The 115,343-nt window shown below is 74.7% G+C and carries 96 protein-coding genes, 1 tRNA gene and 2 pseudogenes (2 of these 99 only partly in view); 45 read left to right on the top strand and 54 right to left on the bottom strand.

The features are described from left to right. The 3 genes from OG774_RS25485 to OG774_RS25475 form a co-directional block, all read left to right on the top strand. Positions 1–642, top strand: the 3' portion of a protein-coding gene (locus tag OG774_RS25485) for a glycosyltransferase (RefSeq protein ID WP_328305116.1). It extends 531 nt beyond the left edge of the window; the window shows 642 of its 1,173 coding nt (coding positions 532–1,173); its start codon lies off the left edge, out of view; the stop codon is at positions 640–642. A gap of 114 nt (positions 643–756) precedes the next feature. Further along, positions 757–2,925, top strand: a complete 2,169-nt coding sequence (locus tag OG774_RS25480; RefSeq protein ID WP_328305115.1) for a heparinase II/III family protein — start codon at positions 757–759, stop codon at positions 2,923–2,925. Positions 2,926–3,054: 129 nt separating this feature from the next. Continuing rightward, the gene (locus OG774_RS25475; RefSeq protein ID WP_328305114.1) at positions 3,055–5,178 is read left to right on the top strand and encodes a lipopolysaccharide biosynthesis protein; all 2,124 of its coding nucleotides are present in this window, start codon (positions 3,055–3,057) and stop codon (positions 5,176–5,178) included. Between the two features lie 165 nt (positions 5,179–5,343). On the opposite strand, the gene OG774_RS25470 is transcribed toward OG774_RS25475, so the two are convergent. Continuing rightward, a complete protein-coding gene (locus OG774_RS25470) occupies positions 5,344–6,363 on the bottom strand; it encodes a hypothetical protein (RefSeq protein ID WP_328305113.1) in 1,020 nt (339 codons plus the stop codon). Continuing rightward, the gene (locus tag OG774_RS25465; RefSeq protein ID WP_328305112.1) at positions 6,360–7,451 is read right to left on the bottom strand and encodes a polysaccharide lyase; all 1,092 of its coding nucleotides are present in this window, start codon (positions 7,449–7,451) and stop codon (positions 6,360–6,362) included. The genes OG774_RS25470 and OG774_RS25465 overlap by 4 nt, the downstream gene beginning before the upstream one ends. A 294-nt stretch (positions 7,452–7,745) precedes the next feature. On the opposite strand from OG774_RS25465, the gene OG774_RS25460 reads away from it, so the two are divergent. Together OG774_RS25460 and OG774_RS25455 are read left to right on the top strand one after the other, a co-directional pair. After that, a complete protein-coding gene (locus OG774_RS25460) occupies positions 7,746–8,849 on the top strand; it encodes a glycosyltransferase family A protein (RefSeq protein ID WP_328305111.1) in 1,104 nt (367 codons plus the stop codon). Beyond that, positions 8,846–10,060: a glycosyltransferase gene (locus OG774_RS25455; RefSeq protein WP_328305110.1), complete on the top strand. Its 1,215-nt coding sequence runs from the start codon at positions 8,846–8,848 to the stop codon at positions 10,058–10,060. The genes OG774_RS25460 and OG774_RS25455 overlap by 4 nt, the downstream gene beginning before the upstream one ends. A 4-nt stretch (positions 10,061–10,064) precedes the next feature. On the opposite strand, the gene OG774_RS25450 is transcribed toward OG774_RS25455, so the two are convergent. Further along, complete coding sequence (locus tag OG774_RS25450; protein WP_328305109.1) at positions 10,065–11,222, bottom strand: class I SAM-dependent methyltransferase; 1,158 nt, start codon at positions 11,220–11,222, stop codon at positions 10,065–10,067. Positions 11,223–11,271: 49 nt separating this feature from the next. Here OG774_RS25450 and OG774_RS25445 point away from each other — a divergent pair, with 49 nt between their 5' ends. Next, positions 11,272–11,820, top strand: a complete 549-nt coding sequence (locus tag OG774_RS25445) for a dTDP-4-dehydrorhamnose 3,5-epimerase family protein (protein ID WP_328305108.1) — start codon at positions 11,272–11,274, stop codon at positions 11,818–11,820. Positions 11,821–11,823: 3 nt separating this feature from the next. On the opposite strand, the gene OG774_RS25440 is transcribed toward OG774_RS25445, so the two are convergent. The 5 genes from OG774_RS25440 to OG774_RS25420 are packed head-to-tail and all read right to left on the bottom strand — an operon-like array spanning position 11,824 to position 17,403. Further along, positions 11,824–12,849, bottom strand: a complete 1,026-nt coding sequence (locus OG774_RS25440; RefSeq protein WP_328305107.1) for an NAD-dependent epimerase/dehydratase family protein — start codon at positions 12,847–12,849, stop codon at positions 11,824–11,826. A 42-nt stretch (positions 12,850–12,891) separates the two neighbouring features. Next, entirely contained in the window at positions 12,892–13,566 is a 675-nt protein-coding gene (locus tag OG774_RS25435; protein WP_328305106.1) for a PIG-L deacetylase family protein, read from the bottom strand. 3 nt (positions 13,567–13,569) lie between these two features. Beyond that, entirely contained in the window at positions 13,570–14,391 is an 822-nt protein-coding gene (locus OG774_RS25430; RefSeq protein ID WP_328305105.1) for a glucose-1-phosphate cytidylyltransferase, read from the bottom strand. Further along, positions 14,388–15,650 (bottom strand): class I SAM-dependent methyltransferase, encoded by a 1,263-nt coding sequence (locus OG774_RS25425; RefSeq protein WP_328305104.1) that lies wholly within the window; start codon positions 15,648–15,650, stop codon positions 14,388–14,390. Before OG774_RS25425 ends, OG774_RS25430 begins: the two co-directional genes overlap by 4 nt. A 10-nt stretch (positions 15,651–15,660) precedes the next feature. Continuing rightward, the gene (locus OG774_RS25420) at positions 15,661–17,403 is read right to left on the bottom strand and encodes a sugar transferase (protein ID WP_328305103.1); all 1,743 of its coding nucleotides are present in this window, start codon (positions 17,401–17,403) and stop codon (positions 15,661–15,663) included. Positions 17,404–17,844: 441 nt separating this feature from the next. Between OG774_RS25420 and OG774_RS25415 the strand changes: the two genes are divergently transcribed. The 4 genes from OG774_RS25415 (at position 17,845) to OG774_RS25400 (ending at position 22,210) form a co-directional block, all read left to right on the top strand. Continuing rightward, entirely contained in the window at positions 17,845–18,786 is a 942-nt protein-coding gene (locus tag OG774_RS25415) for a polysaccharide lyase (protein WP_328305102.1), read from the top strand. A 52-nt stretch (positions 18,787–18,838) separates the two neighbouring features. Continuing rightward, positions 18,839–18,909 (top strand) — tRNA-Gln (locus OG774_RS25410). A gap of 257 nt (positions 18,910–19,166) precedes the next feature. After that, positions 19,167–21,140 carry a lipopolysaccharide biosynthesis protein gene (locus OG774_RS25405; RefSeq protein WP_328305101.1) on the top strand — a complete coding sequence of 658 codons (1,974 nt, stop codon included), beginning with the start codon at positions 19,167–19,169 and terminating at the stop codon, positions 21,138–21,140. 92 nt (positions 21,141–21,232) lie between these two features. After that, positions 21,233–22,210: an NAD-dependent epimerase/dehydratase family protein gene (locus tag OG774_RS25400; protein WP_328305100.1), complete on the top strand. Its 978-nt coding sequence runs from the start codon at positions 21,233–21,235 to the stop codon at positions 22,208–22,210. Here OG774_RS25400 and OG774_RS25395 read toward each other — a convergent pair whose 3' ends face one another. After that, positions 22,211–23,137: a glycosyltransferase family A protein gene (locus OG774_RS25395; protein WP_328305099.1), complete on the bottom strand. Its 927-nt coding sequence runs from the start codon at positions 23,135–23,137 to the stop codon at positions 22,211–22,213. A gap of 277 nt (positions 23,138–23,414) precedes the next feature. Between OG774_RS25395 and OG774_RS25390 the strand changes: the two genes are divergently transcribed. Further along, positions 23,415–24,452: a carboxylate--amine ligase gene (locus OG774_RS25390; RefSeq protein ID WP_328305098.1), complete on the top strand. Its 1,038-nt coding sequence runs from the start codon at positions 23,415–23,417 to the stop codon at positions 24,450–24,452. Here the strand turns inward: OG774_RS25390 and OG774_RS25385 are convergent. After that, on the bottom strand, positions 24,449–25,441 hold the full coding sequence (locus OG774_RS25385) for an IS481 family transposase (protein WP_328305097.1): 993 nt from the start codon (positions 25,439–25,441) through the stop codon (positions 24,449–24,451). The genes OG774_RS25390 and OG774_RS25385 overlap by 4 nt on opposite strands. Before the next feature lie 180 nt (positions 25,442–25,621). Here OG774_RS25385 and OG774_RS25380 point away from each other — a divergent pair, with 180 nt between their 5' ends. Beyond that, entirely contained in the window at positions 25,622–27,043 is a 1,422-nt protein-coding gene (locus tag OG774_RS25380) for an MFS transporter (protein WP_328305096.1), read from the top strand. Here the strand turns inward: OG774_RS25380 and OG774_RS25375 are convergent. After that, on the bottom strand, positions 26,968–27,783 hold the full coding sequence (locus tag OG774_RS25375) for a phosphatase PAP2 family protein (protein ID WP_328305095.1): 816 nt from the start codon (positions 27,781–27,783) through the stop codon (positions 26,968–26,970). The genes OG774_RS25380 and OG774_RS25375 overlap by 76 nt on opposite strands. A gap of 164 nt (positions 27,784–27,947) precedes the next feature. Here OG774_RS25375 and OG774_RS25370 point away from each other — a divergent pair, with 164 nt between their 5' ends. The 4 genes from OG774_RS25370 (at position 27,948) to OG774_RS25355 (ending at position 32,963) form a co-directional block, all read left to right on the top strand. Then, positions 27,948–29,684 (top strand): GGDEF domain-containing protein, encoded by a 1,737-nt coding sequence (locus tag OG774_RS25370; protein ID WP_328305094.1) that lies wholly within the window; start codon positions 27,948–27,950, stop codon positions 29,682–29,684. 121 nt (positions 29,685–29,805) lie between these two features. Then, positions 29,806–31,290 carry a bifunctional UDP-N-acetylglucosamine diphosphorylase/glucosamine-1-phosphate N-acetyltransferase GlmU gene (gene glmU / locus OG774_RS25365; RefSeq protein WP_328305093.1) on the top strand — a complete coding sequence of 495 codons (1,485 nt, stop codon included), beginning with the start codon at positions 29,806–29,808 and terminating at the stop codon, positions 31,288–31,290. Between the two features lie 8 nt (positions 31,291–31,298). Further along, complete coding sequence (locus tag OG774_RS25360; RefSeq protein WP_328311158.1) at positions 31,299–32,270, top strand: ribose-phosphate diphosphokinase; 972 nt, start codon at positions 31,299–31,301, stop codon at positions 32,268–32,270. Between the two features lie 81 nt (positions 32,271–32,351). After that, positions 32,352–32,963, top strand: a complete 612-nt coding sequence (locus OG774_RS25355; RefSeq protein WP_328305092.1) for a class I SAM-dependent methyltransferase — start codon at positions 32,352–32,354, stop codon at positions 32,961–32,963. A gap of 80 nt (positions 32,964–33,043) precedes the next feature. On the opposite strand, the gene OG774_RS25350 is transcribed toward OG774_RS25355, so the two are convergent. Beyond that, positions 33,044–33,691, bottom strand: a complete 648-nt coding sequence (locus OG774_RS25350) for a class I SAM-dependent DNA methyltransferase (protein WP_328305091.1) — start codon at positions 33,689–33,691, stop codon at positions 33,044–33,046. A gap of 174 nt (positions 33,692–33,865) precedes the next feature. On the opposite strand from OG774_RS25350, the gene OG774_RS25345 reads away from it, so the two are divergent. Then, complete coding sequence (locus OG774_RS25345; RefSeq protein ID WP_328305090.1) at positions 33,866–34,573, top strand: 50S ribosomal protein L25/general stress protein Ctc; 708 nt, start codon at positions 33,866–33,868, stop codon at positions 34,571–34,573. 9 nt (positions 34,574–34,582) lie between these two features. Beyond that, complete coding sequence (gene pth, locus OG774_RS25340) at positions 34,583–35,173, top strand: aminoacyl-tRNA hydrolase (RefSeq protein ID WP_328305089.1); 591 nt, start codon at positions 34,583–34,585, stop codon at positions 35,171–35,173. Between the two features lie 10 nt (positions 35,174–35,183). Here pth and OG774_RS25335 read toward each other — a convergent pair whose 3' ends face one another. From OG774_RS25335 to OG774_RS25325, 3 genes are read right to left on the bottom strand one after another with little or no spacing between them, the layout of a single operon-like run. Beyond that, the gene (locus tag OG774_RS25335) at positions 35,184–35,828 is read right to left on the bottom strand and encodes a response regulator transcription factor (protein ID WP_328305088.1); all 645 of its coding nucleotides are present in this window, start codon (positions 35,826–35,828) and stop codon (positions 35,184–35,186) included. Then, a complete protein-coding gene (locus OG774_RS25330) occupies positions 35,819–37,573 on the bottom strand; it encodes a sensor histidine kinase (protein ID WP_328305087.1) in 1,755 nt (584 codons plus the stop codon). Before OG774_RS25330 ends, OG774_RS25335 begins: the two co-directional genes overlap by 10 nt. Then, positions 37,570–37,932 (bottom strand): LytR/AlgR family response regulator transcription factor, encoded by a 363-nt coding sequence (locus OG774_RS25325; RefSeq protein WP_328305086.1) that lies wholly within the window; start codon positions 37,930–37,932, stop codon positions 37,570–37,572. Before OG774_RS25325 ends, OG774_RS25330 begins: the two co-directional genes overlap by 4 nt. Before the next feature lie 110 nt (positions 37,933–38,042). Between OG774_RS25325 and OG774_RS25320 the strand changes: the two genes are divergently transcribed. Continuing rightward, positions 38,043–38,591 carry a DUF6653 family protein gene (locus OG774_RS25320; RefSeq protein ID WP_328305085.1) on the top strand — a complete coding sequence of 183 codons (549 nt, stop codon included), beginning with the start codon at positions 38,043–38,045 and terminating at the stop codon, positions 38,589–38,591. Next, positions 38,588–39,337, top strand: coding sequence for a CPBP family intramembrane glutamic endopeptidase (locus OG774_RS25315; RefSeq protein WP_328305084.1), 750 nt, complete (start codon positions 38,588–38,590; stop codon positions 39,335–39,337). Before OG774_RS25320 ends, OG774_RS25315 begins: the two co-directional genes overlap by 4 nt. Before the next feature lie 316 nt (positions 39,338–39,653). Here the strand turns inward: OG774_RS25315 and OG774_RS25310 are convergent, their stop codons facing one another. The 6 genes from OG774_RS25310 to metG all read right to left on the bottom strand — a co-directional run bounded on the left by OG774_RS25310 (position 39,654) and on the right by metG (position 48,015). Beyond that, on the bottom strand, positions 39,654–41,417 hold the full coding sequence (locus OG774_RS25310; RefSeq protein WP_328305083.1) for an ABC-F family ATP-binding cassette domain-containing protein: 1,764 nt from the start codon (positions 41,415–41,417) through the stop codon (positions 39,654–39,656). 95 nt (positions 41,418–41,512) lie between these two features. Then, on the bottom strand, positions 41,513–42,517 hold the full coding sequence (locus OG774_RS25305; protein ID WP_328305082.1) for a 4-(cytidine 5'-diphospho)-2-C-methyl-D-erythritol kinase: 1,005 nt from the start codon (positions 42,515–42,517) through the stop codon (positions 41,513–41,515). A gap of 32 nt (positions 42,518–42,549) precedes the next feature. Further along, positions 42,550–43,455, bottom strand: a complete 906-nt coding sequence (gene rsmA / locus OG774_RS25300) for a 16S rRNA (adenine(1518)-N(6)/adenine(1519)-N(6))-dimethyltransferase RsmA (RefSeq protein WP_328305081.1) — start codon at positions 43,453–43,455, stop codon at positions 42,550–42,552. Between the two features lie 31 nt (positions 43,456–43,486). Beyond that, the gene (locus OG774_RS25295; protein WP_328305080.1) at positions 43,487–45,031 is read right to left on the bottom strand and encodes a transglycosylase family protein; all 1,545 of its coding nucleotides are present in this window, start codon (positions 45,029–45,031) and stop codon (positions 43,487–43,489) included. 292 nt (positions 45,032–45,323) lie between these two features. Continuing rightward, entirely contained in the window at positions 45,324–46,223 is a 900-nt protein-coding gene (locus tag OG774_RS25290) for a TatD family hydrolase (protein WP_328305079.1), read from the bottom strand. Continuing rightward, positions 46,216–48,015 carry a methionine--tRNA ligase gene (gene metG / locus OG774_RS25285; RefSeq protein WP_328305078.1) on the bottom strand — a complete coding sequence of 600 codons (1,800 nt, stop codon included), beginning with the start codon at positions 48,013–48,015 and terminating at the stop codon, positions 46,216–46,218. The genes OG774_RS25290 and metG overlap by 8 nt, the downstream gene beginning before the upstream one ends. Before the next feature lie 61 nt (positions 48,016–48,076). On the opposite strand from metG, the gene OG774_RS25280 reads away from it, so the two are divergent. Continuing rightward, positions 48,077–48,406, top strand: coding sequence for a hypothetical protein (locus tag OG774_RS25280; RefSeq protein ID WP_328305077.1), 330 nt, complete (start codon positions 48,077–48,079; stop codon positions 48,404–48,406). Here the strand turns inward: OG774_RS25280 and upp are convergent. Both upp and OG774_RS25270 read right to left on the bottom strand, forming a co-directional pair. Then, positions 48,403–49,032: a uracil phosphoribosyltransferase gene (gene upp, locus OG774_RS25275; RefSeq protein WP_328305076.1), complete on the bottom strand. Its 630-nt coding sequence runs from the start codon at positions 49,030–49,032 to the stop codon at positions 48,403–48,405. The two genes, OG774_RS25280 and upp, sit on opposite strands and share 4 nt — an antisense overlap. A 24-nt stretch (positions 49,033–49,056) precedes the next feature. After that, the gene (locus OG774_RS25270) at positions 49,057–49,971 is read right to left on the bottom strand and encodes a haloalkane dehalogenase (protein ID WP_328305075.1); all 915 of its coding nucleotides are present in this window, start codon (positions 49,969–49,971) and stop codon (positions 49,057–49,059) included. 114 nt (positions 49,972–50,085) lie between these two features. Between OG774_RS25270 and OG774_RS25265 the strand changes: the two genes are divergently transcribed. From OG774_RS25265 to OG774_RS25250, 4 genes are all read left to right on the top strand, one after another. Next, positions 50,086–51,465 carry a primosomal protein gene (locus OG774_RS25265; protein ID WP_328305074.1) on the top strand — a complete coding sequence of 460 codons (1,380 nt, stop codon included), beginning with the start codon at positions 50,086–50,088 and terminating at the stop codon, positions 51,463–51,465. 187 nt (positions 51,466–51,652) lie between these two features. Beyond that, positions 51,653–52,669, top strand: a complete 1,017-nt coding sequence (locus OG774_RS25260; protein ID WP_328305073.1) for a PA containing protein — start codon at positions 51,653–51,655, stop codon at positions 52,667–52,669. Positions 52,670–52,813: 144 nt separating this feature from the next. Further along, positions 52,814–54,013 carry a D-alanyl-D-alanine carboxypeptidase family protein gene (locus OG774_RS25255; protein ID WP_328305072.1) on the top strand — a complete coding sequence of 400 codons (1,200 nt, stop codon included), beginning with the start codon at positions 52,814–52,816 and terminating at the stop codon, positions 54,011–54,013. 16 nt (positions 54,014–54,029) lie between these two features. Next, positions 54,030–55,478, top strand: coding sequence for an AMP-binding protein (locus OG774_RS25250; RefSeq protein ID WP_328305070.1), 1,449 nt, complete (start codon positions 54,030–54,032; stop codon positions 55,476–55,478). Positions 55,479–55,493: 15 nt separating this feature from the next. Here OG774_RS25250 and OG774_RS25245 read toward each other — a convergent pair whose 3' ends face one another. Beyond that, positions 55,494–57,014 carry a flavin-containing monooxygenase gene (locus OG774_RS25245; RefSeq protein WP_328305069.1) on the bottom strand — a complete coding sequence of 507 codons (1,521 nt, stop codon included), beginning with the start codon at positions 57,012–57,014 and terminating at the stop codon, positions 55,494–55,496. 25 nt (positions 57,015–57,039) lie between these two features. Beyond that, complete coding sequence (locus OG774_RS25240) at positions 57,040–57,984, bottom strand: alpha/beta hydrolase (RefSeq protein WP_328305068.1); 945 nt, start codon at positions 57,982–57,984, stop codon at positions 57,040–57,042. A 232-nt stretch (positions 57,985–58,216) separates the two neighbouring features. Here OG774_RS25240 and OG774_RS25235 point away from each other — a divergent pair, with 232 nt between their 5' ends. Continuing rightward, entirely contained in the window at positions 58,217–59,494 is a 1,278-nt protein-coding gene (locus OG774_RS25235) for a PucR family transcriptional regulator (RefSeq protein WP_328305067.1), read from the top strand. A gap of 26 nt (positions 59,495–59,520) precedes the next feature. Here the strand turns inward: OG774_RS25235 and yhjD are convergent, their stop codons facing one another. From yhjD to cofG, 4 genes are all read right to left on the bottom strand, one after another. Then, positions 59,521–60,585: an inner membrane protein YhjD gene (gene yhjD / locus OG774_RS25230; protein ID WP_328305066.1), complete on the bottom strand. Its 1,065-nt coding sequence runs from the start codon at positions 60,583–60,585 to the stop codon at positions 59,521–59,523. A gap of 96 nt (positions 60,586–60,681) precedes the next feature. Next, positions 60,682–62,148, bottom strand: coding sequence for a flavin-containing monooxygenase (locus OG774_RS25225; protein ID WP_328305065.1), 1,467 nt, complete (start codon positions 62,146–62,148; stop codon positions 60,682–60,684). Then, complete coding sequence (locus OG774_RS25220) at positions 62,145–63,230, bottom strand: FO synthase (protein WP_328305064.1); 1,086 nt, start codon at positions 63,228–63,230, stop codon at positions 62,145–62,147. Before OG774_RS25220 ends, OG774_RS25225 begins: the two co-directional genes overlap by 4 nt. Further along, the gene (cofG, locus tag OG774_RS25215; protein ID WP_328305063.1) at positions 63,227–64,543 is read right to left on the bottom strand and encodes a 7,8-didemethyl-8-hydroxy-5-deazariboflavin synthase CofG; all 1,317 of its coding nucleotides are present in this window, start codon (positions 64,541–64,543) and stop codon (positions 63,227–63,229) included. Before cofG ends, OG774_RS25220 begins: the two co-directional genes overlap by 4 nt. Positions 64,544–64,700: 157 nt before the next feature. On the opposite strand from cofG, the gene OG774_RS25210 reads away from it, so the two are divergent. Beyond that, complete coding sequence (locus tag OG774_RS25210) at positions 64,701–65,873, top strand: MFS transporter (protein ID WP_328305062.1); 1,173 nt, start codon at positions 64,701–64,703, stop codon at positions 65,871–65,873. Between the two features lie 84 nt (positions 65,874–65,957). Here OG774_RS25210 and OG774_RS25205 read toward each other — a convergent pair whose 3' ends face one another. Continuing rightward, positions 65,958–66,503, bottom strand: a complete 546-nt coding sequence (locus OG774_RS25205) for a TetR/AcrR family transcriptional regulator (RefSeq protein WP_328305061.1) — start codon at positions 66,501–66,503, stop codon at positions 65,958–65,960. Between the two features lie 104 nt (positions 66,504–66,607). Between OG774_RS25205 and OG774_RS25200 the strand changes: the two genes are divergently transcribed. Further along, entirely contained in the window at positions 66,608–67,066 is a 459-nt protein-coding gene (locus OG774_RS25200) for a GNAT family N-acetyltransferase (protein ID WP_328305060.1), read from the top strand. Between the two features lie 107 nt (positions 67,067–67,173). Further along, entirely contained in the window at positions 67,174–67,602 is a 429-nt protein-coding gene (locus OG774_RS25195; protein WP_328305059.1) for a DoxX family protein, read from the top strand. Between the two features lie 64 nt (positions 67,603–67,666). Here the strand turns inward: OG774_RS25195 and OG774_RS25190 are convergent, their stop codons facing one another. The 6 genes from OG774_RS25190 to OG774_RS25165 all read right to left on the bottom strand — a co-directional run bounded on the left by OG774_RS25190 (position 67,667) and on the right by OG774_RS25165 (position 73,501). Continuing rightward, on the bottom strand, positions 67,667–68,989 hold the full coding sequence (locus OG774_RS25190; RefSeq protein ID WP_328305058.1) for an AI-2E family transporter: 1,323 nt from the start codon (positions 68,987–68,989) through the stop codon (positions 67,667–67,669). Between the two features lie 254 nt (positions 68,990–69,243). Beyond that, positions 69,244–70,455 (bottom strand): NADP-dependent isocitrate dehydrogenase, encoded by a 1,212-nt coding sequence (locus OG774_RS25185; protein WP_328311156.1) that lies wholly within the window; start codon positions 70,453–70,455, stop codon positions 69,244–69,246. A gap of 111 nt (positions 70,456–70,566) precedes the next feature. Further along, the gene (locus OG774_RS25180; protein ID WP_328305057.1) at positions 70,567–70,992 is read right to left on the bottom strand and encodes a DUF3017 domain-containing protein; all 426 of its coding nucleotides are present in this window, start codon (positions 70,990–70,992) and stop codon (positions 70,567–70,569) included. A 7-nt stretch (positions 70,993–70,999) separates the two neighbouring features. Next, positions 71,000–71,851 carry a bifunctional methylenetetrahydrofolate dehydrogenase/methenyltetrahydrofolate cyclohydrolase gene (locus OG774_RS25175; protein ID WP_328305056.1) on the bottom strand — a complete coding sequence of 284 codons (852 nt, stop codon included), beginning with the start codon at positions 71,849–71,851 and terminating at the stop codon, positions 71,000–71,002. A gap of 4 nt (positions 71,852–71,855) precedes the next feature. Then, entirely contained in the window at positions 71,856–72,881 is a 1,026-nt protein-coding gene (locus OG774_RS25170) for a DMT family transporter (RefSeq protein WP_328305055.1), read from the bottom strand. Between the two features lie 32 nt (positions 72,882–72,913). Continuing rightward, positions 72,914–73,501, bottom strand: coding sequence for a hypothetical protein (locus OG774_RS25165; protein WP_328305054.1), 588 nt, complete (start codon positions 73,499–73,501; stop codon positions 72,914–72,916). Positions 73,502–73,701: 200 nt separating this feature from the next. Here OG774_RS25165 and OG774_RS25160 point away from each other — a divergent pair, with 200 nt between their 5' ends. Further along, positions 73,702–74,364 (top strand): GPR1/FUN34/YaaH family transporter, encoded by a 663-nt coding sequence (locus tag OG774_RS25160; protein ID WP_328305053.1) that lies wholly within the window; start codon positions 73,702–73,704, stop codon positions 74,362–74,364. An 83-nt stretch (positions 74,365–74,447) separates the two neighbouring features. On the opposite strand, the gene OG774_RS25155 is transcribed toward OG774_RS25160, so the two are convergent. From OG774_RS25155 to OG774_RS25145, 3 genes are read right to left on the bottom strand one after another with little or no spacing between them, the layout of a single operon-like run. Then, the gene (locus OG774_RS25155) at positions 74,448–78,011 is read right to left on the bottom strand and encodes an error-prone DNA polymerase (RefSeq protein ID WP_328305052.1); all 3,564 of its coding nucleotides are present in this window, start codon (positions 78,009–78,011) and stop codon (positions 74,448–74,450) included. Positions 78,012–78,061: 50 nt separating this feature from the next. Continuing rightward, positions 78,062–79,774, bottom strand: a complete 1,713-nt coding sequence (locus OG774_RS25150) for a DNA polymerase Y family protein (RefSeq protein ID WP_328305051.1) — start codon at positions 79,772–79,774, stop codon at positions 78,062–78,064. Then, positions 79,771–80,649, bottom strand: coding sequence for a hypothetical protein (locus OG774_RS25145; RefSeq protein ID WP_328305050.1), 879 nt, complete (start codon positions 80,647–80,649; stop codon positions 79,771–79,773). The genes OG774_RS25150 and OG774_RS25145 overlap by 4 nt, the downstream gene beginning before the upstream one ends. Positions 80,650–80,843: 194 nt before the next feature. Here OG774_RS25145 and OG774_RS25140 point away from each other — a divergent pair, with 194 nt between their 5' ends. Beyond that, complete coding sequence (locus OG774_RS25140) at positions 80,844–81,626, top strand: NAD-dependent epimerase/dehydratase family protein (RefSeq protein ID WP_328305049.1); 783 nt, start codon at positions 80,844–80,846, stop codon at positions 81,624–81,626. On the opposite strand, the gene OG774_RS25135 is transcribed toward OG774_RS25140, so the two are convergent. Then, complete coding sequence (locus OG774_RS25135) at positions 81,578–81,898, bottom strand: chorismate mutase (RefSeq protein ID WP_328305047.1); 321 nt, start codon at positions 81,896–81,898, stop codon at positions 81,578–81,580. The genes OG774_RS25140 and OG774_RS25135 overlap by 49 nt on opposite strands. A gap of 63 nt (positions 81,899–81,961) precedes the next feature. Here OG774_RS25135 and OG774_RS25130 point away from each other — a divergent pair, with 63 nt between their 5' ends. Next, entirely contained in the window at positions 81,962–82,582 is a 621-nt protein-coding gene (locus OG774_RS25130; RefSeq protein ID WP_328305046.1) for an MFS transporter, read from the top strand. Positions 82,583–82,600: 18 nt separating this feature from the next. Further along, on the top strand, positions 82,601–83,530 hold the full coding sequence (locus OG774_RS25125) for an alpha/beta hydrolase fold domain-containing protein (protein WP_328305045.1): 930 nt from the start codon (positions 82,601–82,603) through the stop codon (positions 83,528–83,530). A 48-nt stretch (positions 83,531–83,578) separates the two neighbouring features. On the opposite strand, the gene purH is transcribed toward OG774_RS25125, so the two are convergent. From purH to sucC, 6 genes are all read right to left on the bottom strand, one after another. After that, entirely contained in the window at positions 83,579–85,174 is a 1,596-nt protein-coding gene (gene purH / locus OG774_RS25120; protein ID WP_328305044.1) for a bifunctional phosphoribosylaminoimidazolecarboxamide formyltransferase/IMP cyclohydrolase, read from the bottom strand. Further along, positions 85,171–85,788, bottom strand: a complete 618-nt coding sequence (gene purN, locus OG774_RS25115; protein ID WP_328311154.1) for a phosphoribosylglycinamide formyltransferase — start codon at positions 85,786–85,788, stop codon at positions 85,171–85,173. The genes purH and purN overlap by 4 nt, the downstream gene beginning before the upstream one ends. A gap of 61 nt (positions 85,789–85,849) precedes the next feature. Beyond that, on the bottom strand, positions 85,850–87,265 hold the full coding sequence (locus tag OG774_RS25110; RefSeq protein ID WP_328305042.1) for a cell division protein PerM: 1,416 nt from the start codon (positions 87,263–87,265) through the stop codon (positions 85,850–85,852). A gap of 139 nt (positions 87,266–87,404) precedes the next feature. Next, positions 87,405–89,018 (bottom strand): DUF5336 domain-containing protein, encoded by a 1,614-nt coding sequence (locus tag OG774_RS25105; RefSeq protein WP_328305041.1) that lies wholly within the window; start codon positions 89,016–89,018, stop codon positions 87,405–87,407. Between the two features lie 57 nt (positions 89,019–89,075). Then, positions 89,076–89,963 carry a succinate--CoA ligase subunit alpha gene (gene sucD / locus OG774_RS25100; RefSeq protein WP_328305040.1) on the bottom strand — a complete coding sequence of 296 codons (888 nt, stop codon included), beginning with the start codon at positions 89,961–89,963 and terminating at the stop codon, positions 89,076–89,078. 1 nt (position 89,964) lies between these two features. Next, positions 89,965–91,137 (bottom strand): ADP-forming succinate--CoA ligase subunit beta, encoded by a 1,173-nt coding sequence (sucC, locus tag OG774_RS25095; RefSeq protein WP_328305039.1) that lies wholly within the window; start codon positions 91,135–91,137, stop codon positions 89,965–89,967. A 284-nt stretch (positions 91,138–91,421) separates the two neighbouring features. Here sucC and OG774_RS25090 point away from each other — a divergent pair, with 284 nt between their 5' ends. Both OG774_RS25090 and OG774_RS25085 read left to right on the top strand, forming a co-directional pair. Then, positions 91,422–92,393, top strand: a complete 972-nt coding sequence (locus OG774_RS25090; RefSeq protein WP_328305038.1) for an alpha/beta fold hydrolase — start codon at positions 91,422–91,424, stop codon at positions 92,391–92,393. A gap of 262 nt (positions 92,394–92,655) precedes the next feature. Beyond that, the gene (locus tag OG774_RS25085; protein ID WP_328305037.1) at positions 92,656–93,846 is read left to right on the top strand and encodes a M23 family metallopeptidase; all 1,191 of its coding nucleotides are present in this window, start codon (positions 92,656–92,658) and stop codon (positions 93,844–93,846) included. 218 nt (positions 93,847–94,064) lie between these two features. On the opposite strand, the gene OG774_RS25080 is transcribed toward OG774_RS25085, so the two are convergent. Next, positions 94,065–96,425 (bottom strand): UvrD-helicase domain-containing protein, encoded by a 2,361-nt coding sequence (locus OG774_RS25080; RefSeq protein WP_328311152.1) that lies wholly within the window; start codon positions 96,423–96,425, stop codon positions 94,065–94,067. 607 nt (positions 96,426–97,032) lie between these two features. On the opposite strand from OG774_RS25080, the gene OG774_RS25075 reads away from it, so the two are divergent. The 4 genes from OG774_RS25075 to OG774_RS25060 all read left to right on the top strand — a co-directional run bounded on the left by OG774_RS25075 (position 97,033) and on the right by OG774_RS25060 (position 101,996). After that, complete coding sequence (locus OG774_RS25075) at positions 97,033–97,302, top strand: chorismate mutase (protein ID WP_328311150.1); 270 nt, start codon at positions 97,033–97,035, stop codon at positions 97,300–97,302. Positions 97,303–97,502: 200 nt separating this feature from the next. Then, positions 97,503–97,820, top strand: coding sequence for a hypothetical protein (locus OG774_RS25070; RefSeq protein ID WP_328305036.1), 318 nt, complete (start codon positions 97,503–97,505; stop codon positions 97,818–97,820). Positions 97,821–98,074: 254 nt separating this feature from the next. Then, the gene (locus OG774_RS25065) at positions 98,075–100,141 is read left to right on the top strand and encodes a hypothetical protein (protein WP_328305034.1); all 2,067 of its coding nucleotides are present in this window, start codon (positions 98,075–98,077) and stop codon (positions 100,139–100,141) included. A gap of 100 nt (positions 100,142–100,241) precedes the next feature. Then, entirely contained in the window at positions 100,242–101,996 is a 1,755-nt protein-coding gene (locus tag OG774_RS25060; RefSeq protein WP_328305033.1) for a serine/threonine-protein kinase, read from the top strand. 8 nt (positions 101,997–102,004) lie between these two features. Here OG774_RS25060 and OG774_RS25055 read toward each other — a convergent pair whose 3' ends face one another. The 3 genes and pseudogenes from OG774_RS25055 to OG774_RS29915 form a co-directional block, all read right to left on the bottom strand. Further along, on the bottom strand, positions 102,005–102,682 hold the full coding sequence (locus OG774_RS25055; RefSeq protein ID WP_328305032.1) for a response regulator transcription factor: 678 nt from the start codon (positions 102,680–102,682) through the stop codon (positions 102,005–102,007). Beyond that, a pseudogene (locus OG774_RS29920) lies at positions 102,679–102,996 on the bottom strand (sensor histidine kinase); the annotation flags it as partial. The gene OG774_RS25055 and the pseudogene OG774_RS29920, both read right to left, overlap by 4 nt. Before the next feature lie 765 nt (positions 102,997–103,761). Beyond that, positions 103,762–104,145: pseudogene (locus OG774_RS29915) on the bottom strand (PspC domain-containing protein); the annotation flags it as partial. A gap of 74 nt (positions 104,146–104,219) precedes the next feature. Between OG774_RS29915 and OG774_RS25045 the strand changes: the two are divergent. Further along, positions 104,220–105,425, top strand: a complete 1,206-nt coding sequence (locus OG774_RS25045; RefSeq protein ID WP_328305030.1) for a PspC domain-containing protein — start codon at positions 104,220–104,222, stop codon at positions 105,423–105,425. Next, entirely contained in the window at positions 105,418–105,708 is a 291-nt protein-coding gene (locus OG774_RS25040; protein WP_328305029.1) for a hypothetical protein, read from the top strand. The genes OG774_RS25045 and OG774_RS25040 overlap by 8 nt, the downstream gene beginning before the upstream one ends. Before the next feature lie 79 nt (positions 105,709–105,787). Here the strand turns inward: OG774_RS25040 and OG774_RS25035 are convergent, their stop codons facing one another. Both OG774_RS25035 and OG774_RS25030 read right to left on the bottom strand, forming a co-directional pair. Then, the gene (locus OG774_RS25035) at positions 105,788–107,722 is read right to left on the bottom strand and encodes a primary-amine oxidase (protein WP_328305028.1); all 1,935 of its coding nucleotides are present in this window, start codon (positions 107,720–107,722) and stop codon (positions 105,788–105,790) included. 67 nt (positions 107,723–107,789) lie between these two features. After that, complete coding sequence (locus OG774_RS25030; RefSeq protein WP_328305027.1) at positions 107,790–109,247, bottom strand: APC family permease; 1,458 nt, start codon at positions 109,245–109,247, stop codon at positions 107,790–107,792. Positions 109,248–109,541: 294 nt separating this feature from the next. Between OG774_RS25030 and OG774_RS25025 the strand changes: the two genes are divergently transcribed. Both OG774_RS25025 and OG774_RS25020 read left to right on the top strand, forming a co-directional pair. Continuing rightward, entirely contained in the window at positions 109,542–111,002 is a 1,461-nt protein-coding gene (locus OG774_RS25025) for an APC family permease (RefSeq protein ID WP_328305026.1), read from the top strand. Further along, a complete protein-coding gene (locus OG774_RS25020) occupies positions 110,999–111,730 on the top strand; it encodes an IclR family transcriptional regulator (protein ID WP_328305025.1) in 732 nt (243 codons plus the stop codon). The genes OG774_RS25025 and OG774_RS25020 overlap by 4 nt, the downstream gene beginning before the upstream one ends. A 66-nt stretch (positions 111,731–111,796) precedes the next feature. Here the strand turns inward: OG774_RS25020 and OG774_RS25015 are convergent, their stop codons facing one another. Further along, on the bottom strand, positions 111,797–113,020 hold the full coding sequence (locus OG774_RS25015) for an FAD-dependent monooxygenase (protein ID WP_328305024.1): 1,224 nt from the start codon (positions 113,018–113,020) through the stop codon (positions 111,797–111,799). Next, a complete protein-coding gene (locus tag OG774_RS25010) occupies positions 113,017–114,189 on the bottom strand; it encodes a helix-turn-helix domain-containing protein (RefSeq protein ID WP_328305023.1) in 1,173 nt (390 codons plus the stop codon). The genes OG774_RS25015 and OG774_RS25010 overlap by 4 nt, the downstream gene beginning before the upstream one ends. A 107-nt stretch (positions 114,190–114,296) precedes the next feature. Here OG774_RS25010 and ureA point away from each other — a divergent pair, with 107 nt between their 5' ends. Further along, a complete protein-coding gene (gene ureA, locus OG774_RS29910) occupies positions 114,297–114,896 on the top strand; it encodes an urease subunit gamma (RefSeq protein ID WP_442873913.1) in 600 nt (199 codons plus the stop codon). Beyond that, a protein-coding gene (locus OG774_RS24995; protein WP_328305022.1) for an urease subunit alpha crosses the window boundary here: on the top strand, positions 114,893–115,343 show its beginning. 1,238 nt of this gene lie beyond the right edge of the window; 451 of the gene's 1,689 nt are visible here — the first part of the coding sequence; its start codon is at positions 114,893–114,895; its stop codon lies off the right edge, out of view. Before ureA ends, OG774_RS24995 begins: the two co-directional genes overlap by 4 nt.

Below are 115,343 nucleotides of genomic sequence, written 5' to 3'. Positions count from 1 at the left end.
CGCAGCCGGGCGCGCGAGTACGTCGTCCCCAACGGGATCCCGGCGCCCGAGCCCGTGCCGCCGGGGCGCCGCGCCGAGGTGCGTGCCGAGCTGGGCGTCGCCGACGACGACGTCGTGGTGCTCATGGTGGCGCGCCTGAGCCGCCAGAAGGCGCACGACGTCATGTTCGACGCGATCGCCTGGGCGGACCGCCCGAACCTCCGGCTGGTCGTCGTCGGCGACGGCAAGCGACGCGAGGAGCTCGAGGCGCTCGTCGCGGAGCGGGGCCTGGAGAAGGCGGTGACGTTCCTCGGGCTGCGCCGCGACGTCCCGCGGCTGCTCGCGGGCGGCGACGTGTTCGCGCTCTCCTCGGTGCACGAGGGCGTCCCGATCTCGGTGATCGAGGCGATGACCGCGGGGCTGCCGGTGGTGGCCACCGACGTCGGCGCGTTGCGCGACCAGGTCACCGAGGGCGTCGACGGCTTCCTCGTCCCCTCCGGCGACGCCGAGGGGCTCGCGGAGCGCCTCGCGCGGCTCGCCGACGACCCCGCACTGCGCGCCGAGCTCGGGCGTCGCGCGCAGGAGCGTGCCCGCGCCGAGTTCACCGTCGAGAACACCGCCGCGGCGTTCACCGAGATGGTCGAGTCGGTGGCCCGGCGCTAGCGGGGTTTGGAGCGAACGGGCGGTTCGCTGCTTCTATGCGCGCGAACTCCCCGTTGATCACGCCGCTCGGGGCCCCGACGGGGCCACGTTCGGGGCTCCGCCTACCGTTTCCCCATGCCCGGTCTGCGCTCACTCGCCCCGGCCAAGCTCACCTGGTACGCCCGGCGGCTGCAGTCGATGGGCCCGCGCGAGGTCGCGGACCGCGCGCTGACGGTCGGCGCGACGGCCGCCCGCCGGGTCACCGGGGACCGCGAGCCCGACGACGCGACGCTGCTGGGGCGCGCCGACCCCGACTGGTCGGCACTGCTCGGCGACTTCCGGGCCGGCACCGGGCGCCCGGTCCTGCTCGACCGGGAGACCGCGGCCGCCGTCGCCGCCGCGCACCCCGAGGCGGTCAAGGAGCTGCTCGCGGCCGCCGACCGCGTCCTCGAGCACCGGTTCACGTTCTTCGCGCACCCCGAGGCCCACTACCCGGGCCCGATCGACTGGTCGTACGACCCGCTCTCGGGCGTGCACTGGCCCGACCTGCCGTCGCACGCGATCAACCACCGCGCCGGTCACGGCGACCCCAAGTGGATCTGGGAGCTCAACCGGCTCCAGCACCTCCCCTGGCTCGCCCAGGCCTGGCTCCTGACCGGCGACGAGCGCTACGGCACCGAGGCCCTCGACCAGCTCGACGCCTGGATCAGCGCCAACCCGCCCGGGCGCGGCATCGCGTGGCGCGGGGCGTTCGAGGTGGGCGTGCGGGCGATCTCGGTGCTCGTCGCGCTCCAGGGCCTCGCCGACCACCCGGCGCTGACCCCCGAGCGCTACGCGCGGGCGGTGCGGATGCTCGCCGCCGGCGCGCGGCGCTGCTGGCGTGACCGCTCGAAGCACAGCTCGGCGAACAACCACCTCGTCGGCGAGCTCGCCGGCCTCGCGTCGGTGGCGATCCTGCTGCCGGAGCTCGCCGCGTCGGCGCGCTGGGAGCGCGACGCCGTCGCCGCCCTCGCCGTCGAGGCCGACCGCCAGATCCTCCCCGACGGCGTGGGCGCCGAGCAGGCCGTCGGCTACCAGGTCTTCACCGCCGAGCTGCTCGCCGTCGTGGCGCTGCTGCGCCGCCTGCGGCCCGCGCACGTCCCGGCGCCGGCGGACGGGACGCTGCTCGCGGCACTCGGGCGGTCGGCGGCACACCTCGCCGACCTCGTCGGGACCGGCGACCCCACCCCGCGGACGGGTGACGACGACGAGGGCTTCGCGCTGCGCCTCGACCCGGCCCCGACCCGTGAGGTCCGCCCGCACCTCGCGCTCGCCGCCGCCCTCACCGGCCTCCCGGCCGCCCGCCGCGCGGGCACGACCGACCTCACCTCGGCGTGGGTCGCGACCCGCCTGGGCGCGGACTCCCGCGCCGACCTCGCCTGGGAGCCCGGGTCCGCGTACGCCCCCGACGGCGGGCTGGCGATCCTGCGCGCGGGGCGGCGCCGGGTGACCGTCGACGTCGGCCCGCTCGGCTACCTGGCGATCGCGGCCCACGGGCACGCCGACGCGCTGGCCGTCGGGCTCGCCGTCGACGGCCACGACCTCGTCGGCGACCCGGGCACCGGCAGCTACTTCGCCCACCCGGGGTGGCGCACCGCGCACCGCAGCACCCGCGCGCACGCCACGGTCGCCGTCGACGACGCCGACCAGTCGGTGATGGGCGGTCCGTTCCTCTGGACCGAGCACGCGACGGTCCGCGTGCACGGCGTCGACCTGCCCGCCGGTCGCGTCGACGCCGAGCACGACGGCTACCGGCGCCTGCCGACCCCGGTGACCCACCGCCGCGTCGTCGACGCCCCGCCGGACGACGACGTGGTGCTCGTGGTGGACGTCCTCACCGGTGACGGCGCTGCGGCGTGTCCCGCCCGCACCACCTGGCCGCTGCACCCGGACCTCGCGGTCGACGAGAGAGCCGACGACACCACCGACGGCACCACCGTCGTGGCCCACCGCGACGGCGAGCCGGTCCTCCGGATCGTCACCGCCGCGACGTCGCCGCTGACCGGCTGGCGCCTCTACGGGGGTGACGAGGGGGCCGGCGAGCTGGGCTGGTGGTCCGACCGCCTCGAGGCACGCCGGCCGTGCTGGTTCGTCGGCGCGCAGGTCGCCCCGGACGCCGGGCCCGTGATCGTCGCCACCCTCCTGGCCGCGGGGGCGGCCGGCGACGTCGACGAGCCGGCGATCGAGACCGGTGCCGACGGCACGGTCCGCGTGCGGTGGAGCGGCACCTCGGGCCCGCGGGAGACGGTCGTCGGTGCCCCCTGAGGGGCGCGGGGCACACCGCGGGATCCGGGAGCGTCCTCCCGGCCCCGATACGATGGGGTGCCACGTCCGTGCCGGGCGCGGCGCCGCGGGATCGTCCGGTCCCGGGGTCACGACGGCGATGACAGGTCCATGACGCAGCCTCCGGACAGCGACGGCCACCCCGAGCGGGGTCCCGAGCGCGACCCCGGCTCGCAGGACCCCGGCTCGCGTGACCACCGCTCGCGGGAGCACGCCGAGCCGGACATCGCCGAGGCGATGCCCGAGGCGACGTCGGATCCGCTCTCCGAGGGTGGCTCCACTCCCGAGGTGAACGAGCCCGACGAGCACAACCCGTCGCTCGACGGCCTCGGGGGCCGGCTGCGCCGGGGCGCCCAGTTCGCCGCGATCGCGCTGGTGTTCACCCAGCTCATCTCGTTGGGGCAGACCGTCGTCGTCGCCCGGCTGCTGACGCCGGCGGAGATCGGCATCTTCACGCTCGGCACCCTGCTCGCCAACTTCGCGGTGACCATCGCCGACGGCGGGATGCGGGCGGCGCTCATCCAGCGCGAGGAGGACGTCGAGAAGGCCACCGAGACGGCCTTCTGGGCGAGCCTGATCACCGGCGTGCTCATGTCCGGCGCCGCGCTCGCCGCGGCCCCGCTGCTGGGAATGTTCTTCTCCAGCGAGATGGTGGGCCTGGTCTGCGCGGCCACCTGCGGCACGCTGCTCATCCACTCGCTGGTCAACGTGCCCGAGGCGCTGCTGCAGAGGCGCTTCAACTTCAAGCGGCGCCTCATCGTCGACCCGCTGACCGCCGGCACGTTCGCGGTGGTCACCGTGGCCCTCGCGTTCGCGGGGTTCGGCGTCTGGGGCATGGTGATCGGCCTCTACGCCTCCCAGCTCGCGACGCTGATCTCGTGCTGGGTGATGTGCAAGTGGCGGCCCGGGAAGACCCGCCCGAGCTACCGGATCTGGCGCGAGCTGGCCGGGTTCTCGTTCCCGCTCATCGTCTCGAACCTCACCGACAAGTCCCGCGAGCTCGTCCAGTCGACCCTCATCGGGCGCGGTCTGGGCGAGGGCGGCGCCGGTCAGTACCGCTACGGCCGGCGCATCGGCGTGCTGCCCGGCACGGCGATCATCCAGGTCGCGTCGTACGTGCTGTTCCCCGCGTTCTCGCGCATCGCCTCCGACGCGAAGCGGTTCCACGACGGGTTCCTGCGCAGCCTGCGCGCCCTGTGGATCGCGACGATCCCCTTCTCCGCGGTGCTCATCGCGCTCGGCCAGCCGATGATCGTGGTCCTGCTGGGCGAGCAGTGGCGTCCCGCCGGCCTGTTCGTCGCGGCGATGGCGGGCTACGGGCCCGGCGCGGCCATGAGCGCGATCGGGATGGAGTCGATCAAGGGCGCGGGCAAGAGCCGGCGCATCCACATCCTCACCGGGCTCTCGGTCGTCCTCGGCGTCGGCGGCCTCGTCCTCCTGCTGCCGTACGGCCTGCTCGGCGTCGGCATCGCGGTCTCGATCGACGCGGCGGTCGGCGGGTTCGTCAGCCTCGTGCTCGCGCGCGACCTCGCGAACGTGACGTGGCGCGAGCTCCTGAGCCTGCTCATCCCGCCGACGATCGCGGCGGTCGTGGCCGGGGTGGCCGTCGGCTTCCTCGAGCAGACGGTGGTCAACGCCGACCAGCTGCCGATCCTGCTGGGCCTGCTCGCGCTCGCCGGCGAGACACTCCTGCTGCTCGGGATCTTCCTCGGGGTGCTGTTCCTCATCGCCCCGGCGTCCGTGCGCGAGGTCCTCGCCGCCGTCCGCCGCCGCGGGAAGTCCAAGGACGACGACACCGAGGGCGCCGAGGCCGCCGAGCCGGACGCCGAGGAGGCCATCGAGGGCTGGCGCCGCGACCTGCTCGACGCGCCCACCGTCGTCCTGCGCCTGCCGTTCATGGTCGACGACGTCACCGACCACGTCCCCGTCCGGCGTCCGGCCCCGCGTCCCGGCCCGCCGCCGCCCGTCCCGGTCGGGGCGCGGCCCCCCGGTGCCGCCGGGAACGGGGCTCCGAGCGCGCCTCCCCACGGCCCGCTCCTCGACGCCCCCACCACCACCCTGAGCGAGCCGGTGTCCCCGCTCGACGCCCCGACCACGGCCGTCGAGCCCGCGCCGGCCGCGCCGCCGGCGAACGGGAACGGGCGCGGGGACAGCCATGGGGGTCGCTCCCGGCGCCTCGTGTCGGTGGTGACCCGGCGCCAGGGCCGCAAGGACCCGCCGCAGAACGGGTCCTGACTACCTCGTGGTGGGAGCGAGGGACGCCTCACCTGCGTCCAGCGCAGCGATGGTGACCCTCGCTCCACCCACCCGGCGCGCCCACCCACCCGGCGCACCCACCCACCTGGCGCACCCACCCACCCGGCGCACCCACCCACCCGGCGCGCCCACCCACCCGCCGGCTCAGCACCCCGGCGGCGCGCCGCCGGTGCCGTCGGCGAACGGGCCCGCGCACGCCGCCCGGCGCGGGCTGCCCAGCGGACCCCCGCCCGGGGTCGCGGCGGTGCTGTTGTCGACGAGGTCGAGCATCCCGAACAGCTCCTGCATCTCCTCGGAGTCGATGTTCGGCAGCTCCCTCTCGGCGCCGGCCTGCACCGACAGCGAGTTCGTGCTCCGGCCGGAGGTGTCGTCGACGACGTAGGCGCCGTAGGTGCGCATCGCCTCGGCGATCTTGCGGACGTCGGGGTTGCGCAGGCCCGCGATGTCGGTGTCGGGCGGGACGGCCAGCAGCGACCCCATCCGCACGCCGTCCAGCGTCCCGCCGTACTGGTCCTCGAAGTACCCGTCGGCCTTCGTCGCGGGCCAGCGGAACCCACCGCCGGCGGTGCTGCAGGTCCGCTTGCAGTTCAGGCTGATCTTCAGCGCATGACGGATGGGCGCCGCGCCGGACACCTCGCCGACCCGGACGCTGCCCCCGAGCCCCGAGAGCCCGGACCCGCCGTGGCACCCGGGCAGGCCGGTCGAGGTCAGCGACACCTCGGGCCACCCGAACTCGAACGACGGGTCGCCGCCCGCCTCGAGCTTCAGGGGCTGGCCCTGCACCACGGTGCGTCGCGAGCCGTCGTCGACGAGGAACGTCGAGCAGTGGTTCCACGACCCGTCGGCGGTGAGCTCCGGGTCGGTGTGCACCCGGACGTCGCGGCCGTCGGCGTCGAGGGTCTTCACGGGGAAGGCGGGGTCGACGGAGATGTCCTCGATGTCGAGATAGATGCGGTCGGCGCCGCTGTCGAAGGGCACGAAGCGCGCCGACTCCGCCAGGGGCAGGTTCCACGGGGAGTCCCAGGAGAACGGCTGCTGGTAGAGGTCGCGCACGGGTCCGGTCTCCGCGGCGAGCGCCGTCGACGACGCGGGCGCGAGCAGGGGGCCACCGAGGACCCCGAGCACGGCGACCAGGGCGGTCGTCAGGAGCCGCGCGCCCCTCACGGCGCCGTCACCCGGAGGCCGTCCATCGTCAGGGCGACCGTGCCCTCGGAGTTCGAGCCGCGGTAGATGCCCTGCTTGAGGTAGTTCTCGCCGTCGACCATCGTCGCCCGGTTGGTGCGCTGCACCGTCTGCTTGCCGTTCTCCCAGGCCTCGACGAAGCCGGAGCCGGCGTTCCGGGAGAACTTCACGTGCAGGACGTAGTCGACCCACTGGCCGCGGCGGATCGGGCCGATCGTGCGGCGCGGCGCCGACTTCACGCCGTCACCGCCGATGTCCACGGAGCCCCGGCTGAGGTCGATCGCGAGCGGCGGCGACCCCGACGAGCTGTGCCACTGCAGGATGATGAAGTAGCGGCCCGAGACGTCGGGCATGTTCTCCGGGTACTGCACGGACCACTCGTAGAAGCGCTCGTCGCCCTCGTGCACGAGGGCACCCGCCGCGCTCGACTGGACCTCGCTGCGCTCGCCGCCCCCGAAGTTCGGCACGTCGCCCGGACGCACCGTGAACCGCGCCGCGTGCTGCCCCTGCCGCGCGCCGGGCGCGTCGACGATCGCCATGTTCGCGTTGCCGCGCCCGATGGACGAGCAGCGCCCGTTGACCAGCTTCGACTGGCAGACCTGCCACTGGCTGAAGTCGCCGGTCTCCCAGTCGCCGGTGAAGAGCGAGCGGCGACCGACCGGCACCGCGCCGCGGGTGCTGTCCATCGCAGCGCCCCCGAGGGTGGCGTCCTGGTCCACCTCGACGTCCACGCCGAGCCCGCCGAGCCCGGCGTCCACGTCGACCTCGGGCGACGGGGTGCTCGAGTCGGTCGGGGGCGTCGACGCGGACGGGCTGCTCGAGGTCGATGGGGTGCTGGAGGTCGACGGGGTGCTCGAGGCCGACGGGGTGCTCGAGTCGGTGGGAGGCGTCGGCTCCTCGGCCCAGCCGCTCGCCGCATCGGTCGCGGAGACGGCGAGGGCGAGGGCGACGGCGGCCACCACCCGGCCGGTCCGCCGCGCACCCGTCCGGGCGCCCCGGACGACCTGCCGCGCACCCCTCCCGCCGTCGTGCCGCGACGTGCTGCTGCCGCCGGTGCCGATCCCTGCCACGAGTACCCCTCCAGACCGTCGACCGTCGAACGCCTGCCGCTTAGCGCGACCGGACTAGTCATGGCGTCCGTTCGTCGTATCTAGACGACCACTCGTCGCTGCCGACCACAATTACACGGGCTGATGAGGCCTGAGTGCACGATGGGACTGCTGTGACTTCAGTGAACCATGGGTAGAACGTCCCGTTCTCCACGTTCGGGGCCCGGCCGTCACCGGAACGGGGAAACCGGGGCGAATGCGTAGGCCCCCGGGCGGCCGAACGGGCGACCGGGGGGCGGCGGTAGCGTTTACCGGGTGACCACCAGCTCCGACGGCGGCGGCCCGGACCGCGCTGCGGGCTCGTACCTACCGGACGGCCCGCCGGCGTTCAGCTTCCTCACGACCGCCTACAAGGCGGCGGACACCCTCGGCCGCACGATCGACGCCGTGCTCGCGCAGACGCGGGGCGACTGGGAGCTCGTCGTCGTCGACAACGGCAACGACGACATGGTCGCCGCCGTCGTCGAGGCCCACCTGGACGATCCCCGCGTGCACCTCGTCCGGCAGGAGAACAAGGGGGCGGTGGGCGGCGTCCGCGCGGCCGCGGAGCACGCCACGGGCCGCTACCTCGTCGTGCTCAACGCCGACGACGCCGTCACGCCCGACTTCTGCGCGCGCACCGGCGAGGTGCTCGACGCCGACCCGGGGGTCGCGGCGGTCACCTGCGACGCCGTGCAGTTCGTCGACCCCGGCCAGCAGCTGCTGGCGCGCACCTACCTGCAGACGGCGGGCCTCGCGGAGGCGCCCGAGGGCGCGGTGCGCCTCGGGGTGGCCGACATCATCGACGGCCCCTGCCCGTACTACAGCGCGCCGATCCGCCGCGAGGTCTGGGACGCGCTCGGCGGGATGGGGCACGACACCGACGCGCCGGTGGTGCACGACCTCGAGTTCTGGCTGCGCGCGATCCTCGCCGGCCACGACGTGCGGCTCATCGGCGACCGCCTGGGCCTCTTCCGCCTCGAGCGGGGCTCGGAGAGCCGCCCGCTGGACCCGGAGGCCACCGAGGAGTTCGAGCGCCAGCGCGAGCTCGTGCTGCGGCGCGCCGCGGACGCCGCCGCCGACCCCGACGCGCGCGAGGCGCTCGACCGCGTCCTGCGGCGCCTGACCTACCAGCAGGCCATCCGGCGGGCGCGGGTCGCGTTCTCGCAGGGTGACGCCGCGGCGGCGCGCCGACACGTCGGGGAGGCCCACGCGCAGCGGCCGTCCGCCCGCACGGGCGCTCTGGTGGTCGCCCTGAGGGTGGCCCCCGGCGCGCTGTCGGCGGTCCACCCGCTCAAGCGCGGGCTGCAGGCGCGCGTCGCCCGCCTGCGCGCGCGCGACTGGCGGGCGCGCTGGTCGCGTCGGCGGACGGTGCGATGAGGATCCTGGTCCTGGCCTCACGCCGGATCGAGTCGCGGCAGAGCGGCTACGACCTGCGCGTCGCGAACCTCTGCGCCCACCTCCCCGGTGAGGCCCACCTCGCCGTGATCCCGCTGGAGGAGGACCGGGAGTCCGGTCCGACCGGGCTCGCGGTGGACCCGCTCTTCGCGTCGGTCGAGGTGCTCGCGGCGTTCCCGCCGGGACGCGAGCGCCCCCGCCGCTACCTGCGCCTGTCCAACGACCACTACATGCGGCTCTCCCGGCCCGGCCGGTTCGCTGCAGCCCGCGACCGGCTGCGCGAGATCGTCGCCGAGCGTGGGATCACCCACGTCGTCGTCTTCGGCGTCGCGCTCGCCGAGCTCGCCGCCACGCTCGAGGGCGTGACCACGGTGCTCGACGTGTGCGACAGCGGGGTCCTCACCGCCGAGCGCGCCCTCGCCGGCAGCACGCAGCCGTCCGCGGGCCTGCAGCGCTGGAAGGACCGGCTCGCCCTGCGCCGCAAGAAGGTCACCGAGTCGCGGCTACCCGACCAGTTCGACGTCGTCGCCACGATCAGCCTCCCGGACACCCGGGCCATCGAGCGGCTGCGGCGCGGGCGGCGGGCATCGATCGCGACGGTGCCCAACGGCGTCGACGAGGCCTTCCTGACCCCGCTCCCCCGGCCCGGCGACCGCCACGGCGTCGTGTTCTGGGGCAACCTCGGGTTCGCACCCAACCGCGACGCCCTCTGGTTCTTCGTGCACGAGGTCTGGGCGCCCCACCTGCGCGACGAGGGCGTCGAGCTGTGCATCGTCGGGCCCAACGCCCCGTCGTGGCTGGCGGAGATCGCCGCCCAGGATCCCCTCGTCGTCCTCACCGGTTACGTCGAGGACCTTCGCAGTGCGGTGGCGCCCTACCCGGTGATGATCAACCCGATGCGCACGGGCAGCGGCCTGAAGAACAAGGTGCTCGAGGCGTTCGGCCTCGGGATCGCCGTCGTCTCCACCCCCCTCGGCGTGGAGGCGCTGCCCGAGGTCCGCGACGGGGTGCACCTGCGCACCGCCGAGGCGCCCGACGCCTTCGCCGACGCGGTGCGCGAGGTGCTCAAGGACCCCGAGCACGCCCGGGCGCTGCGCGAGGACGCCCACCGGCTGGTGGACGAGCACTACCGCTGGGAGGCGGTCGGGCGCCAGTGGGCCGGGCTCTTCGCGGCCACCACGAGCCCGGCCTGACCCCTCACCGCGCGGGCGGCACCACCCGCACGGTCGGGTCGACGATCACCCACCGGCCGCCGCCGGCCTCGACCTCGGGCATCCGGCGGCGCATCTCGGCGAGCATGTCGGTGACGAAGAGCACGACCTCGTCGGGGCGACGCTCGGCGACCGCCTCCGGCGCCACGATCGGCACGCCCACCCCGGGCAGGCGGCGGCCCTGCTTGCCGGGCGAGGCGTCGGCCACCGCCGGGAGCAGGTCCGGCCCGATCCCGGCGCGGTTGAGCAGCGGCACCGCGCGCGACGCCGCCGCGTAGCCCATGACCGCGCGCCCGGCGTCGCGGGAGCCCTCGAGGTGGGTGCGCAGCTCCTCGGCGCTGCGCCGGGCCGCGTCCTCGAGACCCGCCACGACGGCCGGGTCGGTGACGCCGAGGGCCGCCTCGCGCTCGACGAGCGACTGCACCGAGGCGTCGTCGCGCGTGCCGTCCGCGCCCCGGCGCCGGGCGGCCAGCAGCACCGTGCCGCCGTAGAGGTCGAACAGGAACCCGTGGGTGACGTCGAAGCCGAGCTCGTCGAGCATCCGCGCCAGCACCGGCGTCGCGTAGTAGGCGAAGTGCCCGTGGCGCAGGGCGTTCCAGCCGCCGTCGGCCACGATCGCGGCCAGCGTGTGGAACTGCAGCAGCAGCACACCGCCCGGCGCGGTCGCGGCGGCGCGCTCGCGCAGGCCCGCGCGCTGGTCCGCGGCGTGCATGAGCCCGAAGCAGTCGATGACGACGTCGGCCGGGCCGTCCTGCGCCGTCGCCTCCTTGAGACCGGTGGCCGCGAGCAGGTCGAGCCAGGAGCCGCCGTGCGGGCTGCCGAACTCGGTGACGGTGCCGCCACCCACCGGCAGGAGCCCGGCCGACTCGACGCGCGCGACGGCGTCGCGGGCCTGGGCGACCAGCGCGTCCGGCTCGGCGCCGCGCGGCTCCTCCGGGGTCGTCGGGTCCTCGGCGAGCTGCGCGAGCCCACACGTCGCGCACAGCCACATCCGCAGGGGGTGCACGGCGTCCGGGCCCGGGTCGTCGAGGGCCGGGAAGTCGTCGGACGCCGGCTGGTCGCCGAGGTCGAGCACGACCGTGCCGTCGGCGCCGGAGCACCAGCGGCAGGTGAGGGTGGCAGCGAACGTTCCGGGGTGGTCCACGGCGGGATCCTCTCGGAGGTCGTCGGGGGCGGGATGGGAGGGTCGGCGGGTGGAGGTTCGCACGGCAGGCATCGACGGCGTCCGGGTGTTCGTCCCGACGCCCCACCGCGACGACCGGGGGCTGTTCACCCGTACGTTCGACACCGCGATCGCCGCGGAGCACGGCATCGACCTCGGGCCGGCGGCCCAGGACAGCCAGTCGCGCTCCCGCTACGGCACGGTGCGCGGCATGCACGGGCGACGGGGCGCCGGCGAGGCCAAGCTGGTGCGCGCGGCGCACGGCGCGGTGCTCGACGTCCTCGTCGACGCCCGGCCCGGGTCGTCGACGTTCGGGCGGGTGGAGACGTTCCGGCTCGACGACGAGGACTTCTGGCACCTCTACGTGCCTCCGGGACTCCTGCACGGGTTCCAGGCCCTCACCGAGGTCGCGGACGTCTGCTACCGCATCGACCGTCCGCACGCCCCCGGCGAGGACCTGGCCGTCGCGCACGACGACCCCGATCTGGCGATCGCGTGGCCGGAGCCCGTCACCGCGATCTCGGAGCGCGACCGCACCGCCGGCTCCTGGGCCGACCTGCGCGGCCTGCTGCGCGCCTAGGGGTCAGGAGGGGCGCAGGGAGCCGTCGAGGGTGCCGGCGGCCTGGCGGTCCTTCAGGACCGCGAGGCGGGTGAAGCGCTTGTCGAAGGCCTCCTGCGTGAGCCCGCGGGCGCGGTACTCGCGGATGAGCTCCTCGGCGCCGTCGGCCACCGACCACTCGGCGCGGAAGTCCGGCAGGAACTTGCCGATCTTCGCGAAGTCGACCCGGTAGGAGCGCGGGTCGCCACCGGTCTCGCCGGTGATCACCAGCTCGGCCTCGGGCACCGCGACCTTCACGGCGTCGGCGATGTCGCGGACCTGCACGTTGTTCTCGGTCGACCCCACGTTGAACGCCTGCGCGCGCACGACGTCGGCCGGCGCGGCGAGGGCCGCGACCACGGCGCCGCCGATGTCGCGGGCGTGCGCCAGCGGCCGCCAGGGCGTGCCGTCGCTCATCACGAGGATGCGGTTCGACAGCAGGGCGTGGCCGACGAGGTTGTTGAGCACGATGTCGGCGCGCAGCCGCGGGGAGAAGCCGAACGCCGTGGCGTTGCGCATCGACACCGGCACGAAGTCGTCGTCGGCCATGTCGACGAGGTCGGCCTCGACGCGCACCTTCGACTCGGCGTAGGGGGTCACCGGCCTCATCGGCGCCTCCTCGTCGAGGACGTCCTCGGTGCCCGATGCGCCGTAGACCGAGCAGGTGGAGGCGTAGACGAAGCGCGAGACGCCGGCGTCCTTCGCCAGGCGGGCGAGGCGCGTCGAGGCGTGGTGGTTGATGTCGTACGTGTGCTCGGGCGCGAGCGCCCCCAGCGGGTCGTTCGACAGCGCGGCGAGGTGCACGACGGCGTCGAACCCGCGCAGCTGCTCGGCCGTGACGTCGCGCAGGTCGACGGCCAGCGCCGGCGGCTCGGGAGCCGGGAGCTCGCCGAGGACGCAGTCGGCGTAGAGGCCGGAGTCGAGCCCGGTGACCTCGTGCCCCGCCTCGGTGAGCATCGGGGCCATCAGCGTCCCGAGGTAGCCCTGGTGACCGGTGAGCAGCACGCGCATGGCGGGCGTCCTTCCTTCGTGCACTGATCCTGGCTGAGAGCGTCAGCGTGACGGTACGGGGGGCCCGAGCAGCGCCCGCGTCAGGTGGAAGCCCTCCGCGTAGCGCACCCCGGCCTGCACCCCGCGGATGCGGGCGAGGCCCGAGAAGGCCTCGTCGTCGAACCAGGCGCGGGAGACCTGGGACGGGTAGTGCTCGTGGAGCAGGCGGCTCTTCTCCGCGACGACCTCGGGCTCCAGGGGCCACAGCAGGGGCGGCTGGGCGAGGTCGGGCTCGGCTTTGAGGATCTCGTAGCCCAGCGCCAGGTGGTCGCGGAACACCGTCGGGACGAGACGGGCGAGGCCCCGGTGGTCCTGGTGGTCGTCGTCCCGGTGCCCGGCGAGCACGAGGTCGGGCTCGCAGGTCCGGCGGAACTCCTCGAGCGCCTCCTTGGCCCACTGCCAGTGGTGGGGCAGGCGGCCGTCGGGCATGTCCCGCACGGTGACCGCGAGGTCCGCGCCGGGGCAGAAGGCCGCCAGCGCGGCGCGCTCCTCGTCCTCCCGTGGCGTCCCGCCGCCGGAGAGCACCAGGGCGCGGACGCGCAAGGGCCGGGCGGCGCCCAGATTCTGATGAGCACGGCAGAGCGTGAGGATCGTCCCGCCCGCGCCGAGCGGGATGTCGTCGCAGTGCGCGGCGAGCAGGACCAGCTCGTCGAGCACCTCGGGGATCAGCGTGCGCATGCCTCAGCGGCCGAGGGCCTCGTCGACGAGGCCCTCCAGCGGCGTGCGCTCGGGCTCGCGCTCCCACACCATCCAGGGGCGCGTGCCGGCCCGGTAGGCGGCCTCGAGGGCGTTGCGCTCCTTGAGGGTGTCCGCGGGCTGCCAGAAGCCGTCGTAGGTGTAGGAGAGCAGGCGGCCCTCCTTCGCCAGGCTCGTGCACGCGTCGCCGACGAGGTCCCCGTTCTCGGGGATGTAGTCGATCGCCTCCGGACGCAGGGCGAAGTAGCCCCCGTTCTCCCGGATCCGCATGTCGGTGACCGGGTAGATCGAGTTCACCCGGTCGCTCGGGTCGACGTCCACGATGTGGAAGACGGCCTGCGGGGGCACGGCGAGCAGCGAGGCCGCGGCGTCCGAGCCCCGGAACGTCTCGATCATGTCGTCGATCGGGGCGTCGGTGAGCACGTCCGCGTAGTTGGCGAGGAAGATCTCCTCGTCCTCGACGAGGTGACGCACCCGACGCAGACGCTCGCCGATCGGCGACTCCAGCCCGGTGTGGACGAAGTGGATCGTCCAGTCGGCGATGTCGGAGCCCTGCAGCTCGACCTCGCCCTCGCGGAGCACGAAGTCGTTCGACTCGGTCTCGCGGTAGTCGAGGAAGTAGTCCTTGACGTGGTGGGCCCCGTACCCCAGGCACAGGATGAACTCCTTGTGCCCGAAGTGCGCGTAGTAGCGCATCACGTGCCAGATGAGCGGGCGCGGCCCGACCATCTGCATGGGCTTGGGTGCGTCGGAGTCCCCGTTGCGCATCCGCATGCCGTAGCCACCGCAGAAGAGAACGACCTTCACGGTCGCAGCACCTTGCCAGACCCGGGTTCGACCACCTGCAGCGAGGGGATCGGGAAGACGAGCGACCCGCCCCAGTCGGCCACGTGCGCGAGCTGCGCGGTGATCTCCTCCCGCAGGTTCCACGGGAGGACCAGCACGTAGTCGGGCCGGTCGGCGTCGATCCGCTCGGGCTCGTGGATCGGGATCCGCGTGCCCGGGGTGTAGCGCCCGTGCTTGTAGGGGTTCCGGTCGACCGTGTACGCCAGCAGGTCGGGGCGGATCCCGCAGTAGTTCAGCAGGGTGTTGCCCTTGCCCGGCGCGCCGTAGCCCACGACGGTCTTCCCGGCGTCGGCGGCGTCGACCAGGAAGCGCATGAGGTCGTTGCGGATCCGCGAGACCTCGCGGGCGAACCCGGCGTGGCCCTCGACGGTGTCCAGGCCGGCCGCGGTCTCCTCGGCGAGCACGTCGGCGACGGCCTGCGACGGCCCCTGGCCGACCTCGGTGGGCCGCGCCCAGCACCGGATCGACCCGCCGTGGGTGGGCACGAGCTCGACGTCGACGAGCTCCAGGCCGCCCGAGCGCAGCGCCTTCTGCGCCGTGCCGAGCGTGTAGTACTGGAAGTGCTCGTGATAGATCGTGTCGAACTGGCGGTACCGCATCAGCGTGAGCAGGTGCTGCACCTCGATCGACACCCACCCGTCGTCGGCCACCATGGCCCGCAGGCCCTGGGTGAAGCCCACGAGGTCGGGGATGTGCGCGTAGACGTTGTTGGCGACGACGAGCGCCGCCGGCCCGTTCTCCGCGCGGACCGCCGCGCCGGTCTCCGGCGACAGGAACGCCGTCAGCGTGGGCACGCCCTTGTCGCGGGCGGCCTGCCCGACGTTGGCGCTCGGCTCGACGCCCAGCGCCCGCATGCCGTCGGCGACGACGTGCTGGAGCAGGTAGCCGTCGTTGCTCGCGGCCTCGACCACGAGCGAGTCGGGTCCGAGCCCGGCGCGCTCGGTCGCCGCGGTGACGAAGCGGCGGGCGTGGTCCACCCACGACGTCGAGAACGACGAGAAGTACGCGTACTCCGTGAACGTCTCGTCGGGGTCGATCAGCGGGGGCAGCTGCACGAGCAGGCACGACGCGCAGACCCGGGGGTGCAGAGGGAACGTCTGCTCCGGCGCCTCGAGGGCGTCCGACGTGAGGAAGAGCTCGCACGGCGGGGTGGCGCCGAGGTCGACGAAGCTCGTCAGGTCGGGCGAGCCGCAGAGCCGGCAGGTGATCTTGTTGTCCACTCGGTCCATCTCAGTAGGCGCCGTCGCCGCGGAACACCGCGGAGACCGTCTTCCACATGATCACCAGGTCCATGGCCGGTGACCAGTTCTCCACGTACCGCAGGTCCAGGCGGACCGACTCCTCCCACGAGAGGTCGGAACGGCCGCTGACCTGCCACAGCCCGGTCATGCCGGGGCGGACGAGGAACTTGCGCTTGGCGGCGTCGGTGTAGACCTCGATCTCGCCGGGGAGCGGCGGGCGGGGTCCGACCAGCGACATCGAGCCGCCGATGACGTTGAACAGCTGGGGCAGCTCGTCGAGCGAGTAGCGCCGCAGGAGCTGGCCGATCCGGGTGACGCGCGGGTCCTTGCGCAGCTTGAACAGCGGCCCGGACCCGTCGTTGGTGCCGGCGACGAGGTCCTCGCGGAGCTTGTCGGCGTCCGGGACCATCGACCGGAACTTGATCATCTGGAAGGTCTTGCCGCGCTGGCCGACGCGGGTCTGCCGGTAGAACACCGGCCCGCCGTCGAGCTTCACGACGAACGCGATGACCGCGAACACCGGCGCCAGCAGCAGGAGGATCGCCGTGGTGGTGACGCGGTCGAACATCAGCTTGAACACCCGCGGCACGCCCGAGAGGCGCGGCTCGGTGAGGCGCAGCAACGGGAGGCCGTCGACGGGCGCGACGTGCAGGCGCGGCCCGGCGACCTCCATGAGGCCCGGGTCGACGACGAGCTCGGAGCCGGTGCCCTCGAGGTCCCACGCCAGACGGTGGAGGCGCTTGGGGCTCCAGCCCGGCGTCGGGGCGACGGCGACGACGCCGTAGCGCCCGCTGCCGACGCTGGTGGAGAGGTCGTCGAGGTCCCCGATGACCGGCACGCCGGCCACGTGGCCCTGTCCCTCCTCGCCGAGACCGGTCGGCGTGCAGGCCGCGATGACGACCCAGCCCATGTGCGGCACGCGCCGGGTGCGCTCCACCAGGTCGCGCACCGACTGCTCGGTGCCCACGGCGAGGACGGGGAGCATCCCGCGACCGCGCTTGCGCGCCTGGTGCAGCCAGCGCCGCAGCATGTAGCGCCCGGCCATCGCCAGCAGGCCGGCGACGGGCAGGACGCCGAACACCCAGGGCCGCACGCCGAGGCGCTCGATCGCGAGGCCGCCGAGGCCCAGCACGATCGCCGCCGAGACGAAGGCGCGGATGAGACGGCTCCACTCCTCGGCGCCCTGGCCGAGCGTGCGCGGGTCCCAGGCCCGGCAGGCGACGATCGCCAGGGTGACGAGCACGCCCGCCGCCCCGCCGAGGACCCACGGGTCGGAGCTCTGCGGCCCGACGCCCTCACCGAAGCCGATGAACGCGCCGAGCACGACGCAGATCGCGAGCGTGGCGAGGTCGGAGACGGCCACGGCGAGCGCGAACTTCAGCTGCCAGCTCGTGGCCACCGCGACGCTGCCGGGCTGCTCCGGGCCCTCGTCCTCCCAGATGCGCACGAAGCCCGGCGCCGTCGGCGCGGGCTCGACGAAGACGCCTGGCTCGATCCCGGTGTCGATGGCCGAGGACATCGGGTCGTCGATCCTGGGGTCGATCCTGCCGCCGATCCCGCGCGTGATCCCGGTCTCGGCCGGGGTCCCGGTCGAGGCGTCGAGGGGCACGCCGGCCGGACCGTCCGCCTGGGACGACCCCGCCTGCTCCTCGATCCGTGCTTGTCCGTGCTTCACGTCGCCCCCGTCGGTCGTACGCGTGGGCGGACCCACCCGTAGCACCTCGTCGGCCATGGACACCTTTCCGCTCGACGTATGACGCCCAGGGCCGCGGTGAGGTTGCGTGGCCGCTCACCCGAATTTCCGTCGAGCCGCCGGCACCTCACCGTGGTGCCGTCCGGATCAACGAATCGCCACCGGCGCGGTCACGCCGATGTCGCCCAGGATTGGACCGGGCGGGGCACGGCCACGGTCGAGAACCCCGCCTCGAGTACGCGCCGCCACCGTGCCGGGCATCGTGCCGCACGCCCGGAGCAATACGGCGGCGCAGGTGGCCCTGATGGAGCGCCGGTGGTCCCGTCCGGACGCGTCTGGTGACGAGGGACACCTCGACGTGGGAGGCGTCGTCCCCGGGGGGCGATGCCACTGGACCCACAGGGGCCTCACTCTCGCGATCGGTAGCGTGTCGTGCACAGGGCTGCCGACACATGACTGATGAACGACCGAGGAGACGCCGTGCCGACCACCGACGCCGCATCCCGCGGCGCCCGCCGGCGAACTCGCTCCCGACAGGCGGTCCTGCTACTGGTCCTGGCGGCCCTCGTCCTCGGCGGGGCCACGACGCCGGCGCTGGCATCGTCCCCCTCGCCGTCCGGCGGCCAGGCGACGTGGGCGATGCCCGACGAGGGCGACATCCTCGACGCGTTCAGCCGCAACGACTACGACGAGCAGGACGGCTCGCCGCAGGTGGCCACTTCACCGGACGACCCCGGCCGCCAGTCCCTGCTGTTCTCGCTGGACGGTGGCGACCTGCGCTCGGAGGTGCGACCGCGCACCCCCGACGTCCGTGAGGGCAACGTCACGTTCTACACGTACGCAGCCCGCCTCGCCGACGACTTCCCGGTGGACGCCGACCGGTACCAGATCCTGCTGCAGTGGCACCACTACGGCGACAGTGGCTCGCCGCCGATCGCGCTGGAGGTTCGCGGGGGGCGGCTCCAGGTGTCCGCCGAGGGCGAGGACCTGCAGGACCTCGGGCCGATCCGCTCGGGCGAACGGGTCGACGTCACCATGCGCATCGCGTTCTCGCAGGACCCCGACCGCAGCCGGGTCGACGTCTGGCGCGACGGCCGTCAGGTGCTGCGCGGCTACCAGCCACCGGACGGGACGCTGCTGGACGCGGGCAACTACCTGAAGACCGGGCTGTACCGCAGCTCCTCGCTCGACGACGGCGCGCGCCTGTGGCTGGAGGACCTGCGCGTCGGCCCGACAATCGAGTCGGTGCGCTCACCGGGCTCGGCGTCGACGGCGATCCCCGAGGCCGACACAGCGCCGGCGTCGGGTGCGGAAACGTCCAGCGCCACCATGCTGATCTGGATCGCGACCGGCCTGCTCGTGCTCGTCGTCGTGCTTGGGGCCGTCGTGGCCCGCGGCCGGCGGCGGGTCCACCGTTGGTGAGAGCGGCAACTCGGGGCGTGCGACCATGGACGGCGCCGCCCGCGCGGCGCGATCCGCCGTGGTGTAAGGGCAACACCTCGGATTTTGGTTCCGATGATCCAGGTTCGAATCCTGGCGGCGGAGCAGCGACTCACGGGGGCCCTCTCGTCCGGTCGGCCGATCGGCGTGCGGTGTCGAGCAGAAACGATGCCGTCGCGTCAGGGTCAACCCGGGGGTGAGCGCACCGCGGACGCGCTGCGTGTCCCCCTTCGCTACGCTGCGCTGGTGCCCCGCTCCCCACGTCGGTACGTCGGACCGACGACCGCTCTCGCGGGTGGTGTGTCCCCGGGCCGGTGCCGTCCTCCGACACCCGGCACCGGAGAAGTGACCCCTCCGACCGCATGAGCGGCCCCGAGCAGCCCGGCACGGCGGACAAGACCGCCGAGGCGACGGCACAGCCGTCGGTCGACAAGCTCTCGAAGACCCTGCAGCGCGGGGCGAAGATCTCCGCGATCGTCCTGGTCGTCACGCAGTCGATCTCGCTGATCCAGACGCTGGCGGTCGCCCGCCTGCTCAGCCCGGCCGAGGTCGGCGCCTTCACCGCCGGGTCGATCCTCGTCAACTTCCTCGTGACGTTCTCCGAGGGCGGCCTGCGGGCCGCGCTCATCCAGCGCGAGAAGGACCTGGAGGACGCGGCGGACACCGTGTTCTGGGTGACGCTGGTCAACGGCATCGTGATGTCCGGCATCGCGTTCGCCGTCTCCCCGCTGATCGGGGCCTTCTTCGGCGGGGACGTGGCCGGCGCGGTCTGCGCCGCCACCGCCGCGGTGCTGGCCATCCACGCGCTGACCAACGTGCCCGACGGCCTCATGCAGCGGCGCTTCAACTTCAAGCGCCGGATGATCGTCAACCCGTCGACGGCGGTGACGTTCGCGGCCACCGCGATCGCGCTCTCCGCGCTCGACTTCGGCGTATGGGGCCTCGTGATCGCCCTGTACGCCTCGCAGGTGGTCACCCTGGTGCTCACCTGGTGGCTCGCCGGCTGGTGGCCGGGCCGTGGCCACTTCAGCTTCACGATCTGGCGGGAGATGGCGCGGTTCGCCCTCCCCCTCATCGCCAGCGAGTTCGCCCAGAAGGGCCGCGAGTTCGCCGAGGCGGGCCTCACCGGCCGCGTCCTCGGCGAGGCCTCGCTGGGCATGTACCGCTACGGGCGGCGCATCGCGGCCCTGCCCGGCACGGCGATCATCCAGATCGCCTCCTACGTGCTCTTCCCGGCGTTCTCGCGCATCGCCAAGGACGCGGGCCGGCTCCGCCGGGGCTTCCTGCGGGCGATGACGGCGCTGTGGGTCACGTCGCTGCCCGCCGGGGCGCTGCTCGTCGCGATCGGCGAACCCCTGGTGGTCATCGCGCTGGGCGAGCAGTGGCGCGGCGCGGGCCTCGTGCTCATGGGCATGGCCGGCTACGGGCCCGGGATGGCGCTCGGCTCGATCGGCAAGGAGTCCATCAAGGGCACCGGCCGCAGCCGCTTGCTCAACTGGGTCACCGGCACCAGCCTCGTCGTCAGCATCACCGCCCTGGTGATCCTGCTGCCGACCCTCGGGCTGCTCGGCGTGGGCATGGCCGCCTCGGCCGAGGCGCTCTGCGCGGGCACGCTGGCGATCGTCATCGGCATGCGGGTCGCCGGCGTCCGCGGCCGGGACGCCCTCAAGGTCCTGCTCCCGGTGCTGGTCGCCGGGGTCGCCGCGATGGGCGCGACCTTCGTCCTCGAGAACGGCTTCTTCCGCTCCGACGGGCGCCCGGTCGTCATCGGGCTCGGCCTGCTGCTGGTCGACGTCCTCGTCTTCCTGGGCATCTACCTGGGCCTGCTGCGCATCCTCTCCCCCTCGGTGAGCCGCGAGCTCGCCGCCGGGGTGCGGTCGGCGCTGCGGCGTCCCAAGCGCCGGACGGGGTCCGACGCCGCCGTCCCGGAGGCGGAGCCGGAGGTCGTGCCGACCGCGGCCGTCCCGACCACCGTCGGCACGCCGACCGAAGCGATCCCGTCGCGTCCGGCCTCGCCCGGGTGGAACGCGCTCGACGCCCCCACCGTGCTCATCGCCTCCGGCGAGGGCGTCGAGACCGCACCGCCATGGGCCGTCGCGGTCACCGAGCGCCTCTACACGGCGCCCGCGCCGCCCTCCGGAACGTCCCCCGCGAACGGCCACACGAACGGCCACACGAACGGCCACACCAACGGCCACACCAACGGCCACACCAACGGCCATTCCAACGGGCGCGTCAACCGGCACAGCCCCCACGCCCCTGCCTCGGCGCCACCCGGACGCGGCCGCCGCGCGGTGCCCATCCGGGTCGTGCGCCGCCATCCCGACGACGGCTGAGGCCGGTGCCCCCGACCTACCCGGCCGGGGCCGCGCGATACGGTCGGTGGCACCGGCCGACGCGGGCCGGGAACGGCCACGGCGGGGAGCACATGAGGGCACTGATCACCGGAGTCGCCGGTTTCGTCGGGAGCACGCTCGCCGAGCGGCTACTCGCCGGCGGTGCCGAGGTCGTCGGTGTCGATGTGCTGTCCGACTACTACGACCCCATCCGCAAACGCGCGAATCTCGCGGCCTTCGAGGACCGGGCAGGCTTCTCGTTCGCGCAGGACGACCTCAACGCGGTGGACCTCAACTCCGTGCTCGACGGCGTCGACGTCGTCTTCCACCAGGCGGGCCAGCCCGGTGTCCGCAAATCCTGGGGCCGCGACTTCGACGTCTACGTGGACGCCAATGTCCGGGCCACCCAGCGCCTGCTCGAGGCGTGCGTCGAGCATCCCACGGTGTCGCGCGTGGTCTACGCATCGTCGTCCTCGGTGTACGGCGAGGCCGAGCGGTATCCGACGTCCGAGGACGACGTGCCCCGCCCGGTCAGCCCCTACGGCGTGACGAAGCTGGCGGCCGAGCACCTGTGCTCGCTCTACGCCGCGAACCTCGGCGTCCCCACTGTGTCGCTGCGCTACTTCACCGTCTACGGCCCGCGCCAGCGCCCCGACATGGCGTTCCACCGCTTCGTGCGCGCCGCGGTGAACGACGAGCCGATCACCGTCTACGGGTCGGGAGACCAGATCCGCGACTTCACCTACGTCGACGACGTGGTCGAGGCGAACGTCCTCGCCGCGACGCGACCGGTGCCCCCCGGTGCGGTCCTCAACGTCGCCGGCGGGACGAGCACCTCGGTGAACGAGGTGCTTGAGGAGCTCACCGCGATCGTCGGGCACGCGCTGCGCGTCGAGCGGCACGGTAAGGCACTGGGCGACGTCTCGCGCACCGGCGGCGCGACCGATCGCATCCGGGACACGCTCGGCTGGGCCCCGCGAGTGTCGCTGGCGGAGGGCCTGCGCGCCGAGTACGCCTTCTTCGCGCGGGAGCTCGCGGGTGGGTCCACCGGGGAACCGGTGGGGCGCTGATCAGGTGCGCTGGAGGTCCCGCCGACGCAGCGTCCAGCCCAGAGGGGCCGCGAGAAGGTGCAGCGCCCGGGCCCGCGTACTGCGCAGGGCGCGCTGCTGGTCGCGGAACGAGGAGCCCTCGTGCCACGCGAAACGGGAGTAGTTGGCCGCGGCACGGAGGAACGTCTTCGGGGCGTGGCGGAACCAGTCAAGGTCCTCGTCAAGCACGATCCGGTCGCGCAGGGCGTAGGCGGGCGCCCGGCGAGCCACCTTCGCCCCGCTCTCTCGGGTGATCGAGTCCTCGCCGACGTGGTAGGTGCGCAGCACCTCGTTGACGAACCGGGTGCGGTAGCGCCGGGAGATCCGGTTCCAGATGATCGATTCCGGCACGTTCGGCTGCCCGGCCATCTCCGGCGCCGGGAACTGGCGACGCGCGGTCGTGGTGTGAAAGCCCCACTTCTCGCCGGTCACGCGGTACCGGTAGCGGATCTCCAACGCGTCGGAGTCGGTGGGGTCGAACGGGAAGCGTGACCCGACGATCTCGCCGTGCTGATCGTCACACAGCGCCGTGACCCCCGAGAATCCGGCGCGCTGCGACTCCGGGATACCGGCCCAGTGCGCCGCGAAGCGCTCGAGCGCCTCGGGCCGGCACTCGTCGTCGGAGTCCAGCGGCAGGAACAGCTCCCCGTGCGCCTCGCGGGCGCCGAGGTTCGCGGCCTTGTGCTTGCCGCCGTGGTCCTGGACCAGGTAGCGGATCGGGAAGTCCGCCTCGGCGGCCCACCCCGCCACGAGCTCGGCGGTGCCATCGGTGGAGCCGTCGTCGACGATGAGCCACTCGAAGTCACGCAGGGTCTGCGCCTGCAGGCTCGCGTAGACCCGCGGCAGCGTGTGCGCGCGGTTGTAGGAGGCGGTGAACACCGTGAACTGCGGTCCGGGGAGCGGGGCCACGACACGAGGCTAGCGGGCAGAACGGACGGCCCCCGCCCGGGTCCGGACCCCCGGGGCCGGGTCGCTCGGACGTGGAACGCCACTCGCTCTACCCTTTCGGCCCATGCGCCCGGACCGGACCGCCTCGAGGTTCACCCGCACGCCCGTCCATGTACTCGGCGGGTACGAAGCAGGGCTGGCTGTCGTCGGCTCACTCGGCCGAGCGGGTGTCCCCGTCGTCTCGGTCGTCACCACGCCCCGGGAGACGACGCGGCACTCGCGGCGGGTCGCCGCCAGCGTGACCGTGCCCGACCCCGCCGACCGGACCCTCGAGTACGTCGAGGCGCTGCTGCGCCTGGCCGACGAGTACGGGCCGGGCCTGATCGTGCCGACCACCGACGAGAGCCTGGAGGCGGTCGCCGCCCACCACGACGCGCTCTCCGCGCGGCACACGGTCGCCTGCGCGACCGACCGCGTCGCCCAGGGCTTCCTCGACAAGCGCATCACCTCCGAGATCGCCGACCGCGCCGGCGTCGAGGCGCCGCGCACGGCGTCGCCGACCTCGCCCGAGGAGCTCGAGGCGCTGGTCGGGCACCTGCGCTTCCCGTGCCTGGTCAAGCCGGCCGAGAGCTACCGCTACAACCGCGCCTTCGGCGTGAAGATGAAGCGGGTGCACACCCCCGACGAGCTGCGCACCGCGTGGGGCGAGGCGCACGCGCTCGCCATCGGCACGATGGTCCAGGAACTCATCCCGGGCCCGGAGACCGGCGGGGTCAACTACAACGTCTACGTCGTCGACGGCGAGCCGCGCGTCGAGATGACGTCGCGCAAACTGCGCCTCTCGCCGTCCGACTTCGGCTACCCCTGCGCCGTCGTCAGCGGCCGCGTGCCCGAGGTGGTCGAGGCGGGCCGCGCGATCGTCGCCGCGATGGGGATCGAGGGCTTCGCGAACGTCGAGTTCAAGCAGGACGAGCGCAACGGCCGCTACTACCTCATGGAGGTCAACGGCCGCCCGAACATGTCGGGCCGCCTGGCCGTCCGCGCGGGTGTCGACTTCCCGCTGCTGACCTACCGCCACCTCGTCGACGGGGTGCTGCCGACGCAGACCCCGTGGCGCGAGGGCGTGCACTGGGTCAACGAGTTCAAGGACCCCCGCGTCCTCGCCACGCGCTGGCGCGAGGGCCGGCTCGCCCCGCTCGGCGGCCTGCGGCCCTACGTGTCCTCGCGGGTGCTCGCCACGTTCGACGCGTCCGACCCCCGCCCGTTCCTGGCCCGCCTGGGCTCCGGGATCACGCCGGACAAGACGTCCGCGGCGCCGGAGCGCGCCTCCCGCTAGCTGTACTGACCGGACAGGTTGGTCAAGCGGGTGATCGGGGCTTGCCTGTCGATGGCGCTGTGGGGCCGGTGGTGGTTGTACTCGTGTAGCCAGCCGGGTAGGGCCTTCCGTCGCTGGGTTTCGCTGAGATAGAGGCGTCGGAAGGCCCAGCCGGCGGTCATGGTGCGGTGGAAGCGTTCGATCTTCCCGTTGGTCTGTGGCCGGTAGGGCCGGGTCCGCTTCGGAGTGATCCCGAGTTCGCGGCAGGCGTCGCGCCAGGCGTACGACTTGTAGGCCGAGCCGTTGTCGGACAGGACCCGCTCGACGACCACGCCGCGGGCGGCGAACCAGGCCACCGCCCGATCCAGCACCCCGATGGCGGTCAGGGCCTTCTCGTCGTCGTGGATCTCGGCGTAGGCCACCCGGGAGTGGTCATCGAGCACGGTGTGCACGAACCCGGTGCCCATCATCGGGTTGTGGTGACGGTTGCGGGGCTTGCCCGGGGTCGCCGCCCGGTTCTTGTTGCCGGCCTGGCGACCGTGGAAGCGCCATCCACCCTGGTCGGGGATGTTGCCGAGCTTCTTCACATCGACGTGGATCAGTGAGCCGGGGTGGGGGTGCTCGTAGCGGCGTACCGGTTCTCCGGTGGCCCGGTCGACCTGGTTGAGCCGGCTGATCCCGCAGCGGCGCAGCACCAGGTGCACCGTGGAGGCCGCCAGCCCGAGCCGGGCGGCGATCTCGAGCTGCCCGAGGCGCTGCTTCCAGCGCAGGTGCACGATCTTGCGCACCACCGGCTGCGGGGTCAGCCGCGGCATCCGATGCGGGCGCGAAGACCGGTCGGCCATGCCGGGCGCACCGAGCTCGAGGTAGCGATCCCGCCAGCGCTTCGCGGTCGGCCAGGACACCTGGAACCGCTCGGCGGCCCTCGCGATCGGCCAGCCGTCCTCGACGATCAGACGCGCCAGCTTCAATCGAGCTCGCGGAGTCAGCGCAGCGTTAGCGTGGGTCACGGAGGACCTCCCGGTGGTGAGCGGATGCCGTCAGACAGCTCCACAGCACTCCCGAGAGGTCCTCCCCTCAAGATCATTCAGACCGTGTCGTCACACGCACTCAACCAACGTGTCCGGTCAGTACAGCTAGCCCCCGCCGGGCAGGGGAGAACGCCCGCCCGACTGGGTATCCGCACGGCCATGTCGAGCCGTGACACGGGCCCGGAGGGGCCCCACACCGTGGACGGCGTCACCGTGACGCCCCCGAGCCTCGTCCGGCGGGCCGTCACGGCCTCGGGCATCGGCAACGTCACCGAGTGGTACGACTTCGGCGTCTACGCCTACCTGGAGACGACGATCCAGATGGTGTTCCTGCCGCCGGGCACCGCGGGCGGTCCCGTCATCACGGCCGCCCTGTTCGCGGCGTCGTTCCTCGCGCGGCCCTTCGGCGGGCTGTTCTTCGGGCCGCTGGCCGACCGCATCGGCCGGACCAAGACGCTCGCCACGACCATGCTCCTCATGGCGGTCGCCACCTTCGGGATCGGCGTCCTGCCCACCTACGCCTCCATCGGACTCGCGGCGCCGCTCCTGCTGCTGCTGTGCCGGCTGCTGCAGGGCTTCTCCACCGGCGGGGAGTACGCGGGGGCGATGACGTTCGTCGCCGAGTACGCGCCCGACCGGCGCCGCGGCTTCCTGGCGAGCTTCCTCGAGTTCGGCACGATCACCGGCTACCTGCTCGGTGCCGGTGTCGTCACCGTGCTCCAGGCCGTCCTCGGCGAGAACTCCCCCGAGCTCCTGAACTGGGGCTGGCGCATCCCGTTCCTCATCGCGCTGCCGATGGGCATGATCGGGCTCTACCTGCGCTACCGCCTCGAGGAGACCCCCGCGTTCTCCCAGCTCTCGGAGTCCTCCGGGGAGCAGGGCCAGCAGTCGTTCCGCGAGTTCTTCCGCGCCGCGGCCCGCTACGGGTGGAAGCCGGTCCTCGTGTGCGGCGGCCTGGTGATCGTCTTCAACGTCACCAACTACACGCTCACCACGGTCGTGCCCACCTACCTCACCGAGACCCTCGGCGAGTACGGGGCGCCGACGCTCACGACGACGACGTCGCACGTCCTGCAGATCATCCTGTTCCTCGTGCTCCTGGCGATCGTGCCCGTGCTCGGCAAGCTCGCCGACCGCGTGGGCCGCAAGCCGATCATCCTCACCGGCTGCATCATGCTCGTGGTGCTCGCCGTCCCGGCGTTCCTGCTGATGCGCACCGGGTCCATCCCCGGTGTGCTCGCGGGCCTGCTCCTGCTCGGCCTGACGATGGTGTGCTTCAACGCCACCATGCCCTCGACGCTGCCGTCCCTGTTCAGCACCGGCGTGCGCTACGGGTCGCTCGCGATCACCTTCAACGTCGCGGTCTCGATCTTCGGCGGCACGACGTCGGTCATCGTCGAAGGGCTCATCGCCCTCACCGGGGTGCTCGTGATGCCGGCGGTGTACCTGATGCTCGCGGCCGTCGTCGGCCTCGTCGCCGTGCGCTACCTGCGGGAACCGGGGAGTCAGCCGCTGCCGGGCTCGAACCCGGCGGCCACCTCGGACGAGGAGGCCCGCGAGCTCGCCCGCGCGTCGGGCTGAGGGTCGAGCGGGGGCAGGACGTCGGTCGGGCGCTCGCGGGGGTCGAACGCGCGCGGGTCGGGGCCGGGGTCGGTGACGACGTCGGCCCAGGCGTCGACGGCGAGGGCCACCACCAGCACGACGGCCACGGCCACGCCGAGCGCGCCGAGCGTGTCGGTCGGGTAGTGGTAGCCGCGCCCGACGAGCGAGGCGACGACCGTCCCGACGAGCACCACGAGTCCGCCGACCGTCAGCAGGCGCAGGGCCCGCGGCAGCGTGGGCAGCCCCAGCACCAGGACCGCGCCGGCCACCGCCAGCGAGCCCACCGAGGTGGCGTGCCCGCTGGGGAAGGCCAGCTCGTCGCCGCGCGTGCGCTCGACCAGCGGCTTGAGCACGAGCGACGTCGTCACCATCGCCGTGGGCGGGCCGGCGAGGACGAGCGCGAGCCCGCGCCCGCCGCGCAGCCACCAGGCGAGCGGGGCCAGCACGAGCAGGGCCACGACGACGGGCGCGGGGCCACCGAGCGTCGCGAACCCCTGCCCGACCGCGCGGGCCGTCCCCTGCCGCATCTCGAGCAGCCCCGAGAGCTGCCGGTCGGTGCGCCCGCCGACCGAGTCGCCCGCGTAGCGCCAGGCCAGGGCGGCGACGGCCGTCGCCGCGACGGCCGCGAGCAGGGCCGCACGGGCGCGCAGGTGGTCACGGATCAGGGGTGCGTCGCGGTCGGCGAGCGACCGCGCCGACCCCGGGGACGAGCGCGCCATGGTGATCGAGGATGCCTCATCACCGGGGTGGGTACAGGCGCCTCCCCGGCACGTAGGAGAGTGACCCCCGACGATCGGCGCTGCGTCCACCTCTCGGCGCGGCCCTTCGCCCGATCGTCTGAATCAGGACTCCCGACGGGGGTCCCGGGACGCCGGAGGTGGCGATGCTCCCGGGAAGCACGACGAGCGCACCGCGCCCGCCCGCCCGCATGCCCGCGCGGGCCGAGCTCGTCGGCCGCGCCAGCGCCGCCACCCTCACGGCCACCCGTGTCCCGTGTCCCGACCCGCAGGGCAGCCTTGCCACGCTCGAGGCCGTCCTGCGCGCGACGGCCGCCGGCCCGTGCGACCCGGGCCTGCGGGCGCTCCTGCTGCGCCAGACACTGGTCGCGCGCGTCGTCCTCGCCGCCGACCCCGGGCACGCCGCCGCCGGCCCCGCGCTCGACGAGCTGGTCGACGAGCTGCTCGCCCTGGTGGCCGAGCACGGGCTGACGCTCTTCGCCGCCGACGCGCACATGCTGCTGGCGCGCCGCGCCATGCTCGACGCCGACGACGACCGTGCCCTGTCGGCGGTGTCGACGGCGCTGTCGCATCTCGAGGAGCCCGTCCTCGTCGACCACGCCCCCACCGTCGCGGAGCACCGCGAGAACGTGCAGGGCTCCCGTCGCCTCGCGGCCGGCACGCTCGTGTCGCTGGGCATGCACGACCTCGCGGAGACGCTGCTCGACCAGGCCCACGCGCTGTCCGACGTCCACACGGGCCCCGGGTACGAGCACGTGCGCGTCGGTCTCTCGTGGGGCCTGCGCCTGGAGCGCGGCGGGCACCAGGGCTCCGAGCGGCTGCGCGCGGCCGCCGACGCCGCCGACGGGATGCGGCGAGCTGCGAGCGCCGTCGAACGACCCCTGCTGCGGGCCGCGGGCATCCTCGGCCGCCACGTACCGGGCCGGGCGGCCACGACCGTGGAGCGCCACCTCGCCCGCCACGACGCACTGGCCCTCGCCCGCGTGCCGTACCTCCCGTCGCAGCACGACCGCCTGCTCGTCCACGTCGCCCGGGCCCGCGCCCTCGAGCGGGCCGGCGACGCGGACGCCGCGGCGACCCTGCTCGCCGGGGTGCGCGCCCGCCCCCCGCGCGGCGAGCAGAGCCTCATGCTCTCGGTCACCCGGGAGCTCGCTCGGCTCCGGGCGCTGCTCGCGCTGTCGTGCGACCCGCCGAATCGCGCGGCGAAGGCCGCGCTCGCCGACTACACCGCGGACCTCGAGGACGAGCTGTGGGCCCTGCAGCAGGCGCGCGTGCTGTCGCTGCAGACCCGGCTCGCGCACGACCGGCTCAGCCGTGAGCACGGTCAGGTCGCGGCGCTCGCGCTCGCCGACCCCCTGACCGGCCTGCCGAACCGCCGCGCCCTCGACGGCTTCCTCGACGAGGCCCTCGCCGCCGCGGCCCTGCGCGGGGCGGGGCCGGGGCCGGCGGTCGTGATGATCGACGTCGACCGCTTCAAGCAGATCAACGACGCGATCTCCCACGCCCGCGGCGACGAGGTGCTGCGCGGGGTGGCGGCGGCGCTGCGGTCCTCGCTGCGGGCGCCGGACCTGGTCGCGCGCTACGGCGGCGACGAGTTCGTCGTCGTCCTCCCCGACACCGCGGCCGGCGACGCCGGGGCGGCGATGGCGCGGGCGCGGGCGGCGGTGGCGGCCCTGCCGACCGGGAGCGACGCCGGCGGGACCTCGACCCACCGACGCCGGTGCGACGTCGTGACCCTGTCCGTCGGCGTCGTCGCGGCCCGTCCCGGCGAGGATGCCACCGAGGTCCTCGCCCGGGCCGACGCGGCGATGTACGCGGTCAAGCGGGCCGGCGGGGACGCGGTCCGGGTGCACGAGGCGACCCCGACCGGCACCCGGCCCTGAGCCGCCCGAGGGCCCTCGGACGCACGCCCCCATCCCCGCGCGAGGGGACGGTCGTAGGATCGTGCGCGACGAGCCCCGGACCCGGGGCCGGCCCGCGCACGAGTGGGAGCCAGTAGAGCCGATGCCGCCGAGCCCGACCGCCGTCGTCGTCCTCGCCGCCGGTGAGGGCACCCGGATGCACTCGGCCACCCCCAAGGTGCTGCACCCGGTCGGGGGCCGCAGCCTCCTCGGGCACGCCGTGCACGCCGCCGCGGGCACCACTCCCGAGCACCTCGTGGTGGTCGTGGGGCACGAGCGCGAGCAGGTCGGCACCCACACGATGGGGCTCGCCGCGGAGCTCGACCGCGAGGTCGTCACCGCCGTGCAGGACCGCCGCCGCGGCACCGGGCACGCGGTCGCCTGCGGCATCGCCCGGCTGCCCGACGACCTCGCGGGCACCGTCGTCGTCTCCTACGGCGACGTGCCCCTGCTCGACGCCGCCACCATGCGCGCCCTGCTCGCCGAGCACGTCGACGGCGGCTACGCGGTGACGTTGCTGACCGCCGAGCTCGACGACCCGCGCGGCTACGGGCGGGTCGTCCGGGACGACGCCAACCAGGTCACCGCGATCGTCGAGCACCGCGACGCGACGCTCGAGCAGCTCGCGATCAACGAGGTGAACTCGGGCGTCTACGCGTTCGACCTCGCCTTCCTGCGCGAGGCGCTCGGGCACCTCACCACCCACAACTCCCAGGGCGAGCTCTACCTCACCGACGTGGTCGCGATCGCCGCCGAGTCCGGCCGCGGGGCCGGTGCGGTGGAGACCGCCGACCCGTGGCTCGTCGCCGGGGTCAACGACCGTGTGCAGATGGCCTCGCTCGGCGCCGAGCTCAACCGCCGGCTGCTCGAGCGCTGGATGCGTGCGGGCGTCACGGTGGTCGACCCGACGAGCACCTGGATCGACGTCGGCGTCCGCCTCGAGCGCGACGTCACCCTGCACCCGGGCACGCAGCTGCACGGGCGCACCACCGTCGCCGAGGGCGCCACGGTCGGGCCCGACACCACGCTCACCGACGTCGTCGTCGGCGCGCGGGCTGCCGTGGTGCGCACGCACGGCTCGTCGTCGCGCATCGGGCCCGAGACCTCCGTGGGGCCCTTCGCCTACCTGCGCCCGGGCGTCGAGCTCGACGCCCGCGGGAAGATCGGCACGTTCGTCGAGGTCAAGAACGCCCACATCGGCGAGGGCAGCAAGGTGCCCCACCTCACCTACGTCGGCGACGCCACCATCGGCGAGAGCAGCAACATCGGGGCCTCCTCGGTGTTCGTCAACTACGACGGGGTCACCAAGCACCGCACGACCGTCGGTTCCCACGTGCGCACGGGCTCCGACAACACCTTCGTCGCCCCCGTGACCATCGGCGACGGGGCGTACACCGGTGCCGGCACCGTCGTCCGCGAGGACGTGCCCCCGGGCGCGCTCGCGGTGTCCTCGGGGCCGCAGCGCAACGTCGAGGGCTGGGTCGGGCGCAAGCGCCCGGGCACCGCAGCGGCCCAGGCCGCCGAGCAGGCCGGCAAGGCCGCCACCCGGGCCGCCGGCTCGGACGACCACGAGCAGGAGGACCCGTGACCGTGAGCATGTCGTCGATCCCGAAGAAGAGCCTGATGCTCTTCTCCGGGCGGGCACACCCGGAGCTCGCGGAGGAGATCGCCAAGGAGCTGGACGTCACCATCACGCCCCAGCAGGCGTACGACTTCGCCAACGGCGAGATCTTCGTCCGGTTCGAGGAGTCGGTGCGCGGCTCCGACGCGTTCGTGATCCAGAGCCACACCGATCCCATCAATCAGTGGATCATGGAGCAGCTCATCATGATCGACGCCCTGAAGCGGGCGTCGGCCAAGCGGATCACCGCCGTGGTGCCGTTCTACGGCTACGCCCGGCAGGACAAGAAGCACCGCGGCCGCGAGCCCATCTCGGCCCGCCTCGTCGCGGACATGCTCAAGACCGCGGGCGCGGACCGGATCATGACGATCGACCTGCACACCGACCAGATCCAAGGCTTCTTCGACGGTCCCGTCGACCACCTGCTGGCCAACAAGGTGCTCGCCGAGCACCTGCGCGACACCTACGCCGACCACGATCTCGCCGTCGTCGCCCCCGACTCCGGTCGCGTGCGCGTCGCCGAGAAGTGGGCCGACATGCTGGGCGGCGTCCCGCTGGCCTTCATCCACAAGAGCCGCGACAAGACCAAGCCCAACGAGGTCGTCGCCAACCGCGTGGTCGGCGAGGTCAGCGGCCGCACCTGCATCCTCGTCGACGACATGATCGACACCGGCGGCACGATCGCCAAGGCCACCGAGGCGCTGCTCGCGGACGGGGCGACGGACGTCGTCATCGCCGCCACCCACGGTGTGCTCTCCGGGCCGGCCGTCGAGCGCCTCTCCACCTGCGGGGCGCGCGAGGTCATCATCACGAACACCCTGCCGATCCCGGACTCCAAGCGCTTCCCGTCGCTGACCGTCCTCTCGATCGCCCCGATCATCGCCCGCGCGGTGAAGGAGGTCTTCGAGGACGGTTCGGTGACGAACCTCTTCGACGGCAACGCCTAGTATCGCGCCAAGCCGGTCACGACCCCTGGCGCTCCTTCGTCGCGCCACGTGTCGGCTACGGCGGCGCGTGGCGGGGTCGGCATGAGCATCTGGTCCGAGCACGTCGTCCCACGGGTCACCGACCTCGCGCTCGGTACCGCCGACGTCCGGGCCGTGCGGGCCCGGGCCGTGGAGCGGGCCCGTGGTGAGGTCGTCGAGCTCGGCTTCGGCAGCGGGCCGACGCTGCCCCTCTACCCGGCGGCGGTGACCTCGGTGCGGGCCGTCGAGCCCTCGGCGGTGGCCCGGCGTCTCGGGGCCCGCCGGATGGCCGCCACGTCGATCCCGGTGCAGCACGTCGGTCTCGATGGCGCCGACCTCGACCTGCCCGATGCCACCGCCGACACGGTCGTCAGCACCTTCACCCTCTGCACGATCCCGGACGTCGAGCGCGCGCTGCGGGAGGTACGCCGCGTCCTGCGCCCCGACGGGGTGTTCCTGTTCCTCGAGCACGGCCTCTCCCCCGAGCCCTCGACCGCCCGCTGGCAGCACCGCCTCGACGGCCTCCAGCAGCGCCTGGTCGCCGGCTGCCACCTGACCCGGCCGATCGACGTCCTCGTCCGCGACGCCGGCCTGACCGTCACCGACCTCGAACACGAGAGTCTGCGCGGCCCGGGCCCGATGTCGTACCTCTACCGGGGCGTCGCGACGCCCTAAGGGCGCTCCGGGCCCGGGGTCGCGGAGCGAAGGTCACCCCGAGTGCGTGGGACGCAGCCAAGGCGTCCCTCGCTCGGACCTCAGTCGCGCCGGCGGGCGATGACGGCGCCCTGGGGCGTCCTCGACGCGGCGCTGTCCCGCTCCGGCGGGCGCACCACGCGGGCGACGACGTCGAAGCCCGTGCGCTCGAGGAGTGCCACGACGTCGTCGGGCTGCAGACGGCGGAAGTCGAGCGAGACCCGGTGCCCGAACGCCTCGGCGTGGTGGGACACGTCGTCCCCGATCTGGAAGCCCAGCAGGAGGTGGCCGCCGGGGCGCAGGACGCGGTGGAACCCGCGGACCACGGCCGGCAGCTCGGGCTGCGGGACGTGGATGATCGAGTACCAGGCCACGACCCCGCCCAGCGCGCCGTCGGCGACGTCGAGGGCGGCCAGGTCGCCCACCTCGAACGGGATCCCGGGGTGGGTCCTCCGCGCGAGCGCCACCATGGCGGGCGACAGGTCGATCCCGCGGACGCGCGGGCCGAGCCCGTGGAGGTGGGCGGCGACCTCGCCCGGCCCGCAGCCCGCGTCGAGGACGTCGGAGTCCCCCACCATCTCGGCGAACGCCCCCACGACGGCGCGGTCCATCACCGTGCGGGCGAGCTCGGCGCCGAACAGCTCGGCGTACGGCTCGGCGATCGCGTCGTAGCCGGCACGCGTCGCGGCGCGGTCCGCGGGTTCGTCCACGGCCACGCACCCTAGGAGCGGGGTCCGACAGGGCCACCGGTATCGTGGGTTACGCACTTCGGCGAGGGTCGGCTCTCGAGAGCCGACCGTCATCGACGCGGTGCGGCCGTCCCCGGCGTCCCGGGTGGGCCGCGCGCGGCGCGCCGACCCAGGACGAACCGCAGGAGACGCACCATGGCCGACACCCGCATCGCCGCGGAGACCCGCACCGAGTTCGGCAAGGGTGCCGCGCGCCGCACGCGTCGCGCCGGCAAGGTCCCCGCCGTCCTCTACGGCCACGGCACCGACCCCGTGCACCTGTCCTTCGACACCGTCGAGTTCGCCGCGGTGCTGCGCGAGAACGGGCGCAACGCCCTGCTCACCATCACGGGCCTCGAGGGTCAGCCGCCGATGGCGCTGGCCAAGAGCATCGTCCGCGACCCCATCAAGGGCTTCTTCGAGCACGTCGACCTCGTCCTCGTCCGTCGCGGCGAGAAGGTCCAGGTCGATGTCCGCCTCGTCCTCATGGGCGACGCCGCCTCGGGCACCCTCGTGTTCCAGAACGAGGACACGCTGACCATCGAGGCCGACGCGACCAACATCCCCGAGGAGATCGCGGTCGTCATCGAGGACGCCGAGATCGGCACCCAGATCAACGCCGGGGACATCCGCCTGCCCGACGGCGCCGAGCTCGTGACCGACGCCGACATCCTCGTCGTCAACGTCACCGAGGCGCCGACCGAGGAGGCCATGGAGGAGGAGATCGACGCCGAGGGTGCCGGTGTCGAGGAGGACGCGTCCGAGGACGAGGCCGCCGAGACCGGCGAGTCGTCCGAGGCCGCCTCCGGCGACGGGTCCGGCGAGGGCGCCGAGGCCTCGTCCTCCTCCGCCGACGAGAGCTGACCTGCCCGCGTGAGCTCTCCCGCTGCCCGGCCCGACGGCCCCCTGCTGGTCGTCGGGCTGGGCAACCCCGGCCCGGACTACGACGGCACCCGGCACAACGTCGGGTTCCTCGTCGTCGACGCCCTGGCCGGGCGGATGGGCAGCCGGTTCTCGACCCACAAGCGCTCCGGCGCCGACGTGGCCGAGGGCCGGCTGGCCGGCCGGCGCGCGGTGCTGGCGAAGCCGCGCGGCTACATGAACCTCTCGGGCGGGCCGGTCGCCGGCGCCGCCCGTTTCTTCTCGGTACCGTCCACCGAGGTCATCGTCGTGCACGACGACCTCGACCTGGAGTTCGGCGTCGTGCGCCTCAAGCGCGGCGGCGGCGAGGGCGGGCACAACGGGCTGCGCTCCATCTCCAAGTCGCTCGCCACGAAGGACTACCTGCGCGTGCGCTTCGGCATCGGGCGCCCGCCGGGACGTCAGGACCCCGCCGACTACGTGCTCAAGCGCTGGTCGGCGGCCGAGCGCAAGGAGCTCGACGTCTCGGTCGAGCTGGCCGCCGATGCCATCGAGGCGCTGGCCGTCGAGGGCCTGGAACCGGCGCAGAACCGTTTCCACTAGGCCCTCCGGCTCAGGAGCGCAGGTACGCCAGCACCGCGAGCACCCGCCGGTTGTCGTCCGGTGCGGCGTGGAGGCCGAGCTTGGTGAACGCGGATCGCGCGTAGGCCTCCACCGTCTTCTCGGACAGGTGCAGCCGGTCGCCGATGCCGGCGTTCGAACGCCCCTCGGCCATCACGGCCAGCACGTCACGCTCCCGCTCGGACAGCGTGTCGAGCGGGTTCTGCACGCGGCGGCGCCCCACGAGCTGCGCCACCACCGAGGGGTCGACGACCACGCCGCCCGCGACCACGCGCCGCAGGGCGTCGGTGAGCTCCTCGACGTCGGCGACGCGCTCCTTGAGCAGGTAGCCCGCACCGCCCGCGTCGGCCTCGACCAGCGCCACGGCGTAGTGGGGCTCCACGTGCGCCGACAGCACGAGGACCCCGACGGCGGGGTGCTCCGCCGCGAGCGTGCGCGCCGCGTCGAGGCCCTCGGTGGTGTGGGTCGGCGGCATCCGGATGTCGACGATCACCGCGTCCGGCGGGTCCGCGCGCACCGCCGCGAGCAGCGCCTCCGCGTTGCCGACCTCGGCCGTCACCTCGATCCCGCGGTCGGCGAGCAGGCGCGCGAGGCCGCCCCGGAACAGCGCCGCGTCGTCCGCGACGATCACCCGCACGGCAGCGTCGCCGTCACGCGGGTCCCGCCGCGGGCGGGGCTCGACACCGCGAACCGCCCGCCCACGGCCGCGACCCGGTCGGCGAGGCCGCGCAGCCCGGAGCCGTCGGCGTCCGCACCGCCGCCGCCGTCGTCGACGACGTCCACCCGCAGGCCGTCCCCCTCCGCGACCACGTCGACCGCCACCCGCGACGCCGACGCGTGCTTCGCGGCGTTCGTCAGCGCCTCGGAGACGACGAAGTAGCAGGCCTGCTCCACGGCCTCCGGGGGCCGCTGCCCCGGGATCGCGCCGAGGACCACCGGCAGCGACGCCCGCTCGGCGAGCGAGGCCAGCGCCGGCCCGAGACCCTCGTCGGTGAGCAGCGGCGGGTAGATGCCGCGGGCGAGCTCCCGCAGCTCCGCGAGCGCGCCGGCGAGCTCGTCGCCGGCCTCGGCGAGCAGGGCGTCCAGCTCGTCCGGCGACCCCGCCCCGAGGCGGGTGCGCGCCAGGCGCAGCGCCAGCCCGACGGCCACGAGGCGCTGCTGCGCGCCGTCGTGGAGGTCCCGCTCGACCGCCCGGCGCGCGCCGTCCGCGGCCTCCACCAGCCGGGCCCGCGACGCGCGCACCTCGCGCAGCTGGTGGCGGACCTGGGCGTGGAGGCGCTCGTTCTCCACCGCGAGCCCCGCCCCGGCGGCCACGGCCTCGACGAGGTCGGGCTCGCCGGTGAGCACCGGGTCGTGCAGCAGCACGGCGATCGGGCGGCCGTCGCGGACGAGGTGGGCGACGGCGCGACCGGCGCGCGGGGCGACGTCGACCGGGTCGCCCGCGGCGTCGACGTAGTCGTCGGTGCCCGGCAGCCGGTAGGCCACCTCCGCCGACGGGTCGTGCAGCGTCCGCGCGACGACGCTGCGCAGACGTCCGGGCTCCGCCGGCCCGTCCCCGAGGTCGATGACGAGCCGGCCGACGCCCGAGCGGTCGAGCCGGCTGCGCAGCAGGCCCAGCAGCAGCGCGACCGGCCACACGACCAGGACGACCTGCGCCGACCACGCGAGGACGACCCCCGCGGACGGGGGCAGGACCAGCAGGATCGCGGTGCGCTCGACGAGCAGGGTGGCGACGACGACGGTGCCGCCGACCAGGCCCGGGGTCAGCGCCCGACGCTCGGCGACCCCGGCCGCGCGCCACCGCGACCACACCGAGACCAGGAGCGCCACCAGCAGCACGACCACGACCGCCTGCACGACGAGGTCGACGGGCTCGGGGGTGAACCCGCCGTTCGACGGGGCGATCACCAGCCCGTTGGGCGGCGGCCCCTCGCCCCGCCCCCGCTGCGCGCCGAGGGCGAGGAAGACCGCGTCCAACGGGGCCGAGAGCAGGTAGCCGACGACGACGAGGACCCGCTGGGCGACACTGGTCGTCCGGCCCGTCGGGAACGTGACGAGCAGGTGCACGAACAGGCTCAGCGACACCGAGCCCAGCAGCACGCCCGCGACGAACGCCGGCGTCGTGTCCACCGCGAGCAGGAAGCGGGCGAGCCAGGCGAACCCGAGCAGCACCATGAGCAGGCCGGTGCGACTCGCGGGCCGACGCCGCCGGGCGACCAGACCGACCCCGACGAACGACCAGCCGACGGCGAGGTTGAGCACCAGCGTCGGTGCGACCAGCTCGACCGGGACCTCGTAGCCGCCGCGCACGAGCGCCGCCGCCGCCCCGACACCCGCCAGGACCGCCGCGGCCACGACGAACCACTTGCCCCGCGGCCTCACGGCGACCCGCTCAGGACGTCCCGGAGCGCATCCCCCGTCAGCTCGTGCTTCGCGATGAACCCCCGCGCGGGGCTCGCGTCCACACGCGGTCCGTAGTCACCGCGTGACCGGCTGGAGACGAGCACGACGGCGGGCGCGTCCTCGTCTCCGGCGAGCACCTCGGCCACACCGAAACCGTCGAGGTCCGGGAGCCGGATGTCCAGCAGCACGACGTCGGGCGCGAGCGAACGGACCGCGACGAAGGCGTCCGCCGCGTCCCCCGCCTCCCCGACGACGTCGAAGCCCTCGGCCACCAGCAGGCGCCGCGCGAGCGAGCGGAAGCTCGCGTGGTCATCGACGATCAGCACCCGGGCGGTCACGCTCCGGAGGCTGGCACCCGCGCGGGTGGGCCGGATACGGGGACAACCCTGGCGATCCGCGAGGGTCAGCCTGCTGGTCGGTCTCCCGGCGCGCGCGGACCCTTCTCGCCATGACGACGTCGACGCCCGAGGGCCGCATCGCCGGGCTGTTCGGTCTGCGGGGCGAGCAGTGGATGCGCCACGCCAACCCCTGGAGCGTCTGGGTCCGCTTCTCCGTGCTGCCGCTGATCGCCCTCGCGGCGTGGAGCCGGGTGTGGATCGGCTGGTGGGCGGTGCTCGCCGGCGCCGCCGCGCTCGTGTTCATGGTCGTCGAGCCGCTGCTGTTCCCCCCGCCCCGCTCCACCCGGAACTGGGCGTCGAAGGGGGTGTTCGGCGAGCGCATCACGGCCGAGGGCGCGAGGCGGGACATCCCCGCGCAGTTCCGGACCTCGTGGGTCCCGATGATCACGACCGTCTGGCAGACGATCGGGCTCGCCGTCCTCGTCGTCGGCCTCGTCCGCCTGGACCTCCTGCTCACCCTCGCCGGGCTCTTCCTCTGCGTGTGCGCGAAGGCCTGGTACATCGATCGCGCCGTGCTGCTCTTCGAGGACGTGAAGACCCGGGACCCGGAGTGCGCCGCGTGGGAGTACCCGACCCCCGACCCGAGGAGCTCCTCGTGACCGCCGTCCGGAACCACCCCCTCGTCACGTTCTTCGTCCTGACCTTCGTCATCGCGTGGGGCTTCGTGCCCTTCGGCTCGTTCGGGGCGTTCGCCCCGTTGATCGCCGCGCTGATCGTGGCGCCGATCGGCCGGGGACGGGCCGGCCTGGTCGAGCTCGGGCGACGTCTCGTCCGGTGGCGCGTCCGGTGGTACTGGTACGCGCTCGCGATCGGGGTGCCGGTCGCCGTGCACCTGCTCGCGTTCGGGCTGGGCGGTACCACCGCGACCGTCTCGGCCGGCACGGTCCTGCTGATGTTCCTGCTCCGCGTGGTGGACCCGACCGACGGGGCCCTCGGCGAGGAACCGGGGTGGCGGGGGTTCGCCCTGCCCGGGATGCAGACCCGGCTCTCCCCGCTCGCCACCACCGCGATCCTCGCCGTGGTGATCACCGTGTGGCACCTGCCCCTGGCGTTCCTCGAGGGGGGTGACCTGCGCGGGAACGTGGCGATCATCGTCGTGGGCACCGTCGCGGTGACGTTCTGGTACACGTGGCTGTTCAACCACACCGGCGGCAGCGTCCTGCTCGTGGTGATCGCCCACGCCGCCGAGGGCGCCGTCCAGCACGAGGGTCTGCTCTACATGGTCGTGTGGCTGGCCGTGGCGGTCGTCCTCGTCGTGGTCGACCTGAGGTCCTGGCTCCGGCCCGCGCCCGCGGACGCGACGTGGGCGCCGGACGTCCCGACGACGACCGCACGGGTGTCGTGATGGAGGACCGCGTCCTCGCCCGCCGGGCGGGCCCGCTCGCGATCGTCGCCGGCGCGCTCCTCGTCCTCACCGACCTGCCGCCGTCCTCGCGGTCGCGCTGGTCGCGGTCTACCTGCGTCACGCCCGTGCCGCGGGGGGCTTCGGCGCCCTCGCGTTGCTGCGGGCGCGCGTGTTCCCGCGGGCGTGAGGAGGACGGCCGTCCGCTCGGCGGCGAAGGCCGCGGGGGGCGTGCTGGGCCTCGGGACGGGCGCCGCGCCGTTCGGGGCGCCGGTGGGGCTGACGTTCCTGGTGCTGGGCGTGTGGCTGGTGCGGTCGGTCAGTCGACCGCGTTCTCCAGCCACGCCTCCTCCAGCTGCTCCCGCTCGCTGACCAGGGCCCGGAGCTCGGCGTCGAGCTCCTGGAGCCGGCCCGGCTCGGTGGCCGCCGCCGCGAGCTTCTCGTGCAGCTTCTTCTCCTGGCTGTCGATCTTCTCCAGGCGTCGCTCGATCCGCGTCGCCTCCTTGCGCGCGGCGCGCCGCTCCGCCTCGCCGCGGGGCGCCCCGTTGCCGGGCGCCGACGACGCGGAGATCGACGGCGCCGCGGGCTGGCCCGCACGCCGGCGCAGGTACTCGTCGATCCCGCCCGGGAGGTCGGTGATCTTCCCGTCGCCGAAGAGCGCGACGGCGCGGTCGCAGACCCGCTCGGTGAGGTAGCGGTCGTGGCTGACGACGACGAGCGTGCCGGGCCAGCCGTCGAGGAGGTCCTCGAGCTGCTGGAGGGTGTCGACGTCGAGGTCGTTGGTGGGCTCGTCGAGCAGCAGGACGTTGGGCTCGGTCATCAGCAGCCGCACGAGCTGCAGGCGCCGGCGCTCGCCGCCGGAGAGGTCGGAGACGGGCGTCCACTGGCGGTTCGCGGGGAAGCCGAAGCGCTCGGCGAGCTGCGAGGCGGTCTGCTCGTAGCGCCCGATCGTCACCCGTTCGGCGATGTCCTCGACGGCCTGCAGGACGCGCCGGTGCATCGGCAGGTCGGCGAGGTCCTGCGAGAGGTGGGCGAGGCGCACGGTCGTGCCCTGGATGCGCTGCCCGCCGTCGAGCGCGCGCTCGCCGCCGACGGCCCGCAGCAGCGTCGTCTTGCCCGAGCCGTTGATCCCGACGATGCCGATGCGGTCGCCGGGACCGATGCGCCAGGTCTGGCGGTTCACGAGGGTCCGGTCACCGACGGTCAGCGTCGCGTCCTCGAGCTCGACGACCGTGCGCCCGAGGCGGTGCTTCGCCATCGTCACGAGCTCGACGGTGTCGCGCGGGGCGGGCACGTCGGCGATGAGCGCCTCGGCCGCCTCGACGCGGTACTTCGGCTTCGACGTGCGCGCCTGCGGCCCGCGCCGCAGCCACGCGAGCTCCTTGCGGGCGAGGTTCTGGCGGCGCTGCTCGGCGGCGTCCGAGAGCCGGGCGCGCTCGGCCCGCGCGAAGATCCAGTCGCCGTACCCGCCCTCGTACTGCTCGACGTGCCCGTCGACGACCTCCCAGGTGCGCGAGGCGACGGTGTCGAGGAACCAGCGGTCGTGCGTGACGACGACGAGCGCGGTGCGGCGGGCGAGCAGATGCTCGGCGAGCCAGCCGATGCCCTCGACGTCGAGGTGGTTGGTGGGCTCGTCGAGCACCAGGAGGTCGAGGTCCTGCACCAGCGCCGCGCACAGCGCGATCCGCTGGCGCTCGCCACCCGAGAGCCCGTCGACCGACGCGTCGAGGCCCCGGTCGCCGCCGGGGCGCAGGCCCTCGACGACGGCGCGGCTGCGGGCGTCGGCGGCCCACTCGTGGTCGGGCACCGGGCCACCGAGCACGGCGTCGCGCACCGTCGCCCCGGACAGCTGCGTCTGCTGGCTGACCAGCGCCATCTGCAGCCCGCCGACGGGGCTGCGGCGGCCGCCGTCGGGCGTCAGCGTCCCGGCCAGCACCTTCACCAGCGTCGACTTCCCGCCGCCGTTGCGGCCGACGACACCGATGCGGTCACCGGTGTCGACGCCGAGGGACACGCCGTCGAGGACGGGCTCCGGTCCCCCGAAGCCGATCGACACCGACTCGAGGTTGACGAGGTTGGGCACGGTTTCCAGTCTCCAGGGGCGCGAACGGGGAGTTCGTGCGCGTAGAAGCAGCGAACAGCGCGTTCGCTGCAAAGAGCGGGGCGGGGCGGGGCAGGTCAGGCGTAGGCGCCCGGACCGGGGTCGAAGCTGGGCGGGGGCGGGCCGGCGGGGCGGGGGCCACCGCCGTCGGTGACGCGGGCACCCGGTACGGGGCCGTGGGCGACGCGGACCGTGCGGCACACGCCGGCGCCTGCGAGCTCGGCGGCCACGCGGACCGCGGCGTCCTGGCCGGCGCAGAGGAACACGCACGTGGGCCCGGAGCCCGAGACCACGCCCGCGAGCGCGCCGGCGTCGACCCCGGCGCGCAGGGTGCGGCGCAGGCCGGGGTCGAGGCTCACGGCCGCGGCCTGCAGGTCGTTGCCGAGCAGCAGCGCCAGCGAGCGTGCCTCCCCCGAGGCCAGCGCCTCCAGGACGGGCTCGACGTCCCCGACGCGACGCGGCGCCTCGGGCCGGTCGCGCAGGCGGTCGAGCTCGGCGAAGACGGTGGGGGTGGACAGACCGTGGTCGGCGACCGCGACCACCCAGTGGAACGTGTGGCGCGAGAGCACCGGGACGAGCCGCTCGCCGCGCCCGGTGCCGAGCGCGGTGCCGCCGTGGAGGGCGAAGGCGACGTCGGAGCCCACCTCGGCGGCGACCTCCATGAGGTCGTCACGCCCCAGGTCGAGCCGCCAGAGCGAGGAGGTCGCCAGCAGCGCGCCGGCGGCGTCGGCGCTGCCGCCCGCCATCCCGCCCGCGACCGGTATCGCCTTGCGCAGACCGATGCGGACGTCGGGGGTGCGGTCGGCACGGCGGGCGAGCGCCTCGACCGCGCGCCAGGCCAGGTTGGTGGTGTCGGCGGGCACCTCGGAGGCGTCGACCCCGTCGATCGGGGAGATCGCCACGCCGGGCTCCACGGCACCGGGCACCGCCGCGGTCACGGACACCTCGTCGGTGATGCTCAGGGCCTGGAAGACGGTGACGAGGTCGTGGTAGCCGTCGGGTCGGAGGTCGCCCACGGCCAGGTGCAGGTTGATCTTGGCCGGGACGCGGACGGTGACCGGCGGTCCGACGGCGGAGAGCACCCGTCCAGGGTACGGACCGCGCGCGACCGGCCTCAGGGCCCGGACGTGGTGGGGGCGGCGTGCCGGCCCGCGCGGGCGATCGCGGTGAACGCGGCCACGTCCAGCGCCTCCCCGCGCGCGCCCGGATCGACCCCGGCCGCCCGCAGCACCGCCTCCGCGGCGGGTGGCGAGCCCGCCCACCCCGCCAGGGCGGCCCGCAGCGACTTCCGGCGCTGGGCGAAGGCCGCGTCGACGACGGCGAAGACGTCCTCACGGTCGGCGCCGCCGGCGTCGTCGGTGTCGTCGGTCTTGTCGGTGTCCTGGCGGTCGTGGCGGGTGAACCCCACGAGGCCCGAGTCGACGCCGGGGACCGGCCAGAACACCGCACGCGGGACCGGGCCCGCCCGCCGTGCGTCGGCGTACCAGGCGAGCTTGACCGACGGGGCGCCGTAGGCGCGCTCGCCCGGTCGGGCCGCGAGCCGCTCGGCGACCTCGGACTGCACCATGACCAGCCCGCGGCGCAGCCCCGGGAGGGCCGCCAGCAGGTTCAGCACCACGGGCACGGCGACGTTGTAGGGCAGGTTCGCCACCAGGACGTCCGGGGCGAGCGGGAGGTCGCCCGGCCCGATGCGCAGGGCGTCCGCGGTGACGACCCGCAGGTCCCGGCCGGGTGCCCGCTCGGCGGCCGTCGCCGGCAGCCGGTCGGCGAGCACCGGGTCGATCTCGACGGCGACCACCGCGCGGGCGGCCTCGAGCAGCGGCAGGGTCAGCGACCCGAGGCCCGGGCCGACCTCGAGCACGACGTCGCCGGCGGCGATCCCGGCGAGCCGGACGATGCGGCGCACCGTGTTGGCGTCGTGGACGAAGTTCTGACCCAGGCGCTTGGTGGGTCGCAGGTCGAGCTCCGCGGCCAGAGCCCGGACGTCACCCGCCCCGAGCAGGCGCGCCGGACTCGTCACACGGTCATTGTCGCCCAGGCGGCGCGACCGCCTACTTACGGCCGCAGACCGGCCAGGCGCCGTAGCCGCCGCGGTCCTCGCGGACGCGCTCGGCCACCGCGATCTGCTCCTCGCGGGAGGCCTGGTGCGGCAGCGGAGCGAACTCGTCGCCGTCGTAGGCCCGCCACGTCGAGCGGTCGAACTGCAGGCCGCCGTAGTAGCCGTTGCCGGTGTTGATCGACCAGTCGCCGGTGGCCTCGCAGCGGGCGATGCGGTCCCACTTGCCGCCGTTGCTGACCGCGGGGGCCGAGGATTTCGGCTTGGTGCCGCGGGCCATGACGCCGCCGACGGCCTGGCGGGTCACGCGGGACTCGCCGACCTGCGTGCGGCCCGTCTCGGCGCCGTTGGTGGCGTTGACCGTCCAGGTGACGACCTCTTCGCCCGCGGTCCCGGCCTCCTGGACGCGGGTCTTGCCCTCTTCGAGGTCCGGGTCGTCGACCGTGCGCATCGGCGGCGCGATCGGACGGGTCTCGGTGACCTGGCTGACCGTGTTGCGGGTGACCGTGATCGTCGAGCCGCCGGCCAGGGCGTCGCCGCCGGCGACCGTGTCGGTCGGGCTGAGCGCCAGGCCGTTCTGCGCGAGCAGCTCGGGGGCGTTCAGCGCGGTCGTCGTGACCTGGCGGGGGGCGGCGCCGCCGTCGATCAGCGTGACGGTCTTGGGGACCCGCACGTCGAGGTTCATCCCGTTGACCGGGATGGCGGCGTTCATCGGCGCCGAGGCGACGATGCTGTTGGTCGGGAGGCCGAGCTGCGCGAGCGCGTCGGCGACCGTGCGGGCGGTCGTCGTGATCGTCTGCGGGCGGCCGTCGACCATCAGCGCGACGTCGCGCGAGCGGTTGATGACGAGGTGGTCGCCGTCGTGGACGTCGGCGTTCGGGCCGGGGGCGAGCTGGTCGGCCGGGCCGAGCTCGATGTCGCCGCTCTCCAGCGCGCCGGCGACGTCGCCGGAGAAGGTGTGCACGACCTGGTCGACGCCGTCGACCGTGACCGTGACCTCCTTGTCCAGCGCCACCGCGGTGCTGCCACCGGCGGCGACGGCCAGGAGGGCCACCGCCACGCCACCCTTGACCGCGTTGGAGCGGCGCTTGGTGTCGGTGGTCAGGCGCTCGGGGTCGTCCAGCGCGGTGAGCCCGGCGGGGGCGGCACCGTGGAGGGTCCCGTCGACGTCCTGCGCGCCGGTGAACGACTCGAGGTCGTTCCACTCGTCGAGGTCGTCCAGGGCGATCGCGCCGTCGGCGGCCGTCGCGTCGCCGGTGGTGGCGATCGGCAGCGGGCCGGTGATGTCGTCGAACCAGCCCGGGGCCTCGCCGGTGTACCCGGTGTCGTAGCCGAACTCGTGGGCGGCGTCGTAGCCGTAGTCCGAGGCGTACTCGGTGGCGTACCCGTCCGCCGCGTAGCCCTGGCCATAGCCCTGGTCGTCCCCGGCGTATCCGTACCAGCCGCCGTGACCGTCGGAGACGATCGGCAGGCCGGCGGTGTCGTCGGCGTCGGTGTACGAGCCCGCGCGTCCGCGGGCGGTCGCGGTGTCGGCGCTCATCGGGCGTCGACCGCCGCGACGAGCGAGGAGGACCTCAGGGCCAGCAGGGAGCGCACAGACACGGGGGAGTCCACATCGTTCGTACTTCCGGGCAGGAACCGCGCCCTCGGGAGTGCGTCACGACCTCGTGACGTCCTCCCTGTGGTGGGGACCTGGGGAAGTCCTCATCACGCGGGCCTCGGGGGTGGTTCCATCCCGGCGAGTCACAGCACGGTAACGAGTTGGGTGTCGCCACCATCAAGCCGACACGACCGTGTTGCGCCGAACGGTGTCCCGGCGACGACGAGCGTGCCTACTCAGCGCTCTCTCGTGCGACGGAGAGTGAAGGTTGAGGCTGTTCGGCCAATCGGAAGGCCCGCCGGGCGTTGTCCGCGCTGATCTGGGCCAACCGCTCCACGGGCTCGTCACGGAGCTCCGCGAGGTCTCGCACCGTGTGGGGGACGACGTAGGGCTCGTTCGGCCGACCGCGGTACGGATGCGGAGTCAGGAACGGGGCATCGGTCTCGACGAGCAGGAGCTCGGCGGGCAACCGGAGCGCCGCTCGTCGCAGCTCGGCGGCGTTGGCGTTCCGGAAGGTCGCGGTGCCCGACAGCGACGCGTACCAGCCCTCCTGCGCGCAGCGCTCGGCGAGCGCGACGTCGCCGGAGAAGCAGTGGAACACCGTGGTCGGCGGTGCCCCCTCGGCGGTGAGGACGTCGAGGATCGCGTCGTGGGCGTCGCGGTCGTGGATCACCAGCGGCAGGCCGGTGCGCTTCGCGAGGTCGATGTGCCACGCGAACGCCTCGCGCTGGACGTCGAGCTGCGCGCAGTCCTCGCGCCGCGTCGTCCAGTAGTCGTCGAGACCCGACTCGCCCACCGCGACGACGCGGGGCTGCGCGGTCAGGTCCTCGATCGCGGCCCGGGCGTCGTCGGTGAGGTCGTTCGACCGCGTCGGGTGCAGGCCGACCGCCGCGAACACCCGCGGGTCGCTGTCGGCCGCCCACGCCGCCCAGCGCGCGGAGGCGAGGTCGTCGGCCGTCGTGACCATCGCCGTGACGCCCGCGCTCGTGGCGCGGTCGAGGATCTGCGCGAGGACCTCGGGGTCCCGGGCCCCACACGCGTCGAGGTGGGTGTGGGCGTCCACCACGCCGACGTCCCCGATGGGCTCGGGGACGGGCGGCGGAAGGTCCCTGTCGCTCTTCCCGCTACCCATCGGTCGCGATGGGCGCCCAGGACGGCCCGGTCTCGCCCAGCGACGGGTCGAGCTTGGCGAACAACGGCGTCGGGCGCTCCAGGGGCCGCCCGACCGGGATCGGGGTCGACGCCCAGCGCGCCTGCTCGGAGGCGTAGTCGCCGGTGAGCACCGAGTGGCTCGTGCCGAGCTCACCGGACACGCCCGCGTCCTCGCGGTGCGGCTGCTCCGCCCACACCCCGGTGCCACCGAGCGCCTCGTGCACCTTCTGCGCGGCGTGGGGCAGGAACGGCGTGAGCAGGGTGTTCGCGTCCTGCACGACCTGCAGGGCGGTGTGCAGGATCGTGTCGCGGCGCGCCGGGTCGTCCTTGCGCTTCCACGGCTCCTGGTGCGATAGGTAGGCGTTCGCCTCGCCGACGATCCGCATCGCCTCGGAGATCGCCTGCTTGAACCGCGAGCGCGCGAGGTGGGCGCCGACGGTGTCGAACGCGGCCCGCGACTGCGCGAGCAGGGCCTCGTCGGCCGGGTCCGGCGAGGTCGGCTCCGGGATCGCGCCGACGTTCTTGAACGCCAGCGAGATCGAGCGGTTGACGAGGTTGCCCCACTCGTTGGCCAGCTCGAAGTTGGTGCGCCGTACGAACTCGTCCCAGGTGAAGTCGCTGTCCTGGTTCTCCGGGCCGGCGACCGCGATGAAGTAGCGCAGCGCGTCGGGGCCGAACTCGCGCAGGAAGTCGCCGACGTAGATGACGGTGCCGCGGCTGGTCGAGAACTTCGAGCCGCTCATCGTCAGGAACTCGGAGCTGACGATCTCGGTGGGCAGGTTGAGACGGCCGAACGAGCCGACCTCGCCGCCGCGGTCGCCCTCACCGTTGTGCCCGAGCAGGAACGCCGGCCACATCACCGAGTGGAAGGTGATGTTGTCCTTGCCCATGAAGTAGTACGACTGGGCGTCGGGGTCGCACCACCACTGCTGCCACGCGTGCGGGTCGCCGGTGCGCTGCGCCCACTCCACCGACGCCGACAGGTAGCCGATGACCGCGTCGAACCAGACGTAGAAGCGCTTCATCGGCAGGTCGTGCCAGCCGTCGAGCGGGATGCGCACGCCCCAGTCGAGGTCACGGCTGATCGCCCGCGGCTTGAGGTCGTCGGCCAGCCGCTTGCTGAAGTTCAGGACGTTCGGCCGCCAGTGCGTCCGGGTGTCGAGCCACGAGCCCAGCGACTTGGAGAACGCCGGCAGGTCGAACAACAGGTGCTCGGTCTCGACGAACTGCGGGGTCTCGCCGTTGATCCGGCTGCGGGGGTTGATGAGGTCGGCGGGGTCGAGCTGGTTGCCGCAGTTGTCGCACTGGTCGCCGCGCGCGCCCGGGTAACCGCAGATCGGGCAGGTGCCCTCGATGTAGCGGTCGGGCAGCGTGCGGCCGGTGGACGGGCTGATCGCGCCGAGCGTCTTCTCGGTGCGCACGTACCCGTTGTTCCACAGCGCGGTGAAGAGGTCCTGGGTGACGCGGTGGTGGTTGTCGGTGCTGGTGCGGGTGAACAGGTCGTAGGACAGGCCGAGCCCGACCAGGTCGTCCTGGATCACCCGGGAGTACCGGTCGACGAGCTCGCGCGGCGTCGTGCCCTCGGCGTCGGCCTGCACCTGGATCGGCGTGCCGTGCTCATCGGTGCCCGACACCATGAGCACCCGGTTGCCGACCATCCGCTGGTAGCGCGAGAAGACGTCGGAGGGCACACCGAACCCGGACACGTGGCCGATGTGCCGCGGGCCGTTGGCGTAGGGCCACGCCACGGCGGTCAGCACGGGAACGCTCATGGCTCCATCCTCCACCGACGCGCCACCTCGATCGTCAGGGCATCCGGGGCACACTGCGCCGGTGCCCGACGCCCTGCTGGTGATGGACTTCCAGGCCGGCTTCCCGGACCTGTTCGACGAGCCGGCGCCGGTGGTCGAGCGGGTGGCCGCGGCGCTCGAGGCCACCCGGGGCGCGGGAGCTCCGGTGGTGCACCTGCGCGTGGCGTTCCCGCCCGACGGCCCGCCCGTACCGCGCGCCAACCGGATGGTCGGGGAGCAGTTCCGCCTCGCCCCGACGGTGCTGTCGGACGCCGTCGACGATCCCGATCCCGATCTGCACGCCGCCCTGCTCCGGGGCCTCCTCCCCCAGCACGCCCGCGTCCTGACGGTGGCCGAGCACCTCGATCGCTAGGGCATGGCGCCGAACTGGCGGTCCCCCGCGTCCCCGAGCCCCGGGACGATGTAGCCGCGCTCGTTGAGCCGCTCGTCGACGGCGGCCGCGACGACCCCCACCTCCGGGTGCGCCTCCGCGAGGCGCGCGATGCCCTCGGGGGCGGCCACCAGGCAGACGGCGGTGACGTCGTCGGCGCCGTGCTCGACGAGCAGGTCGATGGTCCCGGCCATGGACCCCCCGGTGGCGAGCATCGGGTCGAGCACGAGCACCGGGCGCCCGGCGAGGCTCGCCGGCAGCGAGGCCAGGTAGGTGGTGGGCTGCAGGGTCTGTTCGTCGCGCGCCATGCCGACGAAGCCCATGATCGCGCCCGGCACCTGGGCGTGGGCGGCCTCGGCCATCCCCAGCCCGGCGCGCAGCACCGGGACCAGCACGGTCGGCGTCGCGAGCTCGGCGCCCGTCGTCGCGGTCACCGGCGTCCGGATCTCCACCGGCCGCGTCGGGGCGTTCCGCATCGCCTCGTAGACCACCATCGCCGTCAGCTCGCGCACCGCGGCGCGGAAGGTCGGCCTGTCGGTGGTCTCGTCGCGCAGGGTGGTCAGCCGGACGTCGACGAGCGGGTGGCGCACGATCCGCGGCTCGGGCATGGCGACGAAGGCTAGACAGCCTGATCAGCGCGGCAGCGACGCGGTGAACTCGGCGACGACCCGGCCCAGCTCGGCGCCGCCGTCCTCCTGAAGGAAGTGGCCGGCGTCCTCGATCGTCGGGTGCGCGCGCCCCGCCGCCCCGGGGATGCCGTCGCGGAGGACCGGAGCCATGGCGCCCGTGATCGGGTCGGAGTCGGAGAACGCGACGAGGAACGGCTTCGCGAAGCGCCGCAGCTCCTCCCAGGCCGCCCGGTTGGGCCCGTTCTCGGGATCGTCGGGACGGGTCGGCACGAGCAGCGGCATCGCCCGCGGCCCCGCCTTGAAGGTCTCGTCCGGGAACGGGGCGTCGTAGGCCGCACGGTCGGCGTCGGCGAGCCCGCGCACGCAGCCGGACGCGACGAGTCGGCCGACGTCGAGGGCCTGCGCCTTCTCGACGGCCTTGCGGAACTGCCACCAGACCGCCGGCATGTCGGTGTCGCCGGTCGGCAGGCCGGTGTTCGAGGCGACGACGCCGGCGTAGCGCTCGGGCTCGGCGGCGACGAGGCGCAGCCCGATCAGCCCGCCCCAGTCCTGGCCGAGCAGCACGACGTCGCGCAGGTCGAGCGCCGCGACGACCTCGGTGGTCCAGGTGACGTGGCGGGCGTAGCTGTGGTCGGTGATCGCCGCCGGCTTGTCCGACCGTCCGAAACCGACCATGTCGACCGCCACCGCCCGCAGACCGGCCTCGACCACGGCGTCGACGACGTGGCGGTAGAGGTACGACCAGGTCGGCTCGCCGTGGAGCATCAGCACCGCGGGGGCGTCGTCCGGGCCCGCCGCGTAGGTGGCGACGCGGATCGCCGCCCCGCCGTCGGGGTTCGTCACCTCGACCCAGCGCGGAGCCGGCGGGAAGCCCGCCAGCTCGTCGAAACGGTCGTCCGGCGTGCGCAGGAGGTCCATGTCCCCAGCGTGTCAGCCGACCGGGGGAACCGCGCCGGTACGGGCAGGTCACCGGCGTCGTCATAGGGTGCGCCGCGCACCCCCTTCTCCACGGCTCGCGGAGGCCCGCCCGGTATGGCGCAGGACATCATCCCGATCACGCTGGCGCTCACCGCCGGCGACCTCGTCACGCTGTGGGCCCCGAGGTGGCGCCAGGACGGCGAGGAATGGGAGGCGTTCCTCGGCGACGACGACGCGTTGTTCGCCTTCACGGACGCCGCCGACCTCGCGGCCTGGATCGCGTCGGCGGAGTCCTCGGGCCAGGAGCACGACCTCTCCGACCACCCCGCCTGGCCGGTGGTCGTGAAGCTCTCGGTCGACGAGCTGACCCCGGAGGACGTGCAGCGCTACGACGTCGTCGGCGTCCCGGAGCTCGTCGCCGAGGACCCCGACACCTGGACCCTGGACGACCTCGCCGAGGTCGCCGCCATGTGCCGCTCGCTCGCCGACGTCTGCGACCTCGCGGTCGTGCACGAGGTCCTCGACGCGACGCCCGCCTTCGCGGCCCTGACCGCAGGCCCGCCGGCGTTCGCCGGGCGCGACGGCGCGGCGCTGTGGGCCGAGCTCGCCGAGGTGGTCGACGAGCGCTGGGACGAGGTCGTCGACGCGCTCGACGCGATGATCTCGAGCCCCGAGGTGGACGAGGAGCTGGCCGCCCGCCTCCGCGCGACCGCCACGCCGCCGGCCCCGGCGGGCGACCGGGACGCGGACCCCGAGGGCGAGCCCGCCGCGCCGTCCGAGGACGCGCAGAACGACGCCGAGGACCCGAGCGCGGTCGTCGACGACCCGCAGGACGCCGCCACATCCGGACCTCTGGCCGATGCGCCGGAGGAGCTGCGCGAGGACACCACCGGGGATTCGCTGCAGTCGGGTTTCGTCGACGAGGCCGAGGAGCCCCCGCCGGGCTTCTGGGAGGAGGTCGGCATCGACCCGATCGCGATCACCACCCCGGACGGCGAGGTGATCACGCTGCGGTGCTACCTCGACGACGAGCCCGTCTTCCTCGGCAGCGGCCGCCAGATCGACGTGTTCTCCTCGGCGCGCGCGCTGCGCACCTGGATCGCCGGGGAGGGCGCCGACGGCCACGACCTCGCCGACGTCTCGACCTGGGAGGAGGTCGTGTCCGCCGCGACCGGCGGCGACCTCGAGATCGAGATCGCGCCGGAGAACCGGTACGTGCTCGCCGGCCTGGGCGACGACCTCGGCGAGGGTCCCGACGTCGTCGACGCCGAGCAGCTCGAGCTCGCCGTCGAGCTGATCGTCGACGCCGCGACGTGGGCCGGCGACACCCGCACCCGCGAGGACCTCGCGCCCTCGGAGAGCCTCGGGTGGCTCGTGTCGTTCGTCGTGCGGCCGGACCCGACGCGCTTGACGCCGTCGCCGCCGTTCGACCGTGAGGCCGCCGCGTGGCGTGCTCTCGAGGACCGTTTCCTGGGGCGGCTGCGGCAGCACTGAACGCCAGCGCACATCTGGTGCTCCTGTGGTGGACCTCCGAGAGGAGCGCCATCACCCGGATGGGGTGGGCCCTTCGGGGGTGTTTACGCTTCGGCACCGCCGAGACCGTCCGCCCCCGAGGTCGGATCCGTCGCAGAGAAATGGGCGCCGCGTGATCGACAACAGCCAGACCGGATCCTTCGACCGCATGCGCAGCATGCTGGTCAGGGCCGCCGAGGTCCGCGACAGCGAGCAGCAGCAGATCTTCGACTCGCTCGACGAGATCCACGGCCGGCTGGCGGCGCTGGACGGCCTCGGCGCGATCCGCAAGCGTCTCTCCGACGTGCCCGACCGCACCGAGATGAGCGTGCTGGCCGAGCGTCTCGACGAGACCGTCGCGAAGATCGACGCCCAGGAGTCGTCGGTCTCGTCGCTCGCGCGTCTGGTCGAGGGCCTCGTGGACCGCGTGGCCGAGCGCCTCGCGACGCCGTTCGCGCAGATCGACGGACGCCTCGACGGCGTCAGCGGCCGCTTCGAGGGTGTCGCGGGCCGGATGGACGGCCTCGAGGACCGCATCTCCGGGCTGCACAAGCGCCTCGACGACCTCGACAACAAGCTCGACCGCCACGAGATGCGCCTCGACGGGCTCCCCTCGGCGGTGACCGGGCCGATGCGCGAGCGCGTCGACGCCGTCGACTCGGGCCTGCGCGACCGCCTCGACGACCTCGCCCGCGGGGTGTCCGAGGAGATCACCGGGACCCGCGAGGCCGCGCGCACCGACGCCACGACCACGCGGAACGAGACCACCACGCAGGTCGGCGAGCTGGCCGGACGTCTCGAGAAGCTGACGCAGCGTCTCGACCAGGTCGGCACGCGCCTCGACGGCGTCGAGTCCGGTCTCGGCGACCGCGTCGGCGCGCTGTCGACGTCGGTGGAGAACGGCCTGGACCGCCTCGACGGCACCCTGGTCAACCGCCCCGACCACGAGGCCGTCGTCGCCCTGGTCCGCCAGGCCAACGAGGAGTCCGAGCGACGCAACGCCGGCCACCTGGACGAGGCGATGGCGACGTTCGCCGAGATCATCCTCGGCCCCGGCGGCGGCTCCTCGGGCTCGATGCCCGCGCCGCGCCCGACCACGCGCCGCGGCTCGCGCAAGCCCTCGATCCGCGACGGCCAGAACAACGGCTCCGAGCTCCCGACCGAGAGCTCCAACGCCGAGAGCTGAGGGCTGGGCCCTGCTCCGGCGCCGAGGTCGGAGCAGCGAGGGACGCCCTGAGTGCGTGACACGCAGGCAAGGCGTCCCTCGCTCCGGCGTCCACCCGCCCGCCCCGCGTCCCGCGCCTGCACGAGGCGGCTACTGTCGCCCGCGATGAGCACCCGACGGATGCTCGCGACGGTCACGGCGGCCGTCGCGATCGGGCTGACCGCGCTGCCCGGGGCCGCGATGGCAGCCCCGGCGCTCCCCGCCGACGCGTCCTGCGAGTTCGGCACGGCGCCGGGGCCCCCGGTCGACGAGTCCGAGGCGCCGCAGCCCGGCCAGGCCGAGCCGAGGCCGCTGCCGGTCCCCGACCCGCCCGTCGGCGGTCCGGCGATGGGCGCCTGCGGCGACGTCGTCCCCGACGGCGCCCCGGCGGCGCCCCCGGTCGGCGTCGTGTCCTACGTCCTCGCCGACCTCGACTCGGGCGAGGTGCTCGCCGCCCGCAACCCTCATGCGCGGCTGCGCCCGGCGTCGCTGATGAAGACGCTGACCGGGCTGCTCGTGGCGCAGCGCCTGCCCCTCGACGAGACGATCACCGGCACCCAGGAGGACGCCGACCAGGAGGGCACGCGCGTCGGGATCGGCGCGGGCGGGCAGTACACGATCCGCCAGGTCTTCGACTCGATGATGATGGCGTCGGGCAACGACGCCGCCCACGCGCTGGCCGTGCGCCTCACCGGCAGCGTCCCCGCGACGGTCGACCTCATGAACACCACCGCCCGGCAGCTGGGCGCGCTGGACACCCGCGCGGCGACGCCCTCCGGGCTCGACGGGCCGGGCATGCAGACCTCGGCCTACGACCTCGCCTCGATCTTCCGCGTCGCGATGCGCGAGGAGCCGTTCGCCCAGGCGGTGGCCACGCGGGAGATCCCGTTCCCCGGTTTCGGCGCGAGCCCGCCCTTCGTCGTCGCCAACGACAACAAGCTGCTGACCAGCGGCTACGAGGGCTACATCGGCGGGAAGACCGGCTTCACCGACGACGCCCGGCACACCTTCATCGGGGCGGCGGAGCGCAACGGCCGGCGGCTCGTCGTCGTGCTGATGCGCGGCGAGCAGCGTCCGGTGCCGATGTACGAGCAGGCGAGGGCGCTGCTCGACCACGGCTTCGCCCTGCCCGATCTCCGGGGCGTCGGCACCCTCACCGACTCGAACCCCGCTGAGCCTGCGGAGCCGGGGACGACGAGCACGCCGGACCCCGACGCGGCCGCCCCCGAGTCCGGGGCCACCACCTCCTGGGGCACCCCCCTGCTGCTCCTCGCCGTTGTCACCGCCCTCGGCGGGGTCTTCGCCCTGCGCGCCGGTCGCCGCTGAGCGCAGGATCGGCGCCATGCCCGAGCCCCTGGGAGAGGCGTTCACGCGCCTCGCGGCCGCCCACCCCGAGCGACCGGCCGTCACCGACGACACCTCGAGCGCGACCTTCGCGCAGCTCGAGGCCCACGCCAACCGCTGGGCCCACGAGCTCGCCGGGCACGGGGTCGCCCCCGGCGACTTCGTCTCGATCGCGCTCCCGAACGTCGCGGAGCACTACGCGCTGACGATCGCGGCGTGGAAGCTCGGCGCGGTCCCGCAGCCGGTGTCGCACCGGCTCACGCCGGGCGAGCTGGCCGCCGTGCTCGACGTCGTGCGCCCGCCCGTGGTGGTCGGGCTCGCGCCCGGCAGCGACCCCGACCTCACGCCGGCGGGCACCACCGCCCTGCCGCTGGGGCACGTGCCCACCGGGCCGGACACCCCTCCCCCGCCCGCCCCGGCGCCGCCGGCCTGGAAGGCGCCGACATCGGGCGGGTCGACCGGGCGCCCGAAGGTCATCGTCGCCGGCGAGGCGGGGACGACCGAGTCGGCGATCGCCGGCCGCGCGCCGGTCTACCGCATCGAGCCCGACAGGACGTTCCTGTGCACGGCGCCGCTGTTCCACAACGCGCCGTACCTGTTCTCGCTGCTCGGGCTCATGACCGGCAACCACGTCGTGCTGATGGGGCGCTTCGACGCCGCCCGGGCCGTGGCGCTGGCCGCGGAGCACGCGGCGACCTGGATGTACGCGGTGCCGACGATGATGGGGCGGATCGTCCGGCTGCCCGACCTCCCGGAGCTGCCGGCGCTGCGCACCCTGTTCCACATCGGCGCGCCCTGCCCGCCCGCGGTGAAGCGGGCGGTCATCGACTGGCTCGGCGCCGACCGGGTGCTCGAGGGCTACGCCGCCACCGAGGCCCAGGCCCGCACGACGATCACCGGCCCGGAGTGGCTCGAGCACCCCGGCTCCGTGGGCCGCGTGACCGGCGGCGAGATCGAGGCGCGCCACCCCGACGACGGGCGTCCGTGCGCCGTGGGCGAGGTCGGCGAGCTGTGGCTGCGCCCCGAGCCGGGGCGCACGACCTACCGCTACCTCGGCGCCGAGCCGCGCACCCGGCCGGGCGGGTGGGAGTCGCTCGGCGACATGGGCTCGTTCGACGCCGACGGCTACCTCCACCTCGCCGACCGGGCGAGCGACATGATCGTCGTCGGCGGGCAGAACGTGTATCCCGCGGAGGTCGAGGCGGCGATCCTCTCCCACCCCGCGGTGATCTCGGCCGTCGTCGTCCCGGCGCCCGACGACGACCTGGGCTCCGTGGCCCACGCCGTCGTGCAGACCGATGGCTCGGCCGACGACGTCAGCGACGCCGACCTGGACGCCCACGTCGCCGCGCGGTTGTCCCCGGCCAAGCGGCCACGGGTGTGGCGACGCTCGGAGGGACCACTGCGCGACGACGCGGGCAAGGTCCGTCGGTCGGCGTTCCGTTGATCTACTCGTGCCCCGTCACCGGTACTGCAGCGTCCCGTCGTCGAGGTCGGCGGCGGGCAGGGTGTGGCGCTCCTCGGCGTACTCGTGCATGTGTGTCCACGGCGCACGGTCGCCCTGCTTGAACATCTTGTCCTGCGAGCGCATGACGTAGCCGGAGTTGAAGTTCTCCGGCTCCGACCACGGGCGGATCTCCATGTCCGCGTCCTCGGGCCGCAGGGTGGGGGTGACCGAGCGGGCCCCCCGGCTCTCCATCGTCGTCATGAGGCGGCAGATCAGGTCGCTGACGAGGTCGGCGCGCAGCGTCCAGCTGTGCCGGAAGTAGCCGAAGACGTAGGCCATGTTCGGGATGCCCGAGATCATGATCCCGCGCCAGGTGACCGTCTGCGAGACGTCGACGGGGTCGCCGTCCACGGTGAACGGGATGTCGCCGAGCGCACTGAGGTTGAACCCGGTGGCCGAGACGACGATGTCGGCCTCGAGCACGTCCCCCGACGAGGTCCGGATGCCGGTCTCGGTGAAGGTGTCGATGGTGTCGGTGACCACCGAGGCCCTGCCCTCGCTGATCGCGGTGAAGATGTCCCCGTCGGGGACCACCGCGATCCGCTGCTGCCACGGGCGGTAGCCCGGGTTGAAGTGCTTCTCGACCTCGTAGCCCTCGGGCAGGAGCGGGCGCATCTCGCCGAGCAGGAACTGGCGCGCCTCCTCCGGGGTCTCCTGGCACATCCGGGTCAGCTCGTTGAACTGCTCGATGTACGCCCGGCGGAGGATCTCGTGGGTCCACTCCTCCGGGATGTCGAGGGCGCGCAGCTGGATCGCCAGCTCGTGGGTCTTCGGCACGGCGGCGACGAACGTCGGCGTGCGCTGCAGCATCGTGACGTGGGCGGCCTTCTCCGCCATGGCCGGCACCACGGTGGCCGCCGTGGCCCCGCTGCCGATGACGACGACGCGCTTGCCCTCCCAGTCGAGGTCCTGCGGCCACGTCTGCGGGTGGGCGATGACGCCCTTGAAGCTCTCCATCCCCGGCCACTCGGGGCGATGGGGGTCCGTGTGGTTGTAGTAGCCCTGGCACATCCAGAGGAAGCCGCAGGTCATCTGCAGCGTCTCGCCGGTGTCCTCGCGGTGCACGTCGAGGGTCCACCGCTGCTCCTGGGACGACCAGCTCGCCGCCGTCACCGCGTGCCGGTAGCGGATGACCGCTTTGAGGTCGTCCTCCTCGATGACCTCGTCGAGGTAGTTGGTGATCTCCTCGGAGGTCGCGATCGACGGGCCGCGCCACGGCTTGTGGGCGTAGCCGTAGGTGAACAGGTCGGAGTCCGAGCGGGCGCCGGGGAAGCGGTGGGTCCACCACGTCCCGCCCCGGCCGGGCAGCTTCTCGAGGATGGCGAACGTCTTGTCGGGGAAGCGCTCACGCAGGTGGTGTCCGGCGTCGATGCCGGAGACGCCGGCGCCGATGACGAGGACGTCGACGTGCTCCGTGCGTTCGGGGCCGGCGGTCCCCCCGGCGTCACCCGCGGGGCGGGTCTCGGTGATGGTCATGGGTCCTCCTTCGTGTCGGGGCGGCTCAGGCGGAGACGGTCGGACTCAGGGCGGGCCGCAGCACGGCGACGGCGTCGTCGATCACCACGCCGGCGGACGGCGTCGCGCCGAGCGTCCAGAGGAAGCCGTGGATCATGCCGTCGAAGCGCTTGGACGTCACGGAGTTGCCGGCCGCCTCGAGCCTGCGGGCGTAGGCCTCGCCCTCGTCGCGCAGCGGGTCGAACTCGGCGGTGGCGACGAACGCCGGCGGCAGCCCGGAGAGGTCGGCCGCGCGCAGCGGGAACGTGTACGGGTCGTCGGCCGGGTCGGTGGCACCGAGGTAGTGCGCCCAGAACCACTGCATCGTGGCGCGCCCGAGCAGGTAGCCCTCGCCGTTGTCGTTGATCGAGGGGCTGGTCCAGTCGAAGTCGACGACCGGGTAGAACAGCAGCTGGCACGCGATCGCCGGGCCGCCCCGGTCGCGGGCGGCGAGGCTCACCGCGGCGGCGAGGTGGCCGCCGGCCGAGTCGCCGCCGACCGCGAGGCGCGACGCGTCCACCCCGAGCTCCTCGGCGTGCTCCGCGACCCACACGGTCGCCGCGTAGCAGTCGTCGAACGCCGCGGGCTGCACGTGCTCGGGCGCGAGCCGGTAGTCGATCGACACCACGGTGACGTCGCCGGCGTTCGCGAGCTGGCGGCACGGCCGGTCCACGGTCTCGATGTCCCCGATGACCCAGCCGCCGCCGTGGAAGTAGACGAGCACGCCCCCGGAGCCGCCGCCGCTCGGGGTGTAGATCCGCGCGGGGATGTCGCCGTCGGGGCCGGGGATGGCCCGGTTCGACACCGTGCCGACCTCCTCGGGCGGCGGCTGCAGGTCGAGGAACGCGGCGGCGGCCTGACGGGCCTGCGGCACGGTCATGCACTCGATGGGCGGCATACCTGCGGCCACCAGCGCGTCGAGCAGGGCCTGGGCCTCGGGGTGGAGGGGCACGGAGTCTCCCGGTGGGTCGGGCGGAGGGGTCGACCGAGCGTGACCCGGGCCACACGGGCGGCGCTTGTGCGGCGGGGACGAAACCGCGGGCAGCCCTTGTCCCCGTCCCGTCTCCCGTCCCCTGGTCCTCCACTGGGCCGGACGAGTGCTGGTCCCGGTCCCCGACCGGCGGTTACGGTCCGAGGACGGCCGCCGTGGGCCGACGAGCGCACTCGGATGGTGGTGCAGGGTGGTGACGATCGAGCCGTCCCCCGTCCCGGAGGACGCGGTCGCCACCGTCGCCGAGGTCGCCGACGCGCTCGCCCCGCGGCGCACCGAGGTCAGCGTGTCGATCAGCGACGTGCTCGCGACCCGCATCGACGAGCTGCGCGGCGACCCCGCCCTGCGCGACCTGCTCGGCGCCAGCGTCGAGGGCAACGTCGAGACGATCCTGCACGTGCTGCGCCACGACCTGGATCCGCGCGGCGTCGAGCCGCCGGCCGCGGCCGTCGCCTACGCCGAGCGGCTGGCGCAGCGCGGGGTCCCGGTCAACGCCCTGATCCGGGCCTACCGCGTCGGGCAGGCCCACCTCATGGAGTGGGCGTTCGCCGAGGCCGCGCGACGGCTCGGCGCCACGGCCGCGTCGCAGCGGATCGTGCTCGTGGTCATGGACTACGTCGACCACGTCACCCAGCACGTCGTGGCGGCCTACGAGGCCGAGCGCGACCGCACGCGCCGCAGCCGTCATGCCCTGCGCGTGGCGCGCGTGCGCGACGTCCTCGCCGGCCGCGCCCCCACCGGCCCCGACGACCGGCTCGCGGTCGAGTCGACGCTGGGCTACCGCTTCTCCGCGGTGCACCTCGGCCTCGTGGTGTGGCTGGAACCGGAGCCCCCCGACGGCACCTTCGCCGCTCTCGAGCGCGTCGCGCTGGACCTGGGGACCGCGCTCGAGGCCGCGGGCCGCCCGCTCGTGGTCCCGTGGGACGCCGCCAGCGTGCTGGCGTGGCTGCCGTGCCGCAACGACACCGCCCCGTCGCGCGAGGTCGTCGCCCGCGCCGTCGCCCGGCACGGCGACGCGGTGCGCGTGGCGTGCGGATCGCCCACCCCCGGCCCCGACGGCTTCCGTACCACGCACGACCAGGCCCGGCGGGCCCGTGACGTCGCGCTGGCGTCCGGGGAGGGCGCGCCGCCGGTGACCCTGTTCGACGAGGTGGGGGCGGTGGCGCTGCTGTGCGCCGACGCCGAGGGCGCCCGGGCGTGGGTGCGGCGGGTGCTCGGCGCGCTCGCCGAGCCCGAGCCCGCCACCGCCCGTCTGCGCGAGACCCTGCAGGTCTTCCTCGCCACCGGCGGCAGCCTCGCCACCACGGCGCGGCGGCTCCAGGTCCACCGCAACACGGTCAAGTACCGGGTGGGCCGCGCGTACGAGGTCCGGGGCCGGCCGCTGGGCAGCTCCGACCACGACCGCCTCGACGTCGAGCTCGCGCTGCGCGCGTGCGTGTGGCTGGGCCCGCCCGCAGCCCCTGCTGATTAGCCCCGCCGACTAGTTCATACGGCCGGCTAGCCTTCGCGGTCGCGCCGGCTCCGGCCCAGCCCCAGGCCGAGCACGCCGAGCAGGGCGCCCGCCCCGAGCAGACCTGCGGTGGCGCGGGGGCCGGGCGTGCGACTGACGGTGATGGCCGGCCGGACGATCACCGGCGCGGGCTCCGGCAGCTCCTCACGCTCGTTCTCCTTGAGCGTGGCCGCCCAGGCGGTGACGAAGAGGATGAAGCGTGAGACGAAGTTGGCGAACACCAGCAGACCGATGATGGGACCGAACGCGGCGCCGGCGGGCGAGTTGGTGACGCTCGAGATGTAGACGGTCATGATCTGCTGGAGGATCACGAACCCGACCGCGGCGAACAGGGCGGCGCGGACCGCCGAGCGCAGCGTCACCGGCTCGCGCGGCAGCCGGGCGATGACCCAGAGGAACACCAGCCAGTTCGCGGCGAGGGTGACCACCAGGCCGGCGAGGAAGAACAGGAACTGCGCCCAGGTCTCGTCGCCGAGGCCCAGGAACTCGAGGATCGTCGACGAGAGCCCGGTGCCGACCCCGGTGATGGCGAACGAGAGCCCGAAGGCGAGCCCGAGCCCGAGCATGGCGAGCAGGTCGCTGCCGTAGCGCTTGACGATCGACGGGGGCTCGCCGCGCTGGTCCCACTGCTCGGAGAGCGCCTCGCGCAGGTTGCTCATCCACCCGAGCCCGGAGAACAGGGCGCCGAGCAGACCGATGATGCCGACCGCGTTGCGCTGCGCGATGGCCTGGTCGATGACCGAGTTCAGCAGGTCGCCGAGCCCCGGCGGCACCGCGGCCGTGATGGCGTTCTGGATCTCGGTCAGCAGCGCCTGGTTGTTCGCCAGCACGAACGCCGCGGCCGCGAACGCGACCATGAGCAGCGGGACGAGCGCGAGGATCGAGAAGAAGGTGATCGCCGCGGCGTAGTGGTCACCGTGCTTCTCGGTGTACCGGGTGGCGGCGCGGATCAGGTGGTCGAGCCAGGGGTACTTCGCGCGCAGCTTCTCCAGCTGCGTCGGCTCGGTCGTCCCGGAACCGTTCGTGTCGGTCGTGCTGGCGGCGCTCGTCATCGCTGCGCGTCGTCCTCTCGCGGTCCCCGACTCCCCGCGGGCCGACCGGCCCGCGCGGGGACCGACTACCCCGCGTCGTCGACCCTCACGCGCCGTTCACGCAGGTGCGCCGCCTCCGTACGGCTCCGGGTCGAACGTCCCGTTGCGCACGCGGAAGGACCGGGCGGTGCCCGGCCAGAGGAGCGTCAACCGCCCGCTGGTCTCGTCGACGTACCAGCTGGCGCACCCGCCCTGCAGCCAGACCGTGTCCTCGCTCATCGCGTCGATCTCGCGGGTGTAGGCCTCCTCGGCCTCGGCGGTGACCTCCAGCGAGGTCCCGGGCCGGGTCCGCAGGTGGTCGAGCGCGCCGAGGACGTGGTCGATCTGCGTCTCGATCATGTACACGGCCGAGTTGTGGCCGAGGCTCGCGTTCGGCCCGTTGATCACGAACATGTTGGGGAAGCCGTGCACGGCGGTGGAGGCGTGCGCGGTCATCCCGTCGGCCCACCGCTGCGCGAGCAGGCCGTGGCGTCCCTCGATGCGCTGCGCGAACGGCAGCCGCGTCGTCCAGAAGCCGGTGGCGAGGACGAGGGCGTCGACGCGGTGGTGGGCGCCTGAGGCCGCGATCGCCGTCGACTTCTCGACGCGGGCGAGCGCGCTGGGCTCCAGCGTGACGTCGTCGCGGCGCAGCGCCGGGTAGAGGTCGTCGGAGATGACGATGCGCTTGCACCCGATCTCGTAGTCGGGGGTCAGGCGGGCGCGGAGCTCCGGGTCCGGCACCTGGGTGGCGAGGTGCTGGAGGGCTCGGTCGCGGAGCCGGTCGATGTCCGGGCGCACCCGCCGGCGCGCGTCGATCGCCCGCTCGGCCTCGTCGAAGAGCTCCTCGCGCAGCGCCCGCTCCGCGCCCGGGTCGAGGGCGAAGCCGCGCCGCTCCTGCGTGGTGTAGGCGCGGTCGCCGCGCGGCACCACCCACGGCGGCGTGCGCTGGAAGACCACGAGCCCGGCGGCCCGCCCGGCCAGCGCGGGCACGATCTGGGCCGCCGAGGCGCCCGTCCCCACGACGCCGACGTGCTTGCCCGCGAGGTCCGCGCCCCCGTCCCAGCGCGCGGAGTGGAACACCGGCCCCGCGAAGTCGGACAGGCCGGGGATCTCGGGGATCCGAGGCTCGGAGAGGCGACCCGCGGCCACGGCCAGCACCCGCGCGCGGTAGGTGCCCGCCGACGTCTCGATCCGCCACCGCGTCCCGTCCCACCGCGCGTGCTGCATCTCCGCGCCCAGGCGCAGGTGGGGGTCCAGGCCCTCGTCACGGGCGCATTCGCGCAGGTAGCCGTGGATCTCGTCGCCCGGCGCGAAGACGCGCGACCAGTCGGGCTTGGGCCGGAAGGAGAACGAGTAGAGGTGCGACGGGACGTCGCAGGCGACGCCGGGGTAGCGGTTGTCGCGCCACGTGCCGCCGACGCCGTGGGCGCGCTCGAGGATGACGAACGACTCCCGCCGCCGGCGGGCGAGCCGGATCCCGAGACCGATCCCCGCGAAGCCCGCGCCGATGATCGCGACGTCGACATCGGTCGTCGAGCTGGTCACGGGGTGCCTCCCCGCAGCACCGCCACTCGGTCCGCCGGCGGGTCGCCGTAGACGGTCGTGCGCTGGCGCGGCGTCCGCCCGAGGTCGGCGGCGAGCGCCTCGACCTCGGCGAGGGTCAGCGCCCGGCCCGCCTCGGCGCCGGCGGACGGGTCGAGGACGCCGTCGAGCAGCAGCCCGCCGACGTCGTCGGCACCTCCGCGCAGGACGGCCTCGGTGAGCCCCGGACCGAACTTGGGCCAGGCGGCCTGCACGTGCGCGATCCGCCCGTGCAGCAGCAGCCGCGTGACGGCGTAGAGGGCGCGGGTCTCGCGGGTGGTGTCAGCGTGGGGGCCATGCTGACGTTCAAGGTCAGGAAATCCACCCGGTGGCAGGGCTTCCGGCGGGATCGGCATGGCGATCATCTCGGTGAACCCGCCGGTGCGGTCCTGGATGGCGGCCAGGGTGCGCAGGTGGGCGACCTGGTCGGCGGGGGTCTCGACGTGGCCGTAGACCATCGTCGCCGTCGACCGCAGGCCCACCTCGTGGGCGGTGGTGATCAGCTCGATCCAGCGGGCGGCGGGGATGTCGGTGCCGCCGGTGAGCCGCGCGCGGATGTCGTCGTCGAGGATGCGTGCCGCCGTCCCCGGCACCGACCCGAGCCCGGCGTCGCGTGCGGTCTCGAGGAACTCCCGCGGCGAGAGGCCGAGGCGGGCGGCGCCGTCGGCGACCTCGGCGGGCCGGAAGCCGTGGACGTGCAGCGGCGCGCTGCCCGTGATCAGCGCGAGCAGGTCGAGCTGCCCGCGGTCCGGGGCGTCGGGGGGCAGCGGGCCCTGCACGCACACCTCGGTGGCCCCGAGCGCCCAGGCCTCGTCCGCGAGGGCGGCGGCGTGCTCGGGGTCGCGGACGACCGCGGTGTCGAGGTTGCGGTTGGCGACGAACGTCAGCTGGTCGCCGACCACCTCGCGCCGCACCTCGTCGGCGAGCTCCGCCAGGGCCTCGAGCTCCTCGCCGTCGGCGGCGAGCAGGTCGACGTAGGCCTCGTCGGACAGGCCGGCAGGGTCGTTCTCCGCGCGGGCGAGGGCGGAGCGGGCGGGAGCGGTCATCGGGCGGCGGTCATCGGGCGGGGGCAGGGCTCACGCTCGCGGGCGAGCCCGCGCTGGTCGGCCAGGGCGATCACGGGGTCGACGAGGTCGGGGTGCAGCCAGGTGTTCGGGTCGCGCACGTAGCGGGGGTAGATCGTGAGCCGCGGGGCCAGGGTGAACCCGGCCGACGCCGTGACCCGGCGCAGCGCGTCGAGACCCGGCCAGGGGCGCTCGGGGTTGACGTGGTCCGGGGTCACCGGCGACACCCCGCCCCAGTCGTCGATCCCGGCGCGCAGCAGCAGCGCCTGGTCCTGGGCCGCGCTGGCCGAGTCGTCCAGGTCGCCGGCGAGGTTCGGCGGCGCCTGGACGCTGACCCCGAGTGGCATGATCATCCTTGCGACGGCCACCGCGGCGACGAACGCGTCGAACTCGGCATCGGGCTCGCCGCGCATCGCGGTGTCGGGCTTGGCGCGGAAGTTCTGGACGATCACTTCCTGCACGTGCCCCCCGCGCCGCGCGGACTCGGCGAGCAGCAGCAGCGACTGGGCGCGCTCGGCGCGGTGCTCGCCGATGCCGACGAGGATCCCGGTGGTGAACGGCACCCGCGCGCGGCCGGCGTCGTCGATCACCCGGCGGCGCAGGGCGGGCTCCTTGTCGGGCGAGCCGAAGTGCGCCCCGCCCGGCTGGGACCAGAGCCGGGTCGCGGTGGTCTCGAGCATCATCCCCATCGACGGCGACACCGACCGCAGCCGCTGGAGCTCGAGGAGGTCCATGACGCCGGGGTTGAGGTGCGGCAGCAGCCCGGTCTCCTGGAGGACCGCTTCTGCACTCTTGTAGACGTGGTCGAGCGTGGAGGTGAGGTCCCGCGCGCCGAGCCAGTCCCGGGCGGCCGCCCAGCGGGCCTCGGGGCGGTCGCCGAGGGTGAACAACACCTCGGTGCAGCCCTGCTCGGCGCCGGCGCGGGCGATCTCGAGGACCTCGTCGCGCTCGAGGTAGGCCGCCGGGAGGCGCCCGGGCACCGTGGCGAACGTGCAGTAGTGGCACCGGTCCTGGCACAGGCGGGTCAGCGGGACGAAGACCTTGGGGCTGTACGTGACGACGCCCGCCCGGCCCTCGCCCGCGAGGTGCTCGTCGCGGCGCGCGGCCGCGGCCGCCAGCAGGACCTCGAGCTCCTCGCCCCGCGCCGCGAGCGCGATCGTGGCGTCGGCGAGGGTCGGGGCGTCCGTCGCCAGGCGCTCGAGCGCCGCCCGCACCTCGGCGCGCGAGGGCTCCGCCGGCTCGTCCAGCTCGACCAGCGCGGGCGGCGGCACCGCCGGATGTCCGAGATCGGCCACGTCCCGAACCTACGCCGCGACCCGCCCGCACGCCCACGACCGCACGTGGGTCTGGACACGGCGCGTGCAAGCCCTGCGTCCACGCTTGCACTGGGTGCCAGGAAATCCGCGTCGATCACGGGCTGCCCGCCGGCGGGGCGTGGTCCAGGGTGGGCGGGTGGACGCCCGGAGCCGTGCGCTCGCCGCGCTGTGCGCCACCGAGATCGTCAGCTGGGGCGTCCTCTACTACGCGTTCCCGGTGCTCGTGGGGACGATCAGCGCGGACACGGGCTGGTCGGTCGGCGCGGCAACCGGGGCGTTCTCCGTCGGTGCCCTGATCTCGGCCGGCGCCGGGATCGTCGTCGGCCGGCTGATCGACCGCCGCGGCCCGCGCCTGGTGATGACGACGGGGTCGGTGATCGGCGTCCTCGCCACCCTCGCGATCGCCGCGGCCCCGACCCTGCCGCTCTTCTACGCGGCGTGGGCGGTGGCCGGCCTCGCGCAGGCCGCGACCTTCTATCCGCCGGCGTTCGCCGCGATCACCGGCTGGTACGGCGAACAACGGGTGCACGCGCTCACCACGCTGACCCTCGTCGCCGGGTTCTCCAGCACCGTCTTCGCCCCGCTCACCGCCGCGCTCGTCGGGCCGCTGGGCTGGCGCGGCACGTTCGTCGTGCTGGCCGGGATCCTCGCCGTCGTCACCGTCCCGCTGCACGCGCTGCTGCTCACGCCGCCGTGGCGCCCGCGCGAGCACGCGGGCGGCGAGGCGGACGGGCCGCAGACCGACGCCGAGCACGCCCGCACCGTCCTGCGCACCCCCCGCTTCGTCGCCGTCACCGTCGTCATGACCGCCGGCGCCTTCGGGCTCTACGCGACGACGATCAACCTCGTCCCGCTGCTCGAGGGACGCGGGCTCGACCTGGGCCTCGCCGCGCTCGCCCTCGGGCTCACCGGCGCCGGGCAGGTGCTCGGCCGGCTCGGCTTCGTGCCGCTGGTCCGCCGGACGGGGCCGAGGGCGCGGATCGCGATGTTGTTCACGCTCGGCGGGGTCGGTGTTGTCGCGCTGGCCCTCGTGCCGGGCCCGGCGCCGCTGCTCATCGCCTTCGCCGTCGTCGCCGGCGCCGGGCGCGGGCTGCACACCCTGCTGCAGGCCTCGACCGTCGCCGACCGCTGGGGCACCCGCGCCTTCGGCCGGATCAACGGTGTCTTCTCGGCGCCCGTCACGCTCGCGGTCGCGCTCGCGCCGGCCGGCGGGGTCGCCGTCGCCGGGCTCGCCGGCGGCTTCCCGGCCATGTTCCTGGTGCTCGGCCTGGCCACGCTGCTCGCGGCGGTCGTGGGCCTCGTGGTCTGACGAGCCGCTCGTGATCGTGGGGGATTTCCAGCCCCTATCGGCGTGCAGAATCGAATCGTCAGCTCAGGCCCCCAGGCTGGCACGTCAGAGCCTCGCGAGGTGCGCGGCCACGGCGGCGTCGAGGCGGGGGGTGTCCCCGGTCGCGAGCAGGTCGAGCAGCGCCCCCCGCAGGACGGCGAGCAGCAGGGCGCGCTCGGCCGGGTCGTCCACGTCCTGGTGCGCGGCCAGCAGGGCGTCCCAGTCGGCGACGGTCCGGGCCGCGAACCCCGCCCAGGGGGCGTCCGGGGCGGCGCCGACCGAGCGCGTGTAGGCCTCGAGCCACAGGCGCAACAGGGCGCGGTGCCCCGGCGCCGCCAGCCAGGCCCAGACGCGCGCGCCGACCGTCGCGAGGTCCGCAGGCCCGTCGCGCAGACCGTCGAGGACGGCGAGCTGGTCGGCACGCGAGCGGGCGAGCAGGGCGGCGATCAGCCCGTCCTTGCTGCCGAAGAGGAACAGCAGCACCCGGGGGCTCGACCCGATCGCCTCGGCCAGCGGTCGCAGCGACATCCCCGCCCACCCGTGCTCGAGCACCCAGGCGTACGCGGCCTCGAGCAGTTCCTGACGCCGCGCCGACCCCTCCGGCTCGCTCACGGGCACGTCCGTACCAGCCCTGCGTCCACGCTTGCACTCAACGCCAGGGGATCCACATCGTCAGTGTGCTTCACTGAAACAGGCGTTTCAGTGAGGAGGTCGACATGGGCGAGGTCACGATCCGGTCGATGGACCGGCCGGGGGACCTGGGATGGGTCCTGATGGCACACGGGGAGCTCTACGCCCGCGAGTACGACTGGACCACCGAGGCCGTGACGGCGCGGATCGTCGCCGACCACGCGGCGCACGGCCGGCCGGACCGCGACGCCGGGTGGATCGCCGAGCTCGACGGCCGGCGCGTCGGCAGCGTCCTGTGCGTCCGCGAGGACGAGCGCACCGCGCGCCTCCGGCTGCTTCTCGTCGACCCCGACGCCCGCGGCCACGGCCTCGGCCGGCAGCTCGTGACGTGCTGCATCGACTTCGCGCGCGACGCCGGCTACGCGCGCCTCGTGCTGTGGACCAACGAGCCGCTCGCCGCCGCCCGGCACCTCTACCTCGACGCCGGCTTCACGCTCACCGGCGAGGGGAGCCACCGCGAGTTCGGCGCCGAGGTGCTCGGCTAGTCCTACGCGCTCGACCTGACTCCCTGATCGCGCGCCTCACCCCTTGACCGTATCCCTCGGTCCTGTTCTTATATCAACCTAAGGGTTGTCCAACCGAGGAGATGATGATGAGGACCACCAATGCGGCCGCCGGCCCGACCACGACCCGCCCCCGGGCGGCCCGTTGGGCGCTCGGCGTGCTCCAGGTCCTGCTGGCCGCCCTGTACCTATTCTCCGCGTTCGGGAAGATCTCGCTCGACCCGATGGTCGTCGAGGGGTTCGCGATGATGGGGATCGGGCCGGGCCTGACGGTGACGATCGGTGTCATCGAGCTCGCCGCCGCGATCGGGCTGCTGATCCCCCGGCTCTCCGGCCTGGCCGCCACCGGGTGCGTCGTCCTCATGACCGGCGCCGTGATCAGCACCCTGGCCACGCTCGGCGGCGCGATGGTCCTCGTCCCCGCCGTCGTGCTGGTCTGCGTCGCGGTCGTGGCGTGGGTGCGGCGTCACGAGACCGTGGCGCTGGTCCGGGACCCGCGGGCGGCGCTGACCCGCTGACCCGCTGACCGACCCACCGACCAGCTGACCCAGCTGACCCAGCTGACCCGGCCGACCCGGCGGGTCAGGCGTCGGTGGCGGGGGAGCGCGGACGCACGGTGCCGTCGCCGGGGACGTCGGGCGTCGCGTCGCCCGGCTCCTCGTCGGCCCCCACGGTGGTCGTCCCGGCGACCGACTTCGGCTTCTCCCCCGGAGAGCCGTCCCCCGGAGACCCGTCCCCCGGTGACCCGTCCCCCCGAGACTCCGCCCCCGGAGCCGCGTCCCCGGCGCCCTCCTCGTGCTCGCCCGTGCGCCGGTCGATCTGCTCGCCGAAGTACCGCAGGATCTCCGCGATCACCGCCGCCACCGGCACGGCGAGGAACGCCCCGGCGATGCCGGCGAGGCTCGAGCCCGCCGTCACGGCCAGGATCACGAGCGCCGAGTTGAGCCCGAGGCCGCGGCCCTGGACCAGCGGCTGGAGCAGGTTCCCCTCCACCTGCTGCACGACGAGGATCAGGATCAGCACCCCGAGCGCCGTCGCCGGCCCCTGGATCACGAGCGCGATGAGCACGGCGAGCGCACCCGCCACCAGCGCCCCGATGATCGGGATGAACGCGCCGAAGAACGTCAGCACGGCCAGGGGCAGCGCCAGCGGGACACCGAAGACCACCAGGCCGATACCGATGAAGACCGCGTCGACGAAGCCGATGAGCGCCTGCGAGCGGATGAACCCGCCGAGGCGCAGCCAGCTGCGGGCGCCCATCTCGGCGAGGTGGTCCCCGGACGTCGGCCCCGCGGTGCGACGCACCCAGGGCAGGAACGTCGGGCCGTCCTTCACGAACAGGAACGCGAGCACCAGCGCGAGCACCGCGTTGATGACGCTGTTGGCCACGGTGGTGAGGCCGGTGAGGACACCGGTGGCGATCTGGCCCGCACTCTGCTGGAGGCGCTCGACGGCCGCCTGCACGTACCCGCCGATCTGGCTGGCGCCGAGGTTGAACGGCGGTCCCTGCAGCCAGCCCTGGATCTGCTGGATGCCGCCGACGGCCCCCTGCGCGATCTGCGGCGCCTGACCGGCCACGGACGGCGCGATGAGCGCCACGACCCCGCCGAGCACGGCCAGCCCCAGGATCAGCACCAGCGCCGTCGCCAGCGCGCCGGGGACCCGGCGGCGCCGCAGCCACGTGACCGGGGGCTCGACGATCGTCGCGATCACGAGCCCGAGGAACACCGGGAACACGATGTCCCAGAGCTGGATCAGGATGAGGCCGACGACCGTCAGCGCGGCGACGACGATGAGGAAGCGCAGGCTCCAGCGGGCGGTCCAGGCGAGTCCCTCGCCGATCAGGTGCCCACGGGTCGGGGCGTCCCCCCGTGCGAGGTCCCGGGAGGCGGGGGCCTCGTCCATGGAGCCGAGTCTGTCAGCGATGGGAGTCCTCCGGCGGCCGGTTGCGGGCGTGTGCGGGTGCCCGGCGGGCGCGCACGTTACCCCCGTTCGAGGACGGGGGTCCGGACGCACGCGGGCCCCTCTCCCGAGGTGGGAGAGGGGCCCGGGTGGGAGCAGATCGGGCGCTAGCCCATCGCCTTCTAGCCCGTCGCCTTCTAGCCCATCGCCTTCTAGCCCATCGCCTTCTAGCCCATCGCCTTCTAGCCCATCGCCTTCTAGCCCATCGCCTTCTGCAAGCCCTCGTCGATCGCGTCGAGGAAGTCCTGGGTGTTGAGGGACTTCGCGTCGCCGCCCACCAGCAGCGCCAGGTCCTTGGTCATCTTCCCGGACTCGATGGTCTGCACGCAGACGTCCTCGAGCTTCTGGGCGAACTCGACGAGCTCGTCGTTCTTGTCGAGGCGCCCGCGCTGGGCGAGGCCGCGCGACCACGCGAAGATCGAGGCGATCGGGTTGGTGGAGGTCTCCTCGCCCTGCTGGTGCTTGCGGAAGTGCCGCGTCACCGTGCCGTGGGCGGCCTCGGCCTCGACGGTGCCGTCGGAGGTCATGAGCACCGAGGTCATCATGCCCAGCGAGCCGAAGCCCTGCGCGACGATGTCGGACTGCACGTCGCCGTCGTAGTTCTTGCAGGCCCAGACGTAGCCGCCCTCGGACTTGATGGCCTGGGCCACCATGTCGTCGATCAGGCGGTGCTCGTAGGTGAGGCCCGCCTTCTCGAAATCGGCCTTGAACTCCGACTCGAAGATCTCCTGGAAGGTCTCGAGGAACATGCCGTCGTAGGCCTTGAGGATGGTGTTCTTCGTCGACATGTAGACCGGGTAGTTGCGGTCGAGGCCGTACTGCAGCGAGGCCCGCGCGAACTCCTCGATCGAGGCCTTGAAGTTGTACATGCCCATCGCGACGCCGCCGTCGACCGGGAACTCCGCGACCTTGTGCTCCTGGGCCTCGCCGTTCTCCGGCGTGTAGGTGATCGTCACCGTGCCCGGGCCCGGCACCTTGAAGTCCTGGGCGAGGTACTGGTCACCGTGCGCGTGGCGGCCGACGACGATCGGCTTCGTCCAGGACGGCACGTAGCGCGGGATGTTCTGGCAGACGATCGGCTCGCGGAAGATGACGCCGCCGAGGATGTTGCGGATCGTCCCGTTGGGCGAGCGGTACATGCGCTTGAGGCCGAACTCCTCGACCCGCGCCTCGTCCGGCGTGATCGTCGCGCACTTGACGCCGACGCCGTGACGCTTGATGGCGTGCGCGGCATCGACCGTGACCTGGTCGTCGGTCTCGTCGCGGTGCTCGATGCCGAGGTCGTAGTACTCGAGGTCGATGTCGAGGTACGGGTGGATCAGCTTGTCCTTGATGAACTGCCAGATGATCCGGGTCATCTCGTCACCGTCGAGCTCGACGACGGTGCCCTCTACCTTGATCTTCGCCACGGCTCGAATGCCCTCCTCGCGGGCGCCGACCACCGGCGCCGTCCGACCTGCCCGCACGCTATCAACGCAGCGAGTACCCGGAACGGGCGCGCGGGCCACGAGGGGCGGACGTCACCGTGTGGCGAGCGGTCCCCCGGTGATCGTGAGCGCCACGGCGATCACGACGAGCCCGAACAGGACGTAGGTGACGATGTCCACCCGGCGGCTGCGGACGGCGAGCAGGCCGGCCGCCGTGCGGGTCAGGCTCGCGCGCAGCGCCCCGGCGAGCAGCAGGGCGAGGCCCAGCTCGGTGGTGCCCTCGCGCCAGTGCTGCAGCGCGATGCGGCCGAACGCGAGGCCCACGACGAGCATCACCGCGAGGAACGGCAGGTGCGCGCGGACCTTGCGGATCATCTCGGCGCGCGTGGTGCGCGGGCGGGCGTGCCGTCCCGCCGTGGACGGGAGCACCTCGGTGGGGCTCTCGTCGGGCGGCGGCGCGGGCCGGCCCGTCGGCTGGGGTGCCGACGGCCGTCCCGGGCGCGGGGTCACGGCGGTCACCGCACGTTCACTCCGTCCCGCGCTCCGCGCGCTCGACGACGTTGGTGAGGAGCATGCCCCGCGTCATGGGGCCGACACCGCCCGGGACCGGCGCGAGGTACGAGGCGACCTCGGCCACCTCGGGGGCGACGTCCCCGACGAGGCCGTTCTCGCCCCGGGTGATGCCGACGTCGAGCACGGCGGCGCCGGGCTTGACCATGTCCGCGGTGACGAGGCCGGGCACGCCGGCCGCCGCCACGATCACGTCGGCGGCCCGGAGCTCGGCGGCCACGTCCTTGGTGCCGGTGTGGCACAGGGTGACGGTGGCGTTGACCGAGCGGAGGGTCAGCAGCAGGCCCAGCGGCCGCCCGACGGTGACGCCGCGGCCGAGGACGGTGACCTTCGCGCCGTTCAGCGGCACGTCGTAGCGGCGCAGCAGCTCCACCACCCCGCGCGGGGTGCACGGCAGCGGGCCCGGCTCCTGGAGCACGAGGCGCCCGAGGTTGGTCGGGTGCAGGCCGTCGGCGTCCTTGTCCGGGTCCATGCGCTCGAGGGCCGCGCCGGAGTCGAGCCCCTTCGGCAGGGGCAGCTGGACGATGTAGCCGGTGCACGCCGGATCGGCGTTGAGCTCGTCGATCACCTTCTCGACGTCGGCCTGCGTCGCGTCGGCGGGCAGGTCGCGGCGGATCGAGGTGATCCCGACCTTCGCGCAGTCGTTGTGCTTGGCCCGCACGTACGAGTGCGAGCCCGGGTCGTCGCCCACCAGGACGGTGGCGAGGCCGGGGGTCCGGCCCGCCGCGGTCAGCGCGGCGACCCGTCCGGAGAGCTCATCGAGGATCGACGCGAGGGTGGCCTTCCCGTCCAGCTTGGTCGCGGTCACGACCTCATGATGGCAGGTCGGCCGTGCGCTCCCGGTCGCCTCGCCGCCGCAGCGGCCACGGAGCGGCGGCCACGACCGCCGCGACCAGGGTGAGCAGCGCCCCGAGGACGGTCGTGACGCCCGGGGTCCCGGCGGCCGACGGCAGCACGAGGTCGAGGACGAGCGCGCCGACGACCTGGCCCGCCACGGCGCCGAGCGAGAGCAGCAGGACCCCGACCTGGCCGACCACCCACGCCCCGAGCCCGATGAAGATCGCGCCGAACGGGCCGCCGAGGTAGAGGTACCAGGCGCCCGGCAGCGGGTTCGGCGGCCCGAGGACGAGCACCGCGACGAGCGCGGCGAGCACCAGCGCGATCAGGCCGACGACGAAGTTGATCGTCGCTGCGGGGAGCACGGAGGCGACGAACGAGTCGCGCTCCCCGTCGCCGGTCTGGGTGCCCGCGCCACCCGCGGCCGCCGCGACCCGGCCGTTGAGCGCCTGCTGGGTGGCGATGGCGAGCCCGGCGGCGAGCGGGACCAGCGCCAGGGCGACGGGGGCGTCGGAGCTGATCGACGGGGCCACCGACAGCACCACGGCGCCGAGCATCAGCAGCGCCCCGACGACCCGCGGCGGCGTCGTGGCACGGGGTCCGGCCGGTCCGAGGCCGACGCGGTCGGCGACGAGCCCGCCGCTGGACTGGCCGGCGACGACCGCGACCGTGAAGAGCGCCGTACCCAGCACGTGCGCGGTGACGCCCTGGCCGGCGACCAGCAGCGCGCCACCCAGGCCGCCGAGCAGCTGCCAGGACCGCAGGGTGCCGCGCCGCCGCGCCGACCCCACGCGCCGCAGGCCCCGGCGGCCCGGGCGCAGGAGCGCCACGAGGATCAGCAGCAGCACCAGCCCGAGACCGAACGAGATGACCGCGGCGAGGATCCCGTCACCGAGCTCCGCGCCGAGCTCGGCGTTCACCCGCGCCTGCCCGACGATGAACATCCCGGTGACGAAGGCCCCGGCGAGGCCGACGAGGGTCCGCGAGCGCTGGGAAGCCACGGTCCGGGGACGGTAGTACCGCAGTGGGGCTCCTACCGGCCGAACTCCTCCTGGGCGGAGTGACGGAGCGACCACGCCCTGCGACAGGACCGGGGGTCGACGAGACGGGCTGTCGCCGTGTTCGCCGCGGCCACGCCGCCGGCGTACACCGCGTGCTGGACCATGCTCGTCACCAGCAGGCGACGCTCCCACCGCCAGGGCGGCGGGGTCTCGCCGAGCACCGGGAACAGGCCGAGGGCCATCGTCTGGCAGCCGACGAAGAAGGCCAGGCCCGGCCCGGGCTCGCGTCCGAGTACGCGCTGGAGGGCGACGTGGCCGACCCCGACCGCCGAGCCGTAGCCCCAGTGCACCAGCCAGAACAGGGTCTGCCGGCCCCGTGCGGAGCGCGGTGCCCAGCCGACCACGTGCTGCAGCAGCGTCGAGGCGGCGATGACGACGTGCTCGCTGTCGTCGTAGTCGAGGATCTCCTCGATCTCGTCGACACGGATGCCGTCGCGGCGGGCGTGGAGCTCACGGTGCAGCCGTGCCGTCAGGGCCATCGCCCCGGTGCCGACGGCCCCGCCCACCACGCCGCGCGCGACCTCACGCAGCACCGTCGCGCTCCCGCGCCGTGCGCCCATGGGCGTCAGCTTGCCCTGGATCGGTTCACGATGCGGGCGCAGAGGCTCTCTGTCGGCGTACCCCTCCGTTCGGGCGGTGCCGTAGAGGGCGTGGTGCGCCTCACACTTGTGAAGCACGGGGACGACACCGTGCGCCCACCCGTACCAACGGGACGGGTCGACCGACGGTGTCCCGGGCGACAACCCACGAAGGAGTGCGGATGACCACCATCGACGAGCAGTCCACCGCGGCACACGCGGCCCCGGACACCGGAGCCGAAGCGGCGGCCGCGGCCGGTGCCAACCCGGCACTGGTCGGCGTCCCGACATTCGTGATCGGCTCGGTGGCCCTGGGGCTCTACCTGGTCGGCTTCACCGGAGCGTCGAGCACCGCACTGGTGGGCTTGCTCCCGATCCTGTTCATGTGCACCGGGATCGGGCAGCTGGTGGCCACGGTCTGGTCGGTGCGCATCGGGGCCGGGGCACCGGCAGCCATCTTCGGCATCTTCACCGGGTTCTGGCTGAGCTTCGCCGTGCTGGCGACCTCGCTGGGCCAGGACTGGTTCGGGCCGACCTCCACCGACACCGCCGTCGCCACGGGCGCCCAGGAGACCTTCCTGCTCACCTGGCTGATCGGCATCGTCATCCTCACGGTGGCCTCGCTGCGCCTGCCCGCCATGTTCACCGTGCTGTTCGTCCTCATCGACGCGGCGCTGCTGCTGGTGCTGCTGGGGACCTCGAGCGGCTCGACGGGCCTGCTGTTCTTCGGCGGCATCGTGGTGTTCGCCTTCGCCCTGGTCGGCGTCTACATGTTCTTCGACGCCATGGGGCAGGCGACCGGCGGGAAGCCGATGCCGATGGGCAAGGCCCTCATCGGCGGCTGACCGACCCGCATACCCACGTACCGCGAGGGACGCCCTGACCGCCGGCGACGGCGTCGGGGCGTCCCTCGTCCTGCGTGCGGGGCTCACCGGAAGTCCCGGGAGCTCGAGGGCACGCGGAGCTCGAGGCGTTCGATGCGGTCGGCGACGAGGTTGACCACGGTCGGCGCGTCGTGGGCGCGCTCGACCCGGCCGCGGATCACGAGCGCCGCGCTGGTGCGGGCCACCACCCGGTGGCGCGCCCAGAGCCCCTCCGAGCAGACCACGTTGAGCATGCCGGTCTCGTCCTCGAGGTTGAGGAACGTCGTGCCGCCCGCGGTCGCGGGGCGCTGGCGGTGGGTGACCACCCCGCCGACCTCGATGCGCTCGCCCTCGGGCACGCGGGCGACCGCGCCGACCGAGTAGGCGCCGCGCTCCTCGAGCGCGTTGCGCAGGTGGGTCACCGGGTGGCTGTCGGGCGTGAGGCCGGTGGCCCAGACGTCGGCGACAGTGAGCTCCACCGCGCTCATCCCCGGCAGCGCTGGCGCCTCGAGACCCACGGCGGTGCCGGGCAGGCGGTCGTGACGCACACCGTCGCGCACCACCCCGACCCCGGCCGCCGCCGCCCCGGCCGCCCACAGCGCCTCGCGGCGCTCGAGCCCGAAGCAGCGCAGCGCCCCGGCGGTGGCCAGCGCCTCGACCTGCGCGGTGGGCAGCTCGGCGCGGCGGGCGAGGTCCGCGACGTCCCGGTAGGGGCCCTCCCGTTCCCGTTCCGCCACGATCCGGGCGGCCACCTCGTCCCCCATCCCGCGCACCCCGGCGAGACCGAGCCGCACCGCGACCCCGCCGGTGCTGTCCGGGTGCGGCTCCAGGCCCGGGGTGTCCGCGGAGACCAGGACGTCGGGGCCGAGCACCACCACCCCGTGGCGGCGGGCGTCGGCGGTGAGCGACTGGGGCGAGTAGAAGCCCATCGGCTGGGCGCGCAGGAGCGCCGCGCAGAAGGCGGCCGGGTAGTAGAACTTGTACCAGGCGCTGACGTAGACCAGCGACGCGAAGCTGATCGAGTGGCTCTCCGGGAAGCCGAAGTTGGCGAACGCCTTGGTCTTGCCGAAGATCGTGTCCGCGAGGTCCCCGGTGATCCCGTTGGCGGCCATCCCCTCGTAGAACCGCTCGCGCATCCGCTCGATCCGCTCGCTCGAGCGCTTGGCCGACAGCGCGCGTCGCAGCTCGTCGGCCTCGGCGGCGGAGAAGCCCGCGACGTCCACGGCGAGCTGCATGAGCTGCTCCTGGAACAGCGGCACCCCGAGCGTCTTCTCCAGGGCCGGCTCGCAGAGCGGGTGGTCGTAGACGATGCGCTCCAGGCCGTTGCGCCGCCGGATGTAGGGGTGCACCGAGCCGCCCTGGATGGGCCCGGGACGGATGAGCGCGACCTCGACCACCAGGTCGTAGAACTCCCGCGGCCGCAGGCGGGGCAGCGTGGCCATCTGCGCCCGGGACTCGACCTGGAACACGCCCACCGAGTCGCCCTCGGCGAGCATGGCGAACACCTTGTCGTCGGTGGCCTGCAGCTCGTGCAGCTTCACGCGGACGTCGTGGTGCTCGGCGACGAGGTCGGCGGCGTAGTGCAGCACCGAGAGCATGCCCAGGCCCAGCAGGTCGATCTTGACCAGCCCGACCGCCGCCGCGTCGTCCTTGTCCCACTGGATGACGCTGCGACCCGGCATCCGTCCCCACTCCACGGGCACCACCTGGTCGACCGGACGGTCGCAGATGACCATGCCGCCGGAGTGGATCCCCAGGTGGCGGGGGAAGCCCGCGATCTGCTCGGCGAGGGAGGCGACCGCCGCCGGCATCTCGGGCACCTGCCCCGCCAGCACTGCGCCCGTACCTCCGGCCGACGGCCCCCACCGGTCGATCTGCTTGCTCCACGCGTCCTGCTGACCCTGCGCGAAGCCCAGCGCGCGGGCCGCGTCACGCACCGCCGAGCGCGGCCGGTAGGTGATGACGTTGGCGACCTGCGCCGCGCGGTCGCGCCCATAGCGGGCGTAGACGTACTGGATGGCCTCCTCGCGGCGGTCGGACTCGATGTCGAGGTCGATGTCGGGATAGCCGTCGCGCTCCGGGGAGAGGAACCGCTCGAACAGCAGGTTCATCTCGACGGCGTCGACGTGGGTGATGCCCAGCGCGAAGCACACCGCCGAGTTCGCCGCCGACCCCCGTCCCTGACAGTAGATGTCATGATCGGAGCAGTACTTCACGATGTCGGCGACGATGAGGAAGTAGCCGGGGAAGCCCTGCTTCTCGATGACCCCGAGCTCGTGCTCGATCACCTCGAACGCCCGCGGCGAGCGCATCCGGTCGCCGTAGCGCAGCGCGGCCCCCATCCACGTCAGCCGGCGCAGCCAGCTCGCCTCGGTCTCGCCCTCGGGCACCGCGAACGGGGGCAGCTCGGGCGCCAGCAGGTCGAGGGAGAACGCGCACTCGCGACCCAGCTCCGCGGCGCGGGCGACGGCCTGCGGGTGGCGGGCGAAGCGGTCGGCCATCTCCGCCCCGGAGCGCAGGTGGGCCGGCCCCGGCGGCAGCCAGCCCTCGGCGTCGTCGAGGCTGCGCCGTGCCCGCACTGCCGCCAGCGCGGCCGCGAGCCGGGCGCGGTCGGGGGTGGCGTAGTGCGCGCCGGTGGTGGCCACCGTGCGCAGGCCGCGCCCCCGGGCGGCCCCCGCGGCGAGCCCCGCCAGCGCCGCGTTGCGCTCGGTGTCGTCCGGGAGGCCCTGGTCGGTGAGCTCGACCGCGATGTTCTCGGCGCCGAACAGGGCGACGAGACGGTCGAGCTCGCGGGCGGCGCCGACCGCCCCCTCCGCCGCCAGCGCCCGGCGCACCGATCCCTTGCGGCACCCCGTCAGCACCTGGACGTGGCCGCCGAGCGTCGCCGCGACCCGCTCGGCGTCGTAGACCGGGCGCCCCTTCTCCCCGTGGGTGTGCATCTGCCCCTCGGTGATCGCCCGCGAGATCGCCCGGTAGCCGTCCGGGTCGCGGGCGAGGACCAGCAGGTGGTCGCCCTCGGGATCGGGCACGCCGTTCTGCGGCGCGGACAGGCCCAGCGAGAGCTCGGCGCCGTAGACCGTCGGCACCCCCAGCTCCTGCGCGGCCTCGGCGAAGCGGACCACGCCGTACATGCCGTCGTGATCGGTGAGCGCGATCGCCTCCAGCCCCAGCCGCGCGGCCTCCTCGACCAGCTCCTCAGGGTGCGACGCGCCGTCGAGGAAGCTGAAGTTGGAGTGCACGTGCAGCTCGGCGTAGGGGACGGTGACGCCCGTCGGGCGCGTCCCCGCCGGCGACCGGTAGGGCGTGCGGTGCCGCGACCACGCCGGGCTGTCGCCCCCGTCGCCCGGGAAGTGCTCCTCGCGCGGCGGGCGGAGCGTGCCGGGGCCGTCGATCCGCTCGCTGTCGTCGAAGGCCAGGGGATCGCGGACGACGTCGTCCGGCGGCCAGGGGCCGATGTGCCCCTCGTGCGGCTCACCGTCCCTCCTGGCCGCGCTCCGCTGCGCCGCGTCGCCCTGGATCGCCTTCCGCGATCCGTTGCCCCGCCCCTGCAGGCTCGGCCCGTCGGAGGGGCGCCCCGACAGCAGGCGCTCCATCTCCGACCAGCTCACCGGCGGGTTGCCCCACCCCACGTCAGATCCCTCCCTCGGCGATGGTCCGGCTCCCCGGCGCTCCGCGTCCGTCAGTCATAGATCCCCTCCACCGCCCAGCGCTCGCCGCGGTGGACGAGCAGCAGCGCGCGTCCCACCGCGTCGGCGCCGGACGCCACCGGGTCGGGCGCGAGGTCGGCGGCCGGGTCGGGCTCCGGGTCGCGGCCCGCGGCGATCTCGTCGGCGTCGGTGGCGCACACGACCTGGATGCGCACGCTGCCCCCGGGCGCGGTCCGGGGGTCCCACCAGCGGCCGGGATCGGGCCACGGGCCGCCCCAGGCCCGGACCGGCGCGGTGGGCGCCGCCGGGTCGGTGCCGAGGGCCACGTGCGCGGGCGGCGCCGAGAGACGACCACGGGTGGCCCGGCGCACCGGGGCACCGTCGGCGTCGAGCACCCGCGCCGGCAGCGGCTCGGGCGGCACCCGGGCCGGCGACGGCGCCGTCAGCGCGCCGGGCCAGGGGGCCTGCGGATCGACGCCCGGGGTCTCGCGCTCGTCGCCCCACGGCACCAGCTGGATCCGCTCGCCCGGCCCCCGCCCGCCACCGGACACCCCGGTGAGCACCTCCTCGGGCCCGAGCAGGCCCTGGACCCGCACCAGGGCCCGACCGGCCCGCTCGTCGGCCACCCCGACCTCGCCCCAGAGCCCGAGCTGCAGCCGCCCCGCCTCGACGACCTCCTCCGGCACGAGGCGCAGCACCGTGAGCCCGCCGTCGGACCGCCCGGCCCCCTCTCCTCGACGCGACAGCCAGCCCTCGAGCTGCCAGCGGACGCGGTCGGCGGTGCCGTTCGGGGTCAGCGGCTCGGCGCAGCGCCACACGCGGGCCAGCTCGTCGCCCTCGGTGGTGCGGGCCTGCACCCCGAGCCGCGTGCACGCGAGCCCCGCCCGCCCCAGCGCCTCGTGCAGGCGTTCGGCGAGCGAGCGGGCGGCGAAGGCGGCGGCGTCGACGCGGTCGACCGGGGGATCGAGCGGGAGCTCCACGGTGAGCTCGTCGGGGATGCGGCGTCGCGAGGGCGGGCGCTCGTCGAGCCCGCGGGCCAGCCGGTGGGCCCGGACCGCGGCCGCGTCGAAGCGCGAGGCCACGTCGGTGGGCGACAGCTCGGCGAAGGCGCCCAACGTGCCGAGACCGAGACGGCGCAGCAGGCCGATCAGCTCCGCGCGGGCGGCGCTGGCGTCGTCGTCGGCACCCGCGGTGTCGGGCTCGACGCCCGGTTCGAGCTCGAGCTCGGTGACCGGCAGCGGCGCCAGGAACGCCGGACTCTCCCCCGCCGGCACCAGCAGCGAGCGACGCGCGGCGAGCCCGGCGGCGAACAGCCCGTCGGCCACCCCCACCTGGCACTCCACGCGAGCGCGCGCGGCGACGTGGTCGACCAGGCGCTCGGCCACGGTCTCCTCGCTGCCGAAGTACCGGGTGGGCCCACGCGCCGAGAGCGCGACCAGCCCCGGACGCACCACCTCCACGCCGGGCGCCAGCTCCTCGACCGCCGCGGCGACCGGCTCGAAACCCCGGGCGTCGCGCTCGGGATCGCGGGCGAGCACCGCGAGGTCGGGGCAGCGGGCCTGGGCCTCGCGGCGCCGCAGCCCCCGGCGCACCCCCTGCGCCCGCGCCGTCGCCGAGCAGGCCACGACCCGGTGCGACGCCAGGACCGCGGCGGGCCGCGCGGACGGCAGGCCGGCCTCGGCCGCGCCGGCCACCACCGGCCAGTCGGGACACCACAGCGCCAGGACCCGCGCGGGCGCGCTCATCCGACCGCCCCGATGCGCGTCGGCTCGTCCGGCACCGGGCGCGGGGGCCCCGTCAGCGGCGCCCCGATCGGCAGCTCGCCGTCCGGCGCGCACTCCCCGGCCGGCCCGGGCAGCAGCACCGGCACCTCCTGCTCGCCGGGGCGGCCGCGGGCGGCGCAACGCACGCGGACGCGCCGCGAGCGCAACCGTCCCGTGCCGTCGCCACCGAGCCCGGCCCACGCGCTGCCCTCGGCCCGCAGCTCGACCTCGGCGCCCGGCCACGTCCCCGGCGCGCCCACGGGGACCAGCACCGCCCCCCGCTGACGGACCCGGGCCCCGAGCCGCTGCCGATCGCCCGCCGGCCACCGCACCCCCGGCAGCGTGGTGTCGAGCACGACCACGTCCACCCCGTCGACCAGGGCGGCCACCACCGCCGCCGGCCGGGGACCAGGACGCGGCACCAGCGCCGTGCGCGAGAGGTCGAGCCCCGCCTCGGCGGCGGCCTGGATCCCCAGGTCCGGCAGGCCCACCAGCGCGCACCACGCCCCGCCCCGCGACGCCTCGGCCAGCAGCGCGAGCAGCAGCGACGTGGAGCCGCACACGGCCACCGCCGACCCGCGCCGCAGCCCGCCGCCGGGCAGGATCCCGGCCAGCGGGCCCGCCACCGGCAGCACCGCGCTGCCCTCGGTCTCGACCCGCGGCGCCCCCGTGACGGGCGCCGCCACCGACTCCGCCCCCGACTCCGCGACCGTCTCGACCACCGGCTCCTCCGCCGGCGCCGACCCTCGCCTGCTGCCCCGCCGACCCCGCAGCTCGGAGGCCCGCACCACCCCGAGCTCGGCCCACCGCCGCGACGGGGAACCCTGCTCGTCGAGCAACGACGACGCACCACCCATGAGCGCCTCCTCGAACACGTGTTCGAACGAGGAGAACGCTAACCCACACCCCCGACAACCGCCGAGCCCTGCGGGCCGGGATCACCCTGACCGGCGGTCAGGAGAACGAAGCACTTGGCGGGGACAGATCCGCTCCTCGCCGACGCAGCGGCCCACGGCTCGCCCCGCCGCCGCAGGACGGGCAGGCTCGGACCATGACCGAGCGCGTCCTCGTCACCGGAGCCGCCGGGCGGATCGGCGGCTACCTGCGGTCCCGCCTCGCCCGCCCCGGCCGCACCCTGCGCCTGCTCGACGTCGACACACCGCCCGATCAGGAGGCCGACGAGGAGGTCGTCACCGCCTCCGTCACCGACCTCGACGCGCTCGTCGCGGCGAGCGCGGGAGCCGACGCCGTCGTCCACCTCGGCGGGCACAGCGGCGAGGAGGCGTGGGACCACATCCTGGCCACCAACATCCACGGCACCTACGTCGTGTTCGAGGCCGCTCGCCGCGCCGGCGTACCGCGCGTCGTGTTCGCCAGCAGCAACCACGCCGCCGGCTTCCACCCCGCCGTCGACCCCGTGCCCGACGACCTCCCGCCCCGACCGGACACCTACTACGGCGTCGGCAAGGTGGCCGGCGAGGCGCTCGGCAGCCTGTACCACGACCGCTACGGCCTCGACGTGGTCTGCCTGCGGATCGGGACGTGCCGCGAGCGCCCCACGGACGCCCGCGGGCTGTCGACGTGGCTCTCGCCCGACGACTGCGGCCGGCTCGTCGAGGCGTCGCTGACCTGCCCGTCCCCGGGCTTCCGCATCGTCTGGGGCGTCTCGGCCAACACCCGTCGGCGGTGGGCGCTCGCCGGCGCGCACGAGATCGGCTACCGCCCGCAGGACGACGCCGAGGTGTTCGCCGACGAGGTGGACCGGCGTCCGGTCGACACCGACTCCTACGTGGGCGGCGAGTTCGCGGGCTCGTCCTTCGACGCCCCGGCCTGAGCCACGACGGCCTCCTCGATCCGGATGGCCTCCTCCATGAGCATGTCGGCCAGGCGCACCAGGAAGCCCTCGTCGAGGCCGTGCTCCCGCGCCCGGGCCGCGGCCTGACGCTCCACCTCGGCCGCCCGACCGGGCTGGAACACCGGCATCCCGACCTGCGCCTTGATCGCCCCGACGCGCTCGATGCAGCGCATCCGGTCGCGCACGAGGGCGAACAGGGCCTCGTCGATGCCGTCGAGCTCCGCGCGCAGCTCCCCGAGCCCCTCGGTCACGATTCCTCCTGGGATCGACCCACAGTGATGACGAGCCGGACGAGCCGACCTACGGTACCCCTCATGGCCCTGCCGACGGCTACGTTGCGTGCATCGCTGCCGTTCCTCCCCGTCGCCGCGGGCCTCTTCTGCATCCAGCTCGACTTCTTCTCGCTCGGCCTGGCCCTGCCGACGATCGCCGTCGACATGGGCACGACGGTGACGGACCTGCAGTGGCTGCTCAGCGGCTACATGATCGCCCTCGGCGCCGTGCTGATCCCGGCGGGGCGGCTCGGCGAGATGCTGGGGCGCCGCGAGGTGCTGCTCACCGGGATCGCGGTGTTCGGCCTGAGCTCGCTGGTGTGCGGGGTCGCGACGTCGGTGCCGGTGCTCATCGCCGCCCGCGCCGTGCAGGGCGTCGGCGCCGCACTGATCATGCTCGGCCAGCTCGCGGTGCAGAACGTCCTCCCGCCGCAGCAGTCGGCCGAGGGCTCCGGGGCCATGCTCACCTCGCTCATCTGCTTCGGCGGCATCGGGGTCGTGGCGGCCGCCGCGGTGATCGAGGCGGTCGGGCCGCGGCCGCCGACCTCGACCGGGCTGGCGCTGACCCTGCTCGCCGTCGCCGCCCTCCTCCTCGTCGCTGGCGTCGCGACCCTGATCAGCCAGTGGCCGCGTCACCGCGCTCCCCGAGCCGTGTCCGTCTGAGGAGAAGGAGGACGACCCGTGGTCAGTGCCGAGGCACAGCGCTTCGCCGACATGGTGCGACAGGCGCCGAGGATGGCCGAGCTCCCGCTCGCCGCCCAGCGCACGGCCGGCGAGCACGCCGAGGACCTCAGCGCGACGCCGGAGGGGATCACCTACGAGACCGTGGCCGACGGCGGCGTCGCCGGGGTGTGGGCGCAGGCGTCGGGACCCGCGCCCACCAGCACGGTGCTCTACCTCTTCGGGGGCGGGCACGTCATCACCTCGCCGACGTCACGGCACAAGTTCGCCGGCCACCTGGCCCGCGCGCTGGACGCCCGGGTCCTGCTGCTCGACTACCCGCTCGCGCCGGAGCACCCCTACCCGCAGGACGTGGACGCGGCGGTCCGGGCCGCGCGGTGGCTGCTCGAGCGGCAGCACGTCCCGGCGGACCGCCTCGTGCTCGTCGGTGAGTCGTCCGGCGGCGGCCTCGTCCTCGAGACGCTGCTGGCCGCCGCCCGTGCCGGGCTCCCGCGTCCGGCGTCGGCCTACCTGATGTCGCCCTGGGCGGACCTGACCTGCTCGTCCGCCTCGTTCGCCGCCCGCGGCGACGTCGACCTGGAGTGCAGCCACGAGAGCCTCACCCGGATGGCGGGCGAGTACCTCGACGGCCACGCCGCCACCGACCCGGCCGCCTCCCCCGTGCTCGCGGCGCCGGAGATCGTCGCGTCGGCGTGGCCGCCGCTGCTCGTGCAGGTCGGCAGCCACGAGGTGCTGCTCGACGACTCCCTGGCCGTGGCCCGCCTCGCGGCGCTGGCCGACGTGCCGGTCACCCTGGACGTCTGGTCGCAGATGCAGCACTTCTTCCAGCTCGGGGTCGGCGTCTACCCCGAGGCGGCCGCGGCGCTCGCCCGGGCGGGGACGTGGCTGCGCGAACTCAGGGGACCATCGGAGCGCGCCGGAGATCGGTAGGCAGCGCGACGAAGGAGCGCTGACTGCCGCTTCTCCTCGGCGCGAGCATCAGTGGGCGAAGTGGCGGGTGCCGGTGACGTACATGGTGACGCCGGCCTTGTTCGCGGCCTCGACGGTCAGCTCGTCGCGCACCGAGCCGCCGGGCTGGACGACGGCGGCGACGCCGGCCTCGGCGAGGACCTCGAACCCGTCCGGGAACGGGAAGAAGGCGTCGGAGGCGGCGACGGAGCCGGCGACGCGGTCGCCGCCCCGGGCCACGGCGAGCTTGGCCGCGTCGACGCGGTTGACCTGCCCCATGCCGACCCCGATCGTCGCGCCGTCGTGGGCGAGCAGGATCGCGTTCGACTTCACCGCGCGGCAGGCGCGCCAGGCGAACGCGAGGTCGGCGAGCTGCTCGGGCGACGCCGCCGCGCCGCAGGCCAGGGTCCAGTGGGCGGGGTCGTCGCCGGGGGCGTCGACGGCGTCGCGCTGCTGGAGCAGCAGGCCGCCGGAGATCGCCCGCTGCTCGGCGGGTGAGGGCGCCCAGGTGGCGGTGAGCACCCGGATGTTCTTCTTCCGGGCCAGGATCTCCACCGCGCCGTCGGCGTAGGACGGGGCGACGATCACCTCGGTGAAGATCTCGGAGACCGTCTCGGCCATCGCCGTCGAGACCTCGGTGTTGGCGGCGATGACCCCGCCGAACGCGCTGGTCGGGTCGCAGGCGTGGGCCCGGCGGTGCACCTCGGCGACGTCGGTGCCCACCGCGATCCCGCACGGGTTCGCGTGCTTGATGATCGCCACGCAGACCCCGTCGTGGTCGTGCGCGGCACGCCAGGCGGCGTCGGTGTCGACGTAGTTGTTGTACGACATCTCCTTGCCGTGCAGCTGCGTCGCGCCGGCGATGCCCGAGGTGTTCTCCGGGTCGCCGTAGAGCGCGGCGGCCTGGTGCGGGTTCTCCCCGTACCGGAGCACGGCGCGGCGCCGGGCGGTGGTGCCCACCCAGCCCGGGAACGGCGAGCCTTCCCCGTCGGGGGCGAGCACGTTGCCCATCCAGGACGCCACGGCGACGTCGTAGGACGCGGTGTGGCGGAACGCCTCGGCCGCGAGCGCCCGGCGGTCGGCCAGCGGGACGCCACCCTCGGCGGCCTGCTCGAGCACCCAGGCGTAGCGCGTCGGGTCGGTGACGACGGCGACCGACTCGTGGTTCTTCGCGGCCGCGCGGATCATCGCGGGACCGCCGATGTCGATCTGCTCGACGCAGTCGTCGGGCGATGCGCCGGAGGCGACGGTGGCGGTGAACGGGTAGAGGTTGACCACCAGCAGGTCGAACGGCGCGATGTCCAGCGACTCGAGCGCCTCGGTGTGCGTGGGCAGGCGGGTGTCCGCCAGCAGCCCGGCGTGCACCCGCGGATGCAGCGTCTTGACCCGCCCGTCGAGGCACTCGGGGAACCCGGTGACCTCCTCGACGCGCGTGACCGGCACGCCCGCATCGGCGATCCGTCCCGCGGTCGACCCGGTGGAGACGATCTCGACGCCGGCCGCGTGCAGCCCGGTGGCCAGGTCGAGCAGGCCGGCCTTGTCGAACACGCTGACCAGGGCGCGGCGGATCGGGCGGCGGCCGTCGGTGCCCGACCTGGCGGCGGCCTGGGACTCGGTGGCGGTCACGGAATTCTCACTCCTCGTCCGGTGACGGTGGCGCCGTGGCGGACGAGCGCCGCCACGGTCTCGACGAGCACGCGGCGCTCCACCACCTTGATGCGCTCGTGCAGCGTGTCCTCGGTGTCGTCCGGCTCCACGGTCACGGCCTCCTGCGCCAGCACGGGACCGGTGTCCACACCGGCGTCGACCAGGTGCACGGTCGCGCCGGTGACCTTCACGCCGTAGGCGACGGTGTCGCGCACCGGGTGCGCGCCCGGGAACGCCGGCAGCAGGGCGGGGTGGGTGTTGATCGTGCGGCCCCCGAACCGGGCCAGGAACGCCGTCCCCAGCAGCCGCGCGAACCCCGCCGACACGACGAGGTCCGGCTCCGCGGCGGCCACGGTGTCGGCCAGCGCCGCGTCCCACCCGGCGCGGTCGGCGTGCTCGGCCGGGGGGACGACGACGGTGTCGATACCCGCCGCCGTCGCGCGGTCGAGGGCCCCGACGGCCGAGCGGTCGGAGACGACGGCGACCACGCGCGCCGGGTACCCGTCGTCCTCGCCGGCGTCCAGCAGGGCCTGCAGGAGGCTCCCCGACCCGGAGGCCAGGACGACGACGCGGGCGGGCGCCGGCAGTCGCAGCCGGTGCTGCTCGGTGGTGGTCAGCGCTGCTCCCGGGCCGGGCGTGGATGTCGCCCACAGATTAGCCGCGGACGCCACCACCAGGACCGACGCCCTCGTCACCGCCGGTCCCGGCCGGGTCGGGCTCCTCGTCCGATGCCTCCTCGACGTCCCCGTCCGCTGCGTCGGTGACCTCGTCGAGCTCGGCGGCGACCTCCGGCGTCGGCGGGGGCGCCGTGGTCCTCGGGCGCCGCCGCACCGGGCGAGCGGCGGCCCCGCTGGTGCCGATCGGCACCGCGAGCAGGGCGACGACGAGGCCGGGGACGAGCACCCAGCCGAGCACCGCGAGCGTCACCAGGCCCGCGGGCACCGACACCGGGTCGAAGGGCCCCGCGCCCAGGCGCCCGCCGGACAGCGCGGCGGCGAGGCCGACCAGGACGGCGGCGGTCACGGCCGCGATGAGCACCGAGCGGACCCGCGTCGGGGCGTCGGGCGCGGTCGGCGAGAGCCGCCACCCCACCAGGCTGCCGACGGCGAGCGGGACGGCGAAGGCGAGACCGGCCCAGGTCGGGGGCGGGCTCTGCGGCAGGAGGGCCGCGAGCGGGATCGGCGGGAGCAGGCCGGAGGTGATCGCCATGGGTGTGGCCGACGCCGCGCCGATCGACACCCCGGGACCGATCAGCCAGCCCGTCGCCGCCACGACGGCGTTGGGCAGGTAGGCGGCGGTGAGCAGGGCCAGCCCGGCGCCGCTCCCGGCCTCGGGGGCGATGCCGAGGAACACGCCGCGGACTCCCGCGACGTCCGCCAGCAGGGCGGCGAGCAGCAGGGCCACGCCCGCCGTGAGCAGGCCCGCGGTGGCGAGGAGGCCGCCGCGCAGCCCGTGGCGGGCCCACGCCGGCAGGCGACGGGTCAGGGTCAGCACGCCGCACGGGCCCGCGACCCCGGCCAGCGCGGCCAGGCCCGCGAGCACGCCGCACGTGACGCCGGCGAGCCCCGGTGAGGCATCGACGACGTTCTCCGGGGTCAGCAGGGCGGCGGCGAGCACCCCGATCACGGCGTGCGCCGCGGCGGCGGTGGCCACGACGGGCACGAGGACGCCGTGCAGGGGCCGCGAGTCGCCCGGCCGTGCGCCCAGCCGCCGGACCGCGCCGCGGGCGACGCCCGCGACGAGGACGGCGAGCAGGATCGCGGGCGTCAGCGGCAGGACGCCGAGCGGGACACCGGTGACCTGCAGGGGCACGAGGTGCGCGACCAGCCACAGCGGGATGCCGACCGCCAGCGCCTGACCGAGGCCGGGTTCGCCGCCCGGCGTCGTGCCGGAGGCCAGCGCGGCGACCACGCCCGCGACCACCACCGCGACGCCGTAGCAGACCGCCGGCGCCAGCAGTGCCACGCGCGCGAGCACGGGGAGCCACGCCGACGTTCCGGTCGGCCGCGCCGGCGCCGCGGCGGCGGCACGACGGCCGCGCCGCGGGGGGTCGTGCGTCGGCGCCGTCACGCCTCCAGACCCTGTCAGCCGGGCGTCGTCGCACCCGGCTGCCACGCCGCGCGGGCGCCCCGGCGGCCGGAGCGAGGGTCACCCCGACTGCGTCCGGGGCAGCGAGGGCGTCCCTCGCTCCCTCCGTGACGCGCGGGACTCAGCGGGGCGAGCCCCACTCGCCGCGGCGGTCGTCGGACGACGAGGACTGCGGGCGGCCCGGGTCCTCGCCGGACTCGTGGGCGCCCCGGGACTCGCCCTGGGGAGGCTGCGGCGCGATGGGCCCGCCGGGGCTGCCCGAGGGGGCGCCCCAGCCGGTGGACGGGATGCCGTAGCCGGGGGTGGAGCTGCCGCCCCCGGGCGAGGCCCCGGCGGCCGAGGCCTGCGGAGTCCCCGACGGCAGGGTGTTCGACCCGGCCCCGTCGTGCGGGCCCGCGGACGACGAGCTGCCCGGGCCTGCGCCGTACGACGGGCCGCCGTCGCCGGAGCCGTAGGTGGAGAACCCGGCGGCGGGGGTGCCGGTGGGGCCCCCGCCCGACGTCGGGGTGACGGCGGTGCTGCCCGCCGACGCATCGGGAGCGTCGTCGCGGTCGGAGCGGGCGCCGGACGTGTCGCCGCCCGACGCGGAGGGGCCCTGCCCGGAGGCGGTGGCGCCGGGGACGACCTGGGTGGTGGCCGCCGCCGAGCCGACGGCCGGGGAGCCCGGGCCGCCGTAGCCCGCACCAACGGGACCCGAGGGCGGGCCCGCCGCCTGGCCGCCCTGACCGGGACCACCCTGACCGGGACCGCCCTGACCGGGCCCACCCGGACCGCGGGGGTTGGCGAACTGACCGGACCCCGGGCCGGTCTGCGGGCCGCCGTACCCGGGCGGTCCGCCCGGAGCCCCGCCCCAGGGACCACCGGGACCGGCGGCGTGGGCACCGGGCCCGCCGCCGCCCGCCGGCGCGCCGAACCCGGACGAGGCGGGACGCGACGCCGGCGCGTTGATCACACCGCTGGCGAAGAGCGCGGCGACCACCGAGGCGACCGCGGCGAGCACCGCGAGCACGACCTGCACGACGAGCAGCCCGTCGGCGTAGGCCAGCAGCGGGAGCATGGCGAGCGCGCCGGTGACGCCGACGACCGCGCCCGGCACCAGCGTCTGCGGGCCGCGCGGCAGGAGCGAGGCCGCCGTGAGCAGGCCGCCGGCGAGCACCAGCGGCAGGTAGAACAGCGACCCGAAGGCCGCGCTGAGGTCGGAGGCCACGCCCGACGCCTCGGCGGAGCCGAAGAAGGTCAGGATGTAGGCGAGCAGGGCGAGGATGCCGGCGCCGAGCGCCACGCCCTTCTCGGCACCCGAGGACGCCGTGGCGCCTGAGGCCCCGGACGCCGACGGGTTCGGTCCCGTGGAGGCGCCGGAGTCCGACGTCGTCGCGATCGTCGTGGTCGCCGCCGGGAAACCGCTCGACGACGGATACGACGGGGCCTGGCCGCCGGCACCCGGTCCGGCACCCCAGCCCTGCTGGGCGTGCTGGCCCTGCTGCCCCTGTTGGCCGTAGCCCTGCTGGGTGCCGTAACCGCCCTGACCGGGCGAGGCGTAGGGCTGGCCCTGCGCGGGCTGGGCCTGCCCCTGACCGGGCTGGCCCTGACCGGCGCCGGCCCAGGAGGACCCCCCGTACGGCGACGACGCGCCGTACGGCGAGCCGCCGCCGGAGCCCCAGCCGGGACCGGACGCGCCCTGCGGCCGCTGGCCGGACGGGCCGCCCGGGGGCGGGCCCTGGGTCGGTGAGCTCATGAGGTGTCCTCCCGGGACGACGACGTCAGCGGTGGAGCGGGCGGTCGGGCCGGGTGCTCAGCCCCGGCTGACCAGCGAGCGCGCGAGGTCGGCGGTCTCGGAGGGCGTCCTGCCCACCTTGACGCCGGCGGCCTCGAGCGCCTCCTTCTTGGCCTGCGCGGTCCCCGCCGAGCCGGAGACGATGGCACCGGCGTGGCCCATCGTCTTGCCCTCGGGAGCCGTGAACCCCGCAACGTAGCCGACGACGGGCTTCGTGACGTTGGCCTTCACGTAGTCGGCCGCACGCTCCTCGGCGTCGCCGCCGATCTCGCCGATCATCACGATGGCCTCGGTCTCGGGGTCCGCCTCGAACGCCTCGATGGCGTCGATGTGCGTCGTGCCGATCACCGGGTCGCCGCCGATGCCGATCGCCGTGGAGAAGCCGATCTCCCGGAGCTCGAACATCATCTGGTAGGTCAGCGTGCCCGACTTCGACACGAGGCCCATCTTGCCTGGGCCCGCGATGTTCGCCGGGATGATGCCGGCGTTCGACTTGCCGGGGCTGATGATGCCCGGGCAGTTCGGGCCGATGATCCGCGTGCGGTTGCCGTTGGCGCAGGCGTGCGCCCAGAACCAGGCCGAGTCGTGCACCGGGATGCCCTCGGTGATCACGACGGCGAGCCCGATGCCGGCGTCGATGGCCTCGACCGCGGCGTCCTTGGCGAACTTCGGCGGCACGAAGAGCACCGAGACGTCGGCCCCGGTCTCCTTCATGGCCTCCTCGACGCCGCCGAAGACCGGCACGTTCGTGCCCGTGATCTCCACGGTCGTGCCGGCCTTGCGGGCGTTGACGCCGCCGACGATCTTGGTGCCGGAGGCCAGCATCTTCGTCGCGTGCTTCATGCCCTCGGAGCCCGTGAGCCCCTGGACGATGACCTTGCTGTTCTCATCGAGGAAGATCGACATCTCAGGCTCCCGCCGCAGCCAGCTCGGCGGCCTTCGCGGCCGCGTCGTCCATGGTGTCCACCACCGTGACCAGGGGGTGGTTCGCCTCGGCGAGGATCCGGCGACCCTCGTCGACGTTGTTGCCGTCCAGGCGGACGACCAGCGGCTTGGCGGCGTCGTCACCCAGGATCTTCAGGGCCTCGACGATGCCGTTCGCGACCGCGTCGCACGCGGTGATGCCGCCGAAGACGTTGACGAACACGCTGCGCACGTCGTCGTCGCCGAGGATGACGTCCAGCCCGGCCGCCATGACCTCGGCGGACGCGCCGCCGCCGATGTCGAGGAAGTTGGCGGGCTTCATCCCGCCGTGCGCCTCGCCGGCGTAGGCGACGACGTCGAGCGTCGACATGACCAGCCCCGCGCCGTTGCCGATGATCCCGACCTGGCCGTCCTCGAGCTTGACGTAGTTGAGGCCCTTCTCCTTCGCCTTGGCCTCGAGCGCGTTCTGGCTGCGCTCGTCCACCAGCCCGGCGTGCTCGGAGTGCCGGAACTCGGCGTTCTCGTCGAGGGTGACCTTGCCGTCGAGCGCGATGATCCTGTCTTGCGGGTCGCGCACCAGGGGGTTGACCTCGACCAGCGTGGCGTCCTCGCCGACGAAGGTCTCCCAGAGCTTGACGATGACCTGGGCGGCCTCGTCGGCGACCTCGGCGGGCAGCTTGGCCTTGGCGACGATCTCGTCGGCCTTCGCGCGGTCGACGCCGGCGATCGCGTCGATCGGCACCCGGGCCAGCGCCTCGGGCCGCTCGACGGCGAGCTCCTCGATCTCCATGCCGCCCTCGGCCGACGCCATGGCCAGGAAGGTGCGGTTGGACCGGTCGAGGAGGAAGGAGAAGTAGTACTCCTCGGCGATGTCGCTGGCCTCGGTGACCAGGACCCGGTGGACGATGTGGCCCTTGATGTCGAGGCCGAGGATCGCCTCGGCCTTCTCCTTGGCCTCGGCCGGGTCCTTGGCGAGCTTGACGCCGCCGGCCTTCCCGCGACCGCCCGTCTTCACCTGCGCCTTGACCACCACCGCCGTGCCGATCTCCTGCGCAGCGCGCTCCGCCTCCGCGGCGGTGTCGACGGTGCGCCCGGGCAGCACCGGCACTCCGTGGGCGGCGAAGACGTCCTTCGCCTGGTACTCGTACAGGTCCACTCGTGAACTCTCCTCACCAACTCCCCGGCCGCCGCCGGTCGGCGGGCGCCGGGCGAGGTCGCGCGGCGCCCCTGGCGCCCACGATTCGACGGATGTGCGGCGACCCTATCCAGGCTGGTCGGCGCCGGTCGCCGTGACCGGGGCGACGCAGGACACACGACGCACCGCGCGGCGCGCTGAATCGTTCCGGAGTGCGTACGGGCCGGCGATCCGGGCACTGATCTTGATCGGTCTGGACCCAGGTCCAGGCGACAGGCAAGTGAACAGCGCCTAACGTCCACCTCATGGACGTGACGGGCGTCATGTCGACGGACGCGCAGCGGAGCGGGGGCGGATCCGAGCCGGACGCGCCGCCGGTCGACGCGGGCCCCCTGGCCTCGGTCGCGGGCGCCCTGTGGCGCGGCGTCACCTACGCGGCCCGCACGGTCGGGGTCCCCGCGGGCGTCCGCGGGCTGGCCGTCGAGCTCGCCTACACCGCCGTGCACCTCTCGCTCTACCCGTGGGGGCTGATCGACGAGGTGCTGCGCCCGGCGGGCACCTTCGTCCACCACCGCACCGACGACCTGAGCCCGTCGCAGCGGAGCCTCGTCGTCTCGGACATGGACGCGTCGACCACGCCGGTGCTCCTCGTGCACGGGATCGTCGACAACCGCTCGATCTTCGCGCTCCTCGCCCGCCAGCTGCGCCGTCGCGGGTTCGGCGTCGTGCACGCCGTCAACTTCAGCGTGCTCACCGCGTTCACCGGCGACATCCGCGAGGCCGCGCGGGAGCTCGGCCACCACGTCGAGCGCATCTGCGCGAGCACCGGGGCCGACCGCGTCCACATCGTCGGCCACTCGCTGGGCGGGCTGATGGCGCGCTACTACGTCCAGCGGCTCGGAGGCGACGCCCGCGTCGACACGCTGGTCACCCTGGGCACGCCGCACCGCGGCAGCCTCATCGCGCACTTCCTGCCGCCGACGCGGGTGCCGCAGCAGCTGTGCCCCGCCTCCGACCTCGTCCGCGAGCTCGAGGAGCCGGCGCCCGGGTGTCGCACCCACGTCGTCGCCGTGTGGAGCAAGCAGGACCAGCTGATCATCCCGCAGTCGCACGCCCGGCTCGAGCACCCGGACCTGCAGGTCACCGAGGTGACGCTCGAGCACGTCGGGCACCTGTCGATGACCATCGACCCCGAGGTCGTGCACCTCGTGAGCCGACTGCTCGCCCGTCGCCCCCTCCGCGCCGGGCGCGACCAGACCCGGTCGCTCGCCGGATGAACGGCCTCCCGCCAGGTCCGGACGGGTCGAACGGTGTCACCCGTCCCGGTGACGACCGCTCAGCGCGCCTGCCCGCACGCACGGCGTAGCGCCCCGCTCGAGGCACTCGTGTCGTTTGCCCGGGGCGTGACGTCCTGGCTACCTTCCGCTCGTCCTCATCACGGTCTGGTCACGAACGGCATACGGAACGACCCCGAACGTTCCCCAGGGCTCCCCCGGCCCGCGCCGCCGTGACGGACCCCGATCTGCGGGAAGGATGGTCTTGGCGAGTCACAGCTCCCCCCGCCCGCCGTCCGCGCCCCTCTTCGCTCTCGGTCTCACCCCGGCTCTCGCCGGCGGACCGTCGGGCCCGCGCTTCCCCGACCTCAGCGGCCTCGCCGGTGGTCTGCCCGGGCTCGGTGCCCGTGGTGGGCGCCGCGGTGGCGACGCCGCGGGCCTGGTCACCGGTGGGCGCGCACCGGGACCGCTCCCCACCCGTCCCGTCGGCCTCCGTCCGGGCCCGGCTCCGGCCCCCGCACGGCCCGCCGGCCGGCCCGCGGGCCCGCAAGGTGACGGCCGCCGTCCGCTGCCGTCCGACCCGCGCGAGCTCCCCCGCGAGCCGCGCCGGGCGCCCCAGCAGGCACCGCAGCGCCGTGACGTCGACCCCGGCCGAGGCCTGCGCCCCGCACCCCCCGCCGGGCGTGGCCCGTCACCGCTGCGCGGCCGCCTGGCCGTCGCCGCGGTCGCCGTGGGCGCCGTGGCCACCGCGGGGCACAGCCTCGCCGGCCTCGACGCGCTGAGCGAGGCGCCCACCACCGCCGAGCTGGCCCTCGCCGCCGACCGCGGGACCACGACCGACACCGAGTTGTCCCCCGCGGCCTCCTCGACGGGCCTCGACGCGGCCACCTCGAACGTCCTGCCCGTCACGGCGCCGGCCTCGTCCGCCGCCACGTCCTCTGCGACGTCCTCCGGCGAGGCGGACTCCGCCGAGGGCCCGGGTCAGGTCAGCGCGATCAGCAAGGCCGCCGAGCGGCGCGCCGCGCAGGCCCAGGCCGCCGCCGAGGCGGCCCGCCCCGACTTCGCCAAGCCGGCGGAGGGCCGCTTCACCTCGGGCTTCGGCGCCCGCTGGGGCTCGTCGCACCGCGGCATCGACATCGCCGGCCCGATCGGCACCCCGATCGTCTCGGTGGCCGACGGCACCGTCGTCGAGTCGGGCCCGGCCAGCGGCTTCGGGATGTGGGTCAAGGTCGAGCTCGACGACGGCACGATCAACGTCTACGGCCACGTGAACCGCTCCTACGTGCGGGAGGGCCAGCAGGTCCGGGCCGGCGAGGAGATCGCCGAGATCGGCAACCGCGGCCGCTCCACCGGCCCGCACCTGCACTTCGAGGTCTGGACCGACGGCGAGAACAAGATCAACCCGCTGCCGTGGCTCGCCGAGCGCGGCATCTCGCTGGGATCCCAACAGGACTAGTCCGCTCCCCCGTAAGACGACCAGGGCCCCGCAGCGCACCGCGCTCCGGGGCCCTCGTCGTTCCCGGCCCGGCGAGGCGCACCCAGGCGGGTCTCCGGTCGCGCCGCCGGTCCCGGCGAAGGGCGACCCTCGCCGCTCTAGCCGCGCGAAGGTGCCCTTCGGCCGAAACGGACGCGCGCGCGGACCGGCGGCCGGGCGGGCGGGGAGGTGGTGGGGCGCTACAGCTTCGTGAGCGGCACGCCGCCGATGAGCATGAGCCGCACGGTGCCCGAGGACCCGAAGTCGATGGTGGCCGTGGCCCGCGAGCCGACGCCGTCGACGGTGGTGACCGTGCCGAGGCCGTACTTGTCGTGGCTGACGCGGTCGCCGACGTCCAGCGAGATCGTCGGCGCCTCCTTCCAGTCCGGCCGCATCGGCGACGGGCGGGACGGGCGCCCGCTGACGTCGGTGCCGGGGCTCGCCCAGCGCCCGGAGCCGAACCGCGTGCGGCCCACCGGGGACGATCGCTCGAAGGTCGGCTCGACGCGCCGCCACTCCCACACGTCGGCGGGCACCTCGTCGAGGAACCGCGACGGCGGGTTGGCCTGGGGCTGCCCGTAGGCCGAGCGCATCACCGCGCGCGAGAGGTAGAGCCGCTGCTGGGCGCGGGTGATGCCGACGTAGGCGAGGCGGCGCTCCTCGGAGAGCTCCGCGGGGTCGGCCAGGGCCCGTGAGTGCGGGAAGATGCCGTCCTCCCAGCCGGTGGCGAATACGACCGGGAACTCGAGGCCCTTCGCGGTGTGCAGCGTCATCAGCGTGACCACGCCGTCGCCGCCGTCGGGGATCGAGTCGGCGTCGGCCACCAGCGACACCCGCTCGAGGAACGCCTCGAGCGAGCCCGGCTCGGCGAGGCCGTCGCCCGGAGTGCCGGCCTGGTTGGCGCCGTCCTGGCCGTCACCGTCACCCTCGGCCACCGCGGGCTCCACGGCGGCCGGTTCCTCCTCGAGCCCCTCGGCGTTGACGGCGTCCTGGACGAACTCGCGCGCGACGCTGACGAGCTCCTGGAGGTTCTCCAGGCGCGACTGCTCCTGCGGGTCCTCCGAGCCCTCGAGCTCCTTGCGGTAGCCCGAGCGGTCGAGGATCGCGTCGAGCACCTCGTCGACCGACGCGCCGCCCGCCACGGTGGCGGCGAGCCCGTCCATCATCTCGACGAAGTCGGCGATGTTGCGCTGCGAGCGTGTCGCGAGCCCGTGGACCTCGCCCGCCGCGGCACGGCGCAGGGCCGCGGCGAACGTGATGCGCTCGCGGTCGGCGGCGTCGGCCACCACCGACTCGGCGCGGTCGCCGATCCCGCGCTTGGGGACGTTGAGGATGCGGCGCAGCGACACCGTGTCCTCGGGGTTGGACAGCACCTTGAGGTAGGCCATCGCGTCGCGGACCTCGCGGCGCTCGTAGAAGCGGACGCCGCCGACGATCTTGTACGGGAGTCCGAGGCGGATGAACACGTCCTCGAAGACACGGGACTGGCCGTTGGTCCGGTAGAACACCGCGACCTCGCCGAAGCGGACCTCGCCGGCGTCGACGAGGCGGTCGATCTCGGAGGCCACGAACGCGGCCTCGTCGTGCTCGTTGTCGGCCACGTAGCCGACGACCAGCTCGCCGTCGCCGGCGTCGGTCCACAGCCGCTTGTCCCGCCGCTCGGCGTTGCGGCTGATGACGGCGTTGGCGGCGCTGAGGATGCGCTGGGTGGAGCGGTAGTTCTGCTCGAGCAGGATCGTGCGCGCCTCGGGGTAGTCACGCTCGAACTCGACGATGTTGCGGATCGTGGCGCCGCGGAAGGCGTAGATCGACTGGTCGGCGTCGCCCACCACGCACAGCTCGGCGGGCTTGACCGAGCCGTCGTCACTGCCCGCCGCCAGCGCCCGGACCAGCATGTACTGGGCGTGGTTGGTGTCCTGGTACTCGTCGACCAGGATGTGCCGGAACCGGCGCCGGTAGTACTCGGCGACGTCCGGGAAGCGGGTGAGCAGGTCGACCGTGCGGCCGATGAGGTCGTCGAAGTCGAGGGAGTTCGACTGCTGCAGGCGGTCCTGATAGATGGTGTAGACCTCGGCGGTGCGCTTCTCCGCCTCGGTGGCGGCGGCGTCGACGGCCTCGATCGGCGGGACCAGCTCGTTCTTCCACGCCGAGATGCGCGCCAGCAGCCCGCGGGGCGAGTACTTCTTGGCGTCGAGGTCGAGACCACGGGCGACCGTGGCGACCAGCCGCCGCGAGTCGTCCGCGTCGTAGATCGAGAACGTGGAGCTCAGCCCCAGGTGGCGGTACTCGCGGCGCAGGATGCGCACGCACATCGAGTGGAACGTCGAGACCCACATCGCGTTCGCGCGGCGGCCGACCAGCGCGGCGACCCGCTCGCGCATCTCGGCGGCGGCCTTGTTGGTGAACGTGATGGCCATGAACTGCCCGGGCCCGACGCCCTGGTGGCGCATCTGCCAGGCGATGCGGTGGGTGAGGACCCGCGTCTTGCCGGACCCGGCGCCCGCGACGATCAGCAGCGGCGAGCCGGTGTGCACCACGGCCTCGCGCTGCGGCGGGTTCATGCCCTCGAGCAGCGGATCGTCCGCCGGATCGGGACGTCCGGCGTCCCGGCGGACCGCGGCTCCGGCCCCGGCGTCACCGCCCCCGGCGGCCGCGGCGGCGAGGCGGCGCGACAGGGCGGAGGCCGCCGAGCGCACCGGCGGGCCCGACCTCGCGTCGCGACCGGGATCGGACTCCGGGTCGGACGCGGGGGGGCGGGTGGCGGGACCGGTGCTCATCGTCGGTCCACGGTACCGGGACCCCCCGACAGCGCCCCGCAGCCGACGGTTGGCGGCACCGGGGCGCGGTGGCATAGTGACCCGCGTGCACGAGCAGTCGCGTCGATTTTCCTACGGGTACCGCACCCCGGTGCCCGTGGACACCTGACGCGCCCGCCGCGCCCGACCCACGCCGCCCCGGAGTCCACAGACCCCGGGGCGTCTTCGTGTCCGGGGTCAGGAGGACCCACCCACCCCGGACACCCCCTGGAGGCCGATCCCCGTGAGTGCCATGACCAGCGATCCCGCGCACGCCCCGACGTCCGACGCCGAGCCGGCACCGGAGCCCGCCCCCGAGGGCGCGCCGGAGACCGCGTCCGCGACCGGTCCCGAGACCGCGCCGGACCTCCCCGTGCCGTTGGCCCCGGCGACCGCCGAGGAGATCCCCGCGCTGCGGGAGGAGATCGACGCGATCGACGCCGAGCTGCTGCGCCTCGTGCGCCGGCGCTCGGAGATCTCCCAGCGGATCGGCCTGGCCCGCATGGCCGCCGGCGGGCCGCGCATCGTCTACAACCGCGAGATGCAGGTCCTTGCCCGCTTCCGCGGGCTCGGCACCGAGGGTCGCGAGCTCGCCATGCTGCTGCTGCGCCTCGGCCGGGGGCGCCTCGGCGGCCGGAGCTAGACGCGGCGCGGGGCCGCGGCGCCCGTCCCCGGCCTCCTGTCCTGCGGACGAAGCGGACGGGCCGCATCCGCCCCGCCACACGAACGGCCGCACCCCGTGCGTCCTGACGGGTGAGGTCCCGGCGCCGGGCGCACGCGCTGCACACCGCGGACTCTCGCGACGTACTACGGACCCCACACGACGAGTGGCACCCTGGTGTCATGGGAACGGTCATCGACCTGATCGCCACGATCATCACCGTGCTGGGCCTGCTCGCCTCTTTGGGCTACGGCGGCTACCTGTTGATGCTCTCGTCGGTGGCATCGAAGCGCCCGGGCGCCGGACATCTGGCCGCGGACGCGCGTGGTCGCATCCCGGCCGCCGGCGGCCTCGCGCTGGGCGCCCTCGTGGCCCTGCTGCTCACCGGCGGCGGGATCCCGCTGGACGTCATCGGGCTGCTCGTCGGCGGCGGCGTGGGTCTCGTCGCGGTGAACCAGTTCCAGGGCGCCCGCAAGCGGCTCGCCTCCGGCTCGTCCTGAGCCGAACGGTCCTCCTCGGACGACCAACGGCGACCGATTGCGTACGACCGGTCGGCGGACAGCGCCGAGCGCGCCAGGAGGCACGACACGCCCATTGGGCGCCCTGACACGGACGATGGACCTTCGTCCCCTGGATAGACCTTCCCGGCCCGGATGACACGCGAGTAGCCATGTCCTCACACGGAGTGGACGACGCGCCCTCGTCCCGGTGAACCCGGACCCGGCGCGTCCTCGACGGAGGAGGAGCTGGAGACATGCACGAGGGCGAGGGACGGCACGCCTGGTTCGACGAGCCCGCCACGACCACCGGTTCGCTCCTCGCCGTCCCCACCGTCCCCCCGCCCGCGCTCCCCGGGGACGACGGCCCCGAGGTCGTCGACCACGAGGATGCGGACGACCTCGAGGATGCGGACCTCGAGGACCTCGAGGACCTCGACGACGCCGGCCCGGACGAGGACGGCCTGATCGAGCTCGTCCCCGTGCCACGCCATCCCGTCCACGACCTGTTCCGGGACCCCGAGAGCGGGCCCGGGGCCGACGCGCCCCGCCACACCGCCGGCATCCCCGTCACCGAGATCCTCGCCCGGCTGACCGTCACGCCGCCGGTGATGGACCGGCCGTCCTCCGTGACGGCGTCCGGCAGCGAGCTCGCGACCGACGAGATCGTCACCGACGAGCACCCGGCCCCCCTCGCCCGCCGGCGACCCACCCCGCCCACCCCCGGGCGCTCCGCGCGCCGCCGGACCAACGTGTTCGGCCGCGGGAACAGCCGGGCGCTGGGCGCGAGCACGGGCGTCCTCCTGGTCGCCGGCGCGGTCGCGAGCGTGGCCGGCATGCCACTGCCCGGCGTCCCGCCGCTCATCGAGGAGGGTCCGGGAACGGGCGGCCCGGTGGCGCTCCCGCCCGGCCTCGGCGGCCCCGGCCTGCCGGGCTCGGTCCCCGGCGCCCTGGGCCCGAGTGGCGTCGCCACGCCGGCCCAGGTGACGCTCAGCGCCTCGGTCGCCGACCTCGGCCTGGGGCTCGGCGCCCCGAGCGGGTCCGCCCTCGCGGGCCGCGGCCTCACCGGCGGCCCCCTGGCCGGTGGGACGGGCACGCTCCCCGGCGGCGCCGCGGGAGCCCCGGGTGGGGCGAACGGCGGCGCGCCCGGCGGCGCAGCGCCCGGCGGAGGCGGCGGCATCCCCGGGCTCCCCGGCGGCGGTGGAGCGCCCGGCGGGGGCGACACCGGCGGCGGCGGGTCGCCCGGCGGCGGGGGCGGGGCCCCCGGCGGCGGTCCCGTCGGTGGCGTGATCGACGGGGTCGGCGGCGTGATCGGTGGCGTCGGCGACACGGCCGGCGGAGTCATCGGCGGCGTCGGCACCGGTGTGGGCGGCGTGGTCGGCGGGGTCGGCACCACCGCGGGTGGTCTCGTCGGCGGCGTCGGCGACACCGTCGGCGACCTGGGTACCGGTCTGGGCGGCACGGTCGGGGGCGTCGGCGACTCCGTCGGCGGCCTCGTCGGCGGCCCCGTCGGGCCGGTGGTCAGCGGCCTCACCACGACCGTCGGCGACACCGTGGGAGGCCTGAGCACCACCGTCGGGGACACCGTCGGCGGGGTCGGCACCACCGTCGAGGGCGTGACCGGCGGGCTCGGGGACACGGTCGGCGGCGCCGGCACGACGGTCGGGACGACCGTCGTCGGCCTCACCGGGGTCGTCGAGACCACCGTCGGCGGGGTCGGACCGGTCGTCGACGGCGTCGGCGGCCTCTTCGGTGGCGTGCTGGCGGGCTCGACCCCCGTGCGCGGCGTGCCCGCGGCGGTCGGGAACGACGTCGTGGCGCCCGCCGCCTCGACCGTGACCACGACCGTGCGGGGCACCGGCGAGGTCGCGGCGGCCACGCCGGGCTCGGCCACCGAGGACGTCGTCGAGCCCACGACCGACGCGGTCACGGACGCCGTGGACGGGACGGGCGCGGACGTCGGGAGTGCGCTGGACGCGACCACCGACGAGGTCGCATCGGCCACCGACGACGTCACCGACACGGTCGACGAGGTCGGCGACACGGCCTCCGACGCGGTCGACGACACCCCGGTCGTCGGGGACACGGCCTCCGACCTGGTCGAGGACACCACGGACACCGTCGACGACACCGTGGACGACACGACCGACACCGTCGACGAGGTCTCCGACTCCGCCGGCGACACGGTGGAGGACACCACCGAGGCCGTCAGCGACACGGTCGACGACACGGTGGACTCGGTGTCCGACTCCGCGGGCGACACAGTGGAGGACACCACCGACGCCGTCGGCGACACCGTCGACGGCCTGCTGGGCGGCTCCTGAACCGCCGCGGGGGTGCGGTGGAGGCTCGCCGGGCGCGTGGTCGTCACCCGGTCGGGACCTCTACTGTGACCCTCGTGCACACACGGACGGGGAGCAGCCGGTGAGCGCTCCCCGCGTGGTCGCCGGGCGCTACCGCCTCGAGGAACGCATCGGCGCGGGGGCCATGGGCGTCGTGTGGCGCGGCACCGACGAGCGTCTGGGCCGTGTCGTCGCCGTCAAGCAGGTGTTCCTGCACGCCGGCCTCGACGAGCGGGAGGCCGACGAGGTCCGCCAGCGCACCCTGCGCGAGGGCCGGATCGCCGCCCGCCTGCAGCACCCGCACGCGATCTCGGTGTTCGACGCCTCCATCGAGGGCGACGAGCCGTGGCTGGTCATGGAGTACCTGCCGTCGCGCAGCCTCGCCGCCGTCCTCGGCGAGCAGGGCACCCTCGAGCCGCGCACGGTGGCGCGGATCGGGCGCCAGGTGGCGGACGCGCTCGACGCCGCCCACCAGGCCGGGATCGTGCACCGCGACGTCAAGCCCGGCAACGTGCTCCTCGGGGCCGACGGCACCGTCAAGATCACCGACTTCGGCATCTCGCGCGCCACCGGCGACCTCACGCTGACCCGCACCGGGATGCTCGCCGGCACGCCGGCCTACCTCGCCCCCGAGGTCGCCCGGGGCGAGAACTCGACCTCCGCGTCCGACGTGTTCTCCCTCGGCGCCACCCTCTACGCCACGGTCGAGGGCATCCCGCCCTTCGGCGCCGACGACAACGCGCTCGCGCTCCTGCACTCCGTGGCCGCCGGCAAGGTCGTCCCGCCGCAGCAGGCCGGCCCGCTGACCGCGCTGCTCATGCGCCTGCTGCGCGACGACCCCGCCGAGCGCCCGTCCGCCGCGCAGGCCCGCCAGGAGCTGGGGCGGATCGCGCACGCGGGCGGACGCACCGAGACCCCGCTCGCCGACCTCGTCCCCCTGGGCGCCACCGACCCCACCGGCGGCCCGCCGCCCGTGCCCGAGGCGCGACACGGGTCGGACCCCTGGGGCAGCGCCGGCGGTCCCGCCGGACCTGGGTCCCCGCCGGGCAGCGGGCCGGCACCGGCCGGGCCGCCCACCCGCCAGGGGATGCCGGCCCCCGAGCCGCCGGTGTCGCGACGACGCCCGCGTCGCCGGCCGACCGCGACCATCGCCGTCATCGTGCTCCTCGTCGCCCTGGTGGCGGGCGGGGTCGTCGGCGTCGCCCTGCTCTCGTCGAGGGGCACGGACTCCACGGGCGCGACCGTCGGGTCGAGCGTCGGCGGCGGCGAGTCCGACCCGCAGGCGGCGATGGTGGGCGCGGTCCGCGACTACTACGGCGTGGTCACCGGGAACGAGGCCGCGGGCTGGGCGCGCCTCGGGCCGAACCTGCAGGCCCGCACGGGCGGCTTCGGGAACTACCAGGCGTTCTGGTCGACGATCTCGTCCGTGCAGGTCATCGAGGCCTCGGCGCTCGACGCCGACACGGTGCGCGCGACGCTCGACTTCGCCCCCGAGGGCCGCGAGCGCAGCCAGGAGGTGCACGAGCTCGGCATGGTCCGGGGTCCCGACGGCCGCTGGCTCATCGACACCGACGAGAGCGTCGACGCGGCCAGCCCCCGGGCGGCCGCCACCGGGCTGAGCCTCGAGGCCCCGGTCGCGGAGGCGTCGGGGCCGACCACCACCTCGTCACCCCCGGCCACGCGGACCGAGGACCACGGCGGCGACGACCACGGTGGCGGCGACGACCACGGTCGCGACGGCGACCACGGCGGGGGTGGCCACGGCGGGGGCGACCACGGCGAGGGCGACCACGGCGGGGACGACCACGGCGGGGACGACGACAGCGACGACAGCTGAGCGGCCGGCTACACCAGCCGGCGGTCGCTCGCCCAGCGCGAGAGCTCGTGGCGGTTGGACGACTGCGTCTTGCGCAGAACGCTCGACACGTGGGTCTCGACCGTCTTCACCGAGATGACGAGCTCGGCGGCGATCTCCTTGTACGACCAGCCGCGGGCCAGCAGGCGCAGGACGTCGCGCTCGCGGCGGGTGAGCTGGTCGAGCTCGGGGTCGACGACGCCGGTCGCGCCGGGGCGGTCCGCGAAGGCGTCGAGCACGAAGCCCGCGAGGCGCGGGGAGAACACGGCGTCGCCGGCGTGCACGCGCACCACGGCGTCGGCGAGCTCGTGACCCGAGATGGTCTTGGTGACGTAGCCGCGCGCGCCGGCGCGGATGACCGAGATGACGTCCTCGGCGGCGTCGGACACCGAGAGCGCCAGGAACACGACCTCCGGGTGGTCCGGCCGGGTGCGGGCGAGCACCGCGGCGCCGCCGCCGTCGGGCATGTGCACGTCGAGCAGCACGACGGCGGGGCGGCGGTGGCCGATGACGGCGACGGCCTCGTCGACCGAGCCGGCCTCGCCCACGACGCTGACGGTGCGGCGCGCCAGCGACTCGAGCTCGGCGCGCACCCCGCGCCGGAAGAGCGCATGGTCGTCGACGATCACGACGCTGACGGCGTCCTCCGGCGTGGCGGGCTCGCTCATCGGGTCTCCTCCTCGCTGACAGGGGTGCTGGGGGTCCCGCGCCGGGCCCGGGGCAGGACGAGGCCGACCTCCGTGCCCGCGCCCGGCGTACTGCGCAGCTGCACCTTCCCGCCGTGGCGGGCCATGCGGTCCTTGACCGAGCCGGCGAGTCCGCGCCGGTCGTCCGGCACCGCGTCCGGGTCGAACCCGCAGCCGCGGTCGCGCACGAAGATCTCCACGGTCTCGGGCTCCACCTCGGCGTAGACGTCGATCTCGTCGACGCCGGCGTGCTTGGCGGCGTTGACCATCGCCTCGCGGGCCGCCGCGACCAGGGCGGCGGTGTCCGGGTCCAGCGGGGCGTCGCCCACCACGACCGGCGCGACCCGCACCCCGTAGTCGTCCTCGACCTCGCCGGCGGCCGCGGCGAGGGTGGCCGCCAGCGTCGCGTCGGTCGCGGTGGCGGGGTGCCCGGTGTCACCGCCGGGCGGGCCGTAGAGCCAGGCCCGCAGCTCGCGCTCCTGACTGCGGGCGAGGCGGCGCACCTCGCGGCCGGAGGCGTCCTCGCCCGCCTGCTTCTGGATCAGCGCGAGGGTCTGCAGCACCGAGTCGTGCAGGTGCGCGGCGATGTCGGCGCGCGCCTGCCCGCGGATGCGCTCGGTGCGCTCGGTGCCGAGCTCGCGGACCAGACGCAGCCACCACGGCACGGTGAGCACGACGACGCCGGCGAGGGTGGCCAGGGCCGCGAGCAGCCCGAACTGGACCTGGCCGAGGTCGATGTTGCCGAGCAGGAAGGCCGCGATCCCCGCGGTCACCAGCAGCGCGCCCGCCAGGGCCCGCACGAGGCCGAGGGGCCCGCCGAGCCAGCGCGCGCGACGCGACGGGCCGGCGGCGACCCCGGTGCCGGTGTCGGCCTCCCGCCACACCAGGGCCACGCCCGCGAGCACCACCCCGAGCGGGATCGTCACCCAGCCGGAGAGCTCCCCGCCCAGCGCCGAGAGCACGAACGCGAGCCCGACCCCGAGCGTGGCGAGCCCCAGGCCCTGGCGGCGCTCGTTCGGCGACAGCTCGCGCCGGACGCCGCGCGGCTCGATGGGGCAGAACAGCCACAGCGCGGCATAGGCGAGGAACCCGGCGCCGGACGCGGCCACCAGCAGCACGAACACCAGGCGCACGCGCAGGACGTCGACGCCCAGGTGGTCGGCGACCCCACCGGTGACGCCCGCGATCACCGATCCCTGCCGGCGGCGGCGGACCCGCGAGAGGACGAAGGGCGCGGGCGCGACCGGGGCAGCGGGCACCGACGCCTCGCCCACCGTGTCCACCTCCTCCACGGAGGCCGTCTCGTCCACGACCTCATCGTCACACGTGCGCGACCCCGGGCGGGGCGCCTGGAGACCCCCGAGGTCCTCGGGGTCGTCTCGGGGTGGGGACCGGGGTGGCTCCCGGAGGTCTCGGGCCTCCCCGGCGGTCAGTGTCGACGTCATCGCCGGCTCGCACGGGGCCGACGGGGAACGACGGGCCGCGCAGACCGGCCCGATCGGCGAGGAGGATGAGGACGATGAGCAGTCCCGGCCAGGGGTCGCGGGCGCCGGCGGGTGCCGACGTCGGCGCGACCCTCCGCGAGATGTGGGCGACGCGCCCCGCCCGTCTCAAGGAGGACCGCAAGATCGCGGGCGTCGCCGCCGCGATCGCGCGGCGCTACGCCGTCGACCCGACGCTGGTGCGGGTCGGGTTCGTGGTCTCGCTGTTCTACGGGGTGGGCCTGCTGGTCTACCTCGCCGGCATCCTCGTCCTCCCGCGGGTCGACGAGACGGGCCGGCGTCGCGAGACGCCGGTGTGGGCGATCGTCATCGGGACGCTCCTGGGGTTCGCCGCGGTCGCCTCGGCGTTCTCCGGCAACCTCGGCACGGTGATCGGCATCGTCGTCGCGGTCGGTCTGCTCTACGCGCTGCACCGCAGCCGCGGTCACCTGCGGGACCCGCAGCGGCCCGTCGCGGTCGACGGGGTGACGCCCACGGTCGAGCCCGGGGAGGCCCCGAAGCCGCCGTCGTGGGATCCGCTCGGGGCGGCCCCGTTCGCCTGGGATCTCCCGGAGCCCGCGGCGGCGCCCGAGCCGCCGAAGCCGCGCTCGAAGGTCGTGCCCGTGACCCTCGGTGCCGCGATCGTCGCGGCCGGGATCGTCGCCCTGCTGGGCCTGCTCGGCCTCGTGCCGCTCGGTGCCACCGCGGTGCTCGGCACCGCCCTCGCCGTGATCGGCGCGGGTCTCGTCGTCGGCGCCTTCCTGCACCGGGGACGTGGACTGATCATCGCGGCCGTGCCGCTGGCGCTCGTGCTGGTGGCCGCCGCGAACGGCGCCGGGAACGGCCCGTGGAACGACGGCGACGTCCGCTTCGACGGGAACGGCGCCCCGGGCACCGCCCAGACCCTCGGCGACGCCTCCTGGGCGCCGATGATCGGCATGGTCGCCCCGGCGTACGAGACGGCCTTCGGCGACGCCGAGCTCGACCTGCGCGGGCTCGCCGCGACCCCGCCGGGGTCGCCGCCCGTGCAGACCGAGGTGTCGAGCGGCGCGGGCGACGTCACCGTCCTCGTGCCCGTCAACGCCGACGTCACCGCGACGTGCGAGAGCGGCGGCGGCACGGCGGAGTGCCTCGGCCGGGTCGACGGCGCGGTGACCGACCTCGGACCCGACGGGCCCGGCGGGCCGAGGATTCAGCTGCAGGCCGTCAGCGGCGGCGGAGACGTGGAGGTGCGCCGTGGATGAGCGCCGGACCGGTGAGCCCCTCACCGACCAGCCCTACACCCCCGACCAGCCGTACACGATCCACCAGGACGTGGACACGATCGGCGGCGACGCCGGCGAGACCCCGGCCCACCGGCCCGGGCCCGACCCGCTGGGCCTCGTGGCCGGCCTGGCCGCGATCCTCGTCGCCGTCCTCGCCCTCACCGGCACGATCGCGAGCGTCGACCCGCGCTGGGTCCTCGCCCTCGGCGCCGTCGGCGTCGGGCTCGGCGTCCTCCTGGCGACCCTGCGCCGTCGCTCCTGAGAACGACCACTGGCTGGTATCGCTCGCACAGCGAGCGATACCAGCCAGTGATGCTGTGCAGGGTCGGGAGTGCCGGGACCTAGGAGTGGCAGTGCCCGTTCGACGACGGCGGGACGTCGAGCGTGGGGTTGCGGTCGAAGAACCCGACGGGCATCAGCCGGAAGCCGGCGTAGTCGACGGGCATGATCGGCCAGTCCTCCGGGCGCGGCACGTGCGTCAGGCCGAACGTGTGCCACAGGACGACGTCGGCGCCGCGGCCGTCCTCGTCGAGGGCACGGTCGGCGGCGGTCCAGGTCGGCAGGCCCGCCCCGCCGGCGTGCTGGTTGACGTAGTCGCCGGCCGGATAGCGCTCGTCGGCGTCGTAGGCGGTGACCCAGAGGTGCTTCGTCGCGAAGGCGGCGCGGCCGGCGACGACGGAGCGGTCGTCGGCGAGCAGCGTCGGGCTGCCCTCGGAGTGCAGGGCGTACGCGACGGGACGGCCGTGGCGGTTGGTCGACTCCGGGTTGACCACCTGCCACGTGCGCCCGCGGCCCGGGTCGGCGACGCGCTGGGCCTCGGCCTCGTGGGTCAGCCGCGTGCGGGACTCGGTGAAGGCGTTGCCCCAGGGGTTGTCCTCCCCCATCGGCAGGGCGACGGCCTCGCACTCCTCGACGGCGTTGCGCTGGCCGTCGACGGCCATGTCCAGGCGCGCCGAGAACAGGTGCTGGTGGTAGGGCAGGCCCAGCCCGGGCGCCACCTGCGTGGCGAACGGGTGCCCCTCGGACGGGTAGGCCGAGGTGAACGGGATGCCGGTCAGCTTCGACTCGCACGCGATCGTGCCGTCGAGGTAGAGGTACCAGTAGAAGCCGTAGTCGTAGTTGCCGATCGTGGTGAAGAACGAGATCACCATGCGGCGCTGCCGGCGCGTCTCCGACGCGTTGGTGAACAGGTCGGAGTGCTTCCAGAGGATCCCGTAGTCCTCCTCGTGGAGGCAGATCGCGTTGGTGATCGTGCGCGGCGACCCGTCGTCGTCGGCCACCACCACGTCCATGTACTGGATCTCGCCGAGGCAGTCGCAGCCGAGCTCGAGGGAGTTCGCGTAGCGGGCGAACATGTACTCGCCGGCGTCGAAGTAGTTCTGCCAGAACCGCACGGGCGACGGGTCGGCGTAGGGCACCACCATCTCGGCGATCGACGCCCGGTAGACCACCGGCCGGCCGTGGATGCCGATCTGGTGCAGGGTCAGGCCCTCGCGCTCGTTGAACCCGATGCGCAGGTCCCAGCCCTCCCAGCGCAGCCGGTTGCCCTCGAGGGTGAAGCTGACGCCCTCGGGCTGGGTGATCTCGATGGGCTTCAGGGTGGTGCGCTGCGGGCCGACCTGCTCGGGGTCGTCGAAGTTGCCCGGCTCGTCGGGCACCGGCAGCGGCGTGTGGTCGACCACGCGGGACACCTCGCGGGCGACGAGGTCGACGTAGGCGACGACACCGTCGACGGGGTGGGCCCAGGGCGAGTCCTTCTCGTGGTCCTGGCGGAACCCGAGCACCCGCGCCATGCGGCGCCCGGTCTCCTCGGGGTAGTAGGCCCCGGCCGAGAGCGGCACGGCGCGGACCGTCGCCGGGTCGATGCCACGGCGCCGCAGCGCGTCGCACCACTCGGTGGAGGCCAGGACGATCTCCTCCATGATCTCGAACTCGGAGTCGATGATCGGGAGCTGGCCACTGGTGGCGGGGTCGAGCTCGACGGCCGAGTCGATCTCGCCGCGGGACGCCGAGACGACGACGTCGCGCGAGGGCGCGCCGCTCATGTCGAGCAGCAGGACGCGGAAGCGCCGGTCGACACGGTCGCCGTCGGTGTGGGCGAGGACGGCCGCCTTCTCGGGCTCCTCGAGCCCGGCGAAGCAGTAGCGGACGGAGTCGCCGAGCAGCCCGGCGTCGGCGAGCACCTCGCGGACGGCCCGGAACTCCTCGGTCGTGGCCAGGTCGAGCGGGTGGGTGGCGGCGCCGGTGTCGATGTTCGCGGGGGCGGTGGCGGTCACGGGGTCCACTCCTTGTCGGTGCGGGAGTCGGTGCGTGTCTCGGTACGGGTGACGGATGGGCGGGCCATCAGGCGTTCTCGCGCGGGAGGACGGGCGGCGTCAGGTCGCCGGGACCGTCGGGATCCGCGGTGCCCCGCGCGCCGACGACGACGCCCACGAGGGTGACGACGACGAGCACGGCACCGATGCCCAGCGCCAGCCCCGTGGACCCGCCGATCAGCGTCGGGAAGTTGCCGATCGTGAGCACGAGGCAGACGAGCAGTCCCAGCAGTCCCAGGGTCGGTGCGATGCGCGTGTGCCACATCCGCCGATCGGTCCCACTCCGGGCGAAGAACACGAGGACGGCGAGGCACGTCATCACCATGAGGACGAGGACGCCGAGCGTCGCGGTGCCCGCCATCCAGGCGAAGACCTGGGCGACCGGGTCCAGGCCGGCGACCGCGAAGATCACGACGAACACCAGCGCCAGCCCGCTCTGCGCGAGGGAGGCGATGTGCGGGGACCCGTGGCGCTCGTGGGTGCTGCCACACGCCGCCGGGAACGCGCGGTTCTGGCCGAGGGCGAACCAGTAGCGCGCGGCGACGTTGTGGAACGCGAGGATCGCGGCGAACAGGCTGGTGACCAGCAGGATCGTGACGACGTGCCCGCCAACCGGTCCGAGCCAGTTGGTCGTGGTGGAGACGAGGAAGGTGCCGGGGTTCGCGCCGGCCTCGGCGACGGCGGCCTCGTCGCCCCAGGCGGAGACGATGGCCCAGCTCGACACCGCGTAGAAGATGCCGATGATGACGAGCGCGAGGTAGGTGGCGCGCGGGATCGTGCGCTGCGGGTCACGGGCCTCGTCGCGGAACACCGCGGTGGCCTCGAAGCCGATGAAGCTCGCGATGGCGAACATGATCGCGATGCCGACCGCGCCGGAGGCGATCTGGCCGGGGTCGAAGACGGCCGTCGAGAGCCCCTCGGGGCCGCCGCCCTGGCCGATCACCACGACGTCGAGCACGACGACGATCGCGATCTCGGCGAGGAGCAGCACGCCGAGCACGCGGCTCGAGAGTTCGATGTGGCGGTAGCCGAGCACCGCGACGATGAGGATCACCGCGATCGTCCACACGTACCAGGGGATGCTCGGGCCGCCGTAGCTGGTGACCAGCTCGTCGAGCGCGGCGCCGATGTACCCGAGCACCGCGAGCTGGACGGCGGTGTACGTGGCCAGGGCGAGGAACGCCGCGCCCATCCCGAGCGGGCGCCCGAGGCCGTGGCGCACGTAGGTGAAGAAGGCGCCGGCGTCGGGGACGTGCGGGCTCATCGCGCAGAACCCGACGGCGAAGAGCAGGAGCACCACCGCGCACAGCACGAAGGTGGCGGGGAAGGCGGCGCCGTTCCCGGCCCCGACCCCCAGTGGGATGGTGCCCGCGATGACGGTCAGCGGGGCGGCCGCCGCGACGACCATGAAGACGATGGAACCGACCCCGAGGGTGCCGGACAGACGTGTGGCGGGCGCGGGGGCGGATTCGGTGGGCGCGGCCATGGCGACTCCCGGGAATCGGAGGAAAGGGGCCGACGAGAATGTCGCGGGTCACGTTTGCGGAGGCGTTCCGGCGGGGTCAACCCCTCGTTGAGCTGCACGGGGCCCGGGGAGATCCCGACTCCCACGAATCCGCGTCGTGACCTTCGACCGTTCTCCGAACGGAGATCGGCCATTCGCGCGGACCCGTCCGAACGAGAATCGCGACGGGCTGTTTCTCGTTCGGGGGACGAGTTCGTCGCCGTGGCGGGGATCCGGCCCTACGGTGACGGGCGTGCCGACGCCCGGAGGTCCGCCGTGACGCGCATCCCCGTGCTGCGGTCGCGCTCGCCGGTGGCCGGGCTGCGCCGCCGCTCCCTGCGCCCGCCGGGGGTCTTCGCCCAGTCCGTGGCCACCACCGCCCCGGCCGGGGCCATGGCCTCGACGCCACTGCTCGTCATCGCCGCCGCCGGCAACGGGGCGCTCTGGTCGTTCGCGATCGCCGCGGTTCTCGTCGGGCTCGTCGCCGCGTGCATCACGGTCTTCGCGCGACGGATGGCCGCGGCGGGCGGGCTCTACAGCTTCACCGCGCAGGGGCTGGGCCCCGGCGGCGCCTACGCGTGCGCGGTGGCGATGGTCGTGGGGTACGGGATGCTCGTCGCCGTCACGTTCGCGGGCGCCTCCTGGTACGGCGGCGCGCTCGTGGCCCGGCTCGCGGGGGGCAGCGACGCGCTCGCGGCCGGCGCCGGCGTCGCGCTCGTCGTCGTCCTCGCGGTCACCGTGGCGGTGTGCGCGGTCCGGGGTGTCCGTCTGGCCGGGCGGGTGATGCTGGTGATCGAGGCCGTGTCGATCGGCCTGATCCTCGTGGTGCTCGTCGCGCTCGCCCTGACCACCGCCCCCGGCACACCGGCCCCGGTAGGCGCGGGGCCCGGGCCGGGTGGATCCGGGCTGGGGGGACTCGATCTGGGCGGCATCGCCGTCGGCGTCCTGCCCGCGCTGGCCGCGTTCATCGGGTTCGACAGCGCGGCGTCGCTGGGTGTCGAGGCCCGCAGACCGTTCGCCTCGATCCCCCGGGCGATCACCGCCACGGCCGCCGTGGCCGCCGTGCTCTACCTCGTGGCGACCCTCGTGCAGCTGGCCACGCCCGGCGGCGCGGGCCGCGCCACGAGCCCGACATCGGGCGCCCCGGCGACCGTCGGCGACCTCAACTGGGCCTCGGTCCTCATGGACGTCGGCATCGTGGCCTCCTTCGGCGCGTGCGCGCTCGCCGCGGTGAACACCCTGGTGCGCGTGCTGTTCTCGCTGGCCCGCGAGGGCGTGGCGCCCGCGGCGCTCGGTCGCACCCACCGTCGCCACCTGACCCCGGCCGTCGCCGTGTGGGTCACGGTCCCGGTGCCGGCGGCCGTGGTGGTGGTCGGCACCGCCGCCGGCGTCGCGCCCGCGACGGTGTTCGGTGGCCTGGTCGCGGTGGCCACCCTCGGCTTCCTCGCCGCCTACCTGCTGGTGTGCCTCGCCGCGCCCCGGTTCCTCGCGCGGATCGGCGAGCTCACCGGCGGGGTCGTCGTGGTCTCGGTGCTCGCGTCGGCCGCGCTCGTCGCCACGGTGGTCGTGGTGGTGGTTCATGCGAGCACCGGCCTGCTGATCACGCTGGCGGGCCTGCTCGTCCTCGGCGTCGGGGGCTGGTTCGTGCTGCGCCGGCGCCGCGGACCCGCCCTGCAGGGGATGGGCGTGTACGACGAGACCACCACCGCCGACGTCCTCGCCGCGGGACCCCGGTGACCTCGCCGATCAGCGGGCGGCAGCCCCAGGCGGTGCGCAGTGCGCTGCTCATCCTCGAGGAGGTGGCCGCGGCCGGGGTCGGCGTCACCGCGAAGGAGATCTCCGCGGCGCTGCGGATCCCACCGGCCACGACCTACCGGTTGCTCAACCTGCTCGTCGCCGAGGAGTACCTCGTGCGGCTGCCCGACCTCGGCGGCTTCGCGCTCGGGCGGCGCATCGCGAACCTCGCGCCCGCGGCCCTGTCGGCACCGACCGCCGCGCGCGACGTGATGCGCCGGCTGCGCGAGCGCGTCCGCTGGGGCGCCCACCTCGTCGCCTACGACCGGCACCGTTTCCTGTTCGTCGACCCCGACCCCGACCACCCGCCGACCGACGCCGACGAGCTCGCCCGCCACCCGCACGCCAACGGCCTCGGGCGCCTGCTGCTCGCCGAGCACGACGAGCTCCCCGACGGTCCGCTCGCCCGCCTGACCCCGCGCACGGTGGTCGACCGCGACGAGCTCACGTCCGCGCTCGTCGAGGTCGCGCGCACCGGCCTCGCCCGCCAGTGCGGGGAGTTCCACGCCGCCCTCGGCTGCCTCGCCGTAGCGGTCCGCGCGCCGGGCGACGGCCGGCTCGTCGCGGGCCTCGCCCTCACCGGCCCCGCCGACCGCGTCGCGGCGCCGAACACCGAGCTGATCGAGCTCCTCCGCGAGCACGCGGCGGAGCTGGCCCCGCTGCTCGCCTGAGTGCAAGCCCTGCGTCCACGCTGGCACTCAACACAGCACGCCGATAGGGCCAGGAAATCCGCTTCGTCAGGGCGCGCCGGCCGCGATCACGGGCACCGGCGCCGGCACGTCGACGCGGTTGCGCTGCCCCGCGAGCCGCGGGAAACCCGGCAGGCGGGACAGCGCGCGCAGCACCGGCGGCGGGCCGGGGTCGCCGCTGCCGATGCGCTCGGCCGCGGCGCGCTCCGTGCGCACCTGGGCCCGCTGCTCGCGCTCGACGGCCGGGCGGCGCGCGGCCTCGAGCCCCGCGGCGGCGTCGTCGAGCTGACGCGGCGACGGCGGGGTGCGACGCAACGGGCCGACGAGACGGTTGGCGAGGTCGGCGGCGTCGGCGAGCGCGAGGTTGATCCCGTTGCCCCCCACCGGCGAGACCACGTGCGCGGCGTCGCCGAGCAGCACCAGCCCGGGCCGCGTCCAGCGCTCGACGGTGGTGATGCGCACGGGGAGCAGGGTCAGGTCGGCGACGTCGCCCAGGTCGTCGAGGCGTCCGGCGAGCCACGGCAGGGCGTCGACGGCGGCGTCCCGCAGCGCGGACACCCCGCGGGCGCGGACCTCGGCGAGCGTCCCGGCGCGGATCGTCCACCCGAGCTGCCAGTCGCCGCCCTGGTCGAGCAGCGCGAGGCTGCCGGTGGGCGTGCCGAAGAGGTCGAGGCCCGAGTACGACGGGTCCTCGTCGCGGCGCGGCAGGGCGTGCCAGAGGATGTCGAGGCTCGCGCCCAGCTCGGTGGCCGCGAGCCCGCACGTCGCCCGGACCTTGGAGTTCCGCCCGTCGGCGCCGACGACCAGCGCGGCGTCGAGGTGGTGCTTCGCGGCGTCGACCGTGTACTCGACGCCATTCACGCGTCCCTCGGGATCGTGGCGCAGCGACGAGAACCGCGCCCCCATGTGCACCGTCGCCCCGTGCGCGCGGGCCCGGGCGGCGAGCCACGGCAGGAACTCGGCCTGCGGGATCAGCGCGTAGAACGGGAAGCGCGTGCTCGCGCCGCGGTAGTCGACGAGCGTCCAGGTGCGCGACGCCGTGTGCCAGCGGAAGGCGTCGGAGCGGGTGTGCGGCACCTCGGCGAGCAGTGGTTCGGCCAGCCCGAGCCCGTCGAGGTACTCGAGCACCCCGGGCGCGAGCGTGTCGCCCCGGAAGCGGCGCGCGAAGTCGTGGCGGGACTCCAGCAGCGTCACCGACGCCCCGCCCCGGGCGAGCAGGTAGGTCAGGAGCACTCCGGCAGGACCGCCGCCGACCACCACGACATCGCTCATTCCACGACGATACCTCTCGATGATGGAGATACCTCGGCACAGGCGAGCGCGAGCAGCAGGACCGCGGCGTCCACCGGGACGGTCGGGTCCCGGCCGGTGAGCCCGGCGACGCGGCGCAGGCGGTTCAGCACGGTGTTGCGGTGGCAGAACAGCGACGCGGCGGTGCCGGCCACCGCACCGTCGACGGCGAACCGGCGCACCGTCGCGACCAGCCGTTCCCGCTCCGCCGCGGGCACGCCGGCCAGGCCGCCGAGCTCGCCCTCCACGAGGTCGGGCCCGACGTCCCCGAGGCGGGCGGCGGCGAGCGGGAGCCAGGCCGAGGCGAGGGTGCGGGGCTCGGCGGGCCCGACCGCCGTGACGTCGGCGAGCTCGCCCGCGACCCGGGCCCGGCGCGGGACGTCCGCAAGGCCGTGCGCCGTCGGCCCCACCCCGCAGCGCACGCCCTCGAAGGCGGCCCGCACCGGCGCGCCGTCCGGCCCGTCCCAGCGCGCGAGCAGCACGCTGTGCCGGCCGGTCGGCTGCACGTGCACCGGGCGCCCGCCGGCGGCCAGGCGGTCCGCGGCCCGTCGGAGCGCGGCCGCGTCCTCCCCCGCGGCCGCGGCGACGAGGACGTCGTCCCCGACGTCGAGCCCCAGCGCGATCGCGGCCCGCCGGACGTCCTCCGGAGCGGGGTCGTCGGCCGCGAGGAGCGCCCCGACGAGTGCCGTGCGCTCACCCTGGCGCTCCCGGGCGAGCACCGCCTCCTCCTCCAGGTACGCGAGCCGGATGCGGGACGAGTAGTCCTCGACGACGGTCCACACGGTCTGCACGCGCTCGACCAGCAGCGCCGCCTCGTCCGGCGTCGCCCGCGCGCGCAGCGCCTCCCACAGCACGCCGAAGTCCTGGCGGACCGCGGTGAGCAGGTCGTCGAGCGGCACGCCGCGGCGCGCCCGGTCCCGGCCGATCGCGGGCCCCACCTCGGCCAGCCGGTCCGGCACGGCGCGTCCCGCGAGGCGGCCGAGCAGGTAGGCGAACGTGTCGTCGGCGTCGGCGTCGAGCCGCTCGGCGGGGACGAGGCCCCGCCCGTAGGCCGGGACGGCGCGGACCCGGTCGACGAAGGCGACCCGCAGCGCGTCGGCGTCGTCGCGCACACGCTCCACGAGATCCCGCCAGCGACGGTCGTTGTGCATCTGCCCAACCTAGGGCGCACGAGACGCGACGAGGACGCCTTCCGTGCGGGAGACGATCCGGGCACGCTCGAACGCTCATCACCCGAGACCGTCACCGGAGAGACGCCGTGCACCTCACCCCCCGCGAGCAGGAGAGGGTGCTGCTGCACAGCGCGGCCGAGCTCGCCCGCCGCCGCCTCGCGCGGGGTGCCCGGCTCGGGGCGTCCGAGGCGGTCGCGCTGGTGTGCGACGAGGTCTGCGAGCTGGCCTGGGACGGTCACGACCTCGACGAGGTCGTCCGGCGCGCACGCGGGATCGTCGGGCCCGACCAGGTGCTCGAGGGCGTCGCCACGACCGTGCCGTCGGTGCAGGTCGAGGCGCTCTTCCCGCACGGCACGACCCTCGTGCACGTCGACCGGCCGTTCGGGCCGCCGACGGTCGAGGGCCCCGGCGCCGTCCGCCCCGCCGTCGGGACGGTCGAGCTCGCCCCGGGCCGGGCCCGCTGCGGGGTCCGCCTGCACAACGAGGGCGACCAGCCGGTCTGGGTCACCTCGCACGTCCCGCTCGACCGGCTCAATCGCCGGCTCCGCGTCGAGGTCGACGACCGCGCCGACGACGCCGACCCCGCGCGCCTGCGCCTCGACATCGCCGCCGGGACGGCGCTGCGGGTGGAGGCCGGGACGACGCGGGCGGCGACGGCCGTGCGCCTGGGAGGTGCCGCCCGGTGAGCTCCCTCGACCGCACCGAGTACGCCCGGCTCTACGGCCCGACGACCGGCGACCGCGTGCGCCTCGGCGACACCGACCTGTGGGTGGAGGTGGAGGCCGACGACACCGAACCGGGCGAGGAGATGCTCGGTGGCTGCGGCAAGACCGCCCGCCAGGGCGCGCTGGTCACCGACCGCGCGCCCCGCGACAGCGCCCTCGACATGGTCGTGCTGGGCGTCCTGCTGCTCGACCCCGTCCTCGGCATCCGCAAGACCTCGATCGGCATCGCCGACGGGCGCGTCGTCGGGGTGGGCCGTGCCGGCAACCCGGACGTCCAGGACGGCGTCGAGCTCGTCGTCGACGCGCACACCGCGATGGTGCCGGGCGAGGGCCTGATCGCGACGCCGGGTGCCGTGGACTCCCACGTCCACCTCTCCAACGCCGACCTCGTCCCGGCCGCGCTGTCGG

The organism is Actinomycetospora sp. NBC_00405 (assembly GCF_036044095.1).
In the GTDB taxonomy this organism is placed as follows: Bacteria; Actinomycetota; Actinomycetes; order Mycobacteriales; family Pseudonocardiaceae; genus Actinomycetospora; species Actinomycetospora callitridis.
This window is presented reverse-complemented; position numbering and strand designations above follow the sequence as displayed.

What these genes read in the sequence shown, in the direction of transcription:
- OG774_RS25165 (WP_328305054.1), bottom strand. Translation starts at nt 73,501, where the DNA reads ATGGGCGCACGGCGCGGGAGCGCGACGGTGCTGCGTGAGGTCGCGCGC.
- OG774_RS25295 (WP_328305080.1), bottom strand. Translation starts at nt 45,031, where the DNA reads ATGAGCGCCGACACCGCGACCGCCCGCGGACGCGCGGGCTCGTACACC.
- OG774_RS25030 (WP_328305027.1), bottom strand. Translation starts at nt 109,247, where the DNA reads ATGGCCGCGCCCACCGAATCCGCCCCCGCGCCCGCCACACGTCTGTCC.
- OG774_RS25140 (WP_328305049.1), top strand. Translation starts at nt 80,844, where the DNA reads ATGACCGAGCGCGTCCTCGTCACCGGAGCCGCCGGGCGGATCGGCGGC.
- OG774_RS25355 (WP_328305092.1), top strand. Translation starts at nt 32,352, where the DNA reads ATGAGCATCTGGTCCGAGCACGTCGTCCCACGGGTCACCGACCTCGCG.
- OG774_RS25400 (WP_328305100.1), top strand. Translation starts at nt 21,233, where the DNA reads ATGAGGGCACTGATCACCGGAGTCGCCGGTTTCGTCGGGAGCACGCTC.
- upp (WP_328305076.1), bottom strand. Translation starts at nt 49,032, where the DNA reads ATGCCCGAGCCGCGGATCGTGCGCCACCCGCTCGTCGACGTCCGGCTG.
- OG774_RS25090 (WP_328305038.1), top strand. Translation starts at nt 91,422, where the DNA reads ATGGACGTGACGGGCGTCATGTCGACGGACGCGCAGCGGAGCGGGGGC.
- OG774_RS25380 (WP_328305096.1), top strand. Translation starts at nt 25,622, where the DNA reads ATGTCGAGCCGTGACACGGGCCCGGAGGGGCCCCACACCGTGGACGGC.
- OG774_RS25405 (WP_328305101.1), top strand. Translation starts at nt 19,167, where the DNA reads ATGAGCGGCCCCGAGCAGCCCGGCACGGCGGACAAGACCGCCGAGGCG.
- OG774_RS25010 (WP_328305023.1), bottom strand. Translation starts at nt 114,189, where the DNA reads ATGCACAACGACCGTCGCTGGCGGGATCTCGTGGAGCGTGTGCGCGAC.
- OG774_RS25320 (WP_328305085.1), top strand. Translation starts at nt 38,043, where the DNA reads ATGACGACGTCGACGCCCGAGGGCCGCATCGCCGGGCTGTTCGGTCTG.
- OG774_RS25080 (WP_328311152.1), bottom strand. Translation starts at nt 96,425, where the DNA reads ATGAACCCGCCGCAGCGCGAGGCCGTGGTGCACACCGGCTCGCCGCTG.
- OG774_RS25200 (WP_328305060.1), top strand. Translation starts at nt 66,608, where the DNA reads ATGGGCGAGGTCACGATCCGGTCGATGGACCGGCCGGGGGACCTGGGA.
- OG774_RS25345 (WP_328305090.1), top strand. Translation starts at nt 33,866, where the DNA reads ATGGCCGACACCCGCATCGCCGCGGAGACCCGCACCGAGTTCGGCAAG.
- OG774_RS25130 (WP_328305046.1), top strand. Translation starts at nt 81,962, where the DNA reads ATGGCCCTGCCGACGGCTACGTTGCGTGCATCGCTGCCGTTCCTCCCC.
- OG774_RS25440 (WP_328305107.1), bottom strand. Translation starts at nt 12,849, where the DNA reads ATGCGCGTGCTGCTCACCGGTCACCAGGGCTACCTCGGGACGCTGATG.
- OG774_RS25220 (WP_328305064.1), bottom strand. Translation starts at nt 63,230, where the DNA reads ATGACCGCTCCCGCCCGCTCCGCCCTCGCCCGCGCGGAGAACGACCCT.
- OG774_RS25370 (WP_328305094.1), top strand. Translation starts at nt 27,948, where the DNA reads ATGCTCCCGGGAAGCACGACGAGCGCACCGCGCCCGCCCGCCCGCATG.
- OG774_RS25475 (WP_328305114.1), top strand. Translation starts at nt 3,055, where the DNA reads ATGACGCAGCCTCCGGACAGCGACGGCCACCCCGAGCGGGGTCCCGAG.
- OG774_RS25435 (WP_328305106.1), bottom strand. Translation starts at nt 13,566, where the DNA reads ATGCGCACGCTGATCCCCGAGGTGCTCGACGAGCTGGTCCTGCTCGCC.
- OG774_RS25270 (WP_328305075.1), bottom strand. Translation starts at nt 49,971, where the DNA reads ATGGACCTCCTGCGCACGCCGGACGACCGTTTCGACGAGCTGGCGGGC.
- OG774_RS25160 (WP_328305053.1), top strand. Translation starts at nt 73,702, where the DNA reads ATGACCACCATCGACGAGCAGTCCACCGCGGCACACGCGGCCCCGGAC.
- OG774_RS25480 (WP_328305115.1), top strand. Translation starts at nt 757, where the DNA reads ATGCCCGGTCTGCGCTCACTCGCCCCGGCCAAGCTCACCTGGTACGCC.
- OG774_RS25105 (WP_328305041.1), bottom strand. Translation starts at nt 89,018, where the DNA reads ATGAGCTCACCGACCCAGGGCCCGCCCCCGGGCGGCCCGTCCGGCCAG.
- OG774_RS25190 (WP_328305058.1), bottom strand. Translation starts at nt 68,989, where the DNA reads ATGGACGAGGCCCCCGCCTCCCGGGACCTCGCACGGGGGGACGCCCCG.
- OG774_RS25455 (WP_328305110.1), top strand. Translation starts at nt 8,846, where the DNA reads ATGAGGATCCTGGTCCTGGCCTCACGCCGGATCGAGTCGCGGCAGAGC.
- OG774_RS25150 (WP_328305051.1), bottom strand. Translation starts at nt 79,774, where the DNA reads ATGAGCGCGCCCGCGCGGGTCCTGGCGCTGTGGTGTCCCGACTGGCCG.
- OG774_RS25055 (WP_328305032.1), bottom strand. Translation starts at nt 102,682, where the DNA reads ATGAGCGAGCCCGCCACGCCGGAGGACGCCGTCAGCGTCGTGATCGTC.
- yhjD (WP_328305066.1), bottom strand. Translation starts at nt 60,585, where the DNA reads ATGACGAGCGCCGCCAGCACGACCGACACGAACGGTTCCGGGACGACC.
- sucD (WP_328305040.1), bottom strand. Translation starts at nt 89,963, where the DNA reads ATGTCGATCTTCCTCGATGAGAACAGCAAGGTCATCGTCCAGGGGCTC.
- OG774_RS25420 (WP_328305103.1), bottom strand. Translation starts at nt 17,403, where the DNA reads ATGGCCGACGAGGTGCTACGGGTGGGTCCGCCCACGCGTACGACCGAC.
- OG774_RS25375 (WP_328305095.1), bottom strand. Translation starts at nt 27,783, where the DNA reads ATGGCGCGCTCGTCCCCGGGGTCGGCGCGGTCGCTCGCCGACCGCGAC.
- OG774_RS25360 (WP_328311158.1), top strand. Translation starts at nt 31,299, where the DNA reads ATGTCGTCGATCCCGAAGAAGAGCCTGATGCTCTTCTCCGGGCGGGCA.
- OG774_RS25260 (WP_328305073.1), top strand. Translation starts at nt 51,653, where the DNA reads ATGCGCAGCATGCTGGTCAGGGCCGCCGAGGTCCGCGACAGCGAGCAG.
- OG774_RS25015 (WP_328305024.1), bottom strand. Translation starts at nt 113,020, where the DNA reads ATGAGCGATGTCGTGGTGGTCGGCGGCGGTCCTGCCGGAGTGCTCCTG.
- OG774_RS25070 (WP_328305036.1), top strand. Translation starts at nt 97,503, where the DNA reads ATGGGAACGGTCATCGACCTGATCGCCACGATCATCACCGTGCTGGGC.
- OG774_RS25290 (WP_328305079.1), bottom strand. Translation starts at nt 46,223, where the DNA reads ATGGGTAGCGGGAAGAGCGACAGGGACCTTCCGCCGCCCGTCCCCGAG.
- OG774_RS25065 (WP_328305034.1), top strand. Translation starts at nt 98,075, where the DNA reads ATGCACGAGGGCGAGGGACGGCACGCCTGGTTCGACGAGCCCGCCACG.
- glmU (WP_328305093.1), top strand. Translation starts at nt 29,806, where the DNA reads ATGCCGCCGAGCCCGACCGCCGTCGTCGTCCTCGCCGCCGGTGAGGGC.
- OG774_RS25245 (WP_328305069.1), bottom strand. Translation starts at nt 57,014, where the DNA reads ATGACCATCACCGAGACCCGCCCCGCGGGTGACGCCGGGGGGACCGCC.
- OG774_RS25250 (WP_328305070.1), top strand. Translation starts at nt 54,030, where the DNA reads ATGCCCGAGCCCCTGGGAGAGGCGTTCACGCGCCTCGCGGCCGCCCAC.
- OG774_RS25145 (WP_328305050.1), bottom strand. Translation starts at nt 80,649, where the DNA reads ATGGGTGGTGCGTCGTCGTTGCTCGACGAGCAGGGTTCCCCGTCGCGG.
- OG774_RS25255 (WP_328305072.1), top strand. Translation starts at nt 52,814, where the DNA reads ATGAGCACCCGACGGATGCTCGCGACGGTCACGGCGGCCGTCGCGATC.
- metG (WP_328305078.1), bottom strand. Translation starts at nt 48,015, where the DNA reads ATGAGCGTTCCCGTGCTGACCGCCGTGGCGTGGCCCTACGCCAACGGC.
- OG774_RS25045 (WP_328305030.1), top strand. Translation starts at nt 104,220, where the DNA reads ATGAGCAGTCCCGGCCAGGGGTCGCGGGCGCCGGCGGGTGCCGACGTC.
- OG774_RS25265 (WP_328305074.1), top strand. Translation starts at nt 50,086, where the DNA reads ATGGCGCAGGACATCATCCCGATCACGCTGGCGCTCACCGCCGGCGAC.
- OG774_RS25195 (WP_328305059.1), top strand. Translation starts at nt 67,174, where the DNA reads ATGAGGACCACCAATGCGGCCGCCGGCCCGACCACGACCCGCCCCCGG.